The following is a 95412-nucleotide window of genomic DNA, read 5'->3' on the forward strand; positions in this document are numbered from 1 at the left end:
TGTCCTTTGCTATGGAAAAAGTCAAGAAAATTTTGACGAATTTCTGCAGTGCTTTTCATTTATGCTTCCAATTAAACGATAGATTTTTAAACATAGTAATATACCTGTTACAAATTAAGTTGAAAAGTAAATATTATTTTTATACGGCAGTACATCAAGTTTGTATTACAAGTACTTAAAGGAAAAACAAAATGACTTAGTGAGCTTTATTCGTAAAGGATGTTATTTTCAATTCTTGTTACATATTTTAATGTATTAAGTAGTTTTAAGTCAATAAACTGTACATAGTTTTTACATCATCTTGGGTATAACCTCTGGTCATTAAAAATTGTATACTTTTTTGACGTTGTTGAACATTTTTATGATCATACTGCTTAAATTTTTTTAATAACTGCTGATAAGCAATATTTGACCAATCAATATTGGTCACTTGTAATAGTTCTCGGCTTAAATCAACTGGTAAACCACGCTGGTTTAATTCCGCTGCAATTTTATATTTTCCATAGCCCTTATTAGCACGCATAATAATGTATTTTTCAATATATTCCGCATCATTTACCCAATTTTTACTTATGCAATACTGAATAACGTCATTGAGTTCAAGTTTAAGTTGATCTAGTTGGTCGCTATAATCATCATTGTCATGTTTGATTTTTTTGGAAAAAAACAATAATATTTTTTGGGTTAATTCATAAGAAGAATGATCTCGCTGTGCAAGTAATTGCACAGCTTTGTTTAGAATTAATTGATTAACTTTTTTGTTCATTTTTAAAGGCTATCATCTTCTAATGGAATGTCTTCATCATCTGCAGAAAAACTAGCTGGACTATTTAATAATAAATCGCGTAATTTTGTTTCAAGTTCTTTAGCGACTTCAGGATGATCTTGCAAATATTTAATAGAGTTTGCTTTTCCTTGACCAACTTTTTCACCATTATAGCTATACCATGCTCCAGCTTTATCGACTAATTTGTGTTTTACACCTAAATCAATCAATTCACCTTCTTTAGAAATGCCACAACCATAGAGAATTTGGAATTCGGCTTGCTTAAATGGTGCTGCAACTTTATTTTTAACGACTTTTACACGAGTATCACTACCAATAACATCCTCACCTTCTTTCACTGCCCCTGTGCGGCGAATATCTAAACGCACCGATGCATAAAATTTAAGTGCGTTACCACCGGTTGTAGTTTCTGGATTGCCAAACATTACGCCAATCTTCATACGAATTTGGTTAATAAATACGACTAAACAATTAGCATTTTTGATATTAGCAGTAAGTTTACGTAAAGCTTGTGACATTAGGCGAGCTTGTAACCCCATGTGAGAATCACCCATTTCGCCTTCAATTTCGGCTTTTGGTGTTAATGCTGCAACTGAATCAACAATAATAACATCAACAGCACCAGAACGAACTAAAGCATCACAAATTTCAAGTGCTTGTTCACCAGTATCTGGTTGTGAAACTAATAAATCGTCAACTTGCACGCCTAATTTAGCCGCATAAATTGGATCTAGCGCATGTTCGGCATCAATAAACGCACAAGTTTTTCCTTCTTTTTGTGCTTGCGCAATAACTGATAAAGTTAGCGTAGTTTTACCAGATGATTCTGGTCCAAAGATTTCAACGATCCTACCCATTGGTAAGCCACCGATACCTAATGCAATATCTAATCCTAAAGAACCTGTAGAAACGGCATCAACATCTAACGTTTGGGTATCGCCTAAACGCATAATTGAACCTTTACCAAATTGTTTTTCGATCTGACTTAATGCTGCTGAAAGTGCGCGCTGTTTATTCTCGTTCATATAATAAAATTCCAATAAGTTAGGATGCTAAGCATACATTATACTGTACTATTATACAGTATCAAGTTTTTTTTATACTGGTTAATAATTTAATTAACTATAGGAAATAATTTATAATTTCCCCGTCATTTAAAACATCTATTTTATGTAAAACTTGAGACAAGTAAATGGTGATGAAATGATTAGATTCAAGATTAAAATTGTAAGATTTTTGATCCATTTTCGATGCTATCAATTTATTATTGAGTAATTAATTCAAATTATTATGCCCTTACTTATAAGTATAAATTTAATGATTAATCATAAGCTAGGCATTATTATTTTATTTATATAAGTAATATAATGATTTTAGATTAATAAAAATACTCGTTGTTTAATCAAGTTACGCTTTCTTAAAAAAATACCTTTTGTTATGATTAGAGAATGAAACATTATCGTTATTGTAACAAGCTAACAATTAATCACTTAAAGGTTGTGATATTTTCGAGTGATATGATCAGAACTTATATACTTAAACATTATGCTAACCTGAAACATTTTTACAAATTTAAATTGTTCATGTATCAAGGAAAATAATGATTATTGATAAACACCATTACGCATTATGTTCGCATTGTGATTTAGTATTAGAGATAACGCGAATTAGTATAGGGCACAAAGCTGTTTGTCCTCGTTGCAATACTACCTTAGCCAAAAATAATGCCAAGATGAAATCCAAATCTGCAATTTATGCAATTTGCTCATTGATTATGATTATTGTATCTTGTTGGTTTGTTTTTATTGATATTCGTCTGTTTGGTAATTTTAACGGCATAAGTATTTTAAATATTCCTGAAATTCTATTTTTCGATAAATATAGCTATATTTCAGCGCTGTTTGTTTTATTTGTTTTAATCTTTCCCATTTTTAATTTATCTATTATTACCTTACTTTGTAGCAAAGTTCCATTATCAAAATATCGTAAACGAGATTTGCTTATTGTATATAAACAACTACAACATTGGTGTATGCCAGAAATATTTTTAACTGGAACACTGGTTAGTTTCGTTAAATTAATGAGTTATGGTAATGTTGGTATAACAAGTACGTTTTGGGCATTTTGTTTATTTGTATTTTTTTATATCAAAGCATTGGTTCTTTTTTCACCCAATGTAATTTGGGATGAACTGCATAGGAATAATTTTGCCCAAGATGATTTAAAGGTCGGCAAAACAGGTATAAGCCAAAGTTTAAAACTGTGCAATTGTTGTCAGGCTATTTTACCAGTGCATTATGTAAGATGTCCTAGATGTAAACAAAAAAGTAATGTTAGAGGTCGAGATAAAATACAGTGGACAATTGCTTTATTAGTGACATCATTACTTATTTATATTCCTGCTAATATGTTTGCCATTATGATAACGGTTTTTTTTGGATCATCATCAAGTTCCACTATTATGGATGGTGTGATTTATATGTGGCAAGCAGGTGATATTCCGGTCGCACTGGTTATTTTCACAGCTAGTGTGGTGATACCCATTTTAAAAATAATTTCATTGAGTTGGCTTTGTTATTTTGCATTAGCGGTTAAACAAAAAAGTAAACAAAATTGCTTAAAAATGAAAAAATTATATAGTGCGGTAGAATTTATTGGCAAATGGTCAATGATTGATATATTTGTTGTGTCAGTTGTTTGTTCATTGGTTAAAAATCAGCAATTAATGGGCGTTTATCCAGATATTGGGGTTACATTTTTTGCAACGGTTGTCATTATTACTATGATTGCATCACAAAAATTTGATCCCCGATTAATTTGGGATCGCATATAATTAAGAAAACAGAATAATAGGAACTTTATGGCGACTTCACGAAAATTAGCAAAAATAATTAGAATAAGAGCCATTTCAGCGATCTGGATTATTCCAATTGTAACTGTTATTGTTGGGCTTTGGATTATCTATGTTCATTTTGCTGATAGAGGTACTGCATTTACATTATTAGCAAAAGATGCAAATGGTATTGTAGCTGGCAAGACGGTAATTAAAAACCGTAGCGTTGATATTGGCATTGTTGATGAAGTCACGCTATCTGATGATTTCAAACAAGTTGTGATTAAAGGTCGAATTTATAATGATATGGATCCGCTTTTGCGTAACGATTCAATTTTTTGGGTAGTAAAACCGGAAATTGGTCGTGATGGGGTCACTGGCTTAGGCACTATTTTGTCAGGTGTTTATATCGAGTTAGCGGCAGGTAATGACACCCATAGTTTTAAAAATAATCCTTTTATACTTGCAGACGCTCCGCCGATATCAGATCCAAGCATTAAAGGTATTCGTTTAAATTTAGAAAGTGATCAAAATGGTGTAATCCCAAGAGGGGCTTCGGTGATGTTCCACGGATATCGGGTTGGTAATGTTGAGACTTCTGAATTTGATGTTGATGCGCGGAAAATGAAATATCAAATTTTTATCACTAAACCTTATGATGCCTTAGTAACACAAAATGTTCGTTTTTGGAAAGAAGGTGGAATTAATTTAAGCTTATCTTCACGTGGCGCTAGTTTAGATGTTCCATCTTTAGATGTATTAATGTCTGGTGGCATTAGTTTCGACTTGCCCGAAGGGTCAAAATTGGGAGAACCTGCACAGCAACATGCTGTGTATGAATTATATAAGGATAAAAAATCTATCCAAGATTCACAATATACTGATTATAAAGAATTTCTTATTTTTATTTCTGATTCTATATCAGGTTTGTCCGAAGGTGCGGCAGTTGAATATCATGGTATAAGGCTTGGTACTGTTAGTAAAGTTCCGTTTTATAGTGCTGAGATGTTAGATAAATCATCTATTTTGAATCAGAAAGTGCCTGTTTTAATTAGGATTGAACCCGATCGTTTATCTGAATTAGTTGAAGACAAAGTCGATATTGCTACATTAATTATGCAAGAACAAAAAAATGGTTTAAGAGCTTCGCTTAAAACATCAAATATGTTTACTGGAGCACTGTATATTGATTTGGATTTTTATCCTGATCTTAAAGGTAAATATGATCCAACTCTCGCCCACCAATTTGGTTATGACACTATTGATGCTACTTCGACAGGGTTTGCACAAATACAAGCCAAAATCTTGCAATTACTTGATAATTTTAATAATTTGCCACTTAATAATACGATAGTGCAATTTAATCAATCACTCGCCTCAAGTGAAAAATTGATGAATTCATTGAACCAAATTATGGCAAGTAAAGAAATGCAAAATATGCCTAAAGATTTGCAAAAAGCACTGCAAACATTAAGTGAAACGATGAAAGGATTCCAACCTGGTTCGGATTTAAATAATCAGATGAAAGAGAGTTTAGAAAAAGTTCAACAAATGATGGATGAACTTACTCCATTGCTTAATACCTTAAATGATAAAAGTAATGCTCTAATCTTTTCTGCACCAACGAAAAAAGATCCTGAACCAAAAGCAAAAAGGTAAATAAATAATGAAGAGAATGATTAAAAAACTTCCGGTAATATTATCTGTGACATTGTTTACATTGTTAGTCGGATGTTCATCTAGTGGACCTAATAAAAACTATTTTCAGTTAACCGACAATCTAATCCCACAAACACAACAAACAATGAAAACGACCAATCAATTTATTTGGATAGAATCTATTGATGTGGCAAGTTTTTTAAATAAACAAGGTATTGTGTTACAAACCGATAAGATAAGATATGCAACAGCATCGAATAATTTATGGGTTTCATCACTTTCCCAGCAACTTAAAGATCGCCTGGAACAAGATTTGACAACTCTTTTACCGAATTGTTTAGTATCAAGTAAACCTATTACTACACCAACATGGACGATAAAATTGTTTATTGATGGTTTTCATGGTAGCTATACCGGTAATGCGATTATAAAGGGGCGATGGGTGATTACTGTTAATAGAAATAACATCAAGACTAAAGCATTTGAACGGCAGATCCCATTAACCAGTGATGGCTATGAAGCATTAGTCAATGCTTTATCTAAAGGTTGGCAAGATGAAGAACAAGAATTTGTCGAATCACTACAATAATAAGCATAACAAATATTCCTTGTGTATTAAGGACAAAATACATTAAATTATTCCGTTAGCCTCTGTTTAAAGAGGCTAAAAACGTTATTATCAATTTCAACCCATTTGCGTACACTATTGATAAAAGCTATTTTTTCAGCAAGCAATACTTCGTCTTTGCGTATCTTTCTTACTTGTAATTGATGATGATCTAAATAAAACTGACGCATCGTTCCGGCTAGTAAACCAGCAGTGATCGCTGGTGTAACCCATTGATGATCAATTAGCAAAGCGATATTACCATTGACAAATTCGGTTATTTCATTGTTTTGATTGAAGTTAATATATTCTTTACCGGCAGTTAATAGGGGGAAGTGCTGTCGATTTGAGGTTTTATGATACAAAAATACATCATGATTATTTACACATTGTGGCGCAAAAGCGATTTGAGTAATGTTCATAGAACTAGTTAATGTCTCATAGCTAATGTCGTAATAACCGTCTTTTTTTAGTAAAATTCTAACTTTATAACTTCCTTTGCGATAAGAATTAACAGACTTGATAAGTTGTGATTTAATAGCGGCAATATTACATTGAAAATCGAAAAATTGAGCGGAATCTTGTAATCTAGCTAAATGTTCCTCAAGTAAAAATAGTTGTCCTTCTTCTAGCAAAATTGATTCAATCAGATTATCTGGTATTGAATAAGTCCGATGTAAAATAGCCGTTTTAGCCATAATTTCGCTATATTCATCTTCAGATGTCGAATCCCAAGTTATTCCACCGCCAACCCCATAACTCATCTGTTGATTATGAATGGTTAATGTACGAATCGGAATATTAAATATCGCTTTGTGCATAAACGGTTCAATACAACCAATTGTTCCACAATAAACGCCACGCGGTGTGTTTTCTGTTGCCGCAATAATTTGCATGGTGCTGGTTTTCGGGGCTCCAGTTATCGAACCACAAGGAAACAAGGCTTGGAAAATTTGATATAAACTTAAGTTTGGTTTAAGTTGACCTTGTATTGTGGAAGTTAGTTGCCAAACGGTAGGATATTTTTCAGCAGTAAAAAGCTGTGGCACACTAACTGTACCTGATTTTGATATCTGACTTAAATCGTTACGAAGCAAATCTACAATCATCATATTTTCAGCTTGATTTTTCTCAGAGAATAAAAGCTCGCGTTGCTGTTTATCTTGTTGATTATTCAAACCTCGTGCTGTTGTCCCTTTCATCGGTTTTGTCGTGATTATCTCGCCATCTAATTTAAAAAAAAGTTCAGGGGAAATAGATAAAATATAATAATCATCAAAGTGTAGATAAGCACAGTAATCCGCCTGATTATTTTGTTGTAAAAACCTATAATAATCAAAAGGATTGCTATCAAAAGGAGCGGTGAAGCGAATGGTATAATTAGTTTGGTAAGTATTGCCTGATTCAATTTGCGAGCGAAGATAGGCGATTTTATGATTATACTCATCAACAGAGGTATCGCTAGTTAAGTCAAATGACGGTGGGGTGTAATTAATTATTGGTGCAGGTTTAACGGTTAAATAATTTTGAAAAATACCAAATAATAACAATGGTAATTTGTGATCATCATGGTTGACATTTTTAGTTTGGTTTGACTTATTTAATCCCATTGCGCTTTCATAAGCAAGGTAGCCAACTGCATAATAACCTTGTTTGATGAACGTTTCGATCTCATCTAACTGTTGTTTAAGCGAATTAACATCATTGGTTTTAAATACTTTAATTGGATTAGAAAAATATTTATGTTGACCTTCAAAATCAAGGTAAATTTTCATATTAACGGTATCCATAAACAAAATTACTAATAATTTGTAACCCACACTCTGTTTTAATTGCTTCAGGATGAAATTGCACTGATTCAATGGGTAATGTTTTATGGCGTAACCCCATAATTAATCCTTGTCTATTTTTAGCTGTAATAACCATTGGTGAGGAATTTTCCAAAAAATTATCATAGGCAACTAAAGAGTGATAACGTACGACATTAAGTGGATTTTTGATACCAGTAAATAATCCCTTATTATCATGCACAATTTCGTCAATTTTACCATGCATTGGCATGGGTGCTTTGGCTATCTTATATCCATAATATTGCGCGATTGCTTGATGACCTAAACAAATGCCAAGGATTGAACAACTATTGGCAAATGTTGCAATAGCAGCAAGAGATATACCTGCACTGTCTGGTGTTCCTGGCCCTGGGGAAATTACGATTTTAGAGAAAGTTAGCTGTTTTAGTTCACCAATTGTCATTTCATCATTTTTAATGACTGTGATATTAGCGTTAGCTCGACGAAGATAGTCATAAATATTAAAAGTAAAAGAATCATAATTATCAATTAGTAATATCAAAATATTATCCATTATGAATTTTAAATGAGTAATTAATCACAGCTGCAAGTCTAACCGAAATCGAAAAGCCTAGATTCTATTATATAAATTGGTTTTGTAAAAAGAAAAACCGGATTTAATCAACTTATTTATTAGGTTTTATACTTAAACGTAAGCCACTCCTGAAACATCTTTACAAAATTACTTTCTTTTTGTGATAAATGTCACATAAATATACAACTCTACTTGTATGGTAGTATTTTATATTTTATGTTTGTGGCACTACGAAATCATAACCAGAGGTATTAAATGAAAATTGTAAAAGCAGAAGTTTTTGTATGTAGTCCGGGAAGGAATTTTGTTACATTAAAAATTACCACAGATGAAGGTGTTTATGGTGTGGGGGATGCGACGCTTAATGGTCGTGAACTATCTGTTGCATCTTATCTTAAAGATCATCTTTGTCCACAACTTATTGGGCGTGATCCTCAACAAATCGAAGATATTTTCCAATATTTCTATAAAGGTGCTTATTGGCGTCGTGGCCCTGTGACTATGTCGGCAATTTCGGCAATTGATATGGCACTTTGGGATATTAAAGGCAAACTTGCCAATATGCCACTATATCAATTATTAGGTGGTGCATCACGAACCGGCGTCATGGTGTATTGCCATACCACAGGTGCAAGTATTGACGAAGCTTTAGATGATTACGCCAAACATAAGGAAATGGGCTTTAAGGCTATTCGGGTGCAATGTGGTATTCCGGGGATGAAGACCACCTACGGTCAAAGCAAAGGTAAAAATTTAGCTTATGAACCGGCAACACGAGGCAATTATCCTGAAGAACAATTTTGGGCAACTGACAAATATCTTGATTTTACCCCCAAATTATTTGAAGCAGTACGTAATAAGTTTGGTTTTAATGAACATTTACTCCACGACATGCATCACCGTTTAACACCAATAGAAGCGGCGCGATTTGGTAAAAGTATTGAAGATTATCGCCTATTTTGGATGGAAGATCCGACTCCAGCTGAAAATCAAGAATGTTTCCGCCTTATTCGTCAACATACTGTTACTCCGATTGCTGTTGGTGAAGTATTCAACAGTATTTGGGACTGTAAACAACTTATCCAAGAACAACTTATTGATTATATCAGAACCACTATTACTCATGCTGGTGGCATTACACATATGCGTCGTATTGCTGATTTTGCAGCTCTTTATCAAGTAAGAACAGGTTCGCATGGTCCATCTGATTTATCACCAATTTGTCATGCCGCCGCGCTACATTTTGACATGTGGGTCCCTAATTTTGGCGTCCAAGAGTTTATGGGCTATTCAGAACAAATGTTAGAAGTCTTTTCTCCAAATTGGACTTTCAAAGATGGCTATATGCATCCAAGTGATAAACCTGGATTAGGTATCGATTTTGATGAAAAACTAGCCGAAAAATATCCATATAACCCAGCTTACTTACCGATTGCTCGTCTGGAAGATGGCACATTATGGAATTGGTAAACAATAAGGAACCACTTATGAAAAGTCTAGTTATTGACCAACCGAATGAATCAGTAGTTGAGGAACGAGAAGTTCGTTTATCAGGTTAACGAACAGGTCAAGTTACGATACTTTTTATGAAAATATAACCATCTAATATTTTAGATATTACATCCAGAATAGATGAAAAAAGAAGTATTAAAGTGTCCATAAAATAATGCATCGGTCATTTTAAATCTATATTGGATATGTGTGTTCTTATTTGGATATAGAACTAGTGTTACAACTATCTATATGCAAAGGAGATTTTATTTGTGCACAACGAGGTAATAAAATATGTCTTTTATACATGAAAATTTTCTATTAAATAGCAAAGCGGCACAAAAATTATACCATGAATTTGCCGAAAATTTGCCCATCATTGATTACCATTGTCACTTGGATCCAAAAGAAATTGTTGAAAATAAAAAGTTTGATTCAATCTATGACTTATGGTTGTCAGGCGATCATTACAAATGGCGAGCAATGAGAGCCAATGGTGTTGATGAAGAGTTCATTACAGGTAATGCATCACCTTTACAAAAATTTAAAGCCTGGAGTGAAACTCTTGAAAACACCATCGGTAATCCTTTGTTTCATTGGAGTCATCTTGAGTTAGCTAACTATTTTGGTATCACTCAATCATTAAATGCCAAAAATTATAATGAAATATGGGAACAATGTAATCATATTTTAAAAGAAAAAAATTATACAGCCCAACGACTGATCAGCTTGTCAAATGTCGAAGTAATTTGTACTACTGATTCCCCTTTAGATAGCTTAGAACATCATGATCACATAAAAAAGCAGCATGATTTTAAAACTAAAGTGCTACCAACATTTAGACCAGATGAAGCATTAGATGGTGATGGTGAAAAATTTATTGCTTTTGTCCAACATCTTGAGAAAAAATCATTAGTTAAAATCAATAATTTTAGTGATTACTTAACAGCTTTAGAAAATCGAGTTGAATATTTTCATCAAAAGGGTTGTCGATTATCTGATCATGGATTGATGAGCATTGAATTTCACCCAAGTGACCTTGAAACACAAAATAGGTTATTTGAGAAAAAAATGAATAATATTGCTTTGGATAAAGTTGAGGAAATCCAATATAAATCAGCAGTATTAATTGCATTATCTGGTTTTTATCATAAAAGAAATTGGACTATGCAAATTCACTTTGGTGTTGTTCGCAACAACAATAAGATCATGCTCAATAAAGTTGGTATCAATACTGGATTTGATTCTATTTGTGATCAACAAAATTTAGCAATTAATTTAAATCAACTATTTAATAAAATGAATGAATTAAATTCATTGCCTAAAACGATTATCTATAATTTAGATCCTAGTGTGAATGATATTGTTGCCTCGGCAATTGCGAATTTTCAAAAATCAGGATTAGTAAAATCCAATATGCAATATGGAGCTGGATGGTGGTTTAGTGATACTAAAAGAGGAATGTTAAGACAACTTACCACCCTTGCCGACCATGGATTATTAATGAATTTTGTTGGAATGTTAACAGATTCAAGAAGCTTCATCTCTTATACCCGTCATGAATATTTCCGCCGTATCTTATGTAATTTAATTGGTAAATGGGTTACAGACGGAGAAGTACCAGAAGATTATCAATTGCTAGGAAAACTGGTTACGGGCATTTGCTATAAAAATGCGCTTTCCTATTTCGAATTTTAAGTTCGAAGCTAAATTGCAACATAGATCTTTAAAAAAGGTAAATAAAGATTTGATTATCAAATTAAGGAATAAAGAATGGATACACAAATAAATAAAAAAAGGAAAGTAACCCTTCCTATTGCCATTGGTTATGGTTTAACCGACATCATGGGTGGAGGTGCTTTCTCAATTATTGGTGCATGGTTACTATTTTTTTACACAACTTTTGTAGGATTAACACCATTAGAAGCAGCGTCGATTGTTGCTATTGCAAGAATTGTTGATGCAATTGTCAGTCTATTTATGGGCAGTTTTACTGATCACTTCTATAAATATAAATTGGGTCAAAAGTTTGGTCGTAGACGATTCTTCTTATTAATCGGTTCGCCATTGATGTTACTTTATGTATTATTATGGATAGTTGGTATGAATTTTTGGTTCTATCTTGCTGCTTATTTGGCTTTTGAAATCGTCGCTGCAATAGTACTTATTCCATGGGAAACACTTCCATCGGAAATGACTAAGGACTACAACGACAGAACTAAATTATCAACCGGAAGAATGTTCCTTTCCGCTTGTGGTACTTTTTTAGCAACCTTTGTTCCAGGCATTTTAATTAGTTATTTTGGTGAAAATAATGCCTATGCCTATTTTATTAATGGATTATTCTTTGCAGTAATATTTGCTATTTGTGTATTTATTTCCTATAAAGTTACCTGGGAGAGAGAACCAACAGCTGAAATGTTAGCACACTTACAACAAGCACCTACCCAAAAAACCTTTGCTGAAAAATTAACAGCTTTTAAAAAATTATTTGCTGAATACTTCTCAACTTTTAACATAAAAGCATTTAGACGTCATTTAGCTATTTATTTATTTTCATTTACCGCTAAAGATGTATTTAATACAGTATTTGTTTTTTTCTGTGTATATTGTTTAATTGTTCCTTCCTCAGTTGCGGCTGCTTTACTCTCACTTAGTATTATCGGTCTACCAATAACATTAATTGCTGGTTTTGCCATGGTAAAATATGGACCAGGTAAGTTATATACCTTTTCTTATTCAACAATGATTATTTGTATCATTGGTTTTTACTGTGTCTATATATTTAATCCTGAATCAAAAATATTACTACTTTATGTCTTTGCCGTTTGCTATCAGGCAGGAAGATGTGTGCTTGAGTTTACACCTTGGAATGTATTTCCTTTTATTCCGGATGTAGATGAAATATTAACCAGACAAAGACGAGAAGGATTATATGCTGCGGTGATGACATTTGGTAGAAAAACGACTGTTGCAATTGCTACCTTCGTTGTGGGTCTTATTTTACAAAAAGGTGGTTTTGTGCAAGGCAGCCTTACACAAAGTGAACAAGCAATTACCACCATAGGATTATTATTCCTTTGTGGTACCGCTGGGCTGCTATTCATTGCTTTAATTTTTGCACTTACCTTTAAACTAAATAAACAAACTCATGCTATTTTAGTTAATGAGATTGAAAGATTAAAAAATAATGGTGTTAAAGAAGATGTTACCGATGAAACCAGAAAAGTCATTGAGGATTTAACGGGCCATAAATATGAAAATGTTTGGCGTACTGTTTAATAATTTAATTTAATGGAATAAAAAATGAGATTATCAAATCAAACTTTATCACAACTACCTAAAGAGGTAGTTGTACCAACCTATGATCGAAGCAACCTTAAAACCAAAATTGTCCATCTTGGTTTTGGCGCATTCCATCGTGCTCATCAGGCTGTTTTTGCCGATATTTTAGCAGCTGAACATAATAGTGACTGGGGCTATTGTGAAGTTAATTTAATTGGTGGTGAAAAGCAAATTGAGGATTTAAAACAACAAGATTTTTTATTTAGTGTCTGTGAAATGGCTTATGATAATTGGCGTACTCGAGTTGTTGGGGTAGCTAAAGAAGCATTACATGCTGATATTGATGGCATCGATAAAATATTAGCCGTAATGGTGCGTCCTGAAATTTCAATTGTGTCAATTACTGTAACAGAAAAGGGTTATTGTTATTTACCATCGACCGCTTCAATTGATACTAATAATACACTTATTCAGTATGATATTAACAATCCAACTAAGCCAAAAACAGTACCGGGAGTCATTGTTGAAGCGTTGCGCCTGCGTAAAGAAAAGGGTTTAAAACCTTTTACGGTGATGTCGTGTGATAATATGCCGGAAAATGGACATGTGACGCGTAATGTTGTGTTAGCATTAGCTAAACAACGGGACCAAAATTTAGCGGATTGGATAGATAAAAATGTTACATTCCCATCCACAATGGTAGATCGAATTGTACCAGCTGTTACGCCTGAGACAATGGAGAAAATCCACAAGCAACTAGGCGGCATTGAAGATCCGGCTGGTGTGGCTGGCGAACCATTTAGACAATGGGTTATTGAGGATAATTTTGTTGCCGGGCGACCTGATTGGCAAAAAGCTGGTGCAGAATTAGTTAATGATGTATTGCCTTATGAAGAAATGAAACTACGCATGTTAAATGGCAGTCACTCATTTTTGGCTTATTTAGGTTATTTAGCGGGGTATTTGCATATTGATGAGTGTATGCAAGATCCTAATTATGTTAAAGCGGCAAGACATTTAATGCTACAAGAACAAGCAACGACCTTACGAGTTAAAGGGGTTGATTTACAAGCTTATGCTAATTCATTACTTGATCGTTATCGGAACACAGGTTTAAAACATCGAACCTGGCAAATTGCCATGGATGGCACCTTAAAACTACCACAGAGAATGCTTGATGCTATTCGTTTTCATCTAGCCAATAACACGCCATTTGATTGTTTAGCGTTAGGCGTGGCAGGTTGGATGCGTTATGTCAGTGGAACAGATGATGCAGGTAATAGCATTGATGTCAGTGACCCATCAGTTGATAAATTAAAACAACTTGTTACGACGAGTTCAGATAATGAAGAACGCGTACTAGCTTTACTCTCATTAACGCATGTTTTTGGTGATGATTTAGCAAATAATCAGTGTTTTATTGATAAAGTGACTAAAGCTTATCTGTTATTGAGAGATATAGGAGCGAAAAGCACAGTTCAACAGCTAATCAATGATTACTGTTGTCACTAATAAAAGTAATACAAACTAAAGTGTAACTGCTGATATAGTTGTTACACTTTATATTTTTTTATACAGTTAACTAAATATCCCTTCTAAATTTGTCACTATTTATTAAAAATACTTTTCTTATAAATAAAAATAACCTACTATTCGTTTAATTTAATTTCTTATATAAGAATGATCTATGTTTAAATCTACTGACTTAAATATTTCGCAACCGGTTAATCAACAAATCTATCAAACACTTAGAAAAGCAATTATTACCTGCCAAATATTGCCGGGTATTTTATTATCTGAAAAAGAAATTTCCGGACAATTTAACGTTTCAAGACAACCAGTACGAGAGGCCTTTATTAAGTTAGCTGAAGCTGGATTGGTGCAAATTCTGCCTCAACGCGGCACATTTGTTACGAAAATATCGGTCAAAAAAGTCATTGATGGACAATTTATTCGCGAAGCGGTTGAATGCGCAATTATCAAGCGGGTTGCCATTGAAATTAAAGATTCAGATATCTTGTTATTACAGAAAAATCTTGATGAACAAAAAGAGGCTAACCAACGAAAAGATATTCGATATTTTTTGGAAAAAGATGATGAATTCCATCAGATTTTAGTAAACGTGATTGATTGCCAAATGGCATGGGAAACGGTCGAAAATATTAAAGCAATGATGGATCGAGTAAGATTCCTCTCGTTAGAACATATTTCACCACCGGATGAATTAGTTAAACAGCATGAAAATATTTTTATTGCCCTCAAAAATCATGATCCAGAACTAGCAGCAAAAGCCCAGCATGAACATTTATCGACTATATTAGATACAATAAAGATTGTTTCACAGCAAAAAACAGAATGGTTTGTTGATTAGATTGTATATAATCAGATTTTGCGTAGATAGCCTAAAACACGATAGTTGTCAATTTTCCATAACCCATTGTTAAAATTTAGCGCATAAGTGACTCGGCTACTTACATTAGGTCCAGGATTTTGTTGTACGATTTCAATTTCGCTATCACTTACCTTACTGATAATGGCAACATGCCCATATCTAGACCAACCAAGCACAATAATATCTTCAACTTGGGGTTTGGTTGACGAACCATTGGTAAATTGTAGCAAATTACGTTTGGGATTGATTTGTCCTTGCAATGGATGAATCAAAAAAATCTTTTGCATGCCCATAACTATCAGGCATTTTATGATTAAAACGCTCATAGTAATAGCGTTTAATAAATTCAACACATTGATACTTTTGACATAAATTATAGCCATCTTGGGTTACATTACGTCCACTAACATTACCCGTACTGCCATTATAGTAAACATTAACGCCATTGAATTGATCGATAACTTGACCAATTTTATTTTTATCAACAAAAAGATTGGGATAAACAAGTTGATAAAAGGAAAAACAGCCAACCACAAATAAAACTAAAAGAAGTAATAAACTTTTTTTATATTTTAATAACATACTTTTTCCATAGATTTAACTAATATTTAATGCATTAATTCAAATAAATTATAAAATTGAATTAAAATTCACATAAATATTATTTATTTGGCTATCTAAAATATCAACAACTATATCATTTTATGATAGATAATTAAAAATAGGTAAGGATTGGGCGGTATGATAAAACAAATTAAAATTCGTGTTAGTGGACGAGTTCAAGGGGTGGGATTTCGTTTTTTTACTCATCAGCAAGCACAAAAGCTTGGTTTAGTCGGATATGTTAAAAATCTAGATAATGGTGATGTGGAAATAGTAGCTCAAGGTGATAGTGTACAAATATCAAAGTTGACTGAATGGCTTGAGCAAGGAGGACCTGTTTCGGCACGTATAAGCAATATCAATATTGATCAGTCATCTGTACAAGAGGATTTAACTTCTTTTAAAGTCCGATATTAATTTAATAAAAAATACAGTAAAATAATTTGATTAGCTATATACTTAAAATAATAATCTTTCCTTGTTATTAATGTGATTAACTTATGTCATGAATAGAAAAAATTTGGTTTGTATCTTATTAATCATCATTGTTGTTGGTGTTTATTATAATTATCAGAACGATAATGATCGGTTAATTACTCAACCTAATGCGGATTTATCCGATCAGCCTGTTTATCAAAGTGATGACATGATAACTAATATCTTTGATATATCTGGCGAGATGATGTATAAAATTGAATCTAGTAAGGTTAAGCATTTTGATAATTCTAATAACACTGAATTTGAGTTACCTAAATTTACACTATACGATGAAGAACATTCAGCAACATGGCTTATTCGAGCAAAAAAAGCGACATTAACGAATGATAAACTTATCTATCTTTATGAGGATGTTCAATTAGATAATTTAACGCCAGATGCTCAATTAAAGCAAGTAAACACGGATAATGCTGTGGTTGATTTAACTACACTATTGGTGACATCTAAAGATCCTGTCATTATTAATGGAACCGGATTTTATTCAACGGGTATTGGGTTATCTGGCGATTTACATACTAAAACAGCAAATATACTTGAAAATGTAAAAACGTTTTATAACACTGAGGCAAAATAAAACATGAAATCGCAGAAACAGATTTTTTTTTCTATATTGTTACTGTTGTCTATACCTTTTGGTTGTATGGCAGATGAACCTTTAATACAACCATCAACAAATTCAGTTCAATCTTCTAATACACTGGTTAATAATAAACCTATTACCATAGATGCAGATAATCAAAAAATTGATATTGATAAAAATATTATTACATTCAGTGGCAATGTCCATATTGTTCAAGATGGCTTAACGATTAATGCCGATAAAGTGGTTATTACTGAAATGCAAGACTCTATTAAACAGAAAATTACTGCCTATGGTAATCCAGTTAATTTCAAACAGATATTACCAGAGAACAATAAAGTGGTTACTGGGCACTCCTTACAAATTATTTATAATGTGAAACAAAATAATGTCATTTTACAAGGGGATGCTGAATTATTCCAACAGGATAACCATATTAGTAGTTCTTTAATCACTTATGATGTAAATCGACAATTAATTGTTGCGCAACCCGGTAAAAAAGGGCGAGTAAAAAGTACCATCATCCCAAGTCAAGTTAAAGAGATGAACAAATAATATGTCAATTTTAAAAGCAGTTAATTTAGCTAAAGCCTATAAAAAACGCCGCGTGGTTGAAGATGTTAGTTTGACCGTTAATTCTGGTGAAATTGTTGGCTTATTAGGACCTAATGGTGCCGGTAAAACCACAACCTTTTATATGGTCGTTGGTATTGTGACTTTAAATGCAGGTAAGATATATTTAGATGATTATGATATCAGTATTTTACCATTACATGAAAGGGCTAAAAAAGGTATCGGATATTTACCTCAGGAAGCCTCTATTTTTAGAAAACTGTCAGTTATTGACAATATTATGGCTATTTTAGAAACGCGCAGTGATATTGATAAAAATGAAAAGCTCGATCGCGCAGAAGAGTTACTTGAAGAATTTCATATTACCCATATTCGTGACAATATAGGTCAATCTTTATCTGGTGGTGAAAGACGCAGAGTCGAAATTGCCAGGGCATTAGCAGCTAACCCAAAATTTATTTTACTGGATGAACCTTTTGCAGGTGTAGACCCGATTTCGGTGATTGATATTAAAAATATTATTAAACACCTTCGTGATCGGGGATTAGGTGTATTAATTACTGATCATAATGTACGTGAAACACTTGATGTTTGTGAACGAGCTTATATTGTGAATAAAGGACATTTGATTGCTGAAGGAACGCCAAGTAGTATCCTAAGTAACGAAGATGTCAAACGCGTTTACTTAGGACATGAATTTAGACTATGATACAACCAAGTTTACAACTTAAAATTTCTCAACAATTATCGATGACGCCACAATTGCAGCAGGCAATTCGATTATTACAATTATCAACAATAGAGTTACAGCAAGAAATTCAAACTACACTTGAAAATAATCCGTTACTTGAAGTTGCTGATCAGTATGATGAAATTAATGTTGCTCAAGCTGAAACTAATGAAAATATTGATACGCGTGAGGCATTAGATAGCCAAGAAATCCCGGAAGATATTCCATTAGATGCTTCTTTGGATGATATTTATACTGCTGGAACCCCCTCAGGAACCAATTCAGATTACCGGGATGATGAATTACCAATCTATCAAGGTGAAACTCATGAAACCTTATTTGATTATTTAAAATGGCAACTTGATTTAACCCCTTTTAGTGAAACGGATAGGGCTATTGCGATTTCTATTATTGAAGCGATTGATGAGAGAGGTTATTTAACGGTACCTACTGAAGAAATACTGGAAGAACAAGGTAATGATGAAATTGAGTTAAAGGAAGTTGAAACCGTTTTAAAACGGATATGGCATTTTGACCCAATTGGTGTCGGCGCCAGAACTTTACAAGAGTGTTTATCTATTCAAATTCAGCATTTAACTCATCCGCCTTTAGTGAAACAAATTATTGATAACTATTTAGATTTATTAGCTACTCGTGATTACAGAACATTAAAAAAACTATTAAATGCAAATGATGAGCAACTAAAAGAGGCAGTTGAATTTATTCAACATCTACAGCCTTATCCCGGTGACTCGATCAATACCACGCCACCGGATTATGTTATTCCTGATGTACTAGTGAAAAAACAGAATAGTAAATGGGTGGTTGAATTAAATAGTGATACCGTGCCAAATTTACGAATTAATCAGCAATATGCTGCTATGGAAAAATTGGCCAATGATAGTGATGGGCAATATATTCGATCGCATCTGCAAGAAGCGAACTGGTTTATTAAAAGCATTGAAAATCGTAATGAGACTTTACTCAAGGTGAGTCAATTTATTGTTGAACATCAACAAGACTTTTTTGAATATGGTACAGAGCAGATGAAACCCATGATCTTGTCTGATGTGGCGAGTGCAATTGAAATGCATGAATCAACCATTTCCCGAGTAACTACGCAAAAATATTTACAATGCCCTAGTGGCATATTTGAATTAAAATTCTTCTTTTCCAGCCATGTTAATACTGATTCTGGTGGTGAAGCCTCATCTACTGCTATTCGTGCTTTGATTAAAAAATACATTGCAGCTGAAGATAGCAAAAAACCATTAAGCGATAGTAAACTTGTATCAATGCTTGAAGATCAAGGTATTATAATTGCTCGTAGAACTGTTGCTAAATATCGTGAAGCATTAGCCATACCACCGTCTAACCAACGAAAACAACTGTAGCAATAAGAGAGTCTTGTTGAGTTGCAATATCATCAATATGATTAGACTACTTTCCGTGTTTCAATAATCATCATATCAGTGGTAAAAGAACCATCTGGCTGTAATTCAAAATAGGTTTTAGTATCTTTTGCGGCTGTTAGTTGATACGCCTTAATTGCTTCGACTAAAACATCTGGTGTTCGCATGCGTTTAACCCATGTATCAAAAGAAAGGGTTAACCGATGGCGCTCAAGATTATCAATAGTAAAACCTGCCTCAGTCAAAAATGTCATCCATTCACCGGGAGTATAATCACGAACATGTGAAGTATCTCTTAATGCCTCAATGGTTTGTAACCAAATATCTAAAACAGGATGCCCTGGCGAAACCACATCCATAATAATCAATTTACCATTTGCTTTGCAGACTCGATGCAGTTCGCGTAAGCTTTGCCCAACATCATGCCAATGGTGAGCTGAATAGCGGCTAGCAATAATATCAAATTGATTATTCGTAAAAGGTTGCTGTTCGGCATAACCTTGTTTGGTAGCAAGATTTAATAAACCCCGTTCTTGAGCTGTTTTGGCAACAACTGACAACATCTCATCAGCAAGATCATAGGCGGTGACACTTTTAACATGTTTGGCCGCAATAAAACTGACATGCCCAGCGCCACATCCCATATCCAGTAAGTTAGCATCAGGATAATGGGCGAGTAACTTGGATAAATATTCAAGATCGGGGCCTTGAGCGTGAACTTTACTGGTTAAATAAGCATTAGCTTGTTCACCAAACTGCTGTTTAACATTATCGTGATGTGTGGTCATTAATATATCCTGTAGTTGGGTGCGGTTAGGCACCCTAAGTTAAGATTAGGCTAAAAATGTTGGTATTTTATGTTCAAAAGCACTAATGGCATCTTCATGCTGTAAGGTTAAACCAATATTATCTAAACCATTTAATAAACAATGACGTTTGAACGAATCAATTTTAAATGAATATTGCTTATCGCCGGCGATAACGACTTCATTTACTAAATCAATAGTAAATTCGATGCCTTCATTTGCTTCAACTAGCTTAAACAGTTCATCCACATCTTCTTCTGACAAGTTAACTAATAATAATTGATTATTAAAGGAATTATTGTAGAAAATATCGGCGAAACTGGAACCAATAATGGTTTTAAAACCATAATCAGCTAGAGCCCAAGGCGCATGTTCACGTGATGAACCACATCCAAAATTCTCACGTGCTAATAAAATACTGGCACCTTTGTAACGAGGTTTATTTAACACAAATTCAGGATTTGGTTTTTCGCCCGCATCATCCAGAAAACGCCATTCATGAAACGCATGCTTACCAAAACCAGTCCGTGTGACTTTTTGTAAAAACTGCTTAGGAATAATGGCATCAGTATCAACATTAGCCGCATCTAAAGGAACGACTAATCCGGTGTGTTTTGTAAATTTAGCCATGACTTGTCTCCTTAAAATGGTTTACGAATATCAGTAAAATGACCAGTGATAGCTGCAGCTGCTGCCATAGCTGGACTCACTAAATGGGTTCTGGCATCACGACCTTGTCGACCTTCAAAATTACGGTTACTGGTTGATGCACAGCGATCGCCTGGTGCCAATTTATCATCATTCATCGCTAAACACATAGAGCAGCCGGGTAAGCGCCATTCAAAACCTGCTTCGGTAAAAATTTTATCGAGGCCTTCCGCTTCAGCTTGTACTCTCACTGGCCCAGAACCGGGAACCACTAAAGCTTGCACACCGTCTGCTATTTTACGGCCTTTAGCGACTTTGGCGGCGGCACGTAAATCTTCAATTCTAGAGTTGGTACATGAACCAATAAACACTTTATTGATTTTAATATCAGTCATTTTGGTACCCGCAGTCAATCCCATATAAGTTAATGCACGTTCAGCAGAGTGTTTTTCAATTGGATCGGCAAAATCATTCGGATTGGGCACCGTGGCATCAATTGAGGTCACTTGACCAGGATTGGTGCCCCAAGTTACTTGTGGTGCAATATCTTTACCTTGTAAAGTAACCACTTTATCAAAATGCGCACCATCATCTGTTTTTAAGGTTTTCCAGTAGGCTACCGCTTCCTCAAAATCCTTACCTTTTGGTGAGAATTGACGACCTTTTAAATATTCAAAGGTCACTTCGTCTGGCGCTATAATGCCTGCCTTAGCCCCCATTTCGATCGCCATATTACACAAGGTCATTCGGCCTTCCATTGATAATGAACAAATTGCCTCACCACAAAATTCGACCACATATCCAGTACCACCAGCACTGGTCGTTTTGCCGATAATGGCCAAAATAATATCTTTAGCAGTAATGCCGTCCGCTACCTGTCCTATGACTTCAATTTTCATGGTTTTAGCACGACCTTGTTTCAACGTTTGGGTGGCAAGTACATGTTCAACTTCTGAAGTACCAATACCAAATGCTAAAGCCCCAAAGGCACCATGGGTAGCGGTATGTGAATCACCACATACAATGGTCATTCCCGGTAAAGTCATACCTTGTTCCGGACCTACTACATGGACAATACCGCGTAATGGGCTTTGTAAACCATATAGTGACACGCCAAACTCTTTCGCATTTTTAGCCAGTTCGGTTAATTGAATACGCGCCATTTCGCTACAGGCACTCAAATCATTACTTTTGGTTGAAGTATTATGATCCATGGTTGCAAATGTTTTATGCGGTTGACGCACTTTGCGGTTCATCGCTCGTAAACCATCAAAAGCTTGTGGCGAAGTGACTTCATGCACTAAATGGCGATCAATATATAAAATGGGCGTTTCGTTGGGTGCTTCATAAACAACGTGCGCATCATATAATTTTTGATACAGTGTTTTTGACATTGCAGATTCCTTTTTATTTTATAACTGGAACTGATGACGAAGGACTATGGCATCATTTTCCCAGCTAGATAGTTTGACCAACAGCGATGAATTAATTGCCGGTAGAATATATTCCTCTATTAAATGGTCAATACTATCAACACTACTAAATTAATTTACAAATAATATCACCCATTTCATCAGTTGAAATTGATTTTCCTTTTTGGGCGAGATCAATAGTACGATAACCTTTTTCTAAAGCTTTATTTACCGCTGTTTCAATTGCAGAGGCAATATCGTCGCGTTTTAGACTATAGCGAACTAATAATGCTAATGACAAAATCTGTGCGGCAGGGTTAGCTATATTTTTACCAGCAATATCAGGCGCACTACCACCAGCAGGCTCATATAAACCAAATCCTTGTTCATTTAAACTAGCCGATGGTAGCATACCCATAGAACCGGTAATCATGGCACACTCATCAGATAGAATATCACCAAATAAGTTAGAACATAAAACAACGTCGAATTGCGAAGGATCTTTTACCAGTTGCATGGTGGCGTTGTCGATATACATATGCTCAAGAGTGACATCTGGATAGCTTTTAGCTACTTCTGTTACTACTTCACGCCATAATATTGAAGTTTGTAACACGTTAGCTTTATCAATTGAGGTGACTTTTTTGCGACGTAAACGCGCGGCTTCAAATCCCATTTTGGCAATACGTTCGATTTCAAAACGGTAATACACTTCAGTATCAAAAGCACGTTCTTGAGCACCACTACCTTCACGACCTTTAGGTAAACCAAAATAAATGCCACCGGTTAATTCACGCATACACAAAATGTCAAATCCGCGTGCGGCAATATCTGCCCGTAATGGGCACAGATCTTCTAAACCTTGATATAAGCGGGCAGGGCGCATATTAGCAAATAATTTAAAGTGTTTGCGTAATGGTAATAATGCACCGCGTTCCGGTTGTTGATCGGGTGGTAAATTAGTCCATTTAGGGCCACCGACCGAACCAAATAAAATAGCATCCGCTTTCTCACATCCTTCCAATGTCTCTTTTGGTAATGGGCAACCATGAACATCAATAGCCGCTCCACCGACATCATATTCACTGGTAGTGATGGCAAGATTATATTTTTGGCGGATAACTTCCAGTACTTTATAGGCTTGTTTCATCACCTCAGGACCGATGCCATCACCGGGAAGTACTGCAATATGATAATTTTGTGACATATTCATTCCTTAACAATTTAAATTATTTTAAGTATTGTATTATTAAATTAATGCAACACTATTATTCATGATGTAATTTTTGCTTTTCTTGAGAGACCAAATTCGCTCTATACACATTATTTAAGACATTAATCAAAGCTAGAGCCGATGAGTGGACAATATCTGTGGCTAAGCCAACACCATGGAATTTACGGCCTTTATATTCAGCAACAATATCCACTTGTCCTAAAGCATTTTCACCTTGTCCTTTAGCGGCTAATTGATATTTTACAATGGAGATTGGCTCACCAGTAATACGATTTATAGCTTGATAAACCGCATCAACTGGTCCGTTGCCGGTTGCGGCATCCGAGAACTTTTGATCGCCAATTAATAAGCTTACTGAGGCGGTTGATACCACAGTTGATCCTGATTGAACATTGAAATAATCTAAAACATAGTGATCTTTTTCATCTTTTAATTGATTGATAAAAATTAGCGCTTCTAAATCATAATCAAACACTTGCCCTTTTTTATCAGCTAATTCTAAAAATGCTTCATACACTTGATCTAAATTATAATCGTTGTCATGATAACCTAACTCTTCTAAACGATGTTTAACCGCCGCTCGCCCAGAACGTGAAGTTAAATTTAATTGAATTTGATTTAAGCCAATTGATTCTGGCGTCATGATTTCGTATGTTTCGCGGTTTTTTAATACTCCATCTTGGTGAATACCCGATGAGTGAGCAAAGGCATTACTACCAATAACCGCTTTATTGGCAGGAATGGGCATATTGGTAATTTGGCTAACAATTTGGCTGGTACGGTAAATTTCTTGATGATTAATATTGGTGTGGACATTTAAAATATTTTGGCGGACTTTGATGGCCATGATCACTTCTTCTAAAGCGGTATTGCCTGCGCGTTCACCCAATCCGTTCATTGCGCCTTCAACTTGCCTTGCGCCTTCTTGGATAGCACTAATTGAATTTGCCACCGACATGCCTAAATCATCATGGCAATGCACTGAAATAATCGCTTTATCAATATTTGGCACCCGTTCAAATAAAGTACGGATAATACCACCGAATTGATAAGGCACGGTATAACCGACAGTATCAGGAATATTGATAGTCGTCGCTCCTGCTTTGATTGCGGCTTCTACTATTTGACATAAATGATCAATTGGGGTACGACCGGCATCCTCGCAAGAGAATTCAACATCATCAGTATAATTACGCGCCCGTTTAACACAATGAATCGCTCTTTCAACCACATCCTCAAATGTCATTTTCAATTTATCTTTAACATGTAAGTTAGAAGTGGCCATAAAAGTATGGATACGGAATTGATCAGCAACTTTTAATGCTTCAGCGGCAACATCAATATCTTTATCGATACAACGGGACAGCGCACAAACCCGACTATCTTTTATGGTTTTGGCAATAGTTTGTACCGACTCAAAATCACCCGGAGAAGAAATGGGAAAACCGACTTCCATAACATCAACGTGCATTCTTTCTAATGCTAAAGCTATTTGTAACTTTTCTTTGACACTTAAACTTGCCTGCAATGCCTGTTCGCCATCACGTAATGTGGTATCAAAAATTATGACTTGATCGCTCATTGTTATTCCTTTTTATATTGGCGCTTACGCGGTATTTCATGCCTTAAAAACAAAAAACCCGCACTTTAGCGCGGGTTCTTGTTAATTTGTTGAGTTGCTCTAAAACTATCACTTTACTCCACACACAAGCTATCCGCGCAAAAAGATGCGAGGAGGAGACTGAGGCGGAGAGTAAATAAGTTAATCAACATGCAAATCTCTAATTTGTGTAAAAGATAATATTAAATTGATGATATTTTTACCAAATGATATTAGTTGTGTCAATGATTATTTATTAATAGTAATAATATATTGCAAATGATAATACTATAAAAGAAACCGTTATTTATTGTGTTATTTACAATAAACCTTATTTGATTGTGGTTTATTATTTAAGGATATATATTGTAATAATAAGTTGAGTGATGCATTTTTCGAATTATAATAAAGTTCCACTATTAACGGAGGCATAATCATGAATATTGTCGAAATTTCACAGCAACGTTATACCACCAAGCATTATGATAAAACTAAAAAAATTCCAGCTGATAAAATCGAACAACTGTTAACCGTGTTAAGAAATAGTCCTTCATCAGTGAATTCACAGCCTTGGCATTTTTTTGTGATTGATAATGAAACAGCCAAAAATAAAATCTTACCAGCAATTGCTGAGTTTAATCACCCACGAGTTGCAGATTCTTCCCATACTATCGTCTTTTGTGTTAAAACCCCTTTAGATGATACTCATTTAGTTAATCTCCTTAATCAAGAAGATAAAGATGGTCGCTTACCTTCGGCAGATCTTAAAAAAGCCCAAGATGAAGGTAGACGTTATTTTGTCAAGCTCAATAGCTCAACGCCTGAAGCGCAACTTTGTTGGGAAAGTAAGCAAGCCTATATTGCATTAGGGCAATTATTGTTTGCCGCTGCGGCAATTGGTGTTGATTCTACTGCGGTTGAAGGTTATGACTCAGCGAAAATGGATGAGATTTTAGGTCTTAAACAAAAGGGGCTAAAAAGTATCGTGATAGCGACATTAGGTTATCGAGCAGAAAATGATGGTAATGCGCACCGACCAAAATCACGCCTCCCTAAAGAACAGATTTTTACTTTTTTATAAACAAACCAATAATCCCGCCCAGTAATAGGTGGGATTGCTTAAAATGGCTTTATATCATTTCTGATAATAATTTTTATATTGCTTAAGTTGTTCTTCTAAAGCTTGCTGTTGTTCTGTGGTAAATTCTTCATAAAAAAAGAAATAACTATAATTTTTTAGCAAGGAAAATAAATAACCATCTGGAACCTTCTCAATTTTATAAAATTCAGTATATTTTATAGAAGAAACGGATATTTTTAGCTTAAAAATAAATTCTATACGGTCATCATAAAAAATACAGGTCATATTGCGAAAGCACTCATTTAATGATGCAACAAAATTTTTTGCAGTTTTTTTTGCATAATTAATAATCATTATAAAGAAAAGAAAAGAAAGATATAAAAGTACTGCAGATAAAGTTATTGCAGCTGAAAGAAGATTATTATTTATAACAACATACAATATACAAAAAAATAATAAGAAAACAGATAAAATTAAATAGTTTTTTTTGGTATTTTTTAATTGATTACGAAGAAGAGAATAAACACGATTATAGTCAACCACGTAATCTGCAATTGTTGCTATTCTCGGTTCTTGGTTTTTACCCAAATAGGAAGTTAAATATTTTTTGACGACCACTAAATCAGCAGGTTTAAACAGATCAAAACTCAGAAAATCAAATAGCATATTATTGCTAAAAAGGATAAAACCATTTTTGGCTTCTTGTATTTGAAAAAGCTGTGAATAATAAAAAGTGTTCACTTCATTTTTATCTTTATTTAGCTTTACCATTTTTTCATTATCAAAAGTAAAGGTGAAATTACGCATATTATTAGCGATTGAATCATCTAATTTTTGTGTAAAATCATCATCCAAACTGCCCCATCGAGCATAATAAGAATCTATCAAATATTGTCGATCGATATGACAATCAACTGTAATTTGTTCATTATTCATCAGAGCTCCCAAAAAATGACATATATAAATAAAAAAACTATCAAATTTATTTAATATTAAGCATACACGAAACTAATTAAACTGTATGTAATAAAATTTAATAATAATTAAGATTTCAAACGAATTCGAGAAATAACCCTAGACCCATTTCTCAGAATCGTTACAATATAGCCCATCAATAAATATAGCAAATCATTACTGCTTTGCTATTGGTTAACAAAAAAACAAGTAAGGTTTTTATGGCGCAATATGTTTATACCATGAATAGAGTTGGGAAAATTGTTCCTCCTAAACGCTATATTTTAAAAGATATTTCTTTGAGTTTTTTCCCAGGTGCCAAAATTGGGGTGCTGGGTTTAAATGGGGCAGGTAAATCCACTTTATTACGCATAATGGCTGGTGTGGATACTGAGATTGAAGGTGAAGCTCGACCACAGCCTGATATTAAAATTGGTTATTTACCTCAAGAACCAAAACTTGATCCTAAACAGACTGTGCGGGAAGCGGTTGAACAAGCGGTAGGTGATGCCAAACAAGCACTTGCGCGTTTAGATGAGGTTTATGCTGCTTATGCCGATCCTGATGCTGATTTTGATAAGTTAGCCAAAGAGCAAGCTGAACTTGAAGCCATTATTCAAGCGCAAGATGCCCATAACTTAGATAATCAACTGGAACGGGCCGCGGATGCATTACGTTTACCAGATTGGGATGCCAAAATTGAAACACTCTCTGGTGGTGAACGCCGCCGTGTAGCAATTTGTCAATTATTGCTTGAAAAACCGGATATGTTATTAATCGACGAACCGACTAACCATTTAGATGCAGAATCGGTAGCATGGTTGGAACGTTTTTTACATGATTATGAAGGCACCGTTGTCGCCGTAACCCATGACCGCTACTTTTTAGATAATGTTGCGGGTTGGATTTTAGAACTTGACCGTGGTGAAGGTATTCCTTGGGAAGGTAACTATTCATCTTGGTTAGAGCAAAAAGATCAGCGTTTAGCACAAGAAGCGGCAACCGAATCTGCACGGCGTAAATCGATTGAAAAAGAACTCGAATGGGTGCGTCAAAATCCGAAAGGTCGCCAAGCGAAGAGCAAAGCTCGTTTAGCGCGTTTTGAAGAGTTAAATAGCAACGATTACCAAAAACGTAATGAAACTAACGAACTGTTTATTCCACCAGGGCAACGTTTGGGTGATAAAGTGATTGAAGTGAGTAACCTCACTAAATCCTATGGAGATAGAATACTAATTGATAATCTTTCGTTTAGTATTCCCAAAGGCGCGATTGTTGGGATTATTGGTCCTAATGGTGCCGGTAAATCGACTTTATTTAGAATGTTATCTGGTAAAGAGCAACCCGATTCAGGCACGATTACTTTAGGTGATACCGTACAATTAGCGTCAGTTGATCAGTTCCGTGACAGTATGGATGATAGCAAGACTGTTTGGGACGAAATCTCCAATGGTCAAGATATTATGCGTATCGGTAATTTTGAAATCCCAAGCCGTGCTTATGTTGGACGCTTTAACTTTAAAGGTGTTGATCAACAAAAACGTGTGGGTGAACTGTCTGGCGGTGAACGTGGGCGGGTACATTTAGCTAAATTATTACAAGTTGGTGGTAACGTATTATTACTCGACGAACCGACCAATGATTTAGATGTTGAAACCCTGCGGGCACTGGAAAACGCCTTGTTAGAGTTCCCGGGCTGTGCATTAGTGATTTCACATGACCGCTGGTTCCTAGACCGTATTGCCACTCATATTTTAGATTACCAAGATGAAGGGCATGTTGAGTTCTTTGAAGGTAATTTCACCGAATATGAAGAGTGGAAAAAACGTACGCTTGGTGCCGAAGCCTTAGAGCCAAAACGCGCTAAATATAAAAGAATCACCAAATAGTTCTGTTCATCAATTGCCGCCGATATCATTCGGCGGAACATTTTGTAACTAAATCGTTATTAACAATAAAATGATCTTAATCCCAATCTTTGGATACTTTTACCACTTTAGCAAACGTTTCTTTTAATAAAGTTGGAATAGCATTTGCACCACGGGATTTGGCATCGTCACATACAGCAATAGCTAAATCGGGTTTTGAGCTTTTGTGAATAGCTTTTTGAATGATTTTGGGTACTGACATATCAATATGCTGCACAGTATTATAAGCCACTAATTTATATACATGACTAAATCCATGTTTAAATAAAAAGTTTTCAATGTCACGAGCCGGTAATACGGTTAAGCAATCATCGGGACTCTTATTTTCAGGACAAAGGGATTGCACGGTTTCAGCATATTTTTTACCAGCCATATCACCATCAGTAATCACATACCAATGAATACCCATCTTATTGGCATATTTTATCAGCGGTTTTAACCCGCATTGGGCAAACTCAAGTAGTTGTACCCCTTCAGAACTTAAGTGGTAACCACTTTGTTCGGCCAGTTCACGCAGTAACCATACTTCCGTTTCTCCTTCAACCAGTAGCCAACAACGGGCAAAGAGTGCAAGGGGGCGACGATAAAGCACATGAAATAAAATACGACGACTATCACCTGCACTGAGTGAATTTGGCGCAACATATTTTACGACAATTTGATCGGGCAAACGGATTAAACGATAAATACATTCTAACGGGAAAAGTGATACAAGATCGCTCGAATTGGAGGTAATAATTTTTTGAGTAGGGAGATGTTTAAGCAAACGAAAGCCAACCGATAAGATAATTGGGTGCAACTGACTTTCAGGTTCTTCTAAAATTAAAATTGGCACTGAGCTTTGTGATAATGGATTATCACCTTTGGCGCTCATAATTGAGCCAAAAATGCCTAACAAAGCGGTGCGCAAATAATCATTATCTAGATTATCAAGTATATTATTAATGCGTTCTAGCGAATCCCAATCTTCACTGCGTGGACTTGTTTTTTTAGCGATTTGCTTGTAGTGAAAACGGTGCTCATGATCAACAAAATAGTATTCCAATAATGCACGCGCGGCTTGTAAACCCCGATGTAATTCATCTTGACTTAGTTGAGCTGAATTTTCTTTTAATTGATTGGAAAGTTGCTGGATATAATATTCGGAGAGCGGTTGATTGGTAATGGGTATATTTTCAGGATTAATTGAATTTTTGAGCGTCATGACTGGGTTTAGACTAATTAAAATTGCAATTAATAATTTATGGTTTTCAATATTAAACGGCTTTCCAAAATTATCGATTAATTGATGTTGGGTAACAATATTATCATCTTGTTTTTCAGCAGTAATTTGATAAGTAATACGATGTAATTTATCTGGTTCTGACCGATCGCTTACCGCTAATAATGGTTGATATGCTTGGCTATTGAGTTCATCAAGATGGGATTCACAATAAGTGGTTTTAATACTAATGGTATTACCATAATTTTCGAACTGGTCATGGTAAAAATCTGAATCGATAAATTGATAAAATTTATTATCCAACGATAACAGTTTTAAAGCACTAATTAAGCTTGATCGCCCCCAGCGATTTTCACCAATTAGTACGCTAGATTTAGCATTAAGCTTTAATGATAGTTGGTTTATCCCTTTGAATCCTACAATCTCTATTTGTTCAATAAACATAGCATTTCCTTATGGTTAAAGCTGATACTTTTGGGTTCGCTGTGCAATTCGTTCCGCTTTTTGTTGCGTGCTGCTGATTAATTTATGTTCGTCACGCAAAATGTCTTTTAATGGCTTATTGAAATAGTTTTTTAGAAATAACCAAATATCTCGTTTGGTTAACCCTATTTTAGTTGATGAAAAGTACAGACCAATTAAGTCTTTATCACGCCAACGTGTTGGCACTTTAGCACGCGTTTGTGCACGATGTAAATCAATAACCGATAGTTTTATCTGTTGCTTGTTTTCAAACAGTGGAATATCCAATAAAAAATGACATAAATAACAATCACGATGGTTCACCCCTGCAGCGTGCATGTTAGCGGTCATGTTAGCAAGATAGATAATTAGTGAACGTTTAAGATGATAAGTTGGTGGTTCGGTTAACCATGGTTTAGTAAAATCTTCTAAACTAATCGTCGGATTTAGATCTTTGGTAATAATAAAGGAATGACGAGTTAGTGGATTTAACCCTTTACGACCAAATGCACGTCCATCCATGGTATTCACGCCAGCTTGTTCTAGGCGATGAATCGCTTGCCACTCTTGTTTTGCATCTAACACAGGTAAGCGCAATGAAATCAGGTTTTTAACGATCTCTTTAACGGTGGTACCGCGATGGATCTTAATAAAATAAGATTCACCTTCAAACTTAAAATTCAAGGTTTTGCGTTGTTTTACCGCGCGATATATTTCACCAGATATCAGTTCAACCTCGGTAAAGGGATCTTTATCTTGCCATAGTTTATCAAAGGGTGATTTAAGTTCTATTTCATTCATAAGGGCGACAACCTAAAATAATGTCAGCTGCGCGATCAGCTAAATGGTATAAATCGGCACTATTGCCATAGTGAATGGCATTTTCATGCCAAATTTGATACTGCTCGTTATTGGTCATAGCAGTTTGCACTGCTTGATTTAACTCTGATTGTGAATAAGGTTCAGTTAATACCACACCCGCTTTAGCATCATCAATATGATAGGCATATCCAGCATTCCCTGACACAATCACGGGCACTCCCGCCGCTAAGCCTTCAATTAATACCATGCCTGCCGCTTCATGTCGGGCTGGATGTAATAATAAATCGGCGGCAAATAAAAAATCAGGGATATCATCGCGACCAGAATAAAAACGCACTTGATGTTCAATACCAAGCTGTTTAGCTAATTTTTGATAAGCTTCGGGTTTATCTTGCCCCACCACCAGATAAATGACTTTCTGTTTTAATTCGCTTGGTAAAGCGGCAATGGCAGTTAATGAGCGATCAACCCCTTTACGTTTAAAGTCGGAACCGATTTGCAGCATGACAAACGCATCAGCCTTAATTTGGTTCGCTTGCCTGAATTGCTGGCGTTTAATTAACGATTCTGGATTAAATTTGCGATCTAGTGCAATACCCGGTGGTAATAGATTAAATCGGTTTTGTTGAGTATGATAAAAGTGTTCAAAATCAGCAATTTGTTGCTTAGTTAATACCATAATTTGCGTATAATATTGCCGGTTAAATACCGCATCTTCAAAAGCTAAATAGTGTTTACAACGCTTGGTTAATTTATATAAAAAACGCTTATGTGAGACTTTTTCGGCAAAACAAGTATCGCCAGCAAAATAAACATCTAATTCAGGCATTTTGTTAAAACCCACTACGCAGTCAACCGGATTAGCTTGTAAGTGAGCTTTAACCCAGTGGTAATAAGATTCGTTACGGCTATGATTAGATAACCCTTTTTTCGGCACTAGAATAATATCCAATTGCGAAGGTTTAACCCCTTGCCAATTCATCACATAAACACGAACCTTATGACCACGAGCTTGACAAGCGTTAGCAATTTGCAAAAAATCGCGTTGCAAACCGCCATAAGGGAAATATTTATAAATACAAAAAGCCAGTTGCATGCAGATTGCCTCAAGTGATAAAGGGCTATTATATACTTAGTCTTGATTGTTGCGCAAAGTTTGATTCTGAGGATGAACTTTGTTAAGACATCTCATCTATGCCTGTATTTGTTTAGAAGATAGTATTAATAGTGTAAAAATGATTCAGGAGTCTATACCGTTACAATATGTTTGATTTTGACAGAGGAGTGGGTAACGCTTTTTTGTTCATCCCCCCAATCTACTATGTATTGATGTCATGTGTGTTAGCACCACTGAAAACGCCAATAAAAAGACCAAAAAAGATAAAGTGTGGCAACAGATAAATAGAGATATCGTATTTTTTTATTTTTGGTGAAAAATAAACTTAAAATAAATGGTATGACGATAATAAGGAAAACTTCTTCGCCATCTCTTCCGCCCAAAGGTAGAGAGCAAAGACTATCCACATCACCAGAAGCTACCATCCATTCATATTCATCAGTTGAAAATAAATTTATGACGATTAATACCAACAGAAAATGGATAAATGAAAGCATATTGTTTTTAATCATCATTAAGATACTGCTGATTATTTTGGACATGGTTAAGGAGTTTAATCCTAAGTTGACTTATGCTTAACTAATTTCAATTAATATAACAAAGTAGTTGAAATAACCCAATATTTAGCCACAAAATTGCTTAAAAAATCGCTATGTTATTAGATAAAGTGCCGAAATGAGCGTAATTTGTCAAAATGTTTCAGGAAAAGCATGTGTTTTAGTATAAAACCCTTCTTTAACCATAACATTACTACTCATTTAAACCAACATAAATTAAGCTTTTTAAAGTCATTTGAACAGTTATATAACTGTTCATTATTCCCATTAAAAATCATTACAATTAATTTCATTATTTGTACCATCATTATGTTGTGTGGTTTTGGCATAATCAAATTACCCCTCAATGTTTTTAAAAAGTTAATAAACAGCGAAAAATACAGGTAATTAATAAGGCATTAACCAATTTGCAACGAAATTTTAGTTATTGCTGTATGGCTATATAAATAACCTAAAATCAATGCCTGGCGCCAAGATCTTTGTCTTCACTATTACCATGTAATTGGCGAGTTAATTCATTGCAGGTGACGATTTTGTGATTAGCGATTTTAAATAAAGCAAAAACCTCAAACTCGCTGACACTATTGTCTGTTTTTGTGACTTTAACAAAATGATGGGTGTGAACCTGATCCCCTGATTGACTTATCGCGTCTATGGTGACAGCAAATTGTTTGACCACACTACGTAATAATTGCATATGAGCTGCAAACTCATTAAAGCCTAGGGTTTTACCATCTACGGTTTGTTGATAATCAGGTGAAAAATATTTTACGATTAATTCATGAATATCAAGATCCGATGTCAGTAAATCACTTAGTGCGTGTTTAACTATTTGAATATTGTCCATTAAATTCTCCTATGCTTTAAAACAATAATTATCGCCGATGGCGCTACCTTGTACACCAAATTGGCGTAAGTTGTGATCGACGGCATTCATGGATTGCCAGTGGTTTTCACACCAATCCGGCGCTAATAGGGTAGGCTTTCTGGCATTGGCCGAAATGCGATGATATAAAATATTGGCGGGGGTTTGGCGAATAATATCACCCGCAATATCCACATACTCATCTAATGACAATACATCAAGACGGCCAGCACGCCACGCTTTGGCCATAATGCTACCTTCGACAATATGCAACGGATGCAGTTTTAAACCATCTACACCACTATTTAGCACGCACTCTAACGTAAACATATTGTCTTGTTTGGATTCTTTCGGCAGACCAATAATTAAATGTGTGCAAACTTTAATCCCTAGCTGACGAGCTTTTTGTACCGTTTGCTGATAATCAATAAAGGTGTGTCCGCGGTTAATCGCATGCAACGTTTTATCAAGTGCAGTTTGTAAACCGAGTTCTAGCCAAACTTCATACCCTTTTTCTTGATAAGATGCTAATAAATCAAGTGCTTCATTGGGTACACAATCCGGACGTGTGCCAACACAGAGTCCCACTATATCGGCACTGTTTAATGCCTCTTCATACATATTTTTAAGGATTTCAACTTCGGCATAGGTACTGGTATAAGCTTGAAAGTAGGCAAGATAACGTTTAGATTTTTTCATTTGCTGGGCTTGCGAAGTCAGCTGATCTGCAATCGATTTAACTTGTATGGACTCATCAATAATAGACGCAACATTACAAAATGTGCAACCACCCACACCAATGGTGCCATCACGATTGGGGCAACTAAAGCCACCATGTAAGGTCAGTTTATAAATTTTTTCGCCATAACGGCGTTGTAGATCTGCACCAAAAGTATTGACGACTAAATGAAGTTGCATAATAAACCAGTAAAAAAATTTAGGGTATTGTACGCCAAGGTGTTGATTTGCTTCAAGCAATGCATTTTGCAGCAAGACTATTTTTGTAAAGTATATTTTTCAGTGGTTGGCGAATGGCTACTATTTTTAATAATATGTATTAATTTAATCTGGTCACCTTTTTTCGCTTCAGTTAAGTCATAAGCGTTGGCTAAGGTAATTAATAGCTCATATGGTTTATTGTCGGGCAATTGACAACCACTGTCTGCTCGTCCTGCTATTTTTGTGTCAGTAATCCAAATCTTCAATTTAAAATCACTCACTTCATATGCTGAATTAGCCATAATCTCTCCATTATTATCGACACGATTCATCGATTTAATCATGATAACTGGATCCTCTAATAACGTTCCCGTTAATAGGCAACTATTCACATAAGATGCAGAAGCAGAGAATGAAAAAAGAAAAATAATTAACAAAATAGTCAGTCGAATAATATTCATCATATGAAGACATTGTTTTAGGTAAGTTTGTAATAATTATATAGCGTTCAAATCAATTTTGTCTAACAAGCAAAATTTAGTAAATATAAATTCATTAGATGGAAGAATTGTTTTATCCATTGAATTTAATACGAAAATTAACATAAATCTTTTTTGCTTATTTACCAAATGATAATTATTACTATTTGATGTTGATAATTGTGATCATTAGCAATAAGATATGGCTACTGTTAAAAAAGTTAGAGGTGAATTATGTCGTATGTTATGCGGAAATTAGTTATTGTTTTATTCTCATCATTATTTTCTTTATCTTTATGTTACGCCGATATTTCATTACCGACACCTCAAACTAAAGATGGAATGAGTTTATTAGAAAGCTTAAAAAAACGTGCTTCCACGCCGGGGGGAGATTTTCCGGTGGGTAACATTTCGGATGAGGATCTTTCCACCATCCTTTGGGCCGCTAGTGGTTTAAATCGAGGTAAAACGGGTTGGACTGTTCCAATGGTGCATGGTGTTCCACCTTATGTGCGTATTTATGTGGCCGGTGAAAAAGGTGTATTTTTATATGAATGGGAAGGGCACTATTTGCGAGAGATCAGTAAGAAAGATATTCGTGCAGATATAGGTAAGCAGAATTTTACTAAACGCGCTGCGTATTCTTTAATTTTTGTCCCAGATTTAAATGCATTAACGCAACATCCACCTGAACAAGCCAATGAATTTAGACACATAGCAGTTGGCGCTATGAGCCAAAATATTTATCTTGTTGCAGCTTCATTGAAATTAGATGTCAGATATATTCATTCTATTAAACCAGAAATGATTGCCGAAGAGTTAAAATTACCTGAAAACAGTAAGCCAATTGGAATAATGTTACTAGGAAAATAAAAGGAATAAAAAAGTGAAACGATTTTTAGCATTAGCATTTTTGCTTATTACAAGTGTAATTGCTTTTGTTCCATCATCTTATGCTACTGACAAAAAATATGATAGCTGGAATGCGATCATTGATGAAATGGATGCGATTTTAAATGATTCGTATGATATCTATTTTATGAAAGACAGTGATAAAGCCAAAGAGCGAGTTAATGATGCTTATTTTGGTTTTTATGAAAAACATGGTGTTGAACGTGCCGTCATGTCTTACATTTCCGGTAAACGTGGTACGGATACCGAATATCAGTTTGCTAAAATTAAGCGCCTGATGACTGATGGTGCGCCGAATAAAGTAGTTCGAGCAGAAATTGATACAATTTTAAAAATGCTGCATGAAGACGCTAACGAATTAGATGGTAAGAAAGAAAGTGGTTGGAGTGTGTTATTAGCATCATTCATCATTATATCGCGGGAAGGTATAGAAGCTATTTTAGTTATTGCGGCAATTTCGGCTTACTTGGTACGTTCTGGCAATATGCCAATGGTGAAAGTAGTTTATATGAGTTCGTTAGTGGCAGTCTTTGCTAGTATTTTAATGGCAATTGCGCTTCACTCACTATTAGATATTAGTGGTGCTAATCAAGAGATGCTGGAAGGTGGGGCAATGTTGCTTGCCACTGTGGTACTGTTTTTTGTTAGTAACTGGATGTTCTCTAAAGCCGAAGCTGAAGCATGGAAGAGCTATGTTGAAGGCAAAGTGCAAACTGCTATCTCATCGGGAAGTAGTTTTGCTTTAGGTTTTGCTGCCTTTTTAGCTGTGTTCCGTGAAGGTGCTGAAACCATCTTATTTTATCAAGCCATGCTGGCTGAGGCTAAAGAGCATATAAATATGGTGTGGTATGGATTAGGTCTAGGTTGCTTTGTGCTTGCCTTTATCTTTAGCGTGATCCGTTTTTGTACGATAAAATTACCAATTAAACCATTTTTTATTGGCACCAGTGCATTAATGTATATTATGGCGATTGCCTTTGCAGGTGGTGGGGTAAAAGAGTTACAAGAGGCGGATATTATTCCAGTTACTCCAGTGGATTTTGTACACTCATTTGGTATTTTAGGCATCTATCCAACAGTTGAAACCTTAGTACCACAACTATTTATGGTGCTAATTGTGGTCATTTCTGTGGTGTATTTGAAAGTAAAACATAGTAAAAAAGTAGTTAATAAATAGCTTAAAGTTAGTTCAGATGTTAATTGAATTTTTGATATCGGCATCCAGATGCTAACTTGGCGAGTAAAGAAGTAGTAATTACAACAAGTAATGAGTAGTTAAATAAAAAGTAGAGGAGTTTTCAATGAAAAAATTAGTATTCGCAGCTGGGATTTCATCAATATTAGCATTATCTTCATTTGCTTATGCTGCGTCAGCGCCGGCACCAGGGGAACAAAAAGGTTTTGAAGAGTTCCCTATCGGTGAAGAAGTAACGGTTGGTCCATTACATATTAGCGCGGTCTATTTTCAACCGGTTGATATGGAACCAGCTGGCATGGGCGGCCTTCCAGCATCAAAATCAGATATGCATATTGAAGCAGATATCTCTGCTGCTGATGGCAACAATTTAGGTTATGGTAAAGGGGATTTTGTACCTTATTTAACTGTTAAATATCAAATCCTAAAAGAAGGTAGTAAGAAAGCCATCGAAGGTAACTTCATGCCAATGAATGCATCTGATGGTCCTCACTATGGTAACAATATTAAACTTGATGGTGCCGGTAAATATAAAGTTACCTTTACCATTGAAAATCCAGAAAAACAAGGTTATTTATTACACGTTGATAAAGAAACCGGTGTAGAAGGGCGTTTCTGGACTAAACCAATTACTGTTTCTTGGGACTTTGATTACGTTCCTCGAGCATGGTAATTTGCTTTAAAAATAAATTACTAATATTGGCGAGTAGTTAACTCGCCAATAATATCGCAACAACTAGTCAATCATTATGCTTCAATATCTTATAAAGATTACTGATAATACCTTTATTCCTATTATTATAATTGCGCTACTTACAGCCACCATTATCAAATTAAATGCCATGCAATGTAAAAAAATTGTGCTAATAGGTTTGGTGTTAGGCTTTATTGCGGCATTAGTTTATGCGATTTTGAAACGTAATACCGGTTTTGCCGTTCGCGAATTTTATGATCTTGGCGTGATTATTCCTTGGACAATTGTAGCCATTCCATTATTAATCACTATTTGGATGTCAAAAAAACATACCAATACATTTGTTAAAGCGCTATTTGTCTTATTAACGACCCTGAGTATAGGATTAGTTGCTGCACAATGTCTACCGAATTTAATGTTATATCCATTTGAATTTGCAGTGGGTATGGACACAATTTTTAATAATGACTTTCTATTTAAGTGTGTTGGTTATGGTTTTGCGTTAATTGTCATTTTGTTAATGGGTATTTTTACTTACCGTATTTGTAATCGACTTTCTGATAAATTTGTTTTGGTTATTACCACACTGGCACTGATTATCTTCACTATTGAAAATGGCATTAACATTCTTCAGATCTTTATTGTAAGACGTTTTATTTCATCACAACCATGGATGATGGATCTGGTTATTTTTGTTTTAGGTCATGTTAACTTCTTTATCTTTATTTTTATGGCTATTGTGCTGTTTTTGGCGATGGTCTTATATATCAAATCAAAAACCACCTCATTAGTCGGTAGTAATCCTGCCCAAATTCGCAAAATGAAAGCGCAATTACGCAGTGACAGAAGGGCTTCATTACTGGTTTTAGCTGGTGTGGCAATTACGGCTTATACGGTAACGCGAGCACGCTATATATTTGAAAAAGGTGTGGAGCTATCCCCCGCTGAGCCTATTACGCCCAATGCTGATGGCTTAATTGTGATCCCCCTTGAAAAAATCAATGATGGTAATTTACACCGTTATGGCTTTGAAGCGTCAGATGGCACGGTAGTTCGGTTTATTATTATTAAGAAGAGCGAAAATGCTTATGGGGTTGGTCTTGATGCTTGTGATATCTGTGGTGCCACAGGTTATTATCAACGAGGTAATCAAGTCGTTTGTATTTTGTGTGATGTCGTGATGAATATTGCCACTATCGGCTTCCCCGGTGGTTGTAATCCGGTACCGCTTAAATTTGAAATTATTGACGGTAATATGGTGATTAGACCTGCTCATCTTGAAGCAGAAAAAAATCGCTTCAAATAAAAGCGTAATAAAAGTGAGAAGATATGTTTCGTAGAATGTTACTAAGCGTGTTAATACGGCAAAAAAAGAAGCTATGTTTAATTGCCATTACCGTCGCGTTAGGGGTGTCATTAGCTACTGCTATGTTAAACGTCATGTTTGATGTGGGTGACAAGGTTAACCAAGAGCTAAAAGCCTATGGTGCTAATTTAAACATTGTGCCCAAAGGTACCGCTTTGGTAAATGAAATGTATCAGCTAGATAATAATGACAAACAACAAGCGATGCAGTTTATTAAAGAAGATGATCTGGTCAAAATTAAGATGATCTTCTGGGCATATAATATTGTGGATTTTGCCCCTTATCTCACAACGCAAGCCACCTTTAATGATAAACCCATTACTGTAGTTGGTACTTGGTTTAATAAACATCTTAATATCCCAACTGGTGATGAAGTGGATACGGGCATGTTAGCTATGAAGTCATGGTGGACTATTGAGGGCAACACCATGACCGATGGCAATTTACAAGGGGTAATGGTTGGAGAAACAGTCGGGAAACAATGGCATTTAAAGTTAGGTGATAGTATTACCTTAACCTCACCACAAACTAATAAAAATGTTACTTTAACGGTAAATAATATTTTTCATAGTGGTGGCGCTGAAGATGCGCAATTATTTGTATCACTACCTGTAGCACAACAACTCGCCGATAAACCAGGGTTGGTGGAACGAGTTGAAGTCAGCGCGTTGACCACGCCTGAAAATGACTTAGCGCGTAAAGCGGCTCAAGATCCGAATAGTTTATCCAGAACCGAATGGGATACTTGGTATTGTACCGCTTACATTAGTTCGATTGCTTATCAGTTAGAAGAACTCATGCCAGATGTCCGGGTAAAAGCGATTATGCAAGTGGCAGAATCAGAAGGTTCGATCTTACAAAAAACGCAATTGTTAATGCTACTATTAACTATTCTTTCGCTAATCTGTTCGGCGTTGGCCATTTCGAATTTAGTTACCGCTAATGTTATTGAACGTAGTACCGAAATTGGTTTGTTAAAAGCACTAGGTGCCACCAATACTTCAGTAGCATTACTTATTTTGACTGAAATATTAGTGATCGCTTTTGTAGGGGGCGTTTTTGGTTATTTCCTCGGAATAGGTTTTGCCCAAATTATTGGGCATACCGTATTTGGTTCATTTATCGAACCGAAAATGGTGATTATTCCATTGGTGATCATCATGGTATTTTTAATCACACTATTAGGTAGTTTGCCGGCACTACGGATGATGATGTTTTTGCGCCCAACTGATGTATTACACGGGCGATAATGGAAAGTAGAGATGGTCATAAATAAAAATCGACGTTTTATTATTAAAACAGTTCTTAGCTCACTAATTCGTCGCCGATCACGTATTGCAGTAGCGTTACTTGGTGTGGCAATTGGTGCTACAGTATTACTTGGTATGGTGACACTTTGTTATGACATTCCGCGCCAAATGGGGCAAGAGTTCCGGTCTTATGGTGCTAACATGTTATTTATGCCGGCTAATAATCAACCGACCATGAATATGAATGAAGTAAAAAAAGCGGTTGCTTTATTACCACAAAATAAAATCTTAGGGGTTACGCCATTTCGTTATGATTCTATTCGTAGCAATCAACACCCTTATACTATTGTGGGCACTGATTTTGAGCAAGTGACCAAAACGAGCCCATATTGGCAGATTGAAGGTACATTACCTCAAAATCCCCATGAAATTATGATTGGTGTGGATATTGCTAATTTTGCGATGTTAAATATTGGTAATACTGTTTCGATTTCGGGTAAATCTAAGCAAAAATCTCGGTTTGATGAAGAGATGAAAATTACGGGTATCGTTAAAACGGGACGCGCTGAAGATAATTTTATTTTTATTAATTTGCATGATTTAGAGCAATTATTGGAAGAAAGTGATCAAGCCGAAGTGGTGGAAGTAAGCATTACCGCATCTGAAGCAGAATTAAAACAATATATTGACACAATCAGTAACCAATTGACCACTATCGAGCCGCATTTGATTAAATGGGTTACCCAATCTGAAACCTCAGTACTAGGCAAGCTCTCATCATTGCTCTACTTAGTCACATTAGTAGTGTTAGTACTAACTATGATTTGTGTCGCGACAACCATGATGACAGTGGTGATGGAACGCCGTAAAGAAATTGGTCTTAAAAAAGCTATTGGCGCAAATAATAAGAGTATTGCTAAAGAGTTTTTAGCTGAAGGATTAGTGTTAGGGATTATTGGTGGAACTATTGGTGCTTTTTGTGGAATTATTTTTGCGCAGGTAATTAGCACCAATGTTTTTGGTCGCTCAATTAGCATTGAATTTTATTTAATCCCAATTACGATTGCTGTGTCAGCTATAGTTACAGTTATTGCTTGTTTAATTCCAGTCAAACGGGCGGTTGAAGTCGAACCAGCGTTAGTCTTGCGTGGCGAATAGGATATAACAAATGAATATACTTGAAGTAAAAAATGTCTCTAAAATTTATGGTTCTTTGCATGCACTTTCTGAGGTGAATTTAACCGTTGAAGAAGGCAAGTGGTTATCCATTATGGGGCCATCGGGTAGTGGTAAAAGTACCTTAATGAATATCATCGGTTGTATGGACAAACCATCATTAGGATCGGTTATCCTTGATGGACAAGATATCACTCAACTTTCTTTATCAGAACTAACTGAAATCCGTCGTGATAAAATCGGTTTAATTTTCCAACAGTTTCATCTGGTTTCTTATTTAACGGCTTTAGAAAACGTCATGGTCGCGCAATATTATCATAGTATGGTGGACGAAAAAGAGGCGATGCAAGCACTTGAGCGAGTTGGTTTAGCTGCGCGAGCCAAGCATTTACCGCGCCAGCTTTCTGGTGGTGAACAGCAACGCGTTTGTATTGCCAGAGCTCTGATAAATTATCCTAAGTTAATCCTCGCGGATGAACCAACCGGTAATTTAGATGAAACAAATGAGGAGATGGTCATGAATTTATTGCATCAACTCCATGAAGAAGGCAGTACTATTATTGTGGTGACTCACTCACCTGAAGTCTCAAAACATGCCCAAAATACCGTCGTCTTAGAACATGGTAAAGTGGCTCGATTTATAACCAATTAACCAATGCAAGGGCTTTAACTTTATGAAAAATCGTCTAATTTCATCATTACTTTTTATTATTATAGGGGCATTACTGATTTTAGTGCCTTTGTATATCGTGCCAGTCTGCCCACCGCCAGAAGTTGCTTCTATGCCGACTGATATGGGCAACCATATGATGAATCATGAAATGGCACATAGTACCTCAGGTACCATTATGAAATGTTTTTGGACTGCCAGAGCTGAAGTCGGGATTGGTATTGTGGTGTTAGCTATTGGGTTATTGATGTTATTTTCACGTACGGTGTTTGTACGCATGGGGTTAAGCATGGCGCTTGCTTGTATTTCATTTTTTACCGCAGCCATTCCAACTATTTTAATTGGTGTTTGCCCGGGAGCCATGATGCTATGTAATATGGGCACCAAACCCGCTTTAATTTTGTTATCGGCATCATTATTGGTGGTAGCAATTATTAATACCCTTTATTTGAATAAAGCCTCTAAAAAACTTAATTTTAAATAGCAGGCAACAAGGTTTAAACATGCAGGAAAAAACTATCACCATTGCAAACTTAGCTTGGCGAAATGTGCAGCGTCGCCCATTCCGTAGTTGTTGTTTGATTATTATCATTATGCTGTTTTCGGCCACCTTATTTGGTGGTAGCGTATTGATGAAGAACTTGAGTTTAGGGATTTCCGGCATGGCCGATCGTTTGGGTGCTGATATTCTTATTGTTCCCCACGGTTATGAAAAAAATCTCGAAGTCGCATTATTGCGTGGAGAGCCAAGTAGTTTTTACCTTAAAGTTGACTTAATCGATAAAATCAAAGATATTCAAGGCATTGATGCTATTTCTCCGCAACTATTTATTGCTTCACTAAATGCTGGCTGTTGCAGCACTAAAGTCCAATTAATCGGTTTTGATCAGCACAGCGATTTTGTGATTAAACCATGGTTGCAATCGCAACTGTCAACGCCACTTACCGATAATGAAGTGGTAGTCGGTGCTAAAATCTCATCGCAAGTGGGTGATGAAATTAAGTTCTTCAACCATCCATTTAAAATTGCCGCTAAAATGGATAGTACCGGAATGGGTTTTGATACCTCTGTTTTTATGACCTTACAAGCGGCAAGAACCTTAATGCAAGAGGCTAAATTAGTGGAAGGTGATGTTGATCATTTCGCTAATTATGTTTCCTCGGTGTTTATTAAAGTGAATCCTGACTATCAACCTAAAGATATTGTTAATCAAATAATGCCAAAATATGCCATAGACTATAATATAGATTTTGTTATGACTAAAGGCATGATAAGCAATATCTCCAAATGGTTAAATAGCTTTTCCACCATTGTCTATAGTTTGTCGGCCATTTTTTGGGTGCTGGCCATTATTGTTATTTTTATCATTTTCTCTTCCATGCTTAATGAACGTAAACGTGAAATTAGTTTATTACGCATACTTGGTGCCTCACGACTAATGTTAGTTAAAATGCTATTGCGTGAATCGTTAATTATTAGTGCCTTAGGTGGTATAGCTGGGATCTTAATTGCGGCAATCTTGCTGTATGCTTTTAGTTTGTTAATTTGCCAATCTATAGGCTTACCTTGTGTCAATATTTCATTATTTGATGCTATATTTTATGCAGTTGTGGTTTTTATACTCACTCTAATTATTGGTCCACTTTCAAGTATCTATTCGGCGCTATCGATGACCAAATTTGATACTTACAGCACACTTAGAGAGGGTGAATAATGTTACTGGACATCAAAAATTTACGTAAAGACTATACCCGAGGGCAACAAACTTTTGCTGCGGTCAATAATGTTAGTTTTACTCTGGCAAGTGATGATTTTGTTTGCATAATGGGTAAGTCAGGCAGTGGTAAAACCACCTTACTTAATATGATTGCCGGCTTGCTAACGCCAACCCAAGGTAAGATTATTATTAATGATACCAACCTATTTGAACTTGATGATCAGCAAGTTTCGGCATTTCGTAATCAGCATATTGGTTATATTCCACAAGGTAGCAGCTTACTGCCTAACTTAAATGCTATTGATAATATTCGTTTACCCTATTATTTAACTAAACGCCAACCGCAAACTTGCTTGAGTTATGCACAAAGCTTGCTGGAAAAAGCCAACATAAGTTATTTGCAAGAGGCTTTCCCGGCTAATATGTCAGGTGGTGAAATGCGACGTATCGCCATTTTACGCGCGCTTATTTGTAAACCACAACTTATTATCGCCGATGAACCAACTAGCGATCTCGATGATGAAAGTTCAGCAGAAATTATGCAACTGCTAACTGAAATCAATCAGCAAGGCACCGCCTTACTGATTGTGACGCATGATAACGATGTTGCCAGTTATAGCCAAAAAGTGCTGAAAATGTCAGCCGGCAAACTGTTAACTTAAGCAGAAAGTGTCACTATCTACATCAGTAAAGGGTTATAACCCATTTGTATCATGATTTTATTTAGTTTTAACAGTGGCAAACCGACCAGCGAGTTAATGTCATCGCCTTCCAGTTTGTCAAATAAAGTAATGCCTAACTCATCACATTTAAAACTACCGGCACACTGTAAGGGCTGCTCCTTAGCGATATAAGCGTCAATTTCAGCATCGGTTAATTGCCGAAAGGTTACTTTAAAGGGTTCACACAGCGTAACGGATTGCAATGTATTGGTATTAATTACCGTCATGCCGGTATAGAAATAAAATGCCTTACCACTGCTGTTTTGTAACTGTTTACGGGCATTGGCAATGGTATGGGGTTTACCCACAATTTTATCGTCTAACACCCCCACTTGATCGGAGCCAATAATCAAACTATTTGGGTAATATTCGACTAATGATTGTGCTTTTATTTTTGATAAACGTAGCACTAATTGTTCAGCGCTTTCACCCGCTAATGGCGTTTCATCACAAATCGGGGCAACGCATTCGAATGGAATGGCTAACTTGTGCAGTATTTTTTTACGTGATAGTGATGTTGAAGCTAAAATAATTTTCATTGTAATAACTCATTTAAAGTCCAAGCCGAAGGGTGTGCTTGAAAACGTTTGGTGTCAGTAATTGGACGGCGTGCGCCTAAACTACAGTTGCTATACAAACTGATGGCTTGGCTTACACTAGGTTTATGATCACTAAGGTAAACAATTTTATGCATCTTTTTGGCTCCATGCTAACTTACCATTCTGTCTCTAAACATGATAACGATTAATGACTCAATAGTAACTAAAAGGTATTACTGTTGCAATAATTTCAATTGTTTCTATTTTTTAATTTACTGTTAAGAGCATAATAAATGAATTAATATATTTATATAGAAAAAGCATTAGATAATTGAATAAAAATCCGTATGATAGTAATAGTTGCTCCTCTTTTGTTACCTTAACAAAAAAGGGAGTTGTCATTTAATTAGGGGGTTATTATGTATAAAAAAATTTTAGTACCAATTGATATTTTAGAAGATGAGTTAACTAAAAAGGTTATTCCCCACTTAGAATATCTGGCCAAATTGTCGAATGCTGAAGTGATTTTTTTCCATACGTTACCAGTTGCGTCTGCCATTGTTAATGCTTATTCATTTGGGTTTGATGAGTTTAAAGATCAAGCCACTGTACAAACCGAGCAATGGTTACATAAACTTATCGATTCAATTAACTTACCGCGTGAAAATTTATCGTTTTCAATTTCTTTTGGTAATCCACGCGACGAAATCCTTGCGATAGCAGAAGAGATTAATCCAGATTTAATTATAATTGGTTCGCGTCGCCCGAATATTTCAACCCATCTTTTAGGATCAAATGCATCAGGCGTAGTGCGTGGGGCAAAAACGGCTGTGTTAGTGGTACGTTAGGCTTTGGTTTCAAACATTTTAAATCGTGTTAAAACTGAGTTTAGATAATATGCCCAAATTAAGGGAATTTTTGTTAATTCCCTTAGTGATGATGTCTCATCATGATAAATGCTTATTTAATATCTATCTCTATAGTTTTCAAATATTGAAATTTGTTTGTGAATATTCTTTAGGTATAAAGTTAAAAGATTTGAAGTTGTTTCTGACACCATATTTTACTTAATTGTTCATCAATATAATGTTAATAGCACATAAAAAAACATGCGAAATATTTAACTATCCTTTCTATTGTAGTTATGCATATAATTATTAATTATTAAGAAACTTTTTATAGTATAAGGATAGAGGGATGAAAAAGTTTTTATTATTAAGTTTAATCGGAATAACTTTAGTGGCATGCGGCAAGAAAAAAATTACCAATGAGATGCTGGTAGGTGAGTGGTCTTGCCACTATAACGATTTAAGAGCGCCTTGGAAAGATGGTCAATTTCTGGATTATATAAATGAACAAAATGGATCTGTCAAAGTTCATTATTATATGCAAGACAATACCTTAATGATGAGTTACAACGATAATAGCGATCATGCTAGTCCTTTTAATTTAGATGAACTCTTAGCTATGAATGGTATAGAAGAGATAGTTTCAAATTTAAAAACAAAAAATATCGTAGAGTTAAACTATATTTCAAACGACGAATTTAATTTTAACGAAATCCAAGAAGTAACATACTTATATGGAACTAACGCGCAAGAAGAAAATTATAATGTTAAACTTAAAAGTGAATTAGCCTGTAAACGCATACAGTAATTCAAGTTTCGAACCCCAATAACTTCCAAGTGACCACTGGTTATTGTTAGTATTGATTTTAAAAAAATACCCAGTTATCAACCATCTTGTTATTACCTCTTAATCTGCTTGGATTTTCATTACTTCACCAGGTGTGCAAATAGGGAAAATCAAATGTAAAGTAGATAGTTATTCTTTTTATTTAAACCGATATAAAGCGGTAAACACCGCTAGATTGGCGGTATTTCTAGGCTGAATTCAAGTTTTATAAATGTTTGATGATAAAACAGCAGTGAATTTGCTTGTTACGTTTAAAATCAAGGGACAGGGTTTTGCTGGTGATATCTTGATATGACAACCCAAGATTGTGCATGCCCGCGTCATCCATTTTAAAACCACGTTTATTGTTGGAAAACACAATAACGCCATTCGGTCTTAATAACCGTTTCAAATCAGCCATTAATTTTAAATGATCGCGCTGTACGTCAAAGGTGTCTTGCATCCGTTTGGAATTGGAAAATGTCGGCGGATCGATAAAGATTAAATCGAATTGTGCATCACTTTGAGCCAGATAGAGTAAGCAATCAGCTTGAATCAAACGGTGTTTGTTGCCAGTTAAACCATTTTGTTTTAAATTGCGATCGGCCCATTCTAAGTATGTTCGTGACATATCGACGGTCGTGGTTGATTTTGCTCCGCCAAGGCCAGCATAAACGGTCGCACTACCGGTATAGGCAAACAGATTTAAAAAGTCTTTTCCAGCACTCATTTGACCAATCATTTTACGCGCTAGACGATGATCTAAAAATAAGCCAGTATCAAGATAATCAGTCACATTAACCCAGAACTGCGTTTTACGCTGGTTAATGGTATATTCGTGGACTAAAAAGTAATCCTGTTGTTGTGCCAGTTTTTGATATTGTTGTTTACCTTTCTGCTTTTCGCGGGTTTTTAGAATTAACTGATCGGCAGTGAGCGCTAGCACTGACATAGTGGCATTGATTATATCGAATAATCGTTGACGGGTTTTTTGGGGATCGATATTTTTAGGCGCAACATATTCTTGCACCACCACTTTATCTTTATAACGATCGATTGCTACATTGTATTCTGGTAGATCAGCATCATAAAGCCGATAACATTCTAACTGTTCTTGGTTAGCCCATTTTTCATATTTTTGCTTATTTTTGCGTAATCGGTTTGCAAAATCAGTCGCTGGTAGGCTTGGCGTTATTGTTTGCTGATTAGCATCGCGTTTGGCAATCACATAATTTTTTTGCACACAATCTAAAGGTCCATTTTTGGCCTTAAATTGTCGCTCAGCACGCATTTGTAAACAATCTAACAATTGTGGCGCACCGCTAAATAGTGATAAGCGCCAACCGGCAAAGTTATATTTAATTTGTTGACCAAGTGCTGTATGCAGTGCAATAAGTGCCGGTTCACTTTCTAATCGTTCACCATAAGGCGGATTACTGATAATCATTCCTGACGTTTCAATGGGTAATGGATTAGTTAATTGGGTCACATCTTGCAGCTTGAAAGTGATTAAATCACCCACGCCAGCTTGAGTAGCATTTTGTTTGGCGCGCTCAAGTACTTGTACATTATTATCATAACCGATAAATGGCGTATCAGATTTAACCACATTATGTTTGGCTGTAAACAGTAATTCATTCCAAAGGGAAGGGTTAAAGCCTTTCCACGCAAAAAATCCCCACTGCTTACGTTGTAATCCGGGTGGAATTTTGCAAGCAATCATTGCCGCTTCAATCAGCAAGGTACCAGAACCACACATAGGATCAAGTAGCGGCTCTGTAACTTGCCAACCTGAACGCATAATAATTGCTGACGCCAGATTTTCTTTTAATGGCGCTAGTCCCGTTTGTTGACGATAACCTCGTTGGTGCAGACTATCACCACTTAAATCTAATGAAAGTGTTACATGATTTTTATTTAAATAAGCATGAATACGGATATCAGGATCTTGTTTAGCCACATTTGGGCGTTGATTAACTGTGCGTGAAAAGTGATCGACAATGGCATCTTTAATTTTAAGTGCGCCATATTGGCTATTGCGAATAAAATCATTGACGCCAACAAAGTTAATCACAAAGGAATTATCGACCGCAAAAATATCCGACCATTTGACGTTAAAAGCACACGAATAAAGATCTAAATCACTATAGATGTCAAATTCGACTATTGGCAATAAAATGCGAGATGCTAAACGCGACCATAATAGTGATTGATATAATGTGGTTTCGTCAGCATCAAAATAGACACCACCTTGAACAATTTTACCATTGACTGCACCTATTTCCTCTAACTCTTTTTTAAGTAACTCCTCAAGCCCTCGCGAGGTACTGGCAAATAACGTTTTCATGAATAATCCACTTTACAATAAAATTGTCTGCATTATAGCGACTAAATCCAATAGTGGGAAATTAAGGCGAACTTTATCAGTTATATTGCTTAAAGAATAATAGCAAGTTTGTAAAAATGTTTCAGGAGCACTATACGTTTGAGTATAAATTTAAGCCAACATGCAATATCGAAGTGAGGATAATTTAGCGATATTAACCCATCCATAATTATTCTGGAAAATAGTTAATTTTCTGCTTATTAACAATGCGCAAAGTAAGATCTGTAATGGCAATAATCAGTGCTGAACGTATCATTTGTTGGTAACGATGTTGATATATGGATGATTTTAACGTATCTACAATCCCCACGTCTTTGGCATTGTCTGAACTTAAATCCCAATTAGGGGGCAATACCATATCATGTAGTAGGCTAATGGGCCCTAAGATTTCATCATCAAGATAAGTGTAATTTTTATCATCATGATCTAGTTCATCTAAAATCGCAATCAGTAGTTCTATATCTTCGTATTCTTCACGAGTAACAATACCAAGTGCATAAAGTAGCTTTAAACAAACAGAAGTGTCATTAAGTGGACCATTTTTACCGATAAGAGAGGGGATAACAAATTTAATTGCATGTCGTTCTTTGCGAAAAACCTTAAGAATCAATTTATTAACACTTTCGTTAATAAGTTTAATAGCCTCAATCAGCAAGTTATGAATATCAGCTTGCTGATTGAGTTTTTCTAAAATAGTGTCTTCTTGTAATATCGATTCTGACATCGGTTATTATACAAATTGGTGATTTTGCATGGCAGTATAAATTTGTTCAATCTGCTTAACAATAGGATAACTACTATCGATCCCCGAGATTTGACAAAAAGCCTGCGTAACACCTTTATCTGTTATCAGTTTAGCTAATTCTACTGCTTGTTCATCATCACTATTGCGATAATTAAGCGCTGCGGCAATACCCGTTAATAAATGTGTATTATTAATATGATATTCGAAGGTACCTAATAAAGGTTTGACCAATCGGTCACCGGCACCTAATTTGCGAATTGGTTGACGGCCAACCCGTGCGGTATCATCATGTAAATGCGGGTTTTCAAAACGAGATAAGATTTTTTCGATATAAGCTTGGTGTTTAGCTGCATCAAATTTATAACGTTTTATCAATACTTGACCACTTTCTTCCATTGCCCCTCGAACAGTGGAACGAATTCGTTCATCTAATATGGCATCACGTATAGTACTGATATTGTGGTAAAAACCTAAATAAGCAGTGATCGCATGACCAGTATTTAAAGTAAATAATTTGCGTTCAACAAAGGCCATTAGGTTATCAACTGGTTCCATACCTTTGATTTGAGGAATTTCACCAATAAATTGAGTTTTATCGACAATCCATTCTGAAAATGTTTCAACGGTTACTTCTAAAATATCACCTGTTTTTGAGGTGGCAGGCGGAACAATGCGATCAACGGCTGAATCAACAAAACCGATATGAGTATTGACCCATTGATGTAACGATTCAGGTAAGGTTTTGAAGATCTCTTGTTTAAATTGGCTAGTACCTCTAACCATATTTTCGCAGGCAATAATATTAAGCGGTTTAGTATTGCCTTGCTGGTGACGAGCAATAATACCTTGAGCGACACTTGCCGCTATTCGAGCTAAAATTTGCGGACCAACAGCAGTAGTGACTAAATCAACTTTTGCAATATAGTCACTAACTCGACTGGATGTACTATTAATTGCATCTACATTTTTAACGATTTCGGTTGTTGATTGCTCCCCTACCACATTAACAGGGTACTCATGACGTTTGGCAATCTCGTCAATAATTTGTTGGTTTACGTCAGCAAAAGTCACATGTACATTTGCATCGGATAGTAATTTGCCAATAAAACCGCGCCCAATATTACCAGCGCCAAAGTGTAATGCTTGCATAATAATAACCCTTAAGATTTAATTTTAATATTTTGTAACAAATTTCCCGCATATTAGCGGGAAATTTTAGATTAATGTTAGCTCAGTATTGCTAATACTTCTTCGATATTTTTGGTATTGATAAGTTTGGTAATAATGTCTTGATCATCAAGAGCATTAGTTAGTTTAGCGATGACATCAAGGTGTTCGTTATTACGAGCGGCGATACCAATAACGATTTTAGCTTTATCATCAGCATCTTCACCAAATTGTACACCTGATGGATATTGGCAAAAGACTATACCTGTATTAATAACACTATCTTTGGCCTCAATTGTGCCATGCGGTACGGCAATTGATTCACCTAAATAAGTTGAAGTTAATGCTTCGCGTTCAAGCATTGATTCAATATAGGTTGGTTTAACATAACCATTCTCAACTAATTTTTGCCCAGCAAAACGAATTGCTTCTTCTTTATTTTGGGCAGTTAACCCTAAAAAGATGTTCTTTTCAGTCAATTTAAATAGAGGATTATTTTCTGAGTCATCATAATGTAAAATAAGAGTTAGCTTATTATCTCCATCACGAGAAGCAACTAATTCTGCCACTAATTGACTATATAACTGACTATCTAAGAAGTTATTTAATGAAATATGATGAGCATTTGGCGCATATTGTTTAGCGCGTTCGGTCAAATCTTTATGAGTAATGATAATATCGGCATCAGAAGGGAGGTTATTAATTGCCATGTTAGTTACAATGATATCTAAATTAGCATCTTGCACTTTTTTGCGTAATACACCTGCACCCATTGCACTCGAACCCATACCAGCATCACAAGCGACAATAATTTTTTTCACTTTAGCAAGGTCAAAAGCACTATTGGCAACACCTTTTGCTTCACTTTTCATGGTTGATACATCAGATTTAGCATCTTCAAAGCTCTTATCATTGCTTTTAGAGATTTTTAATAAAATACTCGAAACGATGAATGTAACCGCAGCTGCAGCAATGACAGATAAAACTACCCCGATTAAAGAACCTTTAGGCGTTACTGCCAGTACAGCAATGATTGAACCAGGCGATGCAGGAGAACTTAGTCCCGCACCAAAAAGTGTAAGGGTGAATACGCCTGTCATACCACCTAAAATCATGGCAATAATCAAACGAGGATTCATTAATACATACGGGAAGTAGATTTCATGAATACCGCCAAAGAAGTGAATAATCGCCGCCCCACTTGCCGAACCCTTTGCGGCACCTTTGCCAAAGAGCATGTAAGCAAGTAACAAACCTAAACCTGGTCCTGGATTGGCTTCGATTAAGAAGAAAATAGATTGTGCATGTTCAGCGGCTTGTTGAATACCTAAAGGTGAAAATACACCATGGTTAATTGCATTATTCAAGAATAAAATTTTTGCAGGTTCAACAATGATGGATGTTAATGGTAATAGATTGTTTTTTACCATGTAGTCAACGCCAATAGCTAAAATACTTGATGCGAAAACTACTGATGGACCAATTGCAAAAAAAGACAATAATGCAAGGCACATGCCGATAATACCGGCTGAGAAGTTGTTAACCAACATTTCAAAGCCACTTTTTACTTTGCCATCTATTGCTTTATCAAATTTCTTGATAACCCAACCACCTAATGGACCAACAATCATTGCGCCTAAGAACATAGGAATGGTTGAACCAACGACAACCCCCATTGTGGTTATTGCACCGACAACTGCTCCACGTTCACCATAAACAATTTTCCCGCCACTATAACCAATTAAAAGCGGTAATAAATAGGTGATCATTGGACTAACTAATGTAGCAATCGTTTCATTTGGGTACCAGCCTGTTGGAATAAAGATAGCGGTAATAAACCCCCAAGCAATAAACGCGCCGATATTCGGCATCACCATATTACTCAGAAATCGTCCAAAGTTTTGGACTTTTAATTTGATATTTGATGTTGTCATGTTAACCATTCCTTATTGATTGATATAATCATAATGATGCTATTGTAGAAGGAACAGCTAACAAGAATCATTAAAAATAATTAATAAATGTGATGTATATCACACTACCTAAAGTATAGTATTTTTAATTTATGTGATTTAGATCACATTTCTAGCGGGTAAAAATCATATTATCGCTAAAATAGACTAAAACGTATCCCTAATCTATAACTTTTTATTAAGTAAAAGTGATTTGTTTTTAAATTATTATTCTATATGACTTAATTTGGAGCTTATAAGATAATAATTTTTTATCAATGATGAGATATATTGGAGAATTTACACTTTAGGATTAGCTTTAATAATAAAAAAATAAAACCATCATGGTGATTTTGGTTTACATTGTATTTTATATTATTAATCTTATCGCTTTATCTAGGTATACATTATATAAATTACAACTGCATGTTAGTTTTGGTTGCTATCTGGTGATTTTTTGATATCATATCGGCGCTTTATATTCAAGCAAATAGTTTTACGAAAGTTTAAAAAAGATTCGATGAAGGATCGTTATTTTACATAGAGGTAAAAATGAAAGCATTATCAATAGTAGCATTAGTTTTCTCGGGAGTATCTATTTTAGTTCCTGTATTTGGCGTGTTTATTGCAATGTTTTGTAGTGTTTTAGCATTAATTACATTTTGCAAGCATCCAACTTTATCTGGTGTTACATTTGGACTTAATATCATCAGTACAGCATTTCTTTCTCCAACATTAGTAATATCTGCTGCAAGTCAAGGAGATAGTGGAGCTGGTACTTATCTATTTTATGTTGGTTTCCACGTAGTATTAATGCTAATTGCATTTGTTATCTTTTTTGTTTCTAAGAAAAAACAAAAAGCTGCATAATGTTATTTGATTAAAGTCTATTGACATTTCAAATTATAAAAAAAGTTGGCATAAAAGTTTGTTATGATGTTTAGCTAAAAAATATAGCAATAACAAACAATTATGCCAATAACTACATCACCCCCCCACTGAAAAAACTACCAATATTGATGTTAAAAACAAAACGAATTTATAATAATCCAGAGCATCATAACACTTTAAAAGATATTCTCTAGCGAATGTGAATTGATTGCCTGTGGCAACATATGCATAGCTTTTGGTAATTGGAGTGTTATTTATTGTTGATTTAATTGATGGCCTAAAAGCTATCATTAATAGCTTAGATGATAAATTAGAGGAATTCATTAAATGGAACATGTGCTAAGTGAAGAAGAACTTTATGACGCCCTATCGGATCTTTTTGTTGATAATGAAATTGATTATAAATACATCGCTTCGGTTGCAAAATTATTTCCAATAAGTCATGTTGAATTTGTTTTATTTAATTATGTTGCACCTGTTTGTTTTTCTAATTTATTAACGCCTATTCCGCCTATTTGGCAAGGTTTTGCTACAGATTATTTGATAAATGAGATTAATAAAATTAAAAAAAATGAAAACACTTTTTTAGGTAAAATAAAAATGCATATGTTGTCTAAATATCTTCGATTCAAATTTAGTTATCAATGGAAAAGGTTAAAAGAACTATTATAAATAAACATGCAATCTTCCCGTAGGAGTGCGTGTTTTTTAATTTGAAACGGTCATTTTGATCTTTATCTAATTGATTTAATGTGAGGACGTTGGTTTTGTTTATAATGTCAAAACCATACACTAAGTCCTCACATTTTATATAGCGAAATTTACTCCACTGTAACGGAATAAATTTCGCTGTATTTTCACACTTAACTCTATGTAAATTAATTATTTTTTTAATGAATTCACCCTAATATTCTTTGTTTTATTACCTTTTTGTATTGTATAACCTAAAGACTTTTTACTAATGTCTTTATAAATTAGTTCATCATCAACATATGGTAATCTAAAATGGATAATTAATTCATGCTCTCTAATATTATCACTAAATACTATAATTTTTTCGATAATTCCATTAAGAAAATTTTTCTTATCTTCAATCGAAAATGAAGGATTTTTAAGTTGTTCAATTCTATTTCCAAATTCTTTGACCCAATCAATCCATTTTTTTTGATTTTTATATTCAATTAATTCATTTAGTAATTTTTCTTTTTTTTCTTCAAATTCTAATTTACGTGTTTCCATTTGAAATATTACACTATCTAAATCTTGTATTTTATCAAGTCCGATCAATTTTGTTGTATTTAAATTAATTAGTGCGTTTCTGACTTTTGATATATCTGACTCTAATTTTTTTACTTCCTTGTTGATTTTTCTTATACGATTTTGTTGTTCTCTCAAAGACTCTTTATCCAAAAGATCCTTTTTTACATCTTCTTTAAAACCATACGATTTTGACACAACATTTAGTACCATATTCCAAACTAAATCATCAGTTGTATCAAGTCTTAAGTTCCTTATGGATGTACATTTAATGTATTTTTCAGTATGTTTTGTTTTGTATTTGTTATCTTTTTTGTTGCAAGAGTAATATGAATTTTGCTTTTCTTTGTAGTGACCACCATATTTACCTCCACAATGTCCACATTCTAATAATCCACTTAATAGATAAAGGTGTTTTTGATTACTTGTTTTTACTCTCTTGTTATTTGTTTGATTATAGGATCTGCTTTCTTTAACTTTTAAAACATCTCTAATTAATGATGGAGATAAAATTGGATCACATTCAATCCTTACTTGTTCTTGTATTTTTTTATCGAAGAAATAGTAATAACCCGAGTAGTGGGTATTTGTAAGCAATGCACTAATTGAACCATGAGACCAGACTGCTTTTCCTCGTCTTGTTAGTACTCCATTAGTTAATAGTTCTGTGCGGATTTCATCGATTGTTAATCCAGATTTGTATTTTTCAAAAATAAACTTAACCCATTTTACTTCTGTTTCTTCAGGAACTAATTTATGATTTTCAAGTCTATATCCAAAGGGGGGAGCACCTCCATGCCAATAACCTTCTTGTACTCTTGAAAATTTACCAGCACGTAGTCGTTCAGTGCGAAGTTGATTCTCATACTGTGAAAATTCGCTTAAGACGCCAATAAGTAAATTTGTTGTTGGATCTGATAAACTATATTCGCCTCCGATAGTATATAAAATTACATTATTTTGAATAAGTGTTATACGAATTATATTCCATGTTTGTGAATTTCTCGATAGTCTATCTGTATTCCAAACATATAAGTGTTTAATTTCGTTTTTGCGTATATTATCTAGTAAGTTATTTAATACAGGTCGATTACTTAAGTTATCTGTTGAAGATGAACGACTCCCTTCATTCCAAATTTTATACTGCATACCTAAAATAGATGCTCTTTTTATTCCACTCTCTGTTTGGGTTTCTAGAGATGTACCATCATCCGCTTGAGATGTAGTAGATACTCTTGTATATATGTGTAATGTTTCTGCCATTTTTAAATAAGTATCCTACTATATTCTAATAATGAATTATTTTAACATTCATATTTTCTGGAATAATGATTAAAACACCCGTCTATAATAAAGACTGTTAATTATTATTAATTTTACATTAAACTGTCAAAAAGTTTAATTTCTTCACCCAGTGATTTTATGATAAATGAAGAGTTAAATCATAATTTTATTAAGATAAAACAGTTTGTTATGTTGTATTATCTCTTGACTTTTTCTTTAATTTATTGTATAATATTCGCTCAAAAATAAAGTCATTTTTTAGTATTTTAATAGAATTTAAATAATTATTTAATTTTTACCGAACTAAATTCAGAGGTTATTTATTAATAATAAATAATTATGATTTATACTAAAAAGTAATTTAATTATATATTGAATTTCACTCCTATATTATGAATTTTACTACATTAAATTTAGTAAGAACTTTACTGTAAGTATTATTATCGTCGATATTTTCAATTTACTTTTCGTAATTAATATTGTGTTTCTTACGCTTTATGTGAAGGTCACTAAAGTTAAGAAGAAAAATATAATGTTTACCAACTTTATTGATTTTTGTTTTTAGGTTTCAACTTAAGAACAATAGTTAAGTATTACCTAAAATAAAGTAATACTTTTATAGGAGAATATAGAAATGAAATTATTAAATAATACATTAAGCGGTTTTGAATTAATAAAACAATTAGAAAAAAATAAAACTAAAAAAATACAGGAGTGCGAAGCACCCATGAAATGGGTTCAAAATTTCATATCATTATATGGTGTCAATAATTGTTTATTTGTTACCTTAGCATCAAATAAAGATCATTCAATATACTATATACAAAAAGCAATAAATGATTGGTTAAATAATATTTGTTTTCGTATTTTTAGATCTAGTAGAGATAAACTTACTGAAGGTAGTATAAACTTTTTAGCATTTTTAGAATCAAATGAAAAACAATATTATCACTATCATTTAATTATTTATATTAATCCAAAATATAAAGATTACTTTAAACGATTATGTGATGGGTTTTGGAAGAAAAGAGTTTATGATGGTACAACTGACATACAAGATATTAGTGATCCAATTGGTTTAAGTAAGTATGTTACTAAAGAATATTACAAAACAGAAAATCAAGAATATTTTTATTGTTTCTAATTATAGATAAGTTGGTATAAATGCCAACTTTGAAAGCAGTTCAAAATGACAATGTTTTAATTAATCAATTGAGTGTATAATCTGTAAAGATTATCTATCATTTATAGCGTAAAAATAATGGATATAGGAAACAAATAGGTATGAAAAAATTAATATTAATAGTTTTATATATTCTTAGTTATTATTCGTATGCCGAAGTAAACACTAAAGTATATAACAACTACATTGTATTATATATACCAGAAATAGCACCTTATTCAAAGTTAATAAAACAACAAGATATTTATACAACTATTAATTACATGGATGCCATGAGATTTGTAGATGGAAAAGTAGTGATCAAATCTAATAGTGATGGTTTAATGATTTTTAGTGAGATCGAGCAATATAAAACAATACAGTTTTATGATTATGTTAAAGGTCTTTTTATATGGAATATAAATAATAAACCTTTTACTCAAATTAAGTTAACTCTCAATAAAGATGAAAACATTATTGAATCGTCATCATTAAATAGTTTCAATTTCCATTATCGATATAATTATGATGAACTCAAAAGATTAGTAATGTCCATGGGTGAAGGAATGACCACAAAGGCAAAAATTGAATTTTTCTATACAAATAATAACTTACTAAAATCTATTTATTATAAAACAAATGTCTCTACTCGACCCAACAATAGAAAAATAGATTTTATTTATGATGATGATAATAAACTGAAAGAAACAATACAAACCCATTATTCAGATGAAAATAATTCAAAAATAGATAAGACAATAACTTGCTCTTTCTCTGATTATAATGAATATGGAGATTGGACAAAAGGTCATTGTATTAAAGATGGTAATATTGATTTAGGTGCTATAACGCGAAAATTAGAATATTAATAATAAAAAGAAAATATAGATGAAAAAACTTTTATTAGTAGCGTGCTGTTTGATTAGTTTTTATGTCTTTGCATCCGTTGATGATAACAGTAAAAATATTGGTATTAGTAATAATTATCTCATTCTTCTTTTCCCAGAGAATACTCCGCATTCTAATCCAATAAAAAACAAGAATTATTTATTGAAAATATCCAACCAACATCTTTTACTAGTAATATAGAAATATATTCAGATGATAATGGTTTTATTATAGAAGAGTTTTTTCGTCATAAAAAAGATCTGACAATGGATTATCAGAAGCAGGTATTAACACGAAATGAGAAAGGAATTTTAGTTAATTATTTAGTACAATTAGATGATCAAAAAAACTTTATAAATGTTAAAAATTCTAATCAAAAAACTATTGCAACTTATGAATATGATGAACAGGGAAAATTGATTTTTTCAGATGAGAAGTTTGATGAGAAAAATTATATAGGTACTTATTCTTATGATATAAACAACAATCTTATTCAATACAAAGAGCGAGAAATCCAAACCAACACGCCAGAAAAAATACTTACTTTTCCGTCAACAAATTTATATTATTATGATGACGAAAATAGATTAGTTTCTTCCAATTTTGAGCAGGAAGATCCACTATTAAATGGAGAAATTATATTGTTATCCAAAGACATCTATGATGTCTAAATATCGAACATCTACTTGCCATTTTAGTGAATATAATAAATATGGTGATTGGACTGTTAGTCAATGTTTTAATGGCGATAATGAATTAGACAAATCTGTAACGCGAAAGTTAGAGTATAGGGATAAATGATGAAAAAAATAATGTTGATGTGTTTTATTGTCATTTTTTTTATCACAGGATGCGATAAGGAAAAAGACACACATACAATCATTACAAATAATTATAACGCGATTCTTTACCCACCCCTCATACCCAATAAGAAACCTACTATGAAACAGAAGATTAAAGCAAATTTTTTAGCTGACAATAAAATAATGAATACGATTATAGAATCAAACTCAGATGGTTTAATTGAAAAAGTATTATTTGATGATGATTCACAGAATATGATCATTGATTATAAAAACAAAACAATGCATCTCAATGGAGTAGATGTAACATTACAATTAGATAGTGATAATAATATTCTGGGTTATTTATATATAAATAACGAGCAATTAGCATCGCTTTCATATAATGAATTAGGACAATTCATAAAACTTGAAGATATGCACCCGCTAACTAAAGAAAAACGGCAACAAACCTTTGGATATTATAATGGTAATACAATTAAATATAACGAGTTCCGAAAAAAAAATATAAATTTAAACAGATTTTATTATAACCAAAAAGGTGAGTTAGTAGAAAGTATTACAGAAAATTATATTATTACTGATGATAATTCTAAAACTGATAATTCTCCAAAACCTGATATAAATGTCAAACAATCCGATAGAAAACCAGAAAACTTAAAACCGAATGCTGTTAAATGTATTTATCTAAACCATAACCAATATGGCGATTGGACAAATGCTTATTGCGTGAAAGGAAATGGTGTAAAACTAGTAACTCATACTCGAGAATTAGAATATTAGTTATATTAATAACATGACTTATAAATATAGTTGGTTAGTATCAGATCAAAGTCGATAACGTCCTCAATAACGAAGTAGGTTATGCGATTACTTATCTACACTGTTATCAATAAAGAACCCCATCCCTGCAATTAATCCTTACATAAAAATAATACATAGATTCTTAATTTAACATATCCGCAGAAGTAGTTTTTTGATCAAATTAACTCATTGATCGTCTATAACGATCAATAACCAATATATGATAGCTATAAACTATTAATTATATATTTTTGATCGATAAAACATATTAATTTATTTTGCTTTTTGTTATTATATTGACGCTTTTTAAGCACTTTAGATTATCTAATCTGTATTTGATGTAGGTCTGATAAAAAATAACATATTTTTTAAAAGTAGAGGAAAAAATGAAAGCATTATCTATAGTGGCATTAATTTTCGCGGCAATATCAATTTTTGTTCCTGTAGTGGGAATATTCATTGCTATGGGATGTAGCGTATTAGCATTAATTACCTTTTGTAAACAACCAACATTATCAGGTATTACATTTGGTATTAATATAATCAGTACTGCATTTCTTTCACCAACATTAGCGCTGACAGCATCTGATATGCATAACACAGGGGAAGATGGAGTCAGCATGTATCTGTTTTATGTGGGATTCCATGTAGTGTTAATGCTTATCGCATTTATAACGCTTTTTATCTTTAAAAAGAAAAAAAAGCAGAATCCATAACATTATTGATGAATAAAACTAAGTTGAATCAATAAGTTTATTTTATTGTTTTCTTAGTCAAAAAATAACAGGTAAGTCCAGATGTCTAATTTAATTATACATAGAAAGTCTCAATTTTATTGGGGTGGAGTATTTTTTTCTATTTATGTAAATGGAGTTGAGGTTGAACGTATTAAACGTAAAGAGACAAAAACTATTCCAGTTACAGCAGGAAGAATTGCTTTAGAAATACGCAAAGGAACGTTTAAAAACGCTATATTTATTGATATTGCAGAAAATGAAACTAAATCATTTGAAGTATCAGTCAAAAATACGTTATTGCATACGTTAATTCCAATTTATTCATTTATTATAAAAGACTCAATATTTAGTATTGAACCACTAAAACAATAATCATGTGAGGAAAATGATGAAAAAACTAGGTACTCGATTTTTTGTACCTAGTTAATAAATTAACCTATAAAGGTTCGCAATATTTTTTATTCACTACTACATCTCTAAACTTCTTTTTATCAGTAAAACTCCGACTAATATTAGTACATAAATCCGTAAAATTATCTGTGCCATCATGTGATTTATAGAAAAAGGGTTTAATACTTACACAATTTTCATGTTCAAATATTGTTTGTAATAAAACACGGTCGGATGTAGCACAAGAATGACCCCAAATATAAACTTGATACATATCTTGCTCTAGAAAAGTTAATAAATCTTTATAATTAGAATTTAACAAATAGTGAAGTGACTTTGAATATTGCAAATATCGATTATCATTTTTATTTTCTAATTCTTGATATGAACTGTCTTTTTCATCACCATATCCAAATATAATCGAATTGTATTTATCGTTTAGTTTTCCATGTATCTGGATATGTTTTTCTTTTATATCTGATGGGTCATTTTGAATGTAATTTACAATGGTATTAGTATAATTGAAATTTAAAAATAAAGTTTCATTAACCTGATAATATAATGGTAGTTTTGTGTTCGTAGCTAAATCTCTTAAACTTGGTTTTTGATTTAAAAATTCTAATTTGTTATTCAATTCTCGCTTTTGAATAGTTTTTTTGATATGTTCTAAAATTTTGGGGATAAATTTTGGTTGTTGTCTAGAAGCAATTGATTCCATATAATATGTAAAACAATTAATGATATTTTGGAATTCTTCGTTTAGTATATCTATACCATCTCGTGTACTATTTTGGGCATAAAATTTGTCAACTTCTAATAAAGTTTGGTAAAAATCATGTTCAATTCCTCCCCAATTCTTAGTATTATTCCCCTTAATAATATTAGTAAAAATAAGTCGAAATAATTTATTATTAAATATATTTATCGCGTTATTAGAAGTGCTATACAAGGAAAGTTTTTCTTTTAAATCATTAGCTTTTAATATTCCTTCATTTATAAGGTCAAAAAAAGATATAGGTGATTTGAAATAATCAGTATTTTTATCATATTTAAAGTTTGGTTCTGATTTAAATTCTTTCAATATGTTCAATTTTTGTTTCATTTCATCTGAATCAGTATTCCTATAAAACTTTAAACAACGGTCTAAAATTTTGTGGGTTTCGGATAAATTAATGATGTTATGTTCAATCATTAAGTTAGGATAGGTGTCTTTATTATGAACTTTTTGATGAATAGTTCTTAGAATTTCAAATGCACAATAATTAATAAAATCAAAAAAAGATGTTTTTAATCCATGTGCAAGATCAAATCCATTACCGATTAATACCAATCTATTAATTTTTATCTCACTCAAAATGTAAATCCTTTCCTAAACCAATTAGTTAGATTTTATCATTAATATTAGTTTGATAATAACTGGATCATTACTTGATATATAATGTGTTATTATTACAATAATAAATCTTCATCTTTTGTGTAGAAATATCTTTACTAGTATTATTGTAACTGTAATAAAAACTGTAATTATATTGATTTTAAATTAAAAAATTTAAAAAAAATCAATATGAAAATGCAAACGCATCATTGGTATTTTTGTATTTATTATTTTATTAAATGTTTTATGCAGAGTTTGTTTATAAGTAACAAAAACAACTATTTTTGTTACATACAAATGCGCAAAATAAATCTCAATAAAATCAAATATATTTTTTATTGAAATATAGGGGGTTTTTGTTACACCGATAAAATAGATTCGAACTTATGTTGAGACAATATTCGGTGTATTGACATTCTAGATAAATTTAGATGATTTGCTACCTTACTTAGTGACCATCCATTATTAACTAGATTTATAATCTCTTTTTTCACTAAATCATTTATTTTCTTTGGGCGACCTAAACTTTTACCATCTAATTTTACACGTTGTAGACCTAGTTTTACGCGTTCAGAAATCATGGATCTTTCAAATTCGGAGAAAACACCCACCATTTGAAACATCATCCTACCTGAGGGAGTAGATGTATCTAATCCAGATTGATGTATGTATAAATGACAATTTACCGATTGTACATCATTCAAAAATTCAACTAAATGCTGTAATGATCTTCCTAATCTAGATACATCCCAAACCAGTATTTTATTAAATTTACGCCTAACCATATCTTTGCAAAGTCTATCAAATTCTGGTCTTTTATCTCGACCTTTGGAACCCGAAATTCCATCATCGATGTATATATCAATTAGATCCCATTTATTTTGCTCAACTATCCTTTTTAGAAAGACAATTTGGTTATCAATTGTTTGTTCTGTTGTGGATACTCGTCCATAAATAACTACTTTTGACATAATTTGACTCCTGATTTTACATAAAAATAATCTTGCTTAACTGATACTTGAATATTATTCATTCGTTGTAGTCTTTTTAGATACTTAGAATGAGTCATGAAAACGAGTTGAGTGGTATACAATTTACCCGTAGGAGTGTATAGATTTTCTTGATTAAGATAGTGAGCAATTTGTTTGGAAGTTAGACCTTTTTCATATAGATCTTTTATCAACTCGAGACGGTCATTTTGATCTTTATCTAATTGATTTAATGTGAGAACGTTGGTTTTGATTATGATATCAAAACCATACACTAAGTCCTCACATTTAATACAGCGAAATTTACTCCACTGTAACAGATTTTGCCAAGTTGCGTGGCTGATCTACGTCGGTACCTTTAATTAACGCAACATGATAAGCTAATAACTGAGTTGGAACAGTGTAATAGATTGGTGCAGTCAGTTCTTCGATATGTGGCAAGTTAATTACCTGCATGGTGTCATCACTAACAAAACCAGCATCCTGCTGGGCAAATACATAAAGTTGACCACCACGCGCACGCACTTCTTCGATATTAGATTTTAATTTTTCTAACAATTCGTTAGTTGGTGCCATGATAATTACTGGCATATCGGCATCAATTAATGCTAATGGCCCGTGTTTTAATTCCCCTGCCGCATAAGCTTCAGCGTGAATATAGGATATTTCTTTGAGTTTTAACGAGGCTTCCATTGCGATCGGGTATTCATCGCCACGACCTAAGAATAAAGCATGGTGTTTGTCAACAAATTGCCCAGCCAATTGTTTAATTTTGAGTTCCGCCATTAATACTTGTTCAATACGATTAGGCAGAGTTTGTAAGGCATGGACGATAGCTTGTTCGGTACTTTCTGCCATATCATTGAGTCGCCCCAATTTGGCGACTAACAATAATAATACCGTTAATTGGGTGGTAAAAGCTTTGGTCGAAGCTACACCAATTTCAACACCAGCTTTGGTTAATAACACCAAATCAGCTTCACGTACCAAGGTTGATGCCGCCACATTACACACTGCCAACGTGCTTAAATAATTATTTTCTTTAGCTAAACGTAAAGCTGCAAGGGTATCAGCAGTTTCTCCCGACTGGGACAAGGTAATAAATAAGCTATTTTTACGGCGAGCCGGTTTACGGTAACGGAATTCAGAAGCAATTTCAACATCACAAGGAATGCCGGCTAATGCTTCAAACCAATAACGTGCTACCATCCCAGCATTATAAGCGGTGCCACAAGCGACAATTTGGACATGCTCAACTTGTTTAAGAATGGCTTGCGCTTGATCGCCAAGTTCCGATAAATCAACTTTACCATGTGCCATTCGGCCTTCAAGGGTATTTTTTATCGCATTGGGTTGTTCATAAATTTCTTTTTGCATGTAATGATTATAACCCGCTTTACTACCTGCATCATATTTGGCGTCAGACTCCATTGGTGGGCGAGTTACTTGTTTAAAGTTTTTGTCTATAATAGAAACGGTGCGGTGACTAATTAATGCAATATCACCTTCTTCTAAAAAGATAAACTGACGAGTGACGGGTAATAAGGCAAGCTGATCGGAGGCAATAAAATTCTCCCCTACGCCTAAACCAATCACTAACGGACTACCTGAGCGGGCAGCGACGAGTATGTCTGGATTTCGGGTGTCCATAATCACTGTGCCATAGGCACCACGTAATTGTGGAATCGCTTTTTGCACTGCCTCAAATAAGTTACAGTCGTCAGTAGCAATGATGTCATGCACTAAATGAGCAATAACTTCGGTATCGGTTTCTGAACGGAATTGGTAACCTTTGGCAATCAGACTTTCGCGTAATGGTTCATAGTTTTCAATAATGCCATTATGCACAACTGCAATAAAATCGGAAATATGTGGGTGAGCATTATGTTCAACCGGTTCGCCATGCGTTGCCCAGCGAGTATGGGCAATCCCAGTTGAACCTTTAAGTGGGTGTTGTTCTACGGCATCTTTGAGTGCTTGCACTTTACCTACTCGGCGAATGCGTTGTAATTCGCCTTGTGGTGAAATAATCGCTAATCCGGCGGAATCATATCCGCGGTATTCTAAGCGTTTTAACCCTTCTAATAAAATTTCTGCGACGTCACGTTTGGCGATAGCGCCAACAATTCCACACATAGTTTATTCCTCGTTATTTAGTTTTTGTTGGGCGTTTCCAACCGGGTAGCTGTTGTTGCCTAACTCGACTTAAGACTAATTCATTGTCATTAACATTACTAGTTACAGTGGTGCCGGCAGCAATAGTAGCACCTTTACCAATGGTTACAGGTGCGATTAGCTGCGTATCAGAACCGACAAATACGTCGTCTTCAATAATGGTTTTAAATTTATTGGCACCATCATAATTACAGGTAATAGTACCCGCCCCAATGTTGACATTACTACCAATGTCACTATCACCAAGATAAGTTAAATGCCCCGCTTTGCTGCCTTTGCCTAAATGCGTTTTTTTGAGTTCAACAAAGTTACCCACATGGGCTTGTTCATCAAGTTGGTTACCTGGCCTTAATCTTGCAAAAGGCCCTACAGTACAATTGCTGGCTAATAGAGAATCTTCAATAATGCTATAAGGGCTAATTGCTGAATTATCATCGATGCTGCAATTTTTAAGGATGCAGCCAGCGCCAATAAACACGTTATTCCCGAGTTTGACATCTCCTTCAATGATCACATTACAATCAATAGTCACATCTTTACCATGAGTGAGGGTACCGCGTAAATCAAAGCGATTCGGATCTAGTAAGGTAACGCCAGCTAATAGTAGTTTATGTGCTTGCTGTTGTTGATATTGACGTTCTAAGGCTGCCAATTGCAACCGATTATTTACGCCTTCCACTTCAAATGGTTGTTGCGGATGCGAGGTTAAAATTTCATAACCATCTTGATGGGCAAAGGCGATAATATCGGTTAAATAGTATTCTTGTTGAGCATTGTTGTTGGTTAGGCGGGACAACCAATTTTTAAGTAATTTACCAGTAACGAGCATAATGCCAGTATTAATTTCATTAATTTTTTGTTGCTCTGGTGAGGCATCTCTTTGTTCAACAATGGCCACAACCTTATCATTTTTACGTTCAATGCGACCATATCCAGTCGGATCGTTAAGTAATACTGTTAATAAGGCAATACCTTGTTTAGGTTTATTGGCAATCAAATTTTGTAAAGTTTGCGCCGAAATAAGTGGTGTGTCAGCATATAATATTAATATGTCTTCATCATCGTCAATATAGGGTATAGCTTGCTGCACGGCATGCCCGGTACCAAGTTGCTCAGCCTGATAAACCAGTTGCACCGGTTGATCTTTTAAAGCATGTTCCAGTTGTTCTTTACCATGTCCGTAAACTATATTGATATGATGGGTATTAAGTTGTTGAACTGTATCAATAACATGTTGTAACATCGGTTTAGCACCGATTTTGTGTAAAACTTTAGGAAGATTGGAATACATCCGTGTGCCTTTTCCGGCCGCCAAAATAATTGCACTGAGTTTTGGAGGTGAAATTGCCATAATTAGTTCCATGCTAGTTTAGTAAGTTTACTACTATAATAAAAGTTGTTGGTTAAATCACCCCGAATTTATTAATTTTTCTCTTAAAAAAAGTAATCTTGGTCAAGACTGAGTATTATTACTAATAAGGAATCAATATTATGAGCACTGATATGAAAGTTTTATTATTGTATACCACACATGAAAAGCAGACGCTTAAAATTATGCAACGTATAAAACAACATTTGGATGATAAACTTGATTGTGATTTGCTTGAATTACTGCCAAATTCATCCATTGATCTGGCAAAATATCAAGCGGCTTTGCTTGGTTGTTCTATTCGTTATGGATTTTATAGTAAGGTGATGAAAAAATTTATTGATGATAATTATCAAAAATTAAATAGTATGCCATCGGCCTTTTTTGGCGTAAATGTGGTGGCAAGGAAACCGAATAAAAATACCCCTGAAACCAATTTATATACTAAAAAATTCCTAGCAAAAATAGCTTGGCACCCAGAATTAACAGCGGTTTTTGCTGGTGCGCTTTATTATCCACAATATAATTGGTTCGATCGCAATATGATCCGCTTTATTATGTGGTTAGGTAAAGGTGATACTGATGTGACCAAACCAGTCATTGAATATACGAATTGGTCTAAAGTGGATGAATTTGCCACTAAACTTTATACTGAAACGTATGGCACTCCTGAAACATCTTTACAAAAAAATCTCTAATTATTGTCTTTTGCAACACACTAAAGCTATTTTAAAGAAACTTTGTGATATAGATCAACATTTCAACTAAAAAGGTGTACAATATCGCGCCTAAAGAATCTGTCTCCTAATTGGGATTTTAATTGTGATTGAAAATTTAAGAAATATAGCCATTATTGCGCACGTTGACCATGGTAAAACAACTTTGGTTGATAAATTATTGAAACAATCAGGCACGCTAGATAATTTGCGTGGTGATGATAATGAAAGAATCATGGACTCCAACGCGCTTGAAAAAGAACGCGGTATTACTATTTTAGCTAAAAATACCGCAATTAACTGGAATGGTTATCGAATTAATATTGTTGATACACCGGGGCATGCTGACTTTGGTGGTGAAGTAGAACGTGTAATGTCAATGGTTGATTCAGTGTTATTGCTGGTAGATGCTATGGATGGGCCGATGCCACAAACGCGTTTTGTGACTCAAAAAGCCTTTGCTTATGGCTTAAAACCAATTGTGGTTATTAATAAAGTTGACCGTCCAGGTGCACGCCCAGATTGGGTAGTTGATCAGGTATTCGATCTATTTGTTAATTTAGGCGCGACTGATGAACAATTAGACTTCCCTATTGTTTATGCTTCTGCGCTAATGGGTATAGCGGGGCTGGATCATGAAGTGATGGCACCAGACATGACCCCATTATTTGAAGCGATTGTGAAATACGTTGAGCCACCAAAAGTGGATTTAGATGGTCCATTCCAAATGCAAATTTCGCAACTTGATTATAATAATTACGTTGGCGTAATTGGTATTGGTCGCATTAAACGTGGTCGTGTGAAACCAAATCAACAAGTCACGATTGTCGATAGTGAAGGTAATAAACGTACCGGTAAAGTAGGGCAAGTGTTAGGTCATTTAGGTTTACAACGCTATGAGGCAGAGGTTGCTGAAGCGGGTGACATTATTGCCTTAACCGGTCTTGGTGAACTTGGTATTTCGGACACGATTTGTGATAATAGTGCCGTTGAAGCCTTACCGGCATTAAGTGTGGATGAACCAACAGTGACTATGTTCTTTAATGTTAACAACTCGCCTTTTGCCGGCAAAGAAGGGAAGTTTGTGACTTCGCGCCAAATTTTGGAACGTTTAAATAAAGAGTTAGTGCATAACGTGGCGCTGCGAGTTGAAGAAACCCCTGATCCCGATGCTTTTAAAGTGTCTGGTCGTGGTGAGCTGCATTTATCAGTGTTAATCGAAAATATGCGCCGTGAAGGCTATGAGTTAGGTGTTTCCCGTCCTAAAGTTATTTATCGCGAAATTGATGGTAAAAAACAAGAACCATTTGAACAAGTCACTCTCGATATTGAAGAACAACATCAAGGTTCAGTGATGGAAGCGCTAGGTTTACGTAAAGGTGATTTAACCAATATGCTACCGGATGGTAAAGGCCGAGTGCGTTTAGACTATGTTATTCCAAGCCGTGGGCTGATTGGTTTTAGAACTGAGTTTATGACCATGACTTCGGGTACTGGTTTACTTTATTCAACTTTTAGTCATTATGATGATGTGCGTCCGGGTGAAATTGGCCAACGTAATAATGGGGTATTGATTTCAAACGGTACCGGTAAAGCACTGGCGTATGCTTTATATAGTTTGCAAGATCGTGGTAAGTTATTTATTGGTCACGGTGCTGAGGTTTATGAAGGTCAAATTATTGGTATTCATACTCGTTCCAATGATTTAACTGTCAACTGTTTAACCGGTAAAAAATTAACTAACATGCGAGCATCGGGTACTGATGAAGCAACCACGCTATCACCACCTGTTAAAATGTCATTAGAACAAGCATTAGAGTTTATTGATGATGATGAATTAGTGGAAGTCACACCATTGTCTATACGTTTACGTAAACGTCATTTAACTGAGAATGATCGTAAACGTGCCTTTAGAAGCAATAATAAAGACTAATTGCTGCTGCTTTATTGACAATAAACTAATACTAAAATAGAAAGCCTCGCTAATTAGCGAGGTTTTTTTTAGCTTTAACTCTGGCAATGGCATCGGCAACAAATTGTTTGCGATCTTTTAGGGTGTTAGTATTACTATTTGTCATATCATTGGGTGCTAATGACGTAGCAGTGAGGTTTTTCTTGGCTCTTACTCTGGCAATGGCATCGGCAACAGATTGTTTGCGATCTTTTGGCGTGCTTGTATTGATGTTAACTGACATTGTCCGTGGGAATAAGATAGTGGGTGGCACCAGTTGATTTTGAGTTAAGCGTTGCTGTTTTTTCTCAGTTAGTTGTAACTCTTCTTGTTGCGTTAATGCGGTGCCTAAAGTACTTAAAGTAATACAATCGGTTGGGCAGGTATTAACGCAGTTACTACATGAGGTACAATACTGGGGTAAAATAGTATGTAATACTTGTTTGCTCCCGACGATCGCATCAGTTGGGCAAACACGGATGCATTTGCCACAACCAATACAATTTTGTTCGTCGATAAACGCTTTATAAGCTTGTTGCTTTTGCATGATAACTTCTTGCATTAACTTAAACCTACAATATTACCATCTTTGTCAATATCGATGTGGCGATAAGCCGGATTAGTGCCCAGCCCCGGCATAGTCATAACATTGCCGGCATAAACCCGAATAAAGCCGGCACCAGCCGAAATTGCAAGGTGACTAATATCAACATCAAAATCAGTTGGTACATTTTTTAAATTAGCATCAGCGCTGATTGACATTGGCGTTTTGGCAATACACAGCGGTAAGTGATCAAGCTTTAATGCTTCAATCTCCTGAATATTTTTTAAAGCTTGATCGGATAAATTGGCTTTATTAGCACCATATTTTTTTACCATAGTTTGGATTTTATCGATTAAAGGCATATTGTCCGGATAAGGTAATTTAATCTCACTTGGCATCTCACAAGCTTTGATAACATGTTGTGCTAGTTTCTCCGTACCTTTACCGCCTTGAGTAAAGGCTTCACTCACTTCACAAGCGAAGGCTCCATGCTTAATGGCATATTGTTGTAAAAAGGCGAGTTCTTCTTCACTATCATGTGGAAAGCGATTAATGGCAACAATCACTTGTAACCCATAACTTTTAGCATTGTTAATATGCCAAGCTAAATTAGCGGCACCGAGTTCAAGTAGTTCAACATTTGATTCGGTAACTTCTTTAGGTATGGCTTGTCCGGGTTTGACATTATATTTACCACTATTGGATTTTAAACTACGTACAGTGGCAACTAATACTATACACGACGCTTTAATACCAGCTTGACGATATTTGATATTAAAGAATTTTTCCATGCCCATGTCTGAACCAAAACCGGCTTCAGTAATCACATAATCGGCAACCTGCATAGCAATGCGATCGGCAATTACTGACGAGTTACCATGGGCAATATTAGCAAAGGGACCAGCATGAATTAATACTGGGGTATGTTCAACGGTTTGCATCAAGTTGGGATTAATGGCATTTTTCAATAGTACCGTCATAGCGCCAGCAACTTCAAGTTGTTCAGCTGTAATGGCTTCACCTTGGGTATTGTAAGCTAAAATAATGCGGCCAATACGTGCCCGCATATCGTGTAGATCGGAAGCTAAAGCTAAAATCGCCATTAATTCAGAGGCCGCAGTAATTTCAAAGCCATCACGGCGCTCAATACCATTAACACCACCACCCACTCCAACAGTAATATGGCGTAACGCCCGATCGTTATGATCGATAACCCGCTTCCAAACAATGCGATTTTGGTCGATATTTAAACGAGGTAGACCGGTTTGCGCAGTAAATTCATCACCAAGGCGATCTTCATGATAAAGCCTGGCATCTAATGCTGCTGAAGCTAAATCATGGGCAGCGGTAATGGCATGAATATCGCCAGTTAAATGTAAATTTAAGGTTTCCATTGGTATTACTTCAGCTTGACCACCGCCGGCAGCTCCGCCTTTCACTCCAAAAACAGGTCCTAAACTTGGTTGCCGAATACAGGCAATTGCTTTTTTACCAAGGTAATTTAATCCTTCACTAAGCCCAATAGTATTAACTGTTTTACCTTCACCTAATGGTGTTGGGGTGATTGCGGTAACTAATACTAGCTTCCCTTGAGGTTGGTTTTTATTTGCTTGGATAATGGCTAAATCGATTTTGGCAACATGTTTGCCATAAGGTAAAACATAGGCTTCAGGAATATTACATTGGGCAGCAATTTCGGTAATTGGGCGTAAAGGCATTTTAGTTCTCGTCTTATGATAATCAGACAGTCAGTATAAATAATTTAAATAGCCGAATAAAGCACCAATTACGGGTTTATTAATTTTCGGCACAATCAGTGATTATATTGCTATAATAGAGCAATCATTCAATCAAAAGGATAATAATTAAATGTATTGGTTTTCACAATATTCGCTGTTTTTGGCAGAAACCGCCACCGTAGTGATTGCTATTTTGGCAGTACTTATTTTTATTTTAAGTCAAAAGCGAAAATCAGCGACAGTTGCAGGACGGTTGTCTGTCAAAGATATGAGTCAAGAATATGAGCAAATCAAAGATGATATGCTGATGTCTAGTATGGATGAACTTGAAGCAAAGTTGTTTACTAAAGATCTTAAAAAACAAAAAAAACTGGAAAAGAAACAAGCAAAAGTTGCGGCAAAGCAGAAAAAGAAAGCCGCGAAAAATAATGAGCAATCTGCTAACCAATCAACTGTAGCAGATCCTGCAATCCCAGCAACAGAGGAAACACCTGATAAAGCAAAAGCTAAACTATTTGTTTTGTCTTTCAATGGCAGTATGGATGCGCATGAAGTTGAAGAATTACGTCAAGAAATTACCGCGGTGCTGGCGATTATCAAACCCGAAGATGAAGTGGTGGTTAAACTAGAAAGCCCAGGCGGTGTGGTTCATGGCTACGGTCTGGCGGCTTCACAATTATTACGCTTCCGAACTCGCAACATTCCCTTTACCGCACTGGTGGATAAAGTGGCGGCCAGTGGTGGCTATATGATGGCTTGTACTGCGAACAAAATTGTGGCAGCACCCTTTGCTATTGTCGGTTCCATTGGTGTGGTGGCGCAAATTCCTAACTTTAATCGGTTACTTAAAAAACATGATGTGGATATTGAGTTACAAACAGCAGGTGAATACAAACGTACCCTTACGATGTTTGGTGAAAACACCGACGAAGGTCGGCAGAAATTCAAACAAGAACTTGAAGAAACCCATTTATTATTTAAAGACTTTGTTAAAGAATATCGACCAAATGTGGATATAGAACAAGTGGCAACTGGTGAACATTGGTTTGCCAGCCAAGCTAAAGATAAAGGCTTAGTTGACGAAATTAGCACCAGTGATGATTTTATTTTATCTCATTTAGAATCGCATAAAATCATATCAGTAAAATACCAACGTAAACAAAAACTATCAGAAAAGCTGTCTAAAAATGTAGTTAAAGGATTGGAACGGCTCTTTCTAAGACATGAAAAAGGGCTGTAAGAGCATCTATAAAATGAAAGATAAATAATATTAAATCACGTTATTTATTGCTCTTATTCTTTATCTATTATAGGTCGCGCATTGCGAACGCGACCTATTGCATCATTGATAATTCTATTACTTAAATACGTTTGATGATAATTGAGGTATTAATACCACCAAAAGCGAAGTTATTGGTTTGTAGGTATTCAATGTCTAAATCACGACCAGAACCAACAATATAATCGAGATCACCACATTGAGGATCAACATTATTAAGATTGATGGTTGGATGGAACCATCCTGTATGCATCATTTCAATCGATAACCAAGCCTCGAGTGCACCACAGGCACCAAGTGTATGACCAAAATAACTTTTTAATGATGATATAGGCGTTTTATTGCCATATATATTAGCAACAGCATTACTTTCAGCAATATCCCCTCGTGTTGTGGCAGTGCCGTGAGCACTAATATAACCAATTGCACTCGGATCTAGACCCGCTTGTTTTAATGATTGTTGCATGCAGTATTGTATTGTTTCTTGCCGAGGTTGGGTAATATGACTTGCATCACAATTGGTGACAAAGCCGATAATCTCACCATAGATTTTAGCGCCTCGCGCTTTAGCATGTTCGTATTCTTCTAATATTAATGCACCAGCCCCTTCACCTATTACCAGTCCGTCCCTGTCGCGATCATAAGGTTTTGGCGATAATTTTGGCGTATCATTTTTTTGACTTGTGGCAAATAAGGTATCAAATACCGCGGCTTCAGATGGACACAACTCTTCAGCACCGCCAGCCACCATAACCGTTTGCATCCCAAATTTTATTGCTTCATATGCATAGCCAATCGCCTGACTGCCTGAGGTACAAGCACTAGACGTGGTAATTAAACGCCCTTTTAAGCCAAAAAAGAGTCCAGTATTAACCGCTGTAGTATGTGGCATCATTTGGATATAAGTGGTTGCGGTAATATTGTTAGTGTGTTTTTCATTTAACATGGTGGCAAATGAAGCGACCGGTTGTGTGCTACCGGTTGATGAACCAAATGCTATGCCGGTTTCACCATTAGTAATAATTGGATCATTGAGTAATCCCGCTTTCTCTAACGCTATTTCGGTTGCTTTGGTTGATAACAAGGATACTCGCCCCATTGAGCGAATTTTTTTCCTGGTGTAATGTTCAGGTAATTCAAATTGATCAATAGGTGCACCTAATTTAGTATGTAAACCATCATAGATTTCCCATTCGGGCATATATCTAACCGCATTTTCTAATTTTTTTAATCTAGCTTGAATAGTAAACCAATCATTACCAAATGCAGTGACGCCTCCCATGCCGGTGATAACTACTCGTTTTGTCATACCATCCCTCCGTTGATTGATACTACTTGCCGGGTTACATATCCAGCAAGGTCTGACATAAGGTAACTAGCAAGTTCTGCTACTTCTTCAACTTGTCCCATTCGTTTTAAAGGGATCATTTTCATAGCTTCTTGTAGTGCAATAGGTTCCATAGCTAAAATACCGGTATCAATTAAACCTGGTGCAATACAGTTAACTGTAATTTTGCGTTTAGCAAGTTCAAGCGCTAAGGCTTTACTTGCTCCAATTAAACCGGCTTTAGCTGCGCTATAATTAACCTGCCCACGATTACCGACTATCCCTGAGACAGAAGAAATAACAATAATTCTTCCACCAGAACGTAATCCTATCATTGGCATAATACAAGGATGTAATACATTATAGAAACTATCAAGATCAGTATGAATAACAGCATCCCAATCATTTTCGGTTAAGGCTGGAAAGGCGCCATCGCGAATTATACCCGCGTTATTAACGATGCCATAATACGCACCATGCTGCTCAATGTCCGCTTCAATCACTTGTTGGCATTGTAAGCGATCACTTACATCAAACTGTAGTAACCGAGCTTCGCAACCAAATTGTTCAATACTTTGTTGGGTATCAACCGCGCCTTGTTTATCGTTATGGTAATGTATAACAATATTAAAACCATCTTGAGATAATTTTTTGGCTATCGCCTTGCCAATTCCTTTACTAGCACCTGTCACAAGAACCGTTCGTTTCATTAATCTTATACTCCTAATCGCTTTTCACCAACAAGATATTGTAATTCCATATGATCCGGTTCATAAACATTAAGTTTACCTGATGCTACACATTGTTGGTCGATATTTATTTGGCAATCAAAATTAGCTAGTTTGGCATCAGAAAGAACTAAATTAGCCTGTATTATTAACTGGCTTAGGTGAGGGAAGGCGGTTAAAGTAGTTTTTATTGCTCTTCCTCCTAATAACATCCCTAGTTGTGGTTTTTTATCCTTGCTCATGCCATGGTAACCATTCCAAATACCAATAGTTTGCGCCATTAATTCAATGGTATAAAAATTAGGTAATGCTTTATCGTTATTTAAAAAAGGTGCTAAGATTCCATCTTGGTTGACTTGCACACTACAAATGCAATGTTCTTCATCAACTAAATGAACTTTGTCAATCATTACCATTGGCGCTTCATGCGGTAAATAATCAGTTGCTGGGTAATATTGCATTATACTCTCCCAATAATAAGCGATGCATTGTTACCACCAAATGCAAAAGAGTTTGACATTATAACTGGATATTCCAAGATCATATCTCGCGTAACCATATTGATTTTATCAAGATTTGGATCAAATGCTGATATTGAAAAATCTTGTTGTGGTAAGTATATTTTGTTAGTGAGTAATAAATAACTAATTGCTAATTCGGTAGCGGCGGCACTCCCTAATGTGTGTCCAGTAAGGTGTTTGGTTGAACTACATGGCGGTAATGATTGGTTAAATAAGCGATATACCGCTTTACTTTCAGCCAAATCATTTAATATAGTTGCGGTGCCATGTAAGTTGATATAGCCAATCTGATTGGAATTTAATTTAGCTTCATCAAGTGCCATTTGCATAGCCTGTTGCGCACCTAAACCGTCCGGATGCGGCGATGAGATATGATAGGCATCAGATGATTCGCCGATTCCTAAAATTGCTATGTCACTGGTTTCATGTTTGGTTAGTAAAAATAAAGCACTTGCTTCACCAATATTTATGCCATTACGTTTTTCTGCAAATGGCATACATGGGTTTACAGACAGAGATTCAAGGGCATTAAAACCATTAATTGGCATTCTACTTAAACTGTCAGAACCACCAACAATTGCTGCATCGACCAGACCTGATTCGATTAGCCTTTTACCACTAATAATGGCTTTGGCGCTTGAGGTGCAAGCTGTCGAAATAGTATAACCAGGACCTTTTAAACCAAGTAATGCGGTCAAAAAGCAAGATGGATCACCCAATTCTTGTTGATTATAACTATAGCTTGAAGGAAGGTTTTGAGTTTGTAAGTAATGCTTAACGGCGAGATCACCTTCATGAATACCGGAAGTACTGGTCCCCATAATAATTGCTACTCTTTCACGCCCATATTGACTAATAATTTGTTCTATTTCATGTTGAATTTGCAGATACGCTGCATACAAAAGTTGGTTGTTGCGTGTTGAGTATTTTGATAAATGTTTGGGAATATTTGGTAAATTACCTGCGACTTGCCCTAACCATGCGGGCTGATCATTTAATAACCATCCTTGTTGTTGAACTAAGCAATGGCTAGCTCGATAATTGTTAGCTAGATTTTGCTTAATTTCACTCAAGTTATTACCTAAGGCATTAATTGCACCTAGTGCAGCTATATAGATCATTTATTGCGCTTCCATACTTTGAATGTCAATTTGATAGCCAAATATATTATGTACAATGTAAATAGGTTTCCTTATTTGCGGTGATGGGTTTTCTTTATAGGTTATATCAATAATAGTTTCTTGTTTCTCATTAAGCAATTTTCTATGTAGTTGGTTATCTATAAGTTGCCAGCCTTCCGGTAAGACGACTTGCCATTGTTGAGTAGGTAAAATGCTTAACATAATATCAGATAAAACTTGCTGAGGCGCTGGCAACTCTTTAACAAATATATTTTGTTTCGTTTTAATATGTTGACCGTCATATTCAATTGCGAATAATCGAATTCCTAACGCTGTCAATCCAATAACTTTGAGTTGATTTTGGTTGACATCGACTAAAGTAATAAGTGAATTTTCTTGGTTTTTATATTTGAACTTTAGTAGTTGTTGGTCGTGATAATTTTGTTGCAAATTGGGTGTTGGTAGATTGACTTTTGTTCCCTTAGTTAACCATGCTTCAGCTTTGGGTTTGGTTGTGCAAGCAGAAACTAACATAGCTAGCACGAGTATGGTTAAAGTTACATATTTTTTCATCCTGAATCACCTAATGTGGGGTTATTTATTTTTTAAGTATTGATTTTTGGGCACAGCTAATGGCGCAAATAAGAATGCAGCAAAAATTCCACTAGATAGCACTAAACCAAATCCGCTAATAGCACTAGTATGGCTAATTATCAATAGTCCGAAAGATAATAATGTAGTTAATGCCGCCATGGAAACAGCTAATAATGCACTTTGGGTTTGGCTTTTATAATTACTTAAGAACAGACTATAATCGATACCAATACCAATGACAAGAATGAGTGCCAACATTGAAAATAAGTTGAGTGATTGATTAGTAATACCGTGTATCGATAATGCCATACCAATTGATAAAAGTGTTGGTAAGGTACTTTTTAACGCCGCGATTAAACCATGCTTACGATTGTAGATGATAAAACTCAAACAGATAATTGCTACGGCAACGGTAATTAATTGTGCTATATGAATGCGGTAGTTGGTGAACATAGTATTGAACTCAGAACGACGATCTAACCAATAAACACCGTTATCTATTTGAGATAATAGCCTAACTTGATTTAATTGATGAATACCACTTACTGGTATCAAGGTAGCACTTTTACCATCTTTTAATGACAACCACAGTAAATTTCGACCATGGCTGATTGCGCTTTGTTGCCATAACGCTGGCGTAATAAAAGTGGTATTAACTTGGTTGAAATGAGGTAATTCGACCTGTAAGTTGATTTGCTTGAGCGAGGATATGATCTCAGGCGCGTATTGTTCTAATATAACCATATTTTGTTGCTGCTTAGCAAGCGATGGCAAGTTAATTGCTTGATATTGCTCAAAGGCTCCATTTTGTTTTGCTTGTTCTAATTTAGGTAAAAATTGTTCCAATCTTTGCAATGTTTGTTCAGGGGTATCGCCAAATACTATAAACCATTTTTGGTCTGAAGATTGGTGAGTGATATTAATTATTTGCTGTTCTTGATGTTGTAGTTCAGCAGGTAAAGCTTGTAACTTACCAATATCATCATCTACGTTAAGTTGATTTAAACCATAACCAATAAAAATTAAAGCCAATATTATCATAAAGAGTTGCATTACTCTTTTTTGCCAGAGATTAAGCCAAAAAGTTAATAAGTGTTGACCTATATTTTCCCGTACAGGCAACTTTTTGACTAAAAATGGATACCAACAAATCACAGTCATAAATGCACCAATTAAGCCAAACATAGCAAATATTGACAGTTGTTTTAACCCAGGGAAAGGGGCAATTAACAAAATTAAATAAGCAATAAAACTGGTAGTTAAGGCAATGGCTAATGTTGCTATTAATTTTTTTAAACTTAGATAAGGTGATTCTTGATTGCCGTGCAATAATCGTTCAGTTAGATAGTGAAGTGAATAATCAATAGCGATACCAATGATACTGGTACTCATTACTAAAGTAATTACATGAATTTCACCAAATATAGTTAATACAGCAACTAATCCACAAACAATACCAATGAAAATTGATAATAAGGAAAGTAAGATCGGTCTAACTGAACGAAAAATAGTAATAATTAAAATGACGATACCGATAATTGATACACTGCCAATGGTTGAAATATCATTTTGAGCCTGTTGACTAGCATAATCGCTATAAAATAAAACCCCACGCTTTAATATTTTTGTTGCTGGCCATTTTGTTGTTAATTGATCGGTGAGTTGATTTAGCTGTATCACGATTTGGTGTGATTGGTTCATATTAAATGAAGAACCATTCAGTTCAGCATAAATCATGTACCAGACTTCGCCTTGTTCATCTTTGCTAGTAAGCCAGTTATTTTTAACCATTAAATTGCCGGTATTGGCTAACTGGTTTAATTGTGATGAACGTGTTAGTAGTAAAGGGTCATTGGTTAGTTCACTAGCACTAACCCCACTAAAAGGCGAGTATAGTTGACTTAGGATCCAAGAAAAATGTTGATTTGATTTAAGCTGTGCGATCGTTTGGTCATCTATTAATTGATAACGATGTTGATAAGCAAATTGCCCCCAACTTTTTTGGAAATTTTCGTCAAATAAGCCATTTGCTTGATGAATAAATGTTTGTTGTTGTAAATTTTGGTACCACCACATTACCGGTTCGGTATTATTAGGATCGGCTGGTTTAATTAACCAAACTAATTGTTTATCGAGTCTATCTTGAAAACCATTAATAAGTTCAGATGGTACCTTGTTGGTTTGCTCTTTAGGTAATAAAGATAATACACTGCTATTTAGTTTGCTATTAGAAATCAGATAACCTGTTGCCAATAGCAGGGTAATAACCATCATCAGCCATAAAATGGCGGCAGTTTTTAGTGTTACAAACTTATTTAAATAATAGTTGTTCATTTTTATTTAATGGTGTTGTGCGATGATTAGAAAATGAAATAACTGTTTTATCATTTTGCTTATCATCAATGATAATTTTTTGTAGATAGACTTCACCACTTAATGTTATCTGTTGAAAGATTTTATTTAATGGCGCTAATTTAGGTTTTAGCAGTAAAGTCCATTGTCGGTTTTGTTCACTTAGTGTGACCTCAAAATTATCTTCTAACAATTTTCTATCTGCGGTAAATATTGCCGTTAATAAATGATTAAACTGAAATAATTGCGGTTGTGTTTCAGCCGTAATGACCTGTGGCTTTTGACCAGCAATGTGCTGTTCCATTCGTTGTTGATTCATTTTTAATGTCATTACAAAAGGGGTTAATTGTTGCCACCATAATCCTAATTTTTGCGATAGGATCATCTTACCGGTTGAATGCAAAGAATTGGGCAAACCATTAATGTAATGATCTTGACTAAAATCTGCCCGTACAATTTCATTGTTACTAAATTGTTGTTGTAAATCTGTTAGCGTAATTGCTTGACAGCAAGTTGTTAAAAACAACCCTAAAATGCTAATAAACGTGGCTAAATATTGTTTCATTCTACTAATCCAAACTTTTTTAATAATATTTGCGGAGTAACAAAACTCATTTCCTGATTAATGGCTGATACAGCCACTTGAATGGTATAACCAGAAGTCGTTTTTTTCCCAGTTTTTACATCTACTATTTTATAATTAATTTTTATACGGTGTTCATATTCTGCTAATTCTGCAGTTATTTGTAATGTTTGTTCAGCAATGGTTGAGGCTGAGTATTTTATTCGTGCATCAACCACAGGCCAAAGATAACCAGACTCCATCATGTCGCGGTAACCATAGTGGTATTTTTGAAATAAAGCTTCTCGCGCTTTTTCAAAAAATTTTAAATAGTTACCATGCCACACAACCCCCATTGCATCAGTATCATGAAATGAGGTGGTATATTCGATTGTCGCACAGCATTTAGTATTACAATTCATGTTCATTTTTATTTAGCGTTAGGTTATTGGATTTAGGTTGACTAAATTGCCAAAAATCATAGAAATTAAACCAATCAAGAGGCGATATTAAACAATAGTGTTCTAAACGCTTAGCATAACTTTGTATTATTAATTCCAGTTCACGTTGGCGATTGGCTCTGGTTAAATTTAGTCTATCGGAAAAATGTTCAAAATAGAATTGAAAACGTCCATTAGGTTTTAATCCCCAAACTAAATAAACAGGACATTTTAATGTAGCAGATAAGATAAATGGCCCTTTAGGGAACGGAGCTTGTTTACCTAAAAAATCAGTCCAAACAACGGAGTTTTCTTGCATTCTTTGATGAGCATTACTTGATGTTCTATCGCCAACAATCGCTATCCATTCACCAGCGTCGAGTTTTTGTTTTAATAAAATTGCTGTATCAGCCCCTAAGGTGGCGACCTGAATTAAATTAATGGCAGAATCTGGATTAACTTCTTTTAAGACTTGATTAAAACGGGCGGCATGATGAGTAAATACTAGGGCGTTAATTGTTACTTGATGGGATAATTTTGCAATTGCACGGCACATTTCTATGTCACCAAGGTGTGAACAGAGTAAAATAATACCTTGCTTTTGAGCGATAATGTTTAAACATTCTTGTTTATTAGGATAATACAAATCATCTATTTTAATGTCCCCTTGCCAACTGGCAAGTTTATCGAGTAATGATTCGCCAAAGCGTTGAAAATGATGAAATGTAGTAAGTTGTTTTTTATCAACTAATGGAATGTGGTGGTAATATTGTTTGATTCTTTTCAAGTAATCTTTTGATGCTTGCCGTTGCTTTTTACCGGTTAACCAAAAATAGCTTATAACTGGAAACATGATCAGTTGTGCCACTTTTCGACCTAATAAACGGTAAAGCATGAGGATAAATTTAATGCCTAACAATCCTTTCCTTTCTTGAGTTTGAGACCAATGGCTTTGCTGGTTTTGTTTATTAAAGTTTCGTTTTATTAAGGAAATTGATCGCGGCAACATACCAAAAAATAGTCTGGTATGCATCCATGAAATAAGTAAATTATCTTTGAACGCCTTAAAATGCGATACGCCACCTTCTGGGTAAATTACCTTGGTTGGTACAAAAATAACCGGAGAACCTTGCCAATATAACCGAACCATTATATCAATATCAAAATCCATCCGTTTGCCTATTTGGTATTGGCTAATTAGTTTATAAGTTGCATGCAAAGGATAAATACGCAATCCACACATACTATCTTTAATTGCAAAAGATAGGGTTTCGATCCAAACCCAAAAATGAGTTATATATCTAGCTATTAATCGATGTTTAGGTACCGAATCATCATAAATGGGGCAACCTGATATCAATGCGTCAGGGAATAAGGTAGATTGTGTCATTAATTGCGTAATATCTTGGCAATTATGTTGACCATCAGCATCAAGTTGAATTGTGTGCGAATACCCTTGTTGATAGGCATATTTAATTCCAGTCATCACGGCACCGCCTTTACCTTGATTGGTTGGTAAACGAATCAAAGTCACCCATGGAAATTGTTGTGAAATTTGTTGTAGTTGTTGTGCCGAATCAGTAGTACTGCCGTCATCAATTAAAAAACAGTGTAATTGGTAAACTTCAATATCTTTAAGAACGCTAGGTAATGCTTCACTATGGTTATAACAAGGAATAACAAAGCAGTAATTAGCAAATGCTGATTTCATAACAGAGGTTGTTACTGACATAAGGTAAGTTTTCCTGAGCTGGCCACTTTATTGCTATTTTCCGAGGTAATAAAAGTATAAGAAAATAACAATTTTTGTGTCTGAGTGTTCCATTCTATGTGTAACAATAAGTGATCTTCAGGCAGTATAGGGCATTGAAATTTGATTACTTCCACCGATGATAAGGCTAAATTCGCATTAAAAAATTTTTGGGCATAATAAATTACCCAATTAAGTTGAGCCACTCCTGGTAATAGTGGTTGTGAAACAAAATGGCCTTTAAACCAAAATAGATCAGTTGGTATATTCAGCTCAATATCAGCTTGATGTTGATTGATATTTAAGGTTATTTCTTCAGGAAGTATTTTACTCATTTTGGTAACATCAAATAATTTTTTTAATTCAATATAAGTACATTTGCCTTGAGTATTTTTAGGAAAATCATTAATAAATCGCCATTTTTTAGGCATTTCGCTTAATGATAATGTATCTTTTAAGGATTGTCGAAAATATTGTGATAATTTGAACGTTCCTTTATGTTGTAATTGTTGTTGCCCAGAATGAGTGAGTTTAATTATTATACCAAGAATAGTTCGATTGTTATGTTCTAATGGGATAACATAGGCTTGTTCGACTTGATTAAGTTGATTGAATTTATTTTCTATATAAGTCAATGAAACTCGTTTTTCCGATATTTTGATGATTTTGTCGAGGCGACCATCTAAATAAAAAGATCTGTTATTGACTAATCTTATTTTGTCATCCAATGGTTGAGGTTTATCAAGTAATGGTGAAAAAAGTAGTGCAGGTTGGCTTTCTTCCATTTTAATATGCATTGGCGCAAATAACTGCCAAGGCATATCAGGCTGTTTTTGTTGGCGAATAGCAATAATACCAGTTTCACTTGAACCATATATCTCATTTGGTAATACTGTGAAGTTAAGTTGACAAAGTTGTGCTTCGGCATAAGTTAATTTTCCGCCCGACGAAATCACTTTATCACATTTTATTGCAGGCAATTTATCATCTAAATTTTTAATAATTGAAGGGGTGGTAATGTAGATTAGTTTTTTATGTTTATAGGCTGTAAATTGTTCTTGATAAATAATTTTTTCACAAACAAATGGTATTTTACAACTTAGTGCTAACATAATTTTAAAGGTTAAACCATACATGTGTTCATGCGAAACAGCCGCCACAAATAGGTCGCTAGACAATTCTCCCCAGTAAGATAGAAGAACTAAACTTTCTTGTTCCAACTGAGAAACTGATTTTTCAATTGGTTTGGGTAATCCCGTAGAGCCGGAGGTAAACAACGTGAAGGTTTTTTGGATAAAGCCATTATCCAAAAGATTATAATCATAGATTAGATTGTTGGAATTTAGTGAATTAATATCGATAATTTGTTGGTTATCACATTGATTTTGATAAATTGTTTTATCATCGGTCAATATCGCTTCGTAAAAATGTTGCATTTCTTGATGGCATGGATCGAGCAAGCGGGGATGTTTACCCAAATAAAGTAATGCTAATAATCCTGCCACAAAATTAAAGCTATCTTGCATGGATAATGCCCAATATTTTTGCGGGCAATGAACCAGTGAATGACAGATTAATAACACTTGCTGTTTGAGATCTCCAACTAATAATGGTTGGTGATGTCTAAAAGCAATTATTTCATGTTCAGGTCGTAACAACTGTTCAGATAAATAGGCTAATTTTGGTGTTTTTGACGAATAAGCCATTCTCCCCCCATTAATATTGCAATGAGAATATAGCTAATCAGGCCATTATAAATTGTCCAGTAAGAGATATTATCCAATAGGCAGGTGAAAAGTGCTATGCTGCCATTTAATACAAAAAACACACACCAACATAATGTTACTTTACGAGTATATTGTATCGCTTTTGGTGATAACTCAGAATGACGTATTTTTGCGAATTTTACTATTATTGTTTGTGGTTGTGTTAAAGAGTAGCAAAAAACTGCAAAAAATAGCACATTAACAGCGACCGGATAATAAAGTAGTAGCTGATACTTAGTAAATACCCAGCTAAGAATTGCTAAGAATAAACCTACACACGCAGTAATCTTTGCTAGCCATCGGATATAAGAGAATATATTGGGCAAGGTAAAGAGGCGTAATATAAAAAACATTAATAAACATAAAATTGCTAGATTAATACATTGATAATGTAGAGATAAATAGATAATAAATGGATAACATACTAATAAAATATTAGTTATGCATTTTATTATCACTCTAAATTTATTCATGTTTATTATTTATCATTCATTAAATTATTTACAGCCTCAACTACATCTTGTACAGTTCTTACCGATTTAAATGTTTCAGGATCAACTTTTTTGCCTATCTTTTTTTGCAGATGTACAACCAAATCAACAGCATCGATGCTGTCTAGATCCAGTTCTTCAAAAAGATTTGATTCAAGTTTGATATCTTCAGGAGATAATTCAAAAAGTTGGACAAGTGCAGATTGGATTTGTTCAAAAATTTGTTGCTTATCCATGCTATAGTACTCCTTATTGTTGTGAAGCAATAAAATCAGCTAATGTTTTGACTGAGTAGAATGCTTTTTTGGTTTCGTCACTTTCAGCCGATAAAACAATACCATATTGATTTTTTATCGCAAGACCAAGTTCTAACGCATCAATTGAATCTAAACCTAAGCCATCACCAAATAATGGGGCATCGGTTTCAATTTCATTAGGAGTAATATCGTCTAAGTTAAGTGTTTGGATAATAATGTTCTTGATTTCGTTATGCAATTTTTCCATAAATTTCCCTTTCCTATGTTATTTTAATCTGTTTTTGAAAGCAAAGCAGTTAGATATCTAGTTAATTTCCTTGCTGCAACAGTTGTATTGTCGTGTAAAAAATTGTTAATTGTAATTTTCTCTCCCACAGTAATATTAAAAAAAGCTTTTTTAACGGGGATGTCATACCATTTTTGACCTTTGATTAACCAAGGAGAACTACATTCGATGTGTATAATTCGAATATCAGCTTGACAGCGTAATGCAATATTAGCTGCTCCTCTTTGTAGTTTTATTGGCTGACCAGGTACACTTCTCGTGCCTTCTGGAAATATTAAAATTCGTCCCCCATTAGTTAGTACATTCTGGCAATGAGGTAAAATTTTATTAGCTTCGGCGTTTGGGATGTAACCCGCTGTTTTAATTATGCGACTGATAAAAATATTTTTTAATAAAGCGCCTTTAACTAGACAATCACAACGAGGCATTACTGATGCTAACAGCACAACGTCTAACAAAGAAGGGTGATTAGCTATTATCAAACAACTTTTATCTTGTTTAAGTTTTTCAAGTCCATTAAATTGGTAGCCGATTATACCTAATAATTTTATAATCCATAGAAAAATTTTGAAACTTAAGCTAATACTTTGTTGCGCAATAATATTTCTTCTTTCTTTATTCCAAATAAATAATCTCAATAAGCTAAACCATAGCGTTGATAATACCACGAGTCCATAAAATCCAAACAAGATAAATCCGAATGCAGTAGCTAATAATCGCCACCACCGATTCAATCTATTGGCATTTTTTTGAATTATGCATTTAATATCCATTGCCAATTTTGCAAACTACCTTGTAAAGTAAATTGTTGTTGTTTATTTAAATAAGCATGTAAGAAAGCAAGAGATTGTGGGTAATCAGTTTGATAAACAGTTGATGTCTTTTCGATATTTTGGCAATTAAATTGATTACCTTTGGTTAGTATATAGCCAATAGCATAAGCAGGAATGGTTGGTTTTATTAATGTTTGATAAATATCAGGAATCTTACCATCAAAATCAATTAATAGAACTTTTTTATTGGTTTGATGTAATATTGGTAATGCTTCAAGTAAACCTTGCTGAAAACCATCGACATTAGCTGAAAGTGATGTTATTGGAATGGTTTGTTTGGCTATTATAGTTAATAGTCCCGCTGCAGTGTTATGCACAGATAAGGCAAAATCAGTAGGTGAAATTTCTGTATTTTGATTAAGTGTAGATAAAATGCGGTAGGTTCTTTCTAGCTCTCCATGTCGGCTAGTGAAAATTGCTAAATCAATATGTTCATTTTCAATAAGTTCTAAGCCAACTTCAACGGCTAAGCGAGATGGTTCACTCATTCTCCTTGCTTGCATCATGGGTATTTTAATCGGTTTAGGTAAAGGTAAGTTCCAATTATGATTTGATTGTTTTGACCACAAATGCCAATCAGTTTTATTGGATAATCCAGAAGATAGTGCATACCAATTTTCAATGGAAAAAGAAAAATTCATTTTGATTATATCTTCAATTAACTATATTATTCATACATTAGGTTATAAATGATAAACAGCAATATTATATCGTTAGTTACATGATTTCCAAATAAAAATATTCGATATCATGCTATACAACACATTAAAATAATATAAAGGGAATTAAATTGATTAGTCAGGAAAATATGAAGTATGGTTATGATAAAAATAGCAAGTCGGCTTTAGAAGCAATTACTGAAGCACAGAAAATTGCCTTTGCACCAATTTTATTCCAGGCAGTTGTCTGTATGAGAAAAAATGGCCTTTTAGCCTGTTTAGATCGTGCTGGTATGCAAGGAACTAATATTGATAATATAACCAAAGAAGTTCCACTTTCTTCTTATGCAATTCAACTTTTATTAGATGTTGGGTTAAGCATGCATGTGATTTATCAGAACGATGAAAATTATATTTTGAGTAAAATAGGACACTTTTTATTGCATGATAAAATGACGCAAGTTAATTTAAATTTTACCCAAGATATTTGTTATCAAAGTATGTTTTATCTGCAAGATGCACTAGAAGCTGGCTACCCAGCTGGATTAAAAGTCTTTGGTAATTGGAAGACAATTTACCCTGCATTAAATTTATTACCGGAACAAGCTAAAAAAAGCTGGTTTGAGTTTGATCATTTCTATTCTAATCATTCATTTCCTATTGCATTTTCTTATGTCAATAAATTAACTCCTAAACATATTTATGATGTTGGTGGTAATACTGGATTATGGGCACTATATTGTGCTAAACATAATCCAGAAGTAAAAATTACATTACTTGATTTACCTCAACAGCTTGCAGTGGCAAAAGAGAATATTGAGCAAGCGGGTTTTGCTGATCGCATTAATGGATTTGCTGTGGATTTATTAAAAGCCGATGAATTACCAAATCAGGCTGATGTTTGGTGGATGAGTCAGTTTTTAGATTGTTTTAGCGAAGATCAGATTGTTCATATTTTGAAGTTAATTCATCATAGCATGCAAGATAATGCAACTGTTTGTATTATGGATCTTTTCTGGGATAGGCAGGCTTTCGAAGCAGGAGCATTGAGTTTAAATGCTTCTTCGTTATATTTTACGTGTTTAGCAAATGGCAATAGTCGTTTTTATCATTCTAAAGTGTTTTATAAATGTTTAAGTACAGCCGGTTTTCATGTTGAACAGGATATTGATAACTTAGGTTTTGGTCATACCCTATTAATATGTAAAAAACGTTAAGTAACAAAAGTAAATAATAATTATTGAAGGAGTAATACAATGAAGTTTTTTAAAGTTCTATTAACCATGGTATTCATTACATTTTTATTTGGGTGTGCAGGTAAATATCAGACACCTCATAATATTACTACACCTGTAGATGGCCTAACCAAAGAGCAAGTGAAAAAAGCTATTTTGGCAACAGCAACAAAAGATAAAGCTGCTTTTGGTACATGGAAAATGGATGTAATTAGTAATAATACTATTCGTGGTCGATTGTTTAATCGTAACTATGAAGTTGTGGTAAACATCCCTTATTCTGCAAAAGGTTATTCAATTAACTATGTATCTGTGAGTAATAATTTAAAAAATGGTCAAGGAAATGTACATCGTAACTATAATCGTTGGATAAATAATTTAGATACTAAAATTAAGCAAAATATTTTTAATATTAAATAATACTTGTGTTTTCTAATTTAAAAATATTTGATTTGTCTTTTTCTGTTTAATTTATATATGCCCAATTTTTTATTGGGCATATTAACAAGTCAAATATTAATAACCATTTTTATTTTTTTTTGTTATTTAATTTGCAAAAATTAAATATTTCTTATTATTAATTTACTAAGCTTTACCTTATTTTTATTTATAATAAACAAATTATTTACAAACCACTTTCTAACGATTTTATCAATCGTTAAAAATGACTATCTATTATTTTAATAGCAGTTTAATATGAAAAAGTATTCATATTAAAATTGATGATTACAGCTCCAATTCCCTTACATATCTTTCTTAATTCTTTTTTTTCATGCTTGAGGACACTTATTATGTTTCAATGGCTATTAAACTGGATTTTAGATGGGCTTAAGCACTCGCCAGAAATCCTTTTATTTTTATCGTTAAGTTTAGGGTATTTAATTGGTGGTATTAGAATTGGCAAATTTCAATTAGGTGGTGTTGCTGGTTCATTGCTTGTCGCAGTAGCATTAAGTGTTTTTGGCGTCACGGTTGATGCTGGTGTTAAAGCTGTGCTATTTGCATTATTTATTTATGCTGTTGGTTATGAAAGTGGCCCGCAGTTTTTCCGTTCACTTGGTGTTAAAACACTACGCGAAATCTTTTTAGCACTATTTATTGCTGTTGCAGGTTTTGTCACAGTGGTTGTATTAGCTAAAATATTCCATTTAGATAAAGGACTTGCAGCTGGTTTAGCCGCTGGTGGCTTAACTCAATCTGCTATTATGGGAACTGCTTCAGATGCTTTATCTCAATTAGGTTTAAGTGCAGAAGAACTGAGTAAGTTACAAGGTAATGTCACTATCGGTTATGCAGTTACTTATATATTTGGCTCGCTTGGTGCAATTATAGTATGCGTTAATATATTACCAAAAATAATGAGTCGAGATATTGGTGATGACGCTATTAAGGCTCAAGCTGAACAACTTAATGGCTCTCTTTTATTAGGTAGTAATCAAAATTATGCATTATCTGATATTAGTGGACGTCTTTATCGTGTTACTAATAAGATTGCACAAACGGTTGCTCATATTGAACAAAATATTAATGGAATCAGTATTGAGCGCATCAAACGTGGTAATAAAATTATTGAAGCCACACCTGACACGACATTAAAAGCAAAAGATATCATTTTAGTTGTCGGTCATCGTAATGCCATGATCGAAGCACATGATTTGCTTGGTACCGAAGTCAATTCAGCTTCAGGCATGGATGTTGTCATGAATACTGTTGATGTTGAGATGCGAAATTCTCGTTATGTCGGTGAAAGTTTAAAACAAGTGCTCTCTTCTGATGAGGTAATGAAATTAAAACATGGTATTTACCTGATTGCTATCCATCGCGATGGTCAACCGCTGTCTCTTAATGATGATATTCATTTCCAGCTTGGTGATATTATTACCGTTTATGGTGCAGACAGTGATTTAAAACGTGTAATTGATAGAATTGGTGCACCGATTACTAGAAGTGAAAAAACTGATTGGATCTTCCATGGTTTAGGATTAGTTGTTGGCCTTATTATTGGATTAATTGTTATCCGTATTAGTGATATTCCTATTACTCTTGGAGCAGGCGGTGGTGCACTATTGTCTGGTTTACTGTTTGGTTGGTATCGTTCAATGCATCAAACTGTGGGTAATATTCCAGCCGGAGCCTTGCAATTATTAAAAGACTTTGGATTAGCAGGTTTCGTGGCCGTAGTTGGACTCAGCTCTGGACTACAGGCTATCAATACTATTCGCGAACAAGGTTTATCACTATTTCTTATCGGTATAGTGGTAACTTTATTACCTATGATACTCGCTATCTATTTTGGTAAATATGTCCTTGGTTATAAAAATGCTGCGGTATTTGCTGGTGCTTTATCCGGTGCACGTAGTGCCAATCCAGCTTTTGGTGAAGTACTCAATAAAGCCGGTAATTCAACACCGACTAACTCTTTTGCTATTACTTATGCTTTAGCTAATGTCTTCCTAACTTTATTAGGTCCATTGGTTGTGGCTTTTGTTTAATTGAAATATCAAATTAAGGATCCAGTTTATGAAAAATAAAATTGATTATGCTCAATATGCTAATTTAAGTCCTTTTGAATTAAAAGATAACTTGATTAAACTAGCACAAAGCCATACTGATCGGGTAATGCTAAATGCTGGCCGTGGTAATCCTAATTTTCTGGCAACTTGGCCTCGTCAAGCCTTTTTCCAACTTGGTGTATTTGCGATTCAAGAATCCGAAATGTCTTATTCATACCTGAATGAAGGTGTGGGTGGTATGCCAATAAAGGCAGGATTAACTGGTCGTTTTGAACATTTTGTTCGTCTTAATTATGACACGCCAGGTGTTGCTTTTTTAGGTAAAGCCTTTTCTTATATTCGCGATCAACTAGGATTAGACGAAAACGCTTTTCTACAAGAAATGGTAGAAGGTATATTAGGTTGTAATTACCCTGTTCCAGATAGAATGTTACGTTTTAGTGAAGAAGTGGTAAAAGCGTACGTTTTAGAGCAAATGGGGGCGCAATATCTTCATCGTGATGAAATTGACCTGTTTGCCGTTGAAGGTGGTACGGCAGCAATGGCCTATATTTTTAATTCCATGAAAGAAAATGATTTAATTCAAAAAGGCGACAAAATTGCCATTGGCGCGCCTATTTTTACTCCTTACCTTGAAATACCTGAATTAAATGATTATCAATTGGTGGAAGTATTAGTTAATTCCGATCCTAAACTTAATTGGCAATATTCTGAATCAGAATTACGAAAATTAGAAGATCCTTCGATAAAAGCGTTTTATTTGGTCAATCCATCCAATCCGCCATCAGTAAAAATAGATGATAAAAGTTTAAAAATTATTGCTGACATCGTAAAAAAACGCCCTGACTTAATTATTTTAACTGATGATGTTTACGGTACTTTTGCGGACGATTTTCAATCATTATTTGCTATTTGTCCAAAAAATACTATTTTGGTGTACTCATTTTCTAAATATTTTGGGGCAACAGGTTGGCGTTTAGGTGTTATTGCTATGGCCCATGACAATGTAATTGATAATAAGATTAAAGCATTGCCAACTAAGGCCAGAAATATTTTAAACAAACGCTATAGCTCAATTGTTACTGAACCAGCACACTTGAAGTTTATTGATCGTTTAGTTGCTGATAGCCGGGCGGTGGCGTTGAATCACACATCTGGTCTTTCTACTCCTCAACAAATCCAAATGGTATTATTTGCATTATGTGAAATGATGGATAGCGATCAAAGTTATAAAGCAACATTGAAGAATTTAATTCGTCGCCGTGCGGCATCGCTCTATCAACATTTAGGTTTGGAACATAAATCGGATGAGAATAGTGTTGATTATTACACATTGATCGACCTTGAAACTATTTGTCGAGAATTGTATGACGATAAATTCGCTAAATGGATCTTAAAAAATAAAAATCCAACTGAATTGCTATTTAGAATTGCTGATGAAACTGGTGTAGTCTTATTACCAGGTAAAGGGTTTGCGGTGCAACATCCTTCTGCACGGGCGTCATTAGCTAATTTAAATGAATACCAATATGCAGCTATCGGTTTGTCATTACGTAAACTTGCTCAAGAATACTATGATGAATACAAAACTAAAGCCAAGAACAAATAATATAGCTCAAATATAAAAGCTAATATCTTTTTATAGCTATTTACAATCAATCCAAACCCTAGTTTATCTAGGGTTTTTTTTAATAAAATCAAATGTAAAATTTTTATATTTAAAGTTCCATTATTTAATTATTTCAGTGTGCGATTTATATTCATAATGGTGATAAAATTATAAGAATTTTGTCTATATCATGATCAATATAAACCTAATTTAATATTTATTTACCAGTGAATAGTGAAAGATAGGCCAATTATGATAACTTAAATAGCCTTATCATATGCGTTGCAGTATTGTTCAAGAGACATATTGCGAAAACCCCTGGTTTTAGCTTTCTCGTTTACTAATTTTTCGGCGATATTATAAAGCGTCTCTTTGATATCTTCGTTTGCTTCATAATCCATAAATGATAATTCATTCAATAAAGCGCATTGAATATTTTCGACTTCAATCTGCTTTTTTTGGTCAACGTCTGTATTTTTTATAAATTGAGCATAAGACATTGGCATAACTCACCTCACAGCAATTTGTTACATTCTAGTAAAATAATCCAAACACAATATTAATAATCAATATCAAACTAGAAATCAGGGCAAATAGTCTTTCACTTGGTGTTAATTGGTAATGTTGGTGAAATTTGTCTTTAATTTCCTTATTTACAAAATCTTGATTTATCAAAGTTATCTCTCCGAAAATATGATTTTGGTAACAACAAGTAGGCAATAATTAATCTACCTAATCAATCATGTCAAATTATGTAACTTAATTTGTGGTATTGAATCAAAACCGCAGTATGTTCATATGCCTCTGCTAGCTACTTGAATCTTCTTAACTAATTAAATAACTCGCAGTATTGTTTAATTTTGTTGTTAAGTTGATTGGTTTTGATGTTGTTATGATAAAATAAGTTATCGTCATTGTCAATAATAAAAGTTATTGAAATTAAAATAAAGTTATCGATGTGATTTGTTTTATGTTAATTAAAAATAGATATGGAATAACGCAAGGGGTTAAATATGAAAAAAGCCCCATCGGGGGCTTGAATATTAATTTAAAGTGATTTGTTTTTGAATTAAGTATTTTTTACTGCAATAACTTAACTTTTTAAACTATGTGAATTTATTTGATAATAATAAACGATATTGAAGACAACGAATAAAATACCTCAACGCTTTTTATTATTACTAATCTAATATAGATGATTGCCACCAAACACGTCCAAGAATAGTGATTTCATCTTGCGAAACAATTTCATCCTCATATCCTGGGTTATAACTTCTGATTTTAACTTGATTACCAGGTAATCTTTCAAGGATTTTTATTCTTAGTAATCCATCATGATTAATCGCGTATATTTTGCCATCGCGAATGTTGGTATCAGCCTGATCGATACCAACAGTAGAGCCATCAGTAAACACCGGCTCCATACTGTCACCATAAACAGTCAAACAGACCGCACAATCTTTATCAATGCCATACTTACGCATGGTTGATTTGGAAAGGCGTAATTTATAGCCATTATAGTCTTCAATATCATCGGCAAATCCATCACCGGCCGCAAGCCGAACATCCTTATAAAATGGCACTTCAACCTCGTCATCATCAAGTGGAGTTTTACTATCCCATTCATCAATAGCGCCAAGCATGGTTGCATTGGATTGATTGTGACTGACTTTAGCCTCTTGAATACCTTTGGTTAGCCACAAAAGGTCTACATTTAATGCGCTAGCTATTTCAACAATTTTTCTGGAAGTACTGGATTTTCCGGAAAGTAATTTTTGAATGGCGGGTTGGCTGATTTTAACTTTTTCGGCTAATTGATGTTGAGACATGCCTGATTTTTTCAATGCCAAATTAATTCTATCAGTAAATGAAGTCATAGTTTTATCTC

The 95412-nt window shown here is 34.5% G+C and carries 91 protein-coding genes; 42 read left to right on the top strand and 49 right to left on the bottom strand.

Translation table 11 applies throughout. The features are described 5' to 3' along the window. Nucleotides 1-265: 265 nt before the first annotated feature. Together Q0K76_RS05815 and recA are read right to left on the bottom strand one after the other, a co-directional pair. Nucleotides 266-766 (bottom strand): regulatory protein RecX, encoded by a 501-nt coding sequence (locus tag Q0K76_RS05815; protein ID WP_294612810.1) that lies wholly within the window; start codon nt 764-766, stop codon nt 266-268. A gap of 2 nt (nt 767-768) precedes the next feature. After that, complete coding sequence (gene recA, locus Q0K76_RS05820) at nt 769-1812, bottom strand: recombinase RecA (protein ID WP_294612813.1); 1044 nt, start codon at nt 1810-1812, stop codon at nt 769-771. 575 nt (nt 1813-2387) lie between these two features. Between recA and Q0K76_RS05825 the strand changes: the two genes are divergently transcribed. From Q0K76_RS05825 to Q0K76_RS05835, 3 genes are read left to right on the top strand one after another with little or no spacing between them, the layout of a single operon-like run. After that, on the top strand, nt 2388-3620 hold the full coding sequence (locus tag Q0K76_RS05825; RefSeq protein WP_294612816.1) for a PqiA/YebS family transporter subunit: 1233 nt from the start codon (nt 2388-2390) through the stop codon (nt 3618-3620). A gap of 27 nt (nt 3621-3647) precedes the next feature. Next, a complete protein-coding gene (gene pqiB / locus Q0K76_RS05830; RefSeq protein ID WP_294612819.1) occupies nt 3648-5279 on the top strand; it encodes an intermembrane transport protein PqiB in 1632 nt (543 codons plus the stop codon). Between the two features lie 7 nt (nt 5280-5286). Then, on the top strand, nt 5287-5868 hold the full coding sequence (locus Q0K76_RS05835; RefSeq protein ID WP_294612822.1) for an ABC-type transport auxiliary lipoprotein family protein: 582 nt from the start codon (nt 5287-5289) through the stop codon (nt 5866-5868). Between the two features lie 47 nt (nt 5869-5915). Here Q0K76_RS05835 and pabB read toward each other — a convergent pair whose 3' ends face one another. Further along, a complete protein-coding gene (gene pabB, locus Q0K76_RS05840; protein ID WP_294612825.1) occupies nt 5916-7661 on the bottom strand; it encodes an aminodeoxychorismate synthase component I in 1746 nt (581 codons plus the stop codon). Nucleotide 7662: 1 nt separating this feature from the next. Beyond that, nucleotides 7663-8238 (bottom strand): aminodeoxychorismate/anthranilate synthase component II, encoded by a 576-nt coding sequence (locus Q0K76_RS05845; RefSeq protein ID WP_294612828.1) that lies wholly within the window; start codon nt 8236-8238, stop codon nt 7663-7665. A gap of 288 nt (nt 8239-8526) precedes the next feature. On the opposite strand from Q0K76_RS05845, the gene manD reads away from it, so the two are divergent. The 5 genes from manD (at nt 8527) to Q0K76_RS05870 (ending at nt 15418) form a co-directional block, all read left to right on the top strand. Next, the gene (gene manD / locus Q0K76_RS05850) at nt 8527-9741 is read left to right on the top strand and encodes a D-mannonate dehydratase ManD (RefSeq protein ID WP_294612831.1); all 1215 of its coding nucleotides are present in this window, start codon (nt 8527-8529) and stop codon (nt 9739-9741) included. A gap of 315 nt (nt 9742-10056) precedes the next feature. Continuing rightward, nucleotides 10057-11460 (top strand): glucuronate isomerase, encoded by a 1404-nt coding sequence (gene uxaC, locus Q0K76_RS05855; RefSeq protein ID WP_294612833.1) that lies wholly within the window; start codon nt 10057-10059, stop codon nt 11458-11460. A gap of 75 nt (nt 11461-11535) precedes the next feature. Beyond that, on the top strand, nt 11536-13044 hold the full coding sequence (locus tag Q0K76_RS05860) for an MFS transporter (protein WP_294612835.1): 1509 nt from the start codon (nt 11536-11538) through the stop codon (nt 13042-13044). A gap of 24 nt (nt 13045-13068) precedes the next feature. After that, complete coding sequence (locus tag Q0K76_RS05865) at nt 13069-14559, top strand: fructuronate reductase (protein WP_294612838.1); 1491 nt, start codon at nt 13069-13071, stop codon at nt 14557-14559. Between the two features lie 175 nt (nt 14560-14734). After that, nucleotides 14735-15418 carry a GntR family transcriptional regulator gene (locus tag Q0K76_RS05870; protein WP_294612840.1) on the top strand — a complete coding sequence of 228 codons (684 nt, stop codon included), beginning with the start codon at nt 14735-14737 and terminating at the stop codon, nt 15416-15418. A gap of 11 nt (nt 15419-15429) precedes the next feature. Here the strand turns inward: Q0K76_RS05870 and Q0K76_RS05875 are convergent, their stop codons facing one another. Then, nucleotides 15430-15699, bottom strand: coding sequence for a CHAP domain-containing protein (locus tag Q0K76_RS05875; RefSeq protein WP_294612842.1), 270 nt, complete (start codon nt 15697-15699; stop codon nt 15430-15432). Continuing rightward, complete coding sequence (locus Q0K76_RS05880) at nt 15671-16021, bottom strand: hypothetical protein (protein ID WP_294612845.1); 351 nt, start codon at nt 16019-16021, stop codon at nt 15671-15673. The genes Q0K76_RS05875 and Q0K76_RS05880 overlap by 29 nt, the downstream gene beginning before the upstream one ends. A gap of 159 nt (nt 16022-16180) precedes the next feature. On the opposite strand from Q0K76_RS05880, the gene yccX reads away from it, so the two are divergent. The 5 genes from yccX (at nt 16181) to Q0K76_RS05905 (ending at nt 19817) form a co-directional block, all read left to right on the top strand. After that, nucleotides 16181-16459 carry an acylphosphatase gene (yccX, locus tag Q0K76_RS05885; protein WP_294612848.1) on the top strand — a complete coding sequence of 93 codons (279 nt, stop codon included), beginning with the start codon at nt 16181-16183 and terminating at the stop codon, nt 16457-16459. Nucleotides 16460-16547: 88 nt separating this feature from the next. Next, nucleotides 16548-17114, top strand: a complete 567-nt coding sequence (lptC, locus tag Q0K76_RS05890; protein ID WP_294612851.1) for an LPS export ABC transporter periplasmic protein LptC — start codon at nt 16548-16550, stop codon at nt 17112-17114. Between the two features lie 3 nt (nt 17115-17117). Next, nucleotides 17118-17675, top strand: coding sequence for a lipopolysaccharide transport periplasmic protein LptA (lptA, locus tag Q0K76_RS05895; RefSeq protein WP_294612854.1), 558 nt, complete (start codon nt 17118-17120; stop codon nt 17673-17675). Nucleotide 17676: 1 nt separating this feature from the next. Beyond that, nucleotides 17677-18402, top strand: coding sequence for an LPS export ABC transporter ATP-binding protein (gene lptB / locus Q0K76_RS05900; RefSeq protein ID WP_294612857.1), 726 nt, complete (start codon nt 17677-17679; stop codon nt 18400-18402). Further along, nucleotides 18402-19817, top strand: coding sequence for an RNA polymerase factor sigma-54 (locus Q0K76_RS05905; protein WP_363322405.1), 1416 nt, complete (start codon nt 18402-18404; stop codon nt 19815-19817). The genes lptB and Q0K76_RS05905 overlap by 1 nt, the downstream gene beginning before the upstream one ends. Before the next feature lie 41 nt (nt 19818-19858). Here Q0K76_RS05905 and Q0K76_RS05910 read toward each other — a convergent pair whose 3' ends face one another. From Q0K76_RS05910 to leuA, 5 genes are all read right to left on the bottom strand, one after another. Continuing rightward, entirely contained in the window at nt 19859-20623 is a 765-nt protein-coding gene (locus Q0K76_RS05910; protein WP_294612862.1) for a class I SAM-dependent methyltransferase, read from the bottom strand. Nucleotides 20624-20668: 45 nt separating this feature from the next. Next, entirely contained in the window at nt 20669-21271 is a 603-nt protein-coding gene (gene leuD / locus Q0K76_RS05915) for a 3-isopropylmalate dehydratase small subunit (RefSeq protein ID WP_294612866.1), read from the bottom strand. An 11-nt stretch (nt 21272-21282) separates the two neighbouring features. Beyond that, entirely contained in the window at nt 21283-22683 is a 1401-nt protein-coding gene (gene leuC / locus Q0K76_RS05920) for a 3-isopropylmalate dehydratase large subunit (RefSeq protein WP_294612869.1), read from the bottom strand. Nucleotides 22684-22828: 145 nt separating this feature from the next. Then, entirely contained in the window at nt 22829-23908 is a 1080-nt protein-coding gene (gene leuB / locus Q0K76_RS05925) for a 3-isopropylmalate dehydrogenase (RefSeq protein ID WP_294612872.1), read from the bottom strand. A 61-nt stretch (nt 23909-23969) separates the two neighbouring features. After that, nucleotides 23970-25517 carry a 2-isopropylmalate synthase gene (leuA, locus tag Q0K76_RS05930; protein ID WP_294612875.1) on the bottom strand — a complete coding sequence of 516 codons (1548 nt, stop codon included), beginning with the start codon at nt 25515-25517 and terminating at the stop codon, nt 23970-23972. Nucleotides 25518-25971: 454 nt separating this feature from the next. On the opposite strand from leuA, the gene nfsB reads away from it, so the two are divergent. Further along, the gene (gene nfsB, locus Q0K76_RS05935) at nt 25972-26616 is read left to right on the top strand and encodes an oxygen-insensitive NAD(P)H nitroreductase (protein WP_294612878.1); all 645 of its coding nucleotides are present in this window, start codon (nt 25972-25974) and stop codon (nt 26614-26616) included. 54 nt (nt 26617-26670) lie between these two features. On the opposite strand, the gene Q0K76_RS05940 is transcribed toward nfsB, so the two are convergent. After that, a complete protein-coding gene (locus tag Q0K76_RS05940; protein WP_294612881.1) occupies nt 26671-27552 on the bottom strand; it encodes a hypothetical protein in 882 nt (293 codons plus the stop codon). 239 nt (nt 27553-27791) lie between these two features. On the opposite strand from Q0K76_RS05940, the gene ettA reads away from it, so the two are divergent. After that, nucleotides 27792-29459 (top strand): energy-dependent translational throttle protein EttA, encoded by a 1668-nt coding sequence (gene ettA, locus Q0K76_RS05945; protein WP_294612884.1) that lies wholly within the window; start codon nt 27792-27794, stop codon nt 29457-29459. Between the two features lie 76 nt (nt 29460-29535). Here the strand turns inward: ettA and Q0K76_RS05950 are convergent, their stop codons facing one another. The 7 genes from Q0K76_RS05950 to Q0K76_RS05980 all read right to left on the bottom strand — a co-directional run bounded on the left by Q0K76_RS05950 (nt 29536) and on the right by Q0K76_RS05980 (nt 35946). Continuing rightward, nucleotides 29536-31164, bottom strand: coding sequence for a DUF2813 domain-containing protein (locus tag Q0K76_RS05950; RefSeq protein WP_294612887.1), 1629 nt, complete (start codon nt 31162-31164; stop codon nt 29536-29538). Nucleotides 31165-31179: 15 nt separating this feature from the next. Then, nucleotides 31180-31983 carry a lipopolysaccharide core heptose(I) kinase RfaP gene (rfaP, locus tag Q0K76_RS05955; RefSeq protein WP_294612890.1) on the bottom strand — a complete coding sequence of 268 codons (804 nt, stop codon included), beginning with the start codon at nt 31981-31983 and terminating at the stop codon, nt 31180-31182. Continuing rightward, nucleotides 31976-33100, bottom strand: coding sequence for a glycosyltransferase family 4 protein (locus Q0K76_RS05960; protein ID WP_294612893.1), 1125 nt, complete (start codon nt 33098-33100; stop codon nt 31976-31978). The genes rfaP and Q0K76_RS05960 overlap by 8 nt, the downstream gene beginning before the upstream one ends. Nucleotides 33101-33345: 245 nt before the next feature. Further along, entirely contained in the window at nt 33346-33663 is a 318-nt protein-coding gene (locus tag Q0K76_RS05965) for a DUF2645 family protein (protein WP_294612896.1), read from the bottom strand. Between the two features lie 472 nt (nt 33664-34135). Further along, complete coding sequence (locus tag Q0K76_RS05970) at nt 34136-34525, bottom strand: nuclear transport factor 2 family protein (protein WP_294612899.1); 390 nt, start codon at nt 34523-34525, stop codon at nt 34136-34138. Nucleotides 34526-34534: 9 nt separating this feature from the next. Continuing rightward, a complete protein-coding gene (locus tag Q0K76_RS05975) occupies nt 34535-35461 on the bottom strand; it encodes a TIGR01212 family radical SAM protein (protein ID WP_363322406.1) in 927 nt (308 codons plus the stop codon). Nucleotides 35462-35538: 77 nt separating this feature from the next. Continuing rightward, on the bottom strand, nt 35539-35946 hold the full coding sequence (locus Q0K76_RS05980; protein ID WP_294612902.1) for a hypothetical protein: 408 nt from the start codon (nt 35944-35946) through the stop codon (nt 35539-35541). Between the two features lie 249 nt (nt 35947-36195). Here Q0K76_RS05980 and Q0K76_RS05985 point away from each other — a divergent pair, with 249 nt between their 5' ends. The 10 genes from Q0K76_RS05985 (at nt 36196) to Q0K76_RS06030 (ending at nt 45604) form a co-directional block, all read left to right on the top strand. Next, nucleotides 36196-36834 (top strand): nitroreductase family protein, encoded by a 639-nt coding sequence (locus Q0K76_RS05985; RefSeq protein ID WP_294612905.1) that lies wholly within the window; start codon nt 36196-36198, stop codon nt 36832-36834. A 13-nt stretch (nt 36835-36847) separates the two neighbouring features. Beyond that, nucleotides 36848-38050, top strand: a complete 1203-nt coding sequence (locus Q0K76_RS05990; RefSeq protein ID WP_294612908.1) for an FTR1 family protein — start codon at nt 36848-36850, stop codon at nt 38048-38050. Between the two features lie 124 nt (nt 38051-38174). Next, nucleotides 38175-38741, top strand: a complete 567-nt coding sequence (locus Q0K76_RS05995; RefSeq protein WP_294612911.1) for an iron transporter — start codon at nt 38175-38177, stop codon at nt 38739-38741. A 76-nt stretch (nt 38742-38817) separates the two neighbouring features. Further along, nucleotides 38818-40068, top strand: a complete 1251-nt coding sequence (locus tag Q0K76_RS06000; RefSeq protein WP_294612914.1) for a Fe-S-containing protein — start codon at nt 38818-38820, stop codon at nt 40066-40068. 23 nt (nt 40069-40091) lie between these two features. Beyond that, nucleotides 40092-41378, top strand: a complete 1287-nt coding sequence (locus tag Q0K76_RS06005) for an ABC transporter permease (RefSeq protein WP_294612916.1) — start codon at nt 40092-40094, stop codon at nt 41376-41378. A gap of 12 nt (nt 41379-41390) precedes the next feature. After that, nucleotides 41391-42536, top strand: a complete 1146-nt coding sequence (locus Q0K76_RS06010; protein ID WP_294612918.1) for an FtsX-like permease family protein — start codon at nt 41391-41393, stop codon at nt 42534-42536. Nucleotides 42537-42546: 10 nt separating this feature from the next. Then, complete coding sequence (locus Q0K76_RS06015) at nt 42547-43206, top strand: ABC transporter ATP-binding protein (RefSeq protein WP_294612920.1); 660 nt, start codon at nt 42547-42549, stop codon at nt 43204-43206. A 22-nt stretch (nt 43207-43228) separates the two neighbouring features. After that, on the top strand, nt 43229-43708 hold the full coding sequence (locus tag Q0K76_RS06020) for a DUF4418 family protein (RefSeq protein WP_294612923.1): 480 nt from the start codon (nt 43229-43231) through the stop codon (nt 43706-43708). A 19-nt stretch (nt 43709-43727) separates the two neighbouring features. Next, nucleotides 43728-44939 (top strand): FtsX-like permease family protein, encoded by a 1212-nt coding sequence (locus Q0K76_RS06025; RefSeq protein ID WP_294612927.1) that lies wholly within the window; start codon nt 43728-43730, stop codon nt 44937-44939. Beyond that, on the top strand, nt 44939-45604 hold the full coding sequence (locus Q0K76_RS06030) for an ABC transporter ATP-binding protein (protein ID WP_294612930.1): 666 nt from the start codon (nt 44939-44941) through the stop codon (nt 45602-45604). Before Q0K76_RS06025 ends, Q0K76_RS06030 begins: the two co-directional genes overlap by 1 nt. Before the next feature lie 17 nt (nt 45605-45621). On the opposite strand, the gene Q0K76_RS06035 is transcribed toward Q0K76_RS06030, so the two are convergent. Together Q0K76_RS06035 and Q0K76_RS06040 are read right to left on the bottom strand one after the other, a co-directional pair. Next, on the bottom strand, nt 45622-46203 hold the full coding sequence (locus Q0K76_RS06035) for a nucleoside triphosphate pyrophosphatase (RefSeq protein WP_294612933.1): 582 nt from the start codon (nt 46201-46203) through the stop codon (nt 45622-45624). Then, nucleotides 46200-46358 (bottom strand): hypothetical protein, encoded by a 159-nt coding sequence (locus Q0K76_RS06040; RefSeq protein ID WP_294612936.1) that lies wholly within the window; start codon nt 46356-46358, stop codon nt 46200-46202. Before Q0K76_RS06040 ends, Q0K76_RS06035 begins: the two co-directional genes overlap by 4 nt. 264 nt (nt 46359-46622) lie before the next feature. On the opposite strand from Q0K76_RS06040, the gene Q0K76_RS06045 reads away from it, so the two are divergent. Together Q0K76_RS06045 and Q0K76_RS06050 are read left to right on the top strand one after the other, a co-directional pair. Next, the gene (locus Q0K76_RS06045) at nt 46623-47051 is read left to right on the top strand and encodes a universal stress protein (RefSeq protein ID WP_294612939.1); all 429 of its coding nucleotides are present in this window, start codon (nt 46623-46625) and stop codon (nt 47049-47051) included. Between the two features lie 349 nt (nt 47052-47400). Then, nucleotides 47401-47859, top strand: a complete 459-nt coding sequence (locus Q0K76_RS06050) for a hypothetical protein (protein ID WP_294612942.1) — start codon at nt 47401-47403, stop codon at nt 47857-47859. A 244-nt stretch (nt 47860-48103) separates the two neighbouring features. On the opposite strand, the gene rlmKL is transcribed toward Q0K76_RS06050, so the two are convergent. From rlmKL to Q0K76_RS06070, 4 genes are all read right to left on the bottom strand, one after another. After that, nucleotides 48104-50224, bottom strand: a complete 2121-nt coding sequence (gene rlmKL / locus Q0K76_RS06055; RefSeq protein ID WP_294612945.1) for a bifunctional 23S rRNA (guanine(2069)-N(7))-methyltransferase RlmK/23S rRNA (guanine(2445)-N(2))-methyltransferase RlmL — start codon at nt 50222-50224, stop codon at nt 48104-48106. A gap of 208 nt (nt 50225-50432) precedes the next feature. Then, on the bottom strand, nt 50433-50987 hold the full coding sequence (locus Q0K76_RS06060) for an MltR family transcriptional regulator (protein WP_294612947.1): 555 nt from the start codon (nt 50985-50987) through the stop codon (nt 50433-50435). Nucleotides 50988-50993: 6 nt separating this feature from the next. Further along, on the bottom strand, nt 50994-52157 hold the full coding sequence (locus Q0K76_RS06065) for a mannitol-1-phosphate 5-dehydrogenase (RefSeq protein WP_294612949.1): 1164 nt from the start codon (nt 52155-52157) through the stop codon (nt 50994-50996). A 77-nt stretch (nt 52158-52234) separates the two neighbouring features. Further along, nucleotides 52235-54109, bottom strand: coding sequence for a PTS mannitol transporter subunit IICBA (locus tag Q0K76_RS06070; protein ID WP_294612951.1), 1875 nt, complete (start codon nt 54107-54109; stop codon nt 52235-52237). 570 nt (nt 54110-54679) lie between these two features. Here Q0K76_RS06070 and Q0K76_RS06075 point away from each other — a divergent pair. Together Q0K76_RS06075 and Q0K76_RS06080 are read left to right on the top strand one after the other, a co-directional pair. After that, nucleotides 54680-54997 (top strand): hypothetical protein, encoded by a 318-nt coding sequence (locus tag Q0K76_RS06075; protein ID WP_294612953.1) that lies wholly within the window; start codon nt 54680-54682, stop codon nt 54995-54997. A gap of 348 nt (nt 54998-55345) precedes the next feature. After that, nucleotides 55346-55690, top strand: coding sequence for a hypothetical protein (locus Q0K76_RS06080; protein ID WP_294612955.1), 345 nt, complete (start codon nt 55346-55348; stop codon nt 55688-55690). A 210-nt stretch (nt 55691-55900) separates the two neighbouring features. Here the strand turns inward: Q0K76_RS06080 and Q0K76_RS06085 are convergent, their stop codons facing one another. Beyond that, entirely contained in the window at nt 55901-57538 is a 1638-nt protein-coding gene (locus Q0K76_RS06085; RefSeq protein WP_294612957.1) for a recombinase family protein, read from the bottom strand. A 655-nt stretch (nt 57539-58193) separates the two neighbouring features. On the opposite strand from Q0K76_RS06085, the gene Q0K76_RS06090 reads away from it, so the two are divergent. The 6 genes from Q0K76_RS06090 to Q0K76_RS06115 all read left to right on the top strand — a co-directional run bounded on the left by Q0K76_RS06090 (nt 58194) and on the right by Q0K76_RS06115 (nt 62325). After that, nucleotides 58194-58703, top strand: a complete 510-nt coding sequence (locus tag Q0K76_RS06090) for a hypothetical protein (protein ID WP_294612959.1) — start codon at nt 58194-58196, stop codon at nt 58701-58703. Nucleotides 58704-58843: 140 nt separating this feature from the next. Beyond that, entirely contained in the window at nt 58844-59590 is a 747-nt protein-coding gene (locus Q0K76_RS06095; protein ID WP_294612961.1) for a hypothetical protein, read from the top strand. A 285-nt stretch (nt 59591-59875) separates the two neighbouring features. Continuing rightward, nucleotides 59876-60280 carry a hypothetical protein gene (locus Q0K76_RS06100; protein ID WP_294612963.1) on the top strand — a complete coding sequence of 135 codons (405 nt, stop codon included), beginning with the start codon at nt 59876-59878 and terminating at the stop codon, nt 60278-60280. Nucleotides 60281-60409: 129 nt separating this feature from the next. Further along, the gene (locus Q0K76_RS06105) at nt 60410-61195 is read left to right on the top strand and encodes a hypothetical protein (RefSeq protein WP_294612965.1); all 786 of its coding nucleotides are present in this window, start codon (nt 60410-60412) and stop codon (nt 61193-61195) included. Nucleotides 61196-61602: 407 nt separating this feature from the next. After that, nucleotides 61603-61932 carry an LPXTG cell wall anchor domain-containing protein gene (locus Q0K76_RS06110; RefSeq protein WP_065798357.1) on the top strand — a complete coding sequence of 110 codons (330 nt, stop codon included), beginning with the start codon at nt 61603-61605 and terminating at the stop codon, nt 61930-61932. An 81-nt stretch (nt 61933-62013) separates the two neighbouring features. Further along, nucleotides 62014-62325 carry a hypothetical protein gene (locus Q0K76_RS06115; RefSeq protein ID WP_294612969.1) on the top strand — a complete coding sequence of 104 codons (312 nt, stop codon included), beginning with the start codon at nt 62014-62016 and terminating at the stop codon, nt 62323-62325. Between the two features lie 64 nt (nt 62326-62389). Here Q0K76_RS06115 and Q0K76_RS06120 read toward each other — a convergent pair whose 3' ends face one another. The 5 genes from Q0K76_RS06120 to glmU form a co-directional block, all read right to left on the bottom strand. Continuing rightward, complete coding sequence (locus tag Q0K76_RS06120) at nt 62390-63697, bottom strand: AbiH family protein (protein WP_294612971.1); 1308 nt, start codon at nt 63695-63697, stop codon at nt 62390-62392. Between the two features lie 380 nt (nt 63698-64077). Then, entirely contained in the window at nt 64078-64689 is a 612-nt protein-coding gene (locus tag Q0K76_RS06125; RefSeq protein WP_294612974.1) for a recombinase family protein, read from the bottom strand. After that, on the bottom strand, nt 64677-64982 hold the full coding sequence (locus tag Q0K76_RS13020) for a recombinase family protein (RefSeq protein WP_363322404.1): 306 nt from the start codon (nt 64980-64982) through the stop codon (nt 64677-64679). The genes Q0K76_RS06125 and Q0K76_RS13020 overlap by 13 nt, the downstream gene beginning before the upstream one ends. Nucleotides 64983-65010: 28 nt before the next feature. Next, complete coding sequence (glmS, locus tag Q0K76_RS06130) at nt 65011-66843, bottom strand: glutamine--fructose-6-phosphate transaminase (isomerizing) (protein WP_294612977.1); 1833 nt, start codon at nt 66841-66843, stop codon at nt 65011-65013. Between the two features lie 13 nt (nt 66844-66856). Further along, complete coding sequence (glmU, locus tag Q0K76_RS06135) at nt 66857-68233, bottom strand: bifunctional UDP-N-acetylglucosamine diphosphorylase/glucosamine-1-phosphate N-acetyltransferase GlmU (protein ID WP_294612980.1); 1377 nt, start codon at nt 68231-68233, stop codon at nt 66857-66859. A 140-nt stretch (nt 68234-68373) separates the two neighbouring features. On the opposite strand from glmU, the gene hemG reads away from it, so the two are divergent. After that, nucleotides 68374-68949, top strand: a complete 576-nt coding sequence (gene hemG, locus Q0K76_RS06140; protein ID WP_294612982.1) for a menaquinone-dependent protoporphyrinogen IX dehydrogenase — start codon at nt 68374-68376, stop codon at nt 68947-68949. 124 nt (nt 68950-69073) lie between these two features. Continuing rightward, nucleotides 69074-70900, top strand: coding sequence for a translational GTPase TypA (gene typA, locus Q0K76_RS06145; RefSeq protein WP_294612985.1), 1827 nt, complete (start codon nt 69074-69076; stop codon nt 70898-70900). Between the two features lie 49 nt (nt 70901-70949). Here typA and Q0K76_RS06150 read toward each other — a convergent pair whose 3' ends face one another. Next, on the bottom strand, nt 70950-71480 hold the full coding sequence (locus tag Q0K76_RS06150) for an RnfABCDGE type electron transport complex subunit B (protein WP_294612989.1): 531 nt from the start codon (nt 71478-71480) through the stop codon (nt 70950-70952). Continuing rightward, a complete protein-coding gene (locus Q0K76_RS06155) occupies nt 71480-73180 on the bottom strand; it encodes a formate--tetrahydrofolate ligase (RefSeq protein ID WP_294612992.1) in 1701 nt (566 codons plus the stop codon). The genes Q0K76_RS06150 and Q0K76_RS06155 overlap by 1 nt, the downstream gene beginning before the upstream one ends. Nucleotides 73181-73331: 151 nt before the next feature. On the opposite strand from Q0K76_RS06155, the gene sohB reads away from it, so the two are divergent. Further along, nucleotides 73332-74441 carry a protease SohB gene (sohB, locus tag Q0K76_RS06160; RefSeq protein WP_294612995.1) on the top strand — a complete coding sequence of 370 codons (1110 nt, stop codon included), beginning with the start codon at nt 73332-73334 and terminating at the stop codon, nt 74439-74441. Nucleotides 74442-74562: 121 nt separating this feature from the next. Here sohB and Q0K76_RS06165 read toward each other — a convergent pair whose 3' ends face one another. From Q0K76_RS06165 to Q0K76_RS06230, 14 genes are all read right to left on the bottom strand, one after another. Next, a complete protein-coding gene (locus tag Q0K76_RS06165) occupies nt 74563-75789 on the bottom strand; it encodes a beta-ketoacyl-ACP synthase (RefSeq protein WP_294612998.1) in 1227 nt (408 codons plus the stop codon). Next, nucleotides 75786-76517 carry a 3-ketoacyl-ACP reductase FabG2 gene (locus Q0K76_RS06170; RefSeq protein ID WP_294613001.1) on the bottom strand — a complete coding sequence of 244 codons (732 nt, stop codon included), beginning with the start codon at nt 76515-76517 and terminating at the stop codon, nt 75786-75788. Before Q0K76_RS06170 ends, Q0K76_RS06165 begins: the two co-directional genes overlap by 4 nt. 5 nt (nt 76518-76522) lie before the next feature. Next, on the bottom strand, nt 76523-76996 hold the full coding sequence (locus Q0K76_RS06175) for a 3-hydroxy-fatty acyl-ACP dehydratase (protein ID WP_294613005.1): 474 nt from the start codon (nt 76994-76996) through the stop codon (nt 76523-76525). Next, a complete protein-coding gene (locus tag Q0K76_RS06180; protein WP_294613008.1) occupies nt 76996-78177 on the bottom strand; it encodes a beta-ketoacyl-[acyl-carrier-protein] synthase family protein in 1182 nt (393 codons plus the stop codon). The genes Q0K76_RS06175 and Q0K76_RS06180 overlap by 1 nt, the downstream gene beginning before the upstream one ends. Continuing rightward, entirely contained in the window at nt 78178-78750 is a 573-nt protein-coding gene (locus tag Q0K76_RS06185) for a DUF3261 domain-containing protein (protein WP_294613011.1), read from the bottom strand. It abuts the gene before it with no gap. Nucleotides 78751-78771: 21 nt separating this feature from the next. Beyond that, a complete protein-coding gene (locus tag Q0K76_RS06190; protein WP_294613014.1) occupies nt 78772-81105 on the bottom strand; it encodes an MMPL family transporter in 2334 nt (777 codons plus the stop codon). After that, complete coding sequence (locus Q0K76_RS06195) at nt 81083-81688, bottom strand: outer membrane lipoprotein carrier protein LolA (RefSeq protein WP_294613017.1); 606 nt, start codon at nt 81686-81688, stop codon at nt 81083-81085. The genes Q0K76_RS06190 and Q0K76_RS06195 overlap by 23 nt, the downstream gene beginning before the upstream one ends. Beyond that, nucleotides 81685-82107 carry a thioesterase family protein gene (locus Q0K76_RS06200; RefSeq protein WP_294613021.1) on the bottom strand — a complete coding sequence of 141 codons (423 nt, stop codon included), beginning with the start codon at nt 82105-82107 and terminating at the stop codon, nt 81685-81687. The genes Q0K76_RS06195 and Q0K76_RS06200 overlap by 4 nt, the downstream gene beginning before the upstream one ends. After that, a complete protein-coding gene (locus tag Q0K76_RS06205) occupies nt 82097-83857 on the bottom strand; it encodes a glycosyltransferase family 2 protein (protein WP_294613024.1) in 1761 nt (586 codons plus the stop codon). The genes Q0K76_RS06200 and Q0K76_RS06205 overlap by 11 nt, the downstream gene beginning before the upstream one ends. Beyond that, on the bottom strand, nt 83848-85581 hold the full coding sequence (locus tag Q0K76_RS06210) for a hypothetical protein (RefSeq protein WP_294613026.1): 1734 nt from the start codon (nt 85579-85581) through the stop codon (nt 83848-83850). Before Q0K76_RS06210 ends, Q0K76_RS06205 begins: the two co-directional genes overlap by 10 nt. 538 nt (nt 85582-86119) lie before the next feature. After that, nucleotides 86120-86368, bottom strand: coding sequence for an acyl carrier protein (locus Q0K76_RS06215; RefSeq protein ID WP_294613029.1), 249 nt, complete (start codon nt 86366-86368; stop codon nt 86120-86122). Between the two features lie 13 nt (nt 86369-86381). Then, nucleotides 86382-86636 carry a phosphopantetheine-binding protein gene (locus Q0K76_RS06220; RefSeq protein WP_294613031.1) on the bottom strand — a complete coding sequence of 85 codons (255 nt, stop codon included), beginning with the start codon at nt 86634-86636 and terminating at the stop codon, nt 86382-86384. Nucleotides 86637-86659: 23 nt separating this feature from the next. Next, on the bottom strand, nt 86660-87448 hold the full coding sequence (locus Q0K76_RS06225) for a lysophospholipid acyltransferase family protein (protein ID WP_294613054.1): 789 nt from the start codon (nt 87446-87448) through the stop codon (nt 86660-86662). Beyond that, entirely contained in the window at nt 87430-88149 is a 720-nt protein-coding gene (locus tag Q0K76_RS06230; RefSeq protein WP_294613034.1) for a beta-ketoacyl synthase chain length factor, read from the bottom strand. Before Q0K76_RS06230 ends, Q0K76_RS06225 begins: the two co-directional genes overlap by 19 nt. Nucleotides 88150-88316: 167 nt before the next feature. On the opposite strand from Q0K76_RS06230, the gene Q0K76_RS06235 reads away from it, so the two are divergent. The 4 genes from Q0K76_RS06235 (at nt 88317) to Q0K76_RS06250 (ending at nt 93524) form a co-directional block, all read left to right on the top strand. Continuing rightward, nucleotides 88317-89384 carry a class I SAM-dependent methyltransferase gene (locus Q0K76_RS06235; protein WP_363322407.1) on the top strand — a complete coding sequence of 356 codons (1068 nt, stop codon included), beginning with the start codon at nt 88317-88319 and terminating at the stop codon, nt 89382-89384. A gap of 39 nt (nt 89385-89423) precedes the next feature. After that, nucleotides 89424-89822, top strand: coding sequence for a hypothetical protein (locus Q0K76_RS06240; RefSeq protein WP_294613040.1), 399 nt, complete (start codon nt 89424-89426; stop codon nt 89820-89822). A 371-nt stretch (nt 89823-90193) separates the two neighbouring features. Further along, nucleotides 90194-91894, top strand: coding sequence for an aspartate-alanine antiporter (gene aspT, locus Q0K76_RS06245; protein WP_294613043.1), 1701 nt, complete (start codon nt 90194-90196; stop codon nt 91892-91894). Nucleotides 91895-91922: 28 nt separating this feature from the next. Next, entirely contained in the window at nt 91923-93524 is a 1602-nt protein-coding gene (locus Q0K76_RS06250; RefSeq protein WP_294613046.1) for a bifunctional aspartate transaminase/aspartate 4-decarboxylase, read from the top strand. A gap of 260 nt (nt 93525-93784) precedes the next feature. Here the strand turns inward: Q0K76_RS06250 and Q0K76_RS06255 are convergent, their stop codons facing one another. Both Q0K76_RS06255 and Q0K76_RS06260 read right to left on the bottom strand, forming a co-directional pair. Then, entirely contained in the window at nt 93785-94024 is a 240-nt protein-coding gene (locus Q0K76_RS06255) for a hypothetical protein (RefSeq protein WP_294613048.1), read from the bottom strand. 681 nt (nt 94025-94705) lie between these two features. Next, a complete protein-coding gene (locus tag Q0K76_RS06260; RefSeq protein ID WP_294964169.1) occupies nt 94706-95401 on the bottom strand; it encodes a helix-turn-helix transcriptional regulator in 696 nt (231 codons plus the stop codon). Nucleotides 95402-95412 lie beyond the last annotated feature (11 nt).

Origin of the sequence: uncultured Gilliamella sp., from assembly GCA_945271295.1 — a bacterium.
GTDB lineage: Bacteria > Pseudomonadota > Gammaproteobacteria > Enterobacterales > Orbaceae > Gilliamella.

Coding starts and splice junctions, on each gene's coding strand:
- Q0K76_RS05815 (WP_294612810.1), bottom strand. CDS start 766: ATGAACAAAAAAGTTAATCAATTAATTCTAAACAAAGCTGTGCAATTA.
- recA (WP_294612813.1), bottom strand. CDS start 1,812: ATGAACGAGAATAAACAGCGCGCACTTTCAGCAGCATTAAGTCAGATC.
- Q0K76_RS05825 (WP_294612816.1), top strand. CDS start 2,388: ATGATTATTGATAAACACCATTACGCATTATGTTCGCATTGTGATTTA.
- pqiB (WP_294612819.1), top strand. CDS start 3,648: ATGGCGACTTCACGAAAATTAGCAAAAATAATTAGAATAAGAGCCATT.
- Q0K76_RS05835 (WP_294612822.1), top strand. CDS start 5,287: ATGAAGAGAATGATTAAAAAACTTCCGGTAATATTATCTGTGACATTG.
- pabB (WP_294612825.1), bottom strand. CDS start 7,661: ATGAAAATTTACCTTGATTTTGAAGGTCAACATAAATATTTTTCTAAT.
- manD (WP_294612831.1), top strand. CDS start 8,527: ATGAAAATTGTAAAAGCAGAAGTTTTTGTATGTAGTCCGGGAAGGAAT.
- uxaC (WP_294612833.1), top strand. CDS start 10,057: ATGTCTTTTATACATGAAAATTTTCTATTAAATAGCAAAGCGGCACAA.
- Q0K76_RS05860 (WP_294612835.1), top strand. CDS start 11,536: ATGGATACACAAATAAATAAAAAAAGGAAAGTAACCCTTCCTATTGCC.
- Q0K76_RS05865 (WP_294612838.1), top strand. CDS start 13,069: ATGAGATTATCAAATCAAACTTTATCACAACTACCTAAAGAGGTAGTT.
- Q0K76_RS05870 (WP_294612840.1), top strand. CDS start 14,735: ATGTTTAAATCTACTGACTTAAATATTTCGCAACCGGTTAATCAACAA.
- Q0K76_RS05880 (WP_294612845.1), bottom strand. CDS start 16,021: ATGTTATTAAAATATAAAAAAAGTTTATTACTTCTTTTAGTTTTATTT.
- yccX (WP_294612848.1), top strand. CDS start 16,181: ATGATAAAACAAATTAAAATTCGTGTTAGTGGACGAGTTCAAGGGGTG.
- lptC (WP_294612851.1), top strand. CDS start 16,548: ATGAATAGAAAAAATTTGGTTTGTATCTTATTAATCATCATTGTTGTT.
- lptA (WP_294612854.1), top strand. CDS start 17,118: ATGAAATCGCAGAAACAGATTTTTTTTTCTATATTGTTACTGTTGTCT.
- lptB (WP_294612857.1), top strand. CDS start 17,677: ATGTCAATTTTAAAAGCAGTTAATTTAGCTAAAGCCTATAAAAAACGC.
- Q0K76_RS05910 (WP_294612862.1), bottom strand. CDS start 20,623: ATGACCACACATCACGATAATGTTAAACAGCAGTTTGGTGAACAAGCT.
- leuD (WP_294612866.1), bottom strand. CDS start 21,271: ATGGCTAAATTTACAAAACACACCGGATTAGTCGTTCCTTTAGATGCG.
- leuC (WP_294612869.1), bottom strand. CDS start 22,683: ATGTCAAAAACACTGTATCAAAAATTATATGATGCGCACGTTGTTTAT.
- leuB (WP_294612872.1), bottom strand. CDS start 23,908: ATGTCACAAAATTATCATATTGCAGTACTTCCCGGTGATGGCATCGGT.
- leuA (WP_294612875.1), bottom strand. CDS start 25,517: ATGAGCGATCAAGTCATAATTTTTGATACCACATTACGTGATGGCGAA.
- nfsB (WP_294612878.1), top strand. CDS start 25,972: ATGAATATTGTCGAAATTTCACAGCAACGTTATACCACCAAGCATTAT.
- Q0K76_RS05940 (WP_294612881.1), bottom strand. CDS start 27,552: ATGAATAATGAACAAATTACAGTTGATTGTCATATCGATCGACAATAT.
- ettA (WP_294612884.1), top strand. CDS start 27,792: ATGGCGCAATATGTTTATACCATGAATAGAGTTGGGAAAATTGTTCCT.
- Q0K76_RS05950 (WP_294612887.1), bottom strand. CDS start 31,164: ATGTTTATTGAACAAATAGAGATTGTAGGATTCAAAGGGATAAACCAA.
- rfaP (WP_294612890.1), bottom strand. CDS start 31,983: ATGAATGAAATAGAACTTAAATCACCCTTTGATAAACTATGGCAAGAT.
- Q0K76_RS05960 (WP_294612893.1), bottom strand. CDS start 33,100: ATGCAACTGGCTTTTTGTATTTATAAATATTTCCCTTATGGCGGTTTG.
- Q0K76_RS05965 (WP_294612896.1), bottom strand. CDS start 33,663: ATGTCCAAAATAATCAGCAGTATCTTAATGATGATTAAAAACAATATG.
- Q0K76_RS05970 (WP_294612899.1), bottom strand. CDS start 34,525: ATGGACAATATTCAAATAGTTAAACACGCACTAAGTGATTTACTGACA.
- Q0K76_RS05975 (WP_363322406.1), bottom strand. CDS start 35,461: ATGCAACTTCATTTAGTCGTCAATACTTTTGGTGCAGATCTACAACGC.
- Q0K76_RS05980 (WP_294612902.1), bottom strand. CDS start 35,946: ATGATGAATATTATTCGACTGACTATTTTGTTAATTATTTTTCTTTTT.
- Q0K76_RS05985 (WP_294612905.1), top strand. CDS start 36,196: ATGTCGTATGTTATGCGGAAATTAGTTATTGTTTTATTCTCATCATTA.
- Q0K76_RS05995 (WP_294612911.1), top strand. CDS start 38,175: ATGAAAAAATTAGTATTCGCAGCTGGGATTTCATCAATATTAGCATTA.
- Q0K76_RS06000 (WP_294612914.1), top strand. CDS start 38,818: ATGCTTCAATATCTTATAAAGATTACTGATAATACCTTTATTCCTATT.
- Q0K76_RS06005 (WP_294612916.1), top strand. CDS start 40,092: ATGTTTCGTAGAATGTTACTAAGCGTGTTAATACGGCAAAAAAAGAAG.
- Q0K76_RS06010 (WP_294612918.1), top strand. CDS start 41,391: ATGGTCATAAATAAAAATCGACGTTTTATTATTAAAACAGTTCTTAGC.
- Q0K76_RS06015 (WP_294612920.1), top strand. CDS start 42,547: ATGAATATACTTGAAGTAAAAAATGTCTCTAAAATTTATGGTTCTTTG.
- Q0K76_RS06020 (WP_294612923.1), top strand. CDS start 43,229: ATGAAAAATCGTCTAATTTCATCATTACTTTTTATTATTATAGGGGCA.
- Q0K76_RS06025 (WP_294612927.1), top strand. CDS start 43,728: ATGCAGGAAAAAACTATCACCATTGCAAACTTAGCTTGGCGAAATGTG.
- Q0K76_RS06030 (WP_294612930.1), top strand. CDS start 44,939: ATGTTACTGGACATCAAAAATTTACGTAAAGACTATACCCGAGGGCAA.
- Q0K76_RS06035 (WP_294612933.1), bottom strand. CDS start 46,203: ATGAAAATTATTTTAGCTTCAACATCACTATCACGTAAAAAAATACTG.
- Q0K76_RS06040 (WP_294612936.1), bottom strand. CDS start 46,358: ATGCATAAAATTGTTTACCTTAGTGATCATAAACCTAGTGTAAGCCAA.
- Q0K76_RS06045 (WP_294612939.1), top strand. CDS start 46,623: ATGTATAAAAAAATTTTAGTACCAATTGATATTTTAGAAGATGAGTTA.
- Q0K76_RS06050 (WP_294612942.1), top strand. CDS start 47,401: ATGAAAAAGTTTTTATTATTAAGTTTAATCGGAATAACTTTAGTGGCA.
- rlmKL (WP_294612945.1), bottom strand. CDS start 50,224: ATGAAAACGTTATTTGCCAGTACCTCGCGAGGGCTTGAGGAGTTACTT.
- Q0K76_RS06060 (WP_294612947.1), bottom strand. CDS start 50,987: ATGTCAGAATCGATATTACAAGAAGACACTATTTTAGAAAAACTCAAT.
- Q0K76_RS06065 (WP_294612949.1), bottom strand. CDS start 52,157: ATGCAAGCATTACACTTTGGCGCTGGTAATATTGGGCGCGGTTTTATT.
- Q0K76_RS06070 (WP_294612951.1), bottom strand. CDS start 54,109: ATGACAACATCAAATATCAAATTAAAAGTCCAAAACTTTGGACGATTT.
- Q0K76_RS06075 (WP_294612953.1), top strand. CDS start 54,680: ATGAAAGCATTATCAATAGTAGCATTAGTTTTCTCGGGAGTATCTATT.
- Q0K76_RS06080 (WP_294612955.1), top strand. CDS start 55,346: ATGGAACATGTGCTAAGTGAAGAAGAACTTTATGACGCCCTATCGGAT.
- Q0K76_RS06085 (WP_294612957.1), bottom strand. CDS start 57,538: ATGGCAGAAACATTACACATATATACAAGAGTATCTACTACATCTCAA.
- Q0K76_RS06090 (WP_294612959.1), top strand. CDS start 58,194: ATGAAATTATTAAATAATACATTAAGCGGTTTTGAATTAATAAAACAA.
- Q0K76_RS06095 (WP_294612961.1), top strand. CDS start 58,844: ATGAAAAAATTAATATTAATAGTTTTATATATTCTTAGTTATTATTCG.
- Q0K76_RS06100 (WP_294612963.1), top strand. CDS start 59,876: ATGGATTATCAGAAGCAGGTATTAACACGAAATGAGAAAGGAATTTTA.
- Q0K76_RS06105 (WP_294612965.1), top strand. CDS start 60,410: ATGAAAAAAATAATGTTGATGTGTTTTATTGTCATTTTTTTTATCACA.
- Q0K76_RS06110 (WP_065798357.1), top strand. CDS start 61,603: ATGAAAGCATTATCTATAGTGGCATTAATTTTCGCGGCAATATCAATT.
- Q0K76_RS06115 (WP_294612969.1), top strand. CDS start 62,014: ATGTCTAATTTAATTATACATAGAAAGTCTCAATTTTATTGGGGTGGA.
- Q0K76_RS06125 (WP_294612974.1), bottom strand. CDS start 64,689: ATGTCAAAAGTAGTTATTTATGGACGAGTATCCACAACAGAACAAACA.
- glmS (WP_294612977.1), bottom strand. CDS start 66,843: ATGTGTGGAATTGTTGGCGCTATCGCCAAACGTGACGTCGCAGAAATT.
- glmU (WP_294612980.1), bottom strand. CDS start 68,233: ATGGCAATTTCACCTCCAAAACTCAGTGCAATTATTTTGGCGGCCGGA.
- hemG (WP_294612982.1), top strand. CDS start 68,374: ATGAGCACTGATATGAAAGTTTTATTATTGTATACCACACATGAAAAG.
- Q0K76_RS06150 (WP_294612989.1), bottom strand. CDS start 71,480: ATGCAAGAAGTTATCATGCAAAAGCAACAAGCTTATAAAGCGTTTATC.
- Q0K76_RS06155 (WP_294612992.1), bottom strand. CDS start 73,180: ATGCCTTTACGCCCAATTACCGAAATTGCTGCCCAATGTAATATTCCT.
- sohB (WP_294612995.1), top strand. CDS start 73,332: ATGTATTGGTTTTCACAATATTCGCTGTTTTTGGCAGAAACCGCCACC.
- Q0K76_RS06165 (WP_294612998.1), bottom strand. CDS start 75,789: ATGACAAAACGAGTAGTTATCACCGGCATGGGAGGCGTCACTGCATTT.
- Q0K76_RS06170 (WP_294613001.1), bottom strand. CDS start 76,517: ATGAAACGAACGGTTCTTGTGACAGGTGCTAGTAAAGGAATTGGCAAG.
- Q0K76_RS06175 (WP_294613005.1), bottom strand. CDS start 76,996: ATGCAATATTACCCAGCAACTGATTATTTACCGCATGAAGCGCCAATG.
- Q0K76_RS06180 (WP_294613008.1), bottom strand. CDS start 78,177: ATGATCTATATAGCTGCACTAGGTGCAATTAATGCCTTAGGTAATAAC.
- Q0K76_RS06185 (WP_294613011.1), bottom strand. CDS start 78,750: ATGAAAAAATATGTAACTTTAACCATACTCGTGCTAGCTATGTTAGTT.
- Q0K76_RS06190 (WP_294613014.1), bottom strand. CDS start 81,105: ATGAACAACTATTATTTAAATAAGTTTGTAACACTAAAAACTGCCGCC.
- Q0K76_RS06195 (WP_294613017.1), bottom strand. CDS start 81,688: ATGAAACAATATTTAGCCACGTTTATTAGCATTTTAGGGTTGTTTTTA.
- Q0K76_RS06200 (WP_294613021.1), bottom strand. CDS start 82,107: ATGAATTGTAATACTAAATGCTGTGCGACAATCGAATATACCACCTCA.
- Q0K76_RS06205 (WP_294613024.1), bottom strand. CDS start 83,857: ATGTCAGTAACAACCTCTGTTATGAAATCAGCATTTGCTAATTACTGC.
- Q0K76_RS06210 (WP_294613026.1), bottom strand. CDS start 85,581: ATGGCTTATTCGTCAAAAACACCAAAATTAGCCTATTTATCTGAACAG.
- Q0K76_RS06215 (WP_294613029.1), bottom strand. CDS start 86,368: ATGGATAAGCAACAAATTTTTGAACAAATCCAATCTGCACTTGTCCAA.
- Q0K76_RS06220 (WP_294613031.1), bottom strand. CDS start 86,636: ATGGAAAAATTGCATAACGAAATCAAGAACATTATTATCCAAACACTT.
- Q0K76_RS06225 (WP_294613054.1), bottom strand. CDS start 87,448: ATGGATATTAAATGCATAATTCAAAAAAATGCCAATAGATTGAATCGG.
- Q0K76_RS06230 (WP_294613034.1), bottom strand. CDS start 88,149: ATGAATTTTTCTTTTTCCATTGAAAATTGGTATGCACTATCTTCTGGA.
- Q0K76_RS06235 (WP_363322407.1), top strand. CDS start 88,317: ATGAAGTATGGTTATGATAAAAATAGCAAGTCGGCTTTAGAAGCAATT.
- Q0K76_RS06240 (WP_294613040.1), top strand. CDS start 89,424: ATGAAGTTTTTTAAAGTTCTATTAACCATGGTATTCATTACATTTTTA.
- aspT (WP_294613043.1), top strand. CDS start 90,194: ATGTTTCAATGGCTATTAAACTGGATTTTAGATGGGCTTAAGCACTCG.
- Q0K76_RS06250 (WP_294613046.1), top strand. CDS start 91,923: ATGAAAAATAAAATTGATTATGCTCAATATGCTAATTTAAGTCCTTTT.
- Q0K76_RS06255 (WP_294613048.1), bottom strand. CDS start 94,024: ATGTCTTATGCTCAATTTATAAAAAATACAGACGTTGACCAAAAAAAG.
- Q0K76_RS06260 (WP_294964169.1), bottom strand. CDS start 95,401: ATGACTTCATTTACTGATAGAATTAATTTGGCATTGAAAAAATCAGGC.